We start from the raw sequence: 115,343 nt of genomic DNA, 5'->3' as shown, positions 1-115,343 counted from the left end.
ATAACAATATCGTCATCATCAGAAAGATCTTTTTCAATGCATTGCCTCCTTGTTTGTTGAGAAGTACAGTAACTGCCATTCCTTTTCAAGTTATCCTAGTCGCTTTTTCTTTTTCATGTCTTTAGTTCTTGTTTTAATTCATTTTCATACCCGCTCTCGGCAGCGGGCAATGTCAAATTATAAGGTGGGCATTAAATATTAGATTCTGCCTGTTACTCCATTTCATCATATGTACAAGTCGCAGAACAGCTATCGCAAGGAGAGGTGTTCATTTTGTTGCTATCGTTATTCTATGTCGAACACACGCAAAAAACCACAAGAGTTGTGTATCTCTTGTGGTTCCTTGTATATTATATAAACGTATTACTTTTGTACGTTAGCTGCTTGTGGTCCGCGTTGGCCGTCAACGATTTCAAACGTTACGCTTTGGCCTTCTTCTAGAGTTTTGAATCCTTCGTCTTGAATAGCAGAGAAGTGTACGAATACATCGTCTGCACCTTCACGTTCGATAAATCCAAAGCCTTTTTCTGCATTAAACCACTTAACTGTACCTTGTTCCATAATATAAAATCCTCCTTGTGTGCTAACCACACAACATGTGTATTCTTAAAACTTGCTCTACTTGATGATAAGACGAAAGAGGATAAACCAATTTCAAACTTTCTAGAAGTGCGAACAACCTTAAGTTCCTTAACTATACAACATAAATAAATGTATTGCAATAGTAAATGGATTTTTTTTTGAGAAATTTTTCAAGAACGGACTATAAGGCAGATCCATGTACGACTTTTTACGGAGTTTTGTGAATGACACACCTTCAGCAAAGTATAAATTCTTCAGCGTTTTTATGAAAGAAACACCCGGAGGAAAAACTGAAAAAAGTGTCCTTCATACCGGTAAGCAACTAGAACTTCCTCTACTGTATAACGTTCCGTAAACAGAAGCGATATTAAAAGTGTGAGATTGATTCACATACCTACTTTTTCAACAAGTTCATTATACAATCGATAAAATATAATAAAATACGCTGAAGAGTGTTGATAAGTTTTCTCACAGGTTAGCAGGAAAATCACTGTGCTTTCCACAATTAATGTATCAATGAGTATCATCATCTAAAGGCAGGAAAAGGAATTCACAAAGAAAGGTGGTCGTAATCAGTGAATCGAGATCTCTCCTTACAGCAAATTGCAGAAGGTATTCCTAAATCCGTGTTGAATGCATCTGATTCTGATATCGAAGGTTTTCAGCAAATTATCGATCAGACTTTAAAAGTTCGTGAAGCGCATAAAGAATTACAATCGATGATAGACAACTTCTCTCGTCCTGCTGCCAAATCACAGTCTTCCAAACCGAATCCATCCATCCAGCGTTCATCTTAGACGCATGGCTTAGAAACATTAAAAAATTTCCACCAGAAGAGACGGTGGAAATTTTTTAATGTTCAAGTATTCAGTGACGTGTCTCTCTTTTGTTTTCTCGTTTTGGCTTTTTCGACGGAAGTGCTGATATTTCCTTTGCATATTCAGCCATAGAGTCGCCTTTTTCTATATCCTTAGCCGGTGTTTGGGAAAGAGAAGCTTTCTTTTTTTTCTTATTATTTCCAGACTGTCCTCGTGTCATGAGTTCCTCCTGTGACATGTGATATAGTATCTCTTTTTTACCATGCACCAACGCTCCGGAAAATATACAACGCTTAAGGGACTGCTCTGTATACGAGCAGTCCCCTTTCTTTTATCCGTGATGCTGATTGTAGGCTTCTTGGATTTTCGGAATAATATCCTCCCAGTCGGCTTCCATTGTTTTATTGACTGTTACAAAATCTCCATATCCAAATATGTTATCAACCCCATCAATCTCCAGCAATGCCTGTGCTAAAGGGTGATCCGGGTTATCCCCTTTTTTAAAAGAAGTGCTGCCTTCAAATAGAGTCTCCTGTGCTGTAAATTTTATTGCATTTGGATTCGGGGTCTGGTCTACTTTTAATTCCATTGATGATACCTTCCTTTCTACTCTTACTTATTTCATTCTGCCTCGGTGTACTTTCTATATCCTACCATTCATTTTCCTAATATCAAAGATATCGGGCTTTTCGCGATTTTGCAACTGAACGAAACAAAATTATGTATTAATTGAAGTTTCAGTTTGACAAAAGCGGTTATATAAATTATTGAACAGATCAATTTTAAAAAACATACACGGAGGCGAACTGCCATGAAGAATAAATTACTCACAGGGTTAATGGTATGGACGTTATTTATCATTATGATGGGTGTTCTCTTCCCCATTCCGACAACGAGCGGCGCGACATCCATGGAAATGGTAATGGAAAGCTATACCATTTACGGATTTTTTTCATTAATTCCCATCGTTTTCTATGGCACTATTATTTCTTTTGTCGCAGATTGGTTGGCACGTCGTTTTCAGCGTTTTGTACAGCCTATCTCGTTTGTACTTCATTTGGCCGGTGGGGCTGGAGCATATATCGTAACTCAAAATCTGGACATTACAATATTAGCTATGTTAGCTGCCATGATGTTTTTTCTTGCCGACCGTTGCTTTGTTTTATTATATCGGTCGTCTAGTGGGGTATACGCTTTAAAAAACTTGCCGATTGTGGTAGGATTCATCGGAGTTACCGCTATGGTTCTTGGCTCTTCCATCGGATAAAACATTTTCTTCATCCCGCTGCTTCTCAACGGCTGGCGGGATTTTTAGTCTTTTCATATAATAGTCAGTTCTTGACTATTCACAAACGAAGTAGTCTCCATTACAATAAGACAAGAGAGCGATAACGAAGGGGCTGATGCTTAATGGAGCACCGTTCTTTGCTGCTTTTGGGATTGTTGATGTCTCAAAGCCAGCATGGTTACCAAATACATGATTTCATCGAGAAAAACTTACCATTTCTATCTGACATGAAAAAACCAACAGCCTATGCACTCCTCGATCGCTTGAGCAGAGAAAAGTATGTCGATGTCACCGTTAAAAGTGAGGGTAATCGGCCGCCAAGAAAAGTATATTCCATTAATGAGAAAGGAAAGAAGTATTTTTACCAACTTCTTTCTGAAAACCTTTCTTCGGCCGACAGCTTATTTTACGAAGGAGACATCGGTTTAATGTTTGTTGATCATCTTCCTCAGGAGGAAATCCTTCGTTACTTACATAATAGACGGGAAGCACTTATAATGAAGCAGGATGTTATTTCACGAGTCCCTTCTCACGAATATAAAAAAGGAGTAACATTAGCATTCGATCATAAAAGAAAGATGTTAGAAGCGGAATTGTCTTTTATACAAGAAGCCTTAGCAACGTTACAGGAGAGTAGTCATATTAAAGAAGTGGAGTGAACTCAGTTTTGGAGACAAAAAAAGCGTTACCGATATTATTTGCTGTCATGTTTTTTGTGATGGTCGGCTTTGGAATTATTATTCCTGTGCTGCCATTTTACGCGGAGGAGCTTGGTGCAACTCCAACTCAGCTAGGGCTGTTAATGGCTGTTTATTCTTTAATGCAATTGATTTTTGCACCTATGTGGGGACGTGTTTCCGATCGTATAGGTCGTAAGCCCATTATGATGATAGGAATATTAGGTTTATCTTTTTCTTTCTTCTTCATGGCGTTTGCCTCTCAGCTGTGGATGCTTTTTGCTGCACGTATTATAGGAGGTTTTCTTTCCTCTGCAAATATGCCAACTGTGCAAGCATACGCGGCTGATATTACTACGGAAGAAAATCGAGGAAAAGGAATGGGAATTATAGGAGCTGCCGTAGGGTTAGGCTTCGTGTTTGGACCGGCAATTGGCGGTATCTTCTCGCGCACTAGTCTCTCTCTCCCGTTCTTAGTTGCAGGTGTCTCTTCCCTTATTACATTCCTTTTAGTGACTTTCGTCTTAAAAGAGTCACTTTCTGAGGAAGCGAAAGGTACATCTTCCGATTCCAAAACACCTTCTTTGAAAATGTTAAGCGGATCGATATCCATATTGTACTTTCTTCAATTGTTTGTTTCTATTTCTCTAGCGGGATTAGAAGCAACGTTTGCTTACTTTGCCGCTCAACAAGCAGGATTAGGAACGGTGGAGCTTGGGTATATCTTTATGATTATGGGTTTTGCCGGCGCCTTGGTGCAAGGTGGATTGGTCGGCCGGATGACGAAAAAATTTGGAGAAGGAGCGGTAATACAAATAGGTATTCTAGTCTCTGCCATCGGCTTTGGCCTCATTTTGTTTGTCGATAATTTCGCAACGGCCGCTGTCTTTCTAAGTATTTTCGGGATCGGAAATGGCGTCATCCGTCCAAGTGTGTCTGCTCTTATTACGAAAACAACAACTTCCGGCTATGGACGTGCTACAGGGTTACTCTCTTCTTTCGACTCCTTAGGTCGGATTATCGGACCCCCTGTTGGCGGCTGGTTATTTTCCATCGCGGTCGGACTGCCTTATATTGTAGGAATCGTTTTATCTGTTATCGCTTTTCTTCTCTATGTCACTTATTCCTCTCAATTAAAAAAACAAAAAGTTCAATCCGTTGCTTCCCCTTAATAAAAATATCCCCGGTGCCTGAGTTGCAGCCGGGGATCTCTTCTATGTTCTTGTTATGCTCGATACACTTCCATTAGCTCTTTCACCGCTTGTGCGAGAGGGATAATACCATCGCTCACTTTCTTTTTCATATCAGGGAGCAAATTCAGAACTTCTTCTTTTTGATAAAACGTTCGCTTTAATTCATCTTCAATTAACCGGTCCATCCACTCAGAAAGTTGAGATATTCGCCTTTCTTCGAAGAATCCGCTTTCTTTCATTTTCTCTTCATACTCACGAATCACATTCCAAATGCCTGGGATCCCTTCTCCCGTTAATGCGGAAACTGTATAAGCCTTCGTTTCCCAACCTGGAGTAGCAGGCTGTAAGTAATGAAGCAAACGGTTATACTCTGATCTCGCATTCAAGGCAGGTTGTTTGTTATCACCGTCTGCTTTATTGATGAAAATAGCGTCGGCAATTTCCATAACTCCTTTTTTCATCCCTTGAAGCTCATCCCCGCCTCCCGTCAACATGAGGACGAGGAAGAAGTCGACCATGGAGCGGACAGTCGTCTCACTCTGTCCTACTCCGACCGTTTCCACGAAGATAACATCATAGCCGGCTGCTTCACAAATGAGCATGGTTTCTCGACTTTTACGGGCGACTCCTCCTAATGTTCCTCCCGATGGAGAAGGGCGGATATAAGCATTCGGATGTTTGGACAGTGTTTCCATTCTCGTTTTGTCACCAAGTATACTTCCTTTGCTTACGGTGGAAGAGGGGTCCACTGCTAACACTGCTAATCGATGACCTTCGTCACAAAGCATAGAACCAAATGCCTCGATGAGCGTACTCTTTCCGGCCCCCGGTACTCCCGTTATACCAATGCGGATAGAATTGCCCGTATACGGCATCAGTCGTTTCAACACTTCTTGAGCCAGCTCAAAATGCTTCGGTGCATTGCTTTCCACCAATGTAATAGTTCTCGCTATGATCGCTCGATTTTGGTTCAATACACCTTCTACATAATCATCCGCTGTCAGTCCTCTTTTCTTCACTTGTTCATCCGACACGACCTTCCCTCCTTTCCCCTCTTTTCTTTCTTCTTATATCATTATGATATTCCGTGTTCATTTAGCCTTTTGTTGACTTCTTCCATCACTTTCTTAGCGGCTGCAGGAATGACGGTCCCCGGTCCAAAGATAGCCGATGCTCCGTTTTCTTTTAAGAAATCATAGTCTTGGGCGGGAATCACTCCACCGATCACGAGGACCATATCTTCTCGTCCTTGCTTTTTCAATTCTTCTTTCACTTGAGGCAGAAGTGTCTTATGGCCAGCTGCCAGCGAACTCATACCAAGAATATGAACATCGTTTTCCACAGCCTGAATCGCTGCTTCTTCCGGAGTCTGGAAGAGAGGGCCAATATCTACATCAAATCCTAAGTCTGCAAACGCTGTGGAGATCACTTTCGCCCCGCGGTCGTGGCCGTCTTGCCCCATCTTCGCTACCATAATCCGTGGACGACGTCCTTCTCTTTCCGCAAATTCATCCGTAAGCTGTCGTACTTCTTCCATTAATTCTTCCTCTCCAAATTCAGCACTGTAGACCCCGCTAATAGAGCGAACAACCGCTTGGTGTCTTCCTGCTGATTCTTCTATAGCATCTGAAATTTCTCCAAGAGTAGCACGTGCTCTCGCAGCATTCACCGCAAGTTCTAGTAAATTTCCTTCTCCGCTCGCCGCTGCCTGGGAAAGCGCTCGTAGTGTTTCTTTTGTTTCTTCTTCATTACGCTCAGCGCGTAGCTTCTCTAAACGTCGAAGCTGAGATTCACGAACCACGCTATTGTCAATGTCTAATATATCTAACGGCTCTTCTTTATCCAGGCGGTGCTTATTAATCCCGACTACTGTTTCTCTTCCGGAGTCAATGTGAGCTTGTCTTCGGGCAGCTGCTTCTTCGATCCGCATTTTTGGCAAACCTGCTTCAATTGCTTTGGTCATACCACCAGCTTCATCAATTTCCTCGATATGCTCCCATGCTTTTTTGGCAAGCTCTGCTGTTAAGCGTTCGACATAATAAGAGCCCCCCCACGGATTCTACCACATTCGTCATCCCTGTTTCTTCCTGTAAGTATAACTGTGTGTTACGTGCGATCCGAGCTGAAAAGTCAGTAGGCAAAGCAATCGCTTCATCGAGGGCATTTGTATGAAGCGACTGCGTATGTCCCATAGACGCTGCCATCGCTTCAATACACGTACGGACTACATTGTTATATGGGTCCTGTTCTGTTAAGCTCCACCCGGAAGTTTGTGAGTGCGTACGTAGTGCCATCGATTTTTCATTCTTAGGATTGAACGGTTTCATTAAACGTGCCCAAAGCAAACGAGCAGCACGCATTTTCGCAATTTCCATATAATGATTCATGCCAATAGCCCAGAAAAATGATAAACGAGGAGCAAATTGATCAATATCTAAACCGGCTTTTAAGCCTGTCCGTACATATTCTAACCCATCCGCAAGTGTATAGCCCAGCTCTAAATCAGCTGTCGCCCCGGCTTCCTGCATGTGATAACCGGATATAGATATGCTGTTGAATTTTGGCATATGTTCAGACGTATAAGCGAATATATCAGCAATGATACGCATAGACATTTCCGGTGGGTAAATATACGTGTTACGAACCATGTATTCTTTCAAAATATCATTTTGGATCGTCCCTGTTAGTTTCTCTTGGCTGACCCCTTGCTCTTCAGCCGCTACGATATAAAACGCCATTACAGGGAGAACAGCTCCGTTCATAGTCATCGAAACGGACATTTGATCAAGCGGAATGCCATCAAATAATACTTTCATATCTAAAATGGAGTCAACGGCAACACCAGCTTTCCCGACATCCCCTACTACACGCGGATGATCAGAGTCGTAGCCTCGATGTGTCGCTAAGTCAAACGCAATCGATAACCCTTTTTGGCCGGCAGCTAAATTACGCCGGTAAAATGCATTGGATTCCTCTGCGGTGGAATAACCCGCATACTGTCGCACTGTCCATGGTCTTGTTTTGTACATGGCAGGATAAGGACCACGTAAAAACGGCGGGATGCCTGATACATAACCAGTGTGCGGAAGGTCTTTCGTATCTTCTTTCGTATATAATGGCTGAATCTTAATTTTTTCCACGGTACGGCCATACTGGTATTCCGCTTTTTTTCCAGAGGTTGTTTCTACATCTTCTTTCCATTTCTCTATATTTCCGCCCGACTTGACGTCATTATAATTTATTTTCGTGAAGTCTGGATTTCTCATTTACTCTCCGCTCCTTTCACTCGATGCAACCAGCTTAATGTCTCGTATACATTGGAATGGCGATGAATCGTTCCATCTAATCCACGTTCTGATAATTGTTGATTTTCTTCGTCAGACAAGTTGCCAGCTAGAAGTATAGTTTTATCAGGAGTTTGTTTCTTTACACCCTCTACAATGTCTGCCGCTTGTTCCTCATACGATTGGTCTGTACCGCAGAGTACAAGAATTGATTCCTCTGTCGATGCTGCTTTTTCAACGGCCGTTTCCGTATCAAGTAAATCCTCTGTTTGTACGGTTTCAAAGCCTCCCGTTTGCAGAAATCCTGACGCAAAATCAGTACGTGCTTTATGGGAAGCTAGTGGCCCTAACGTGACTAGGAGAGCCGATAAAGATTTACCTTTTTCCTCTTTGTAGGTGTTCGCTTTATCACGCAGTTCTTCAAACACTTCAGCTTCTCTCCATAGAGGAATGTTAGGTATTTGTTTTTCTTCACTAGCAGCCCATCCAAGACCAGCCGCAATATCTTGTATGGAAGCTCCCTCTTCCGCCGCTTGAATAGTTGATTCGACTATATTATCTTCGTCATAGTTTCGTTGCGCTCTTGAGAGGGAATTCTCTCGCTTCTGCAAATAATTGGATACCTCTTGAGAGTCGTCTTCCGGAAGTACAGAAATAGGTTTTTCGTCGAGATCTGCGTATTTGTTTACACCAACAAATACTCGCTTCTGTTTCTGTACGTCTCGCTCCCTGTCTTTTTTCTTTTCCTCTACCTGAGCTTGAGGAGTTCCCTTTTCAAGACTCGTCACCAAGCCTCCTTCTGCTTCAATCTCCTGAAACAGACTCCATGCTTTTTGCGCTAACTCATCTGACAATTGTTCAATGTAAAAGGAGCCGCCGCCTGCATCAATCGTTCGGCCAATATGTGCTTCTTCTTGCAAAATAATTTGAGTATTACGGGCAATACGCTTCGAGAAGTCAGTCGGACGCTGAAATGCCTCATCAAAAGGAGCAACTTCTATGCTGTCTGCCCCTCCTGCCGCAGCCGCAAAAGCTTCTGTCGTGCTACGAAGCATATTCACGTACGGATCATACTTAGCTTTTGTTCTTTGTGAGGTGGTTCCATGAACATGCATCGTACGCTTTTCTTCTTCGATGTCAAATGCTGCTTGAATGTTGGACCATAGAGCACGTGCTGCTCGAAACTTCGCTATTTCCATAAAGAAGGAAGCTCCCGCTGGAAAACTAAATTGAAAGAATGGTGCACTCTCTTCTGGTGAGACGCCACGTTGTTGTAACTCTCTCAAGTAAGTGACACCAGCAGCTAATGTGTAAGCAATTTCCTCCACTGCGCTCGCCCCGCCATTATGGTAAGGCTCACTGGAGACGAGAACTGTTCGTAGATTCACTTGTTGTTGTTGACTCCATTTGATCACAGCGGCCATATTATCGAAACTCTTGGTTAGTGAAACTGGAAGACTTCCATGTTTCACCCAGCTGCCAAGCGGGTCAGCTGCAACACTTCCCTCAATCTTTGTTAATTCTTCCCGGCTCTGAAGAGAACCCGCGAGAATTGAAAAAATCGGTAAAATATCCGGGCCCGCTTCCATATGTAACGTATGATTCTCCCAATCTACTTTGTTAAAAAGAGTTTTTACGTCCTCTACATCAACGACCAGCACTCCTGATTCGGAAATGTTATCACTCGCTGGCTTTTTTCCTTGTAAGACAGGGGCATTCAAGCGGATCGTCACACCATGTTGTCCTTTTTTCAGCCCTGTATTTATTTCTTTGTTAGCAGCTTCAGGGGTGCGTTCTGTTACAGCTTGAGTAATATGCCATGCTTTTTTATCATCGGGAAGGACACCTACTCCTCTTAGATGAGGGGCTTGTCCTGGAATATTATCTGTATACGGTAGCTCTTCACGATCTTTTTCTACATACAATGGCTTTAATGTGATTCCTTCTGGAGTCGTTGTATACAAAAGTTTTTCCACTGATTTCCCTTTTAGTGATTTCTCCGCAGCCTGATACCACTCTTCTTCACTAGGGACAGGGAAATTACATATGTCCGCCAACACAGATTGTAGTTCGTCTTTCATTTGTTGTTCTCCCTTCCATTTCAATTATAGAGGAATATTTCCGTGCTTTTTCTTCGGATTCTCTTTTTTCTTGTTCTTCAGCATATCCAGAGCGTTTATCAATGACTTACGTGTATCACGAGGGTCTATTACATCGTCCACCATCCCATTACTTGCAGCAATGTATGGATTGGCAAAACGATCTCTGTATTCCTGAATTTTTTCTTGCCTTGTTTCTTCCGGATTCTGACTTTCTTTTATATCTTTAGCAAAAATAATATTTGCCGCACCTTCCGGCCCCATAACTGCAATTTCTGCATTTGGCCAAGCGAACACCATGTCTGCTCCTATTGCTTTACTGTTCAACGCGACATATGCTCCACCGTAGGCTTTCCGAAGGATTACTGTAATTTTAGGTACGGTTGCTTCCGAATAAGCGTATAAAATTTTCGCTCCGTGACGAATAATGCCTCCGTGCTCTTGCTGAATGCCTGGAATAAAGCCGCTAACATCTTCAAGCGTAATGAGCGGGATATTAAAACTATCACAGAAACGTATGAATCGAGAGCACTTATCTGATGAATCAATATCCAGACCGCCGGCCATCATTTTAGGATTATTCGCTATGACACCGACTGTCTCTCCATTTATTCTACCGAATCCTACTACAATGTTCTTGGCAAAATTAGGCTGTACTTCCATGAAATCTTCCTCATCCACCAGCATTTGGATGACTTTGCGAACATCATATACTTTCGTTCCGTCTGTCGGTACGACATCCAATATGTCATCAAGCCGTTCTTCTACTGCTGGCACAGACGGTCCGCTTTCTTTTCTTGGAGCTTTTTCTTCGTAATTAGAGGGTAAATATTGGATTAACCGACGGACTTCTTGTAGTATTTCTTCTTCTGTCGGAGCGGTAAAATGCGCATTACCACTTTTACTTGAATGTATTTTTGCCCCGCCGAGATCCTCACTATTGATTTTTGCACCTGTCACTGTCTCAATAACTTTTGGACCAGTGATAAACATTTGGCTCGTCTTCTCCACCATAAAGACAAAGTCTGTAATGGCAGGGGAATATACCGCTCCTCCTGCGCAGGGACCCATAATAACAGAAATTTGCGGAACCACTCCGGAGTAGATAGAATTGCGATAGAATACATGTCCATATCCATCCAAGGATAAGACTCCTTCTTGAATACGTGCTCCTCCCGAGTCATTTAGACCAATGATCGGAGCTCCATTTTCAGCAGCAAGATCCATAATTTTGGAAATTTTTAAGGCGTGCATTTCGCCAAGCGCACCGCCAAACACGGTAAAATCCTGGGCAAATAGAAAGATGAGTCTTCCGTCTACTTTGGCGTACCCTGTCACTACTCCTTCCCCGGGAGCTTCGACCGTTCCGTAATCCATGCCCCGGTGTTCAATAAAAGGATTTACTTCTGTAAACGTTCCTTCATCTACTAGTATATCAATTCTTTCCCGAGCTGTTAATTTTCCTCTATCATGCTGGGCATCAATTCTGTTTTCTCCACCGCCCAGTTTCACTTTCTCTCTTCTTTCTTCCATCTCGTCAATACGATCGAAAATATCGCTCATTTTATGTAACCTCCTTATAGCCTAATGAAAATGTCAGCGCCCAAACACAATGACATTCAGGCGCTGTATATTCTCTTGATGATATTCTCTGCAGGAGTTACGGCCTTACGAGGAATAGAGGTTGTCCGTACTCAACCAATTCACCATTTTCGACAAGAATTTCTACAATTTCTCCAGACACCTCTGCTTCAAGCTCATTCATCAGCTTCATAGCCTCTACAATGCAGACGACAGTGTCTTCTTGTATTTTATCACCTTCTTTTACGTAGGGATCAGCATCCGGGGAAGGCGCCCGATAAAATGTACCAACCATAGGGGCAGTGATCTCCTGTAATGTTTCGTCTTTTTTCTCTTCTGTTTGCGTCGTTTCAGAAGCAGATGTCTTTTCCTCTTTAACTGCTGTCTGATTTGCTTCTTCTTTCACAGGAGGAGCTGGTGGTGCTGACACGGCAGGTGCTTGAGGGGCCTCCTGTTGACCAGAAGCTTCTACTGATCCTTCTTTTTTAATAATTAACTTTTCTTTATTCTCGCCGCGAATTTCCAACTCTCCAATTCCAGATTTATCCACCGCTCGAATTAACTCTTTTATTTCATTCACTTTATACATGTATAACACTCCTTCAACTTTTTACATTCGATGAAAGGAAAAAGCGCTGGTAGTCTTGTTTGTTTCGTGCTTCTTCCGTTAAGACTGCCTGCATGATTAAATCAGCATATATGTCAGCTATCTCCTGGATCGAATACTCTCCTTCAGTTTTGTACCATTTATATGTCCAATTAATCATTCCAAAAATCGCCATAGATGTGATAGGTACAGGGAGCTCAGAGCGAAATTCCTTTTTTTTCTTACCCTCTTTTACTACTTTAAACATGAGGTCTTTATACCGATCACGCTTTTTTTTAATACTGTTAAAATAATCAGGCGCTAAATATAGACTTTCCTGATAAAATACGGTGACGTGAGCCCGGTACATCTCAAACATCTTCACGAACGAACGGATTGTTTCATACAACTGCTCTGCCGGCGTATTATAGCTATCATGGGCTTCCGTTGCCTTGTCAATAACGTACGTAATAAAGGAATCATGAATCATATATAACAGTTCATCTTTTGATTTGAAATTATGATAAAAGCCGCCTTTGGACGTATTACTCTGCTTCACAATTTTATCGACGGTGACGGCATGAAACCCATTTTCCTCAAACAACTGCAAAGCCGCTTCCATAATCCGTTCTTTAGTTGTTTTACGCGGCACTCCACACACCTGCCTTCTGTCCGGGATCAGTCCATAATTTTATGATTTTCAAGAAATGTCGTGTTAAACTCTCCCTTTTGAAAAGCCGGGTGGTCCATTAGTTTTAAATGGAACGGGATTGTCGTGTCCACTCCCTCGACAACAAACTCAGATAGTGCGCGTTTCATCCGTTGTACTGCTTCTTCTCTTGTTTTTCCTCTCACTATCAACTTAGCTACCATGGAGTCATAAAACGGGACAATGGTGTAGCCTGGGTACACTGCACTGTCAATCCGCACACCTAGCCCGCCTGGGGGAAGATACATATCAATCTTTCCTGGGGAAGGCATGAAATCTTTTGCTGGGTTCTCTGCGTTGATACGACACTCGATCGCCCAACCCTCAATTTGAATCTCTTCCTGTTTTATAGAGAGATGCTGACCAGAGGCAGCACGTATTTGCTCTTTGATTAAATCAATTCCAGTTACTTCTTCTGTCACTGGGTGTTCCACTTGAATGCGTGTGTTCATCTCCATAAAATAAAACTTCTTATGTTTGTCCAATAAAAACTCTACTGTGCCCGCTCCACAGTAATCTACAGCTTTTGCTGCTTTGACTGCTGCTTCACCCATTGCAATTCTTATGTCTTCATCAAGAGCAGGTGACGGTGCTTCTTCGACAAGCTTTTGATGACGTCTTTGAATGGAGCAATCTCGCTCGCCAAAGTGTACGACGTTACCGTGAGAGTCAGCCATAATTTGAATCTCGACGTGTCTTGGCTCCTCTACAAACTTTTCCATGTAAACACCAGCATCTCCAAAGGCTGTGGCCGCCTCGCGCTGTGCCATGCTGATGGCATTTTTTAAATCCTCCGCGTCTCTAGCAACCCGCATTCCTTTTCCACCGCCGCCGGCTGTAGCTTTTACAATAACGGGGTATCCAATCTCTTCCGCTGTCTTTAATGCATCCTCTTCATTTTCAATGATACCATCCGTTCCAGGAACAATCGGAACACCAGCCGCTTCCATTGTGTCCCTTGCTACAGCTTTTGCGCCCATTTTATTGATCGCTTCCGCAGATGGTCCGATAAATGCAATATCATGATCTTTACATATCTCCGCAAATTCCGCATTTTCAGCTAAGAACCCGTAACCGGGATGAATTGCTTCTGCCCCTGTCTTTAATGCAGCGGCAATTAAATTCGTCTTTTTCAAATAGCTATCCGGAGATGGCGGAGGACCTACACAGTAGGCTTCATCTGCCATCATAACATGGAGAGCTTCACGGTCCGCTTCCGAGTATACCGCTACTGTTTCAATGCCTAACTCTCGGCAGGCCCGGATGATGCGTACTGCGATTTCTCCGCGATTGGCGATAAGTATTTTTTTAAACATCCTGACACCTTCTCCTTTTTCTTTTATTATTCTTCGGTTCTTCTTCTCCAGATAAAAGGAATCTACCTACCCAAACCGACTAGTCAGTCTGCATGTTTATTGTAAAAAAATTAAAACAACGTGTCAACCGCTTAAAACAAGCAAAATGATTTCTAGAGAAAGGCCTCACACTATGTAAGTGGGAGGGGGCATCTTATGAGTGGCCGAGGGCGTGCAGTCTGTACGCCCTGGACCTGTTTATTTTATTAACAGCTCACCCGACTTGTCTAGTCTGGCATAGATATTTCGGGTTTCTACACGACATTCGAATCGGCGGTTGCCTATTTTAATGATTGTATCTTCCATCGCTTGATTAATCCGAATTTCTCCATCCTCTGGCACTTCAAGCCATGTTTTGGTTCCGGCTCTTGAGCCTGCTGTTCCGATTTCAATTCTATCTCGCGCATAAATGGAACCTCCGACAAACGTTCGGTCAATGGTAACTTTTCCATCTGCACGTATTTTGGTGTGGGTGCAGCCTTTACCAATGACATGAACATCACTATTACTAATTATATCACTATTCATCCCATAGGAAAAAGTGACGTCTGCCTTCGAGCTTGATGTAGTTTGGATCTCTTCCTGTAATGACACCATGCGTCTGTGCAGCATTCTTAAGTCATCTATCGACTTCACACCGTCTTTATGAAGGATAACGAACGTTCGGTAAAGCTGGGCCGCGAGAGATTGCCACTCTTTGTTCAAGACATCTTTCTTTTTTTCGATAGAAATTATGATTTTCTTTATGTTAGGAACAAAGCGATGAAACTTTTTATTGAATAACAAACTCAACAAGGATTGTATATTTGTGTTGTCATCCTTGAAAGATGGAGACTGCTTCAGCTGCTCAAGAGCTTGGATGATTTGAGACATCTGATCTGCTTCTTCCAGTATGTTGTCTCTTATCTCTGCCAACACTTGGTTACTATTCCCGGCAGAGATAGAAGTATTGATTACGTTTTGATTAATAAACATCCGATGACCTGATTTTACTACCGCATTTGTCGCATACCCTTCAACAATCAACTCTCCTGCTGCTTCTACCTTCATCTGATCTTCCACGTTCCCATGTATAATGATGTCGCCATCAAATTGTACATTTCCACTCTCCATATTCACATGACCGTTATGTTCATATTTTGGAACAATGGAGAGATGAACCGTACTGCCTGTGTTTTCTGCATGAGGCCGTCCTGCTTTTGTAGCAATGATTCTATTTTCTGTTGCTATGTATTGAATCCCTTCCCCTTCCTGGAGTGATACAGGCTTGCCATCATTTGCTTTTATAGATTCTCCGTAGATATCCGTCCCGTCTTTTCCTCGCTCTGGCGGTATGATGTAAGCAATCGTCTCCTTTGGTTGAACCGTTGGAATGTACGTGGACTCTCTAAAATCGACTGTCCCACCGTCTAGCAATTTAGGTGCCACCTTTTGCGGTTGAAGTTCAAACTGATACATAAGTGTTCCGTCTGTTCCATGCGTCGGCGGCTCTCCTTCAGCAATGACAAATCTTTGCTCTTTGTCAGACTTGCATGCCGATTCGATTGCCTCTTGGTTGATCCCGTAAGATATGTTCTGATCTCTAAGCTCTTGCTCAATATCTTGTACTGTTAGCTCATTCTCGATATGCTCAACTTCTTTTACTTTTAGATGTAGCTGTTCAGAAGGCGCTGTGTCGATCACTTCTTTGATTACCGTACATCCTGGTCTCACCTTCAAAATTGCCTGCAGCTTATCGCTATCTGCTGTCACAGACCACTTCGTTTTCCTATATTCTTTGTTCCCTTCCACCGTCCATGTTTCTCCCGCTTTCATGACGGTTTGTTCCTCTATCAATTTGCCGTCCCGATACACGAAGACATCATCAGAAGGCTTACACAGAGGCAGTTGGTGATCATTCGGTTGAAAGATAATCTGTCCATCTTCTATCCAAGCCTTCCCTTCCATCCGCTCACTAGAACTCTTCTTTCTATGACTGCTTGTATCGTTTTCATTTTTAAATTGGACACGAATATGGACAGCCGGCTGTTTCCAACTAAGAAAACCTCTTCTCGTATCGGAGATCCGTTGAATATCTAGCTGATCGCGTGGAATTCCAAGTGTTTCCTCCGCTTCTTTCACAGCTTCCTCATAAGAATATCCTTTGAATTCAAAGGGATGTTTCATGATTTTCCACTCTCTTCTTTCCTTATCTTTTACAGCTTGAGCATGTGATTTTTATGGGGTGAACATTCATGATTTTTGTCAAGATTCGATTGACCATTTGTCGACCGGGTCCGAAGCATATCATTATTCAAGGTCTCTGGCTGCTCTTTCTTTGCCCTCTAAAAATGATTTTCTTCCTCTATATTGAAACATTGGTTAATGTAAGTATATAACTGAACCTGATGCTTGACAATCTTCCCTCGGATCCACGTTTTTTTATAAACCATTGGTGGAATGAAGTACTTTATCAAACCCTTATACTAAGAAGGAGGAACAGAATGGGAACGTTAGAGAATGAAGAAATTGAACAAAAACTACAAGAGCTTGACGGCTGGAAACGAGCAGATGCAAAAACGATTGAAAGACGTTTTACCTTTAGAGAATTCCTTACAGGGATTGCTTTCGTTGAAAAAATTGCGTCTCAAGCAGAAAAAATGAATCATCATCCTCACATTACTATCGACCATCGTACGGTCACGATTCGTCTTTCCACGTTGGATGAAGGCGGGATCACACAACTAGATATCGATTCAGCAGTAGCGTATAGTAAGATATATAACGAGTACTTTGGGTGAACGTTGATCAGATTACAAGCGTTTGAACAATGAAAACCATGGGTACAGTAGTAAAAGACAAATATTTAGAAACATCGCAGAAAACGAAACAATTTTCCAGAAGGAATTTTGTACTCTCTGTCGAATGATGTTCCACGGCGGGGTTGTCTTATTTTCATCTGGAAACATATTGGAGGGATATTGAATGGATCTAGTAGGAATTAGTGTACTTATCATTGCCATTGCCTTCGTCGTACTCGTTATATTTCTTATTCGAGCACTTAATAATTTAAGCAATGTGCTCAACGGGGTAAACGAAACGGTTGAAAAATTACCAGATCAATTGGATGAAGTGATGAAAGAGACTGGGACTGTCATTCATAACAGCAATGACACACTTGCTGATGTGAATGAAAAACTCCGGGCTCTCAATCCACTGTTTTACATCCTTGGTGATGCGGGAGAGGCCTCTCGTAAGCTATCCTCTTCCTTAGTTGATGTAACGAAGTCGATGAAGCAAAATACGGAAGAAGGAAAAGAAAAAGTAGATAAGAGAGATTTAGGCGGTATTTACGGAGTAGCATCCCTTGCTTATTTCCTTTTCCAAAAACGGAAAGCCTTAAAAGAATTAAAACAAGGGAACGATTCCGTATGACACGAAAACCATCTGAAGCAAAAAGAAAGACAGACATGAAAAGTCTTCTTTCTGGAGCTGGTTTAAGTTTTCTTGGGGCTTTCTTCACCACCTTTCTCACCACACCAGTCAATGGGAATACCGCCCGTCAGAAAGCATCAGAAATGGCGGTCTCTATGAAAAACCTGCCATCTCGCACAAAAGAGAATTACCAGAAACGAATAGAAAAATTCTATGAATCTGGACATATCCGTTATGAACTCATTCATGGAGAAATGGACGAATTGAAAAAAGAAGCCCGCCTTTCTGCAGCTGATCAACCGTCTTTGGCAGTGAAACAGTGACGGGGCTCAGCTCTGTAGATTAAAACGCTTCCGACTATCTAAATTGATAATCGGAAGCGTTTTGTTTGGTTTTTTTATGCACACAATTTGAAGTCCCTTAGTCAGGGACCCCCAGTGTTTTTCTCTGCTTCCATCCACTTATGAAATGATTCTTCCTCAAGAACGATAACTTGGAAACAATTCTCCTTGTTAGGGTTACCATACATGTCTACACATTTTCCTTCATACACATTAGGCATTCCCGTTTCCAAATAAAGCGTATTGGCTTTCCCTGGCATGACTTTCTTCTTCACATCTAACGCAGGAATCCAAAAGGAATGGATGTGCTCCTCTGCTTGTAATTGAACTACAACCTTCTGATTGGCCGGTACATATAGAACAGGAGAATGGCGTACATCTTCTTCTGGATAGTGAAACTGCCAGTTGTTTTGCTGAACAGTTACTCGTATGTGATACTCTTCTTCATCTGCTTTCGTTTCTAAATGATACGTTTGTAATAGAATGGGAACGGCTAGAATCGCTAGCAATACAACGGGGAGCAAGGCCCATGTCACTTCTAGACTTCTATGTTCGGCCCTGCCATCACCCGGGAGGTCCGTTCGTAATCCATCACGGTTACGCCAGAAGAACCAGACAAATAAAAGAGCAGTCGTAAAGATACCAATCATTAATAACGTAAGGCTGGAGAAAACAATATCCTGCTGTTCTCTTATATTTTTATTCATCTCCATCTGACAACCAGTCAGAAATATAAAAAGCATGAACAAAGCAGCAAACAGTTTTGTCCGCATCTGTCTCCCTCCCATCCGGCACCCGCCATGACATACATATTTTTATGTATGTATTCCCTCTCTTTTCAAGGGGAAAACACATGAACTTTCGATAAACCAAATGGAGGTTGATTCAATCGCCTTATGACAAAAGAAGAGGTAAAAAAATAAACCCATTGAGACCTTTCTCAATAGGTTTATTAGATGTGAAAGCTGTATCGCTCTTCTGTCTCATGTCTGTCCTCATGTAGAGTTATCGGTTATCAATTTTTTCGGGATACATGTCATGATACATAAGCCGCTGTGCCGCCATATCTTCATATTTCGTTCCCGGTTTCCCGTAGTTGACATAAGGATCAATCGAAATACCGCCACGCGGGGTGAACTTCCCCCAAACTTCAATATAACGAGGATCCATTAACTCTAATAGATCATTCAAGATGACATTCATCGCGTCTTCATGAAAACCACCATGATTACGAAAGCTAAACAGATATAGCTTCAGTGACTTACTTTCTACCATTTTTTCATCAGGGATGTAGCTAATATAAATAGTCCCGAAATCTGGCTGTCCCGTTTTCGGACAAAGCGTCGTAAATTCAGGGCAATTAAATTTCACAAAGTAATCGCGGTTCGGATGATTATTCTCAAATGTCTCTAGAAGAGTCGGATCATATTCAAACGTATATTTCGTGTCTTCACTCCCTAAGTGGGAGAGGTTTTCAACGCCTTTTCTTTCCGTCATCATTTACACTCCTTGCTTGTTTCCCCATAGCAATGTATGAAGCTGTGGGAGAACTTTCACTTCATTTAAACGATCAGAGGCAATAACCTGATTCACCAGCCATTCATAGTTCAATAACAGCTGCTTCAACAGCCACTCCCCTTCTGCCGCGTCCAGGTGTGGGTTTCCTGTCTGTAAATACATTGGCACATCCGGGTAACGTGAATGAACGGCTTCCGCATAGCGCAGGTCACTTTCATCAAAAATAACTACTTTTATACTCGTTCTTTTTCCGGGACGGTCTTTTAGATGATTGATATAATGATCCAGTTTTTCCCAATCCGTCTTCATGCGTGAGCTGGGCGGCTTAGGTGAAATGGTGACATCATCAATGTCTATCATCCAATCCTGCCAGATCGATCCTTGTGTTTCTACCGCTGTTCGCACACCTTCGTCCTTCAGCATTGCGATCACTTCTTCTATTCCTTGATGAAGTGCTGGATTCCCGCCAGATAGCGTTACGTGGTTAAAGGAAGTACCGCCTGTTTCTCTGAGTCTGTTTACTATTTCTTCTGCTGTTAATAGCTCGGCTTTTTGAGAACCATCCCAAGTGAAAGCTGAGTCACACCAGCTGCAGCGATAGTCACAACCCCCCGTACGAACAAACATCGTTTTTTGGCCAATGACCATGCCTTCCCCTTGGATGGTTGGGCCAAAAATCTCAAGAACAGGGATCTTTTTCATCGAAAGTCCCCTTCCTTCGGACGATACACAACATAGCTGGTTGGTGTTTCCCGGACAAGCACTTGGACACAGCGCGGTTTATTCTGCTTTTTATCAAGCTCTGATTGAACCATTTGCCAAATAGTGCGAGCCACTACTTCTGTTGTTGGAAATGTGTCGGCAGAGTCTTCTTCTTCACTGCCAAATTGATCATCCTCGTTTAAAAGCGTATGGTCAAATCGCTTATGAACCACATCTTTTAACGTTTTAAAGTTGACCAAAAATCCTGTGTTATCTAAATCATCACCAGCGATGGTTAAGTTAATCACATACGTATGGCCATGTATATTTGCGCACTTTCCAGCAGAACGAGCAGGAATAAAATGTGCTGCCGCAATATGCATGTCTTTGTTTAATTCAAATCGGTAAGGATGCGGAACTTGCGGATAAAATTGATGAAGCATGACTCTTACCGCTCCTTTTCTTTCATATATTCTTTATATCCCGCATGGCGGAGGTGGCAGGCAGGGCATTCACCGCAGCCTTCTCCGCGAATACCGTTATAGCAGGTTAATGTTTTCTCTTTCACGTAAGAAAGCCGGCCCAATCGGTCTGCCAGTTCCCATGTTTCTTTCTTATCAAGCCACATCAGCGGGGTATGAAGGACAAACTCCTTGTCGGTTGCTAAATTTAGAGTAACATTCAGCGATTTCACAAAAGAGTCACGACAGTCCGGATAGCCACTATAGTCTGTCTGTGATACACCAGTTACCACGTGCTTTGCTCCTTTTTGAGAAGCGGCAATGGCCGCAAAAGAAAAGAACAAAAGATTTCTTCCTTCCACAAATGTGTTAGGAAGTTCTCCCTCTTCCCCTTCTGATACTTCTATCTCTTCCCTCGTCAAAGCATTTGGGGCTAGTTGATTTAATAATGTCATATCCAGCACATGGTGATCTACGCCTAATTCTTCCGCGATCTCTGCCGCTACTTCCAGCTCTTTTCGATGACGTTGTCCGTAATCAAAAGTTATAGCGCTCACTTCTTGAAATCGTTCGAGCGCCCAAAACAAACAGGTTGTACTGTCCTGACCGCCGCTAAATACAACAACTGCTTTCTCATCAGCAAAACTCAAGACAATTACCTTCTTTCTCTATCTATTTATACCCTTGTCGGGAAAAGTGTTAGACAAAATATACCTAGTCATTATAACATTTTCATGCTCTCTTCGCTTTTAAGAGGGTTGGAGCTCAAGCAGACCGTTAGCCGTGAGAAGCGCTGAAAAGTACAGAAATACGCTGCTGGCCGGTTAGAAGCGACCTCGATCGGCCGGCGTCTCATGCTTGTCCTGCACATCCTATACCTTCTTAGAAAAGCATGAAAACAGCCCCTCTTTCAAAGGGGCTACCGCTTTCCTCATTCAACTATTTTTGGACTTCTTGATCTAAATATACTTGGCTGCCTACAGCATTACGCTGTCCTTGATATTTGCCTTGATATGGGGAAGCTGCTTTTTGGTCCATAAACGCAAGGACAAGCTGAGCGATCCGCCGTCCAGCAATTAAACGAATTGGGAGCCTATTCGCGTTATATAATTCCAACGTGATCTCTCCCTCAAAACCTGGATCGACCCACCCAGCATTCTGGATGAACAAGCCCATTCTTCCAATCGAGCTTCGGCCCTCCACAAACGCAGTTACGTGGTTTGGGAGCTTTACGTACTCCTTCGTAGTCGCCAACAGGAAAGAGTTTGGTGGAATAATTACTTCATCACTTTCAAATTCTACATATTTAGCCGGTTCGTCCAAGGCTATAGCTTCGATTGCGTTTTCATCTATTTTTAAGAAATGGGTGCCTAATCGAATGTCAACCGATGCCGGCTGGATTTGATGCGGTTCATAAGGGGATATCGATAATTCTTCCTTCTCCATCATGTTCTTAATTGTTTGGTCTGATAGTATCACAGTTCTTCCTCCCTGAGTCACGATGATATCATTCTAACATATAGTATAGCTGATCGTGACGGCTTACACCATCTCAGGAAATATTTTTCTTAATGCAGCTTCTTCTCATACATTTCGTATACCCGAAAGCGAATCGGTTGTTCCATTTGACGGCGAATTGCGGTGTAGTGCAGCAATGTCAGTACCACCACTCCTGTATTCATTCCAATAATAATGCCATCCATCTGAAAAACAGGCATAGAACCAAGCATATACATTAACACAAAAGACAGAGTCGTCGACCAGACCGAATGCAGAAAAGCATCCCTTACTAACCCAAGACCTATTAAAAATGCTTGCATCGGTATGGCAAAGAAATGAAAAAAGAAATAAGGTACAAGCAACTGCAAGTAAACGACGGCGGGAGAGTCTTCAAAAAATAAGCTCGTCAATTCTCCCGAAAAGAAGTAAAAAATAGCTGCTGCGGGTGCTGCGTATACTAACGTGAAGAACAGTATTTTCTGAAGTAGGGAATGAAGAGATAGAATATCTTTTTTAGCGTAAGATTCAGCTACAGTCGGAATGAGAATTATAAGCAGCGAATGAGCGATAAAAGCTGGAAAAAAACCAATCGTAAATGCGACGCCGGCAAGCTTCCCGTATTGAATGGTTGCTTCTTGTTCCATTACGCCAGCGTTCATTAAAGCTACTTTGATTAAAAATGGTTTCGCAGCAAATGAGGCGGCGTGAAAAATACGCAACCCTGTCGTCGGAAGCGACACATTTAACAGCGTCTGTAAGACAGAACGTTTCGGCAAGGGAGAGGCCGTGGTCTCTTTTTTCATTTGTCTTATTTCTTTTTGATAACAGAGTATTAAATAGACAAACACAACTACTTCCGTGGCGATCAATGTAGCGAGGCTAATTAAAATAGCTAGTTCTTCTTCAAAATGAAACCATCGAAAGACCGCTATCAACAGCACCAGCTGAATAGCTCTTCTTAAAAAGTTAGCAAGTGCAATCTTTCCCATCCGCTGTACTCCCATAAAGTACCCTCGAGCCACAGAAGATAAAGAAATAACCGGAATAAGAATCAACAATAAATAGGGAAGCGATGTATGATAAGAGGCAAAAACAGGGATAAGCGGAAATACGAGAAAAGCAGCAGCTAAACACGCTAACGTAAACGCCACAGTGAAACGCAAGGTATGGGACAATAAGCTGAGGTGATACTTCGTTTCCCGTTCAGCTACAGCTTTCGAGACGGATACAGGAAGCTCCATGCTGGCAATCACGATAAGAAATACAATGGTTGGCAGGATAGACATATACATCCCAAGCCCTGTTTCTCCCAATTCACGTGCTAACAGCATGTTTATCAAAAATTCTAGACATTCCCCTAAAAAGGCTGCTGTTGTTAAAAGCAGTGTTCCCATGATAAATGTTTTGTTCATGCCAGTCTCCCCTTCTATAGTCTCTATCCATGTATATGAGATAGAGATTCATTTTAGGAGCCTGGCCTCCATTCATTGAAATGAAAAAAAGATCCCCGAAAAGGGGCTGATTCAAAAGGTGTTAGTCAGTTGAAAAACATTCCGCTTTCACCACGGGCACAAGTGCGACATCAGTTCAAGCTTCACTATGTTTGCTTTCACTGTGTCTTCTTAGCCGCAGGGCAACGCTTTAGCATATGGACAAGCTCTTTCCTTTCCATGGACGGGCCGAAGGAAACAATTTATCCACTAACGAATAGCTTTTAAAATTCCTAAACTAAAAAAATCGCCAGCTTATTGAAATAAGCTGGCGCTCTTATATATGCGCATAATAACTGCGTCTCATAATTATTGAAGTTTAAAATCTAGTTCTATTTCATATCCTTGTTCTGTGATGGTTTTTCCATCTTGATATTCTTCGATGAGTGCATTATACTCTGCTGTTAATTCTTCAAACTGATCCGGGTTTTCCTGGTCTAAAGCTTCATCAATCATGCGCTGCAGCCGCTTTTTATTAAATTCAAAAACAGCATACTCCATGGTCATCTGTGCATATAACGACTGAAGAACCTGCCTCGATGGTCGTCTGCCATTCTTCGCAGACTTTACCTTCTTCATAAAATGCTGCTCATGAGTAGGATGTAACATTTTTCGTCGAACCCCCTATCCTTTCACCGGAGTCCCGGCTTTGGCTTTTCACATGTTCATTGGCGGGCGACGCGCGCATGAAGTACTGGCCCGGGTTTCAGCTTTGTTCGTTACTGAAAACATACCCGCCTGCCTCTTCCTCTAAACGCATTTACTCACAATCATCCTTCATTTTTATTCCCTTTCACATGACTGATTCAGCTTTTCAGTCGATATCCCGAATGTGAATTCCTTTTAGATAACAGTTCTTTTTCATATTGTTCTTTCTTCTACTCGTTGTAAGCTTTAAGTTTTGATGTGTTGTTACATACATATGTGTCGACCTTGCTAGAAATGCGGGCTGATATTCCTCTTTTCTAACTTCCATAAAATCAGAACAGCTCCGCCCCCCTCCCTCTTGCCTGTTATCCACTGGCATGCGCGCGCATTTTCTCACTTACGCGGTAAAAATTCTTTTTAAACGCCGTTTTCTAAAAGGTTGCAGCTTTAGTGAGGAAAGGAATCGCTGGCCGAATACTTCTACTAGAGAAACGCAAGCGACACATCCTTGAGTGTGGCGAGTTTCCAAGAGTGAAAGTGGTCTCCTTTGTAAAGAATACATCTTGAGCGCAACACAATGTCGAAAGCTTGAGCGAAGGTTCCATGTATATGTGAGGAGAGCACTCGCCAACCGCCTAGCCATCCCTGCGACTAAAAGCACAACGTTGGGGAAAACAGCTTATTCAAAGCACATTCTTATTTTTGTATGCGCTTTCTTATATTATACGAAAGTTGTTTGACTTTTTAAACTAAATTGCTTAAAAGTCAAAAAATTCCGCTTGTGCATAAGAACATATATTCGTTATAATAATAAGCAAACTAGTGTTCGTTTTCGGAGGAGGGGATTGCATGCATATTGATGAAGAAGAACATATAATGATTCATTATTCCATTTTACTTCCTCTTGTTAAAAGAGTATTAGAACAAGATATACAACGGTTTGAAAAGAGTTCTTTTAAAGTAAAAGACCCTTATTTGCATATGATTCAACACGCATTGGAAAGACTTCATAAAGACATGCATCTTATTAAACAATTTATGCGTAAACACCGAATTCGTGTGAATTTTGAAGAGAATGACGGAATGTTTTCTCGTTATTCTTACGTTTGCCGGGGGTATGAAGGGAAAAGCAGTTACTTAAATGCTAACTTAAAACGCCAGACCCGTCACTGCATGGATGCTTATTTCTCGCGACGTTCTCCCTTAGAAGCAGATTCCATTCTTCATAGATAACTTTCACGTCACTATTGCTCCAGAAGGAGAGAAGCGTTTATCAGGGGTGGATAAGTGATAAAGGAAGGATTGACAAACTCTTTGATCTCCGCGTACATTACAATTATCTTAGAAGGTATGGGATAAGAAAGACCACCGCCTGTGTCCTCTCTAACGATGAAATGGCGGACCTGATACATCCATCCCATATACCGAATACCTGTCGCAGCTAAGCAAGGCGCTTATGCTTTACTTAGAAGGGGTTATAGCAAGGAAGGAGATCAGCTGTGAAAAAACAATTTGCAGTTATTGGATTAGGGCGTTTTGGAATAAGTGTCAGCAGGGAACTTTATAAACTAGGACACGATGTTTTGGCTATCGATATCAACCCCTCGAAGGTTAATGAGATGGTTAATGATTCCACACATAGTGCTGTAGCCGACGGAACGGACGAAAAAGCACTTCGAGAGCTTGGGATTACGAATTTTGATCATGTAATTGTTGCCATTGGTGACAACCTTCAAGCTAGCATTCTTTGTACCCTTCTCTTAAAAGAAATGGGAATTGAATCGGTTTGGTCCAAAGCCCAGAATGCTCACCACCACAAAGTACTTGATAAAATTGGTGCCGATAAAATTATCCACCCGGAGCATGATATGGGAAATCGCGTGGCCCAGCATCTCATGTCCGATAAAGTCATCGATCACATTGAATTATCAAGAGATTTTTCGATTGTTGAAATTTCCGTTCCTAAGTCAATGAACAAGAAAACATTAGCTGAACTTGATATACGAGCTAAGTACGGTGTAACCATCTTAGGTATCAAGCGTGGAAAAAACATCAATATTTCCCCAGCTGCGGATGACATTCTACAACAAAGAGATGTGTTATTTGTTATCGGTCATAACAACGACTTAAAGCGCTTTGAAGAAAGTACTTGATGACAAGAGCTGTAAAACCGCTGAAAAGACGAGACTCTTCACAAAACCCTCCAGTACTTATCGAAGGAGTGTGACCACCATGCCAAAAGACAGCTATACATATGAAACAGAAAAGCCTGGCATCGTCTTTATTATTTCTACCATTTTTGTTCTAGCCTTTGTTATTTGGGGATTTGTCCGACCAAATCAATTAGCGGAAGTCGCTTCACAATCGCTGAATTTTACGATTGAGAACTTCGGCTGGTTTTACATGATCATAGCTGCTTTTTTTGTCTCATTCATTATTTTTCTAGCTGTTAGTCCTTATGGAAAACTAAGACTTGGTCAGCCGGAAGACCGTCCCGAATACTCTTTTTACTCCTGGCTCGGAATGTTGTTCTCAGCAGGAATAGGAGTGGGTTTCGTATTTTGGGGAGTGGCGGAGCCGGTTTTATACTACTTGGATACTCCCCTAGGAAGAGATTTAGAAACACAAGCCGAAGCAGCCCAGTTAGGCCTCAACTATAGTATATTCCACTGGGCTTTCCATCCATGGGCCATTTTTTCTTTAGTCGCTCTGGCTTTGGGTTATGTACAATTTAGAAAAGGTCAACCTGCTCTGATCAGTTCTGCCTTCTATCCTCTTTTTGGAGATCGTGTCCGTGGGAAGCTGGGACAAGGTATTGATATTCTCGCCGTGTTGGCAACTTCCACGGGCGTAGCAACAACCTTTGGATTAAGTGCCATGCAGATCAGTGGAGGCTTATCTTATTTAACCGGTATTCCAAATACGGCTGCCACCCAGCTCATTATTATTGCCATTGTGTCCGTGCTTTTTATGATTTCAGCGGCATCCGGACTGGACAAAGGTATTCGCTATCTCAGTATTATTAATTTAACTGTCGCAGGCCTGTTATTATTGTTCACTATTTTTCTAGGCCCGACCATCTATTTGTTAGAAACGTTTACAACTTCTCTCGGTGCCTACATTGCGAATTTTGTACCTATGAGCTTGACCATGACACCGTTCACGGAAAGCAGTTGGCTTGGGACGAACACGATTTTTTACTGGGCTTGGCATATTTCCTGGGCTCCGTTTATGGGAATGTTCATTGCACGTATCTCAAGGGGAAGAACAATTCGTGAATTTATCGGAGGAGTCCTGCTCGTTCCTTCTCTCTTAGCAGTCATTTGGTTCAGTGTATTTGGCGGTTCTGCATTAGGGCTTGAAATGAATGGAGTTGCTCCCGTAGCCGACATTGTAACAGAAACGGTAGAACTTGCTCTGTTCGTAACTTTACAGGAGTTTCCTCTCTCTGGATTAACGAACGGTTTGGCCATTATATTGATCCTTATTTTCTTCATCACCTCCGCCGATTCCGCTTCCTATACATTAGGAGCTATGACATCGCGAGGCAGTTTAGATCCGACCTTATTTACTAAGATTACTTGGGGCATCCTCATAGCCGGAACAGCGTCTGTTTTATTGCTGTCCAACGGGTTAGAAGGGTTACAGACTGCATCCATTGTGGCTGCTTTGCCATTTTCTATTATTATGGCAATAATGATTATCTCCATGTTAAAAATGTTTACGCAGGACTTGAGGAAAGAGCGAAGACAAAGAAGAAATAAGCAAATGAATGAAATGAAAGAGGAAATACTCACCCAACTTGAAGAAGAAATTGATGATTTTAATCGAGACTCCGTGTCAGACACTGAAGATGAGAAGAAAGATCGTTATTAGAAAAGCAGCCAGGACCTGTGAAAAGATCCTGGCTCTTGCTCGTTTTTAATTCAAATCAGCAGCCGGTCCGAAGAACTCAAAGTGTACCCGTTCTTCCGGAATTCCAACCTCTTTAATTAACATGTTATTCATTGCTTTAAGAAAAGGAATAGGGCCGCAGAAGTAGTAATCCGCTTCCTCTTCCGGAAGCAAGGATGCGAGCCATTCTTTTTCTATTCTGCCCTCTTTTTGAACATATGTGTCTTCCGCATCCGCTTCTCCCCATTGATCATAGCAGACGTAGTAAGAAACATTGTCGTTTTGGTCCGCTACCTGAGACGTATGGTCGTGAAAAGCATGAAGGTTTCTAGATTGCGCTGCCTGAATAAAAGTAACCGGTTGCCCGTGGTCAACCAACGTATGAAACATACTCATGAGAGGGGTAAGGCCTACGCCTCCACTAATAAGCACAACGGGACGTCCGCTCTGTTCTAGGTAAAAATCACCAGCTGGCGCTGTCAGTTCAAGCACTTCTCCCTCTTCTACGACGTCGTGTAGATAAGTAGACACTTTCCCATCCGGAAGATCATCGGGTCCATCTTCACGTTTCACACTGATGCGGAAATAATCTTTTCCAGGTGCATCGGATAATGAATATTGACGCAAGTGTACATATTCTTCGCCCGGTATTCCTGCCTTCACCGTGATGTACTGACCTGGTTCAAAAGATGGTAAGGACCCTCCATCCACTGGCTTCATATAGAAAGAAGTAATGACATCACTTTCTTTCACTTTTTTCACAACCGAGAAAGCCCGAAATCCGTCCCAGCCGCCTGATTGGCTCTGTGCTTCTTCATACATCTCAGCCTCTACCGAAATGAATACGTCAGCAATGATGCCATACGCCTCAGCCCACGCATCAATGACTTCATCCGTTGCTCCTTCTCCAAGCACCTCTTTCATGGCGCCCAGTAAATTCTCACCAACGATAGGGTATTGTTCCGGTTTAATTTGCAAGCTGCGGTGCTTGTGTGCAATTTGTTTCACGACAGGTAACAATGTCTCTAATTGGTCAATATTTTTAGCTGCAGCCAATACTGTGTTTGCAAGTGCTTCTGGCTGACGTCCCTTCTTTTGGTTTGTTTGGTTAAAAACATTCAGCAGCTCAGGGTTATTTTTAAACATTCTTTTGTAAAAATGAGTAGTAATCTCTGCTCCTCTTTCCTCTAATATGGGAGCGGTTGCTTTTACAATTTCAATCACTTTTGGGTTTAATGCAGTTTGGCTTTGACTCATACGAAAGCACTCCTTTTAATATGCATCTCTAATACATAATTAATTTTATCACTCTCATATTTTAAATCAATATCATAAATGCATATTTTATGGCAACTTCGTGAAGATATGTTAAAATAAAAAAGAACTCATTTCACATAAAATACATGCTCTGCTCAACAGAGCTAAATAGATGGAGCGTTATAGTATGCAATTAACTTCCTACACCGACTATTCCCTGCGGGTGCTTATTTATTTAAACACGATACCGAGAACCGACCTCTCGAGTGTTAAAAAAATATCGGAAACATATCGTATTTCCTATAACCACTTGACCAAAGTGGTTCATGAACTTGCGAAACTTGGTTTGGTTGAATCCATCAAAGGTCGAAACGGCGGTATTCGACTAGCGAAAGATCCAGCTGATATTAATATCGGGTGGGTGGTCAGACAGACAGAAGATAATTTATCACTCGTCGAATGCTTTGATGAAACAAACAGTGCTTGTGTCCTTACTGGACATTGTCGTTTACGAGGAGTGCTAAAAGAAGCATTGAATGCCTATTTAACAGTACTTGACAGCTACACACTTGAAGACTTAACTACCAATCAGTCTATCTTAAAACAGCTGTTGAGACCGCAGCCGTCGAGCGAATAGTTAGGAAAGAAGAAGACTTACAGGGACCTTTATTCCATATAGAAAAGCAGGACCGATGAACATCGGTCCTGCTTTCTCTTATCTATTCAAGTCGTATGATAAATATTAGAATGGCCGTCTTCTAAGGAATGGAGATGGATACTCACTGGGAGCGGTCCACTGCCTGCATTAGCTAATTCTGTGATCGTACGAACCGTACGCGCGAGGAGATGAGGATTCTTTTCGAAAATATACAGTTTCCAATTGTCTTTATCCTCTATCAAAGGCAATGTGTAATGCTGGGAACTCCAAGCTTTCGGGTACTTCCGATATTGCACCCATCCTTTAAAAGAGCCCGTCTCCCTTTCAAGTAAGGGAAGCAGCAGTCCTGATACTTGGACAAGCCAAAGATAATAAGCAGTTTCATGACGGAACCAGCTCAACGCTAATTGGGTTTGCCACTTTGTCTTAAACAACTCCGTCAGCAGAAGAGGCTCTCTCTCATCGATCTTATATTGTAATGCATCTACAATTACATCATTTATGACATCTTGAACAGCTCTTTTCCAACTGTCCATCCGATACTCTTCCGCAGGATAGAAGGGTCCTTCTTGCTTGTAAAAGGATTCGTAATGTTCATCCATATTCCCTTCCTCCTTTCCTAAGTTACCCTCATTGTACGAGAAAGAGAGTATCTTTGTAAACGCTTTTTTATAGAGAATCTCAACAAATGATGACTTGTTCGTCTCCCTGTTTCAGATCACCAGCTCAAACCTTGTATAGAGAACGTACAATCTCTACAGATATTGTAGAAAAGTGGTAGCAACCGTAAAATATATAAGCAAGCTAACAATATCATTTAATGTAGTAATGAATGGACCGGACGCAATAGCGGGATCCAATTTCAATTTATTGATCGCAAGCGGGACTGTAGAACCTACGACGCTCGCAGTGCCTAAAGAAAAAACAATAGAGAGACCGACAATCAGACCAAGTAACGAGTCTCCATAAAAAATGGTTAATAAAAGAGTGATGACAGCTCCAGACATGAGTCCAATGAGCAATCCAGTTGAAAACTCACGTACAATCGTCTTCCATAACCCTCTTTTTTCCAATGAGCCAGTCGCTAGAGCGCGCACAGAAACAGCGAGAGATTGTGTGCCGGTATTACCCGCCGATCCCATAATCATTGGAATGAACGCGGCCAAAAGAACGACTGTTTGTAACGTCTCTTCAAACCTACCAATGACTTCAGCCGTAAACAGTCCAAAAAACATGAGTAAAATAATCCATGGAGCTCTCCTTAAAGCTGCTTGCGCAGAAGTCAGGGTCATATCCGTCGAACCTCTTGAAGCTGTAATCTCCCCAATATCTTCATCAGCCTCTTCTTCCAAAACGTCAAGCACATCGTCCACAGTCACGATACCGACTAGAATATTATGCTCCGTGACAACGGGTGCAGCAAAAAAGTCGTATTTTTGAATTAAGAGAGCCACCTCTTCTTGATCTGTCGTGACATGTACCGATACGATTTGAGTACTCATTATATTCTCAATGACTTCATCGTCAGAAGAAGTAATCAAGTCACGAATCGAGGTAACACCAACTAGTCCGCCAATATCATTTACTACATATAAATAATAAATGGTTTCTGCCCCAGGACCTTCGCGGCGCAACTGTTGAATGACATCTCCTACCGTATCGCTCATTTTTATGGAGATGAATTCCTTTGTCATAATGGAGCCGGCCGTACCTTCTTCGTATGTCAACAGCTCTTTAACATCTTCTGCTTCTTCTTTGTTCATAGCCTGCAGGATCTCAGCGGATTGATCTGCCGGCAGTTCATTAAAGAAATCTGCCACATCGTCTGCGTACATATTATTAAACATTTCTGCAGCATAGTGACCATTCAATTCGCTGACGATCTCTAGCTGCTCCTCTATTTCCATTCCTTCAAAAATCTCTGCAAATTCTTCAGGACTTAAAAATTCATAAACTTGTTTACGTTCATTTTCTTCCAGATGCAAGAATACATCCGTTTGATCCGCAGGATGCAGTTCTAAGAATAGGAAACGAAATTCATCGATATTTCCTTTCATTGCAGCTGCCATGACTTGATTCATATATTCTTCTCTCGTTTGTTCGTTTAACTTCACCATGGTCTACCATCTCCCAGTTAATAAGTCCGTTTGTACCCCTCCTCGCCACGCGAGGGAGGATGGACTTCTTCATGATTTGATTCAGTTTTTTCCGTTATCTTCATCTCTCGCCTAGATGACGGACTGGTCTCCAAACCCCTCACCCCCTATAGGTGTTATTTTTTAATTAAATGATTTCATTTTTTATATAAAGAAAGGCACTCCACGGAATCGAAGGTGTACAAGGAACACGAACCTTATTTCCTAGAGCTTTGCATTGAATGGCAAAAGGTCATCATTTAGCTGCGATAAAAACGGGCTTTCTTATCCATTCGCGTCTTTGTGGCAGCAGCATCTCTTCATACAGAGCCTGACGTGGACGTCTAGATTGAATGTAGAGATAAACCTACGAGATGCGCTGAAAAAGCAGCATTGTCACAACGTTGAATATAACGCTCTGTCCATTGAATTGTCAATCATATGTCACACATTTTTACTGACTTGTCTCTATTTATATCTTCCCCTTCCTATCCTTATGGAAAACATAAAGAGATGGTTCACAATTTCATAAGAATGTCCCTTGCGAAAACGCTCTAGATTGTCTAAAGTTTTGAATAGTGAAAGGAGACAAGCTCTTATGGATTTTACTTATAAATCACCCAAAGTCCTCACAACTATTTCAACTTTGTTCATTGGTCTCACATTGCTTCTTTCTCTCGCTTCCCTTTATGGATCCATCACCGAGTGGAATATTTATAGTCACTACGAGCAACAGGCTTCTTTTGATCAGTTAAGTCAGGAAGATAAAGACACATTGGCTATCATCGTAGCTGGAGCGGATCTACTAAAAACACTTTTCTTTATCCTTTCCATTGTATTCTTTCTTATGTGGACGTACCGAGTCCACCGGAATGGGAATGCCCTGAAATTAGATGGGATCGTCAATGCTCCTGGCTGGTCTGTCACCGTTTATTTTATTCCTTTAGTTAACGTTCTCATGCCGCTTATCACTCTTCTCCATTTGCACAAAAGCGGTACAAAAAGAGCTTCGGAGCAAAGTGACAAGACGATAAAACCAAGAAATTGGGTAATGTACGCATGGTGGGTCTTATTTTGGGGTTCTTATTTAGTCTCTTTACCAGCAAGTTTCGGTTCTTCTGACGACACAATTGGTGAACTTCGTGAACAACTACCGTTTTTTATGGTCTCCGAAACGTTTTATTTTTTAGCTGGGATGTTTCTCATATGGACCATTCGTAAAGTGACGTCTGTTCAAGAAATAGCAGCAGGAAAGACGGGAAAGGAAAATTAACATGTACAAAACCGTTATAGTGGTGAGTCTCACGCTTTTGTTCACCCTCCTTTTCACAGGAGCGGGCTATGCCTTTTACTTATATCATGTTACGAGCGCGAGTGTCGACAATATGAATAAAGAATATCGTCAAGACACTCCCCAAGATCTTCAAAAGACCTCCTCTTTAAGAGGGGCTCAACTGTTTCTTCTTATCGGTACAGCTGACCGACCGGGTGAGCCTGCGCTTGCTGATGTGATCATGATCATGTCAATAAATCCTAAAGATGAATCTACCATGTTATTTAATATTCCAAGAGACACACAAGTTGATATTCCAGGACGCCCTCACAAAGAAAAAATAAATCATGCGTACAGTTACGGAGGGGCTGATTTCATTCAGGAAATAACTGAAAAGAAACTTGGACATTCTTTTGATTTTATTGTGGAGGTAGATATGGATGGGTTTACAGAAGTAGTAGATGCGGTGGGTGGAATAGAAGTAGAGAATTCATTTTCCTTTTCCCAAAACAATTTGACAAACAGCGTCACCCATCATTTTGAAAAGGGAAACATTCGCTTGGACGGAGAAGAAGCTCTGCATTATGTAAGAATGAGAAAGCAAGACCCGCGTGGCGATTTAGGGAGAAACGAAAGACAGCGCCAAGTATTATCCGCCCTTTTAAAAAAGGGTACCTCTTTAAAAGGCATTTTGCACAGCGATGATGTCGTTACAATTCTAGGTGAACGTATGAAGACGAACCTTACTATGTCTGACATCAACACGTTATTTACGGATTATCGGGCATCCTTAAATTATATACGAACCTTTGAATTGGAAGGCAAAAATGAGAGGCATCAAGATATTAGCTACTACATGGTCCCGACAGAGGAATGGACAAAAGCATCACTACGAATAGAGAACCATCAAGCAAAATAAAACAAGCTGAACAGGATCTGTTCGGCTTGTTTTATTTATGCGATGACTTACACATTTCGTGTTTTCATCATCACGGCAACGATCGCATTATAAATAATATGAGCAGCGATAGGCGCCCATAAGGCCTCTGACCATATAAATAGTATTCCTAAGCCCGCTCCCATCATCAATACAATCAGATGAATTACCGCGTTCCCTTTATATTGAGGAATGTGAAGAGCCATGAAAATAACGGAGACTATGAGAAGAGCCGGTACCATACCAACGTACGAAAGTAATACTCCTAAAAGAGCGCCTCGAAACAAGATTTCCTCGGACACACCAGCCCCTACAGCAATGGTTAACACACCATATTTCTTATGAAGGATATTTTTTATCAGCTGAGTGTAAATATTGTTTGGCAAGGATAGCTTGTTTAATTGGTAGAGAAAAGCAACAAAAAAAGCAAAGAGTCCTCCAACACTTAGACCAACGATGATTTCTATCCACGTCCGCTGATTCACTTCCCATAGAGTGATCAGATAACCGAGACGACCTTCTGGATAAAACAGCAAAATGATCAGTACCCCACACACAACGAACAAACCAAAGCTTTTCCATATACTAACTAATGAAATTTCATCAACGGTCGGTTTCTTATTATTTTCCAATGGGAGCGTCTCCTACGACGGTTTGATTTCTTCCATATATCCTCGAATTCTATCTTCTGTCATGCCGCCGGTAATTACTTTTACTACTTCTCCATTTTCATCAATGAGAAACGTAGATGGAAGTGGATTAATGCCATATCGGTCCAGAACATTTTTGTTAGCATCCATTAAAATAGGAAACGATAGATCGTGCCGGTCCACAAACCGGTCGACGACCAAACCGGACTCTCCAACATTAACGGCCAAAATTTCTACCCCTTGCTCCTTATATTCACTGTATAGATTCTCCATGTAAGGCATTTCTTTCTCACAAGGTGGACAATACGTTCCCCAGAAGTTCAAAAAGACACCTTGCCCGCGATAATCTTCAAGCTCTACTTTTTCTCCGCTCATATTCTCTAGTATAAAATTGGGAGCCGTTTCTCCTTCTTGGACAAGTGTCTCTTCTCCCGTTATAAAATTCGTATAAAAAACATAACTAAGTACGATAGCAAAAGCTCCCAGGATAGACGAACGCATCAATAACCGTTTACGTTTTTTCTTGGCCATTTTATCCTCCTGTTGTTCATTTATAGTTTGTCTTTCATAGTTTCTCACGAAATCGTACGTTTGTTCAAGCAAAGCACAGAATTCCTTCTTCTCTATTATACCCTGTATCTAAGTCTGCACTCTTTTATAACTTTAACTATTTCATGACTAAATCATTAGAAATGTGGTTGGCAAAAAACATGTGCGCTACAGGGTCACGTTATCATGACAACTGCACATAACAAAAATAAAACCCTCGTTTCATTTGAAAAGAAATGAAGAGGGTTTAGTGTGGGAAAAATTATGCCATTTGTTTGCTTTTGCATTTTTCGCATGTTCCTTTACATGTTCCTTGTTTCATTTCAATCGCACGGATCACCGCTTTACTATTTCTTCTTTCCTCACTTAAAGCTTTCAGAGCTTCTTTTGATATACACATTGTTCAGACACCCTTTCTTTTTCTTGTCAAATGGTTTTATATTTTCGGACAAATGATAAGAAGAACACCATAATACATAAATCCTGATGAAAGTTATATTTGCTTATAAAAAAAGCCAGTTATATCTCGCCCCTTTTATCAAAAGGGTTGAGTATAACTGGCACTTATTTACGTACCTGCTTACGGGCTGGTAAACAGAATAAACAAGACAGTGGCTATTCTATTATTCAGTGAAGCGACCTCTTTGGCGAAGTAGTTCACGGTTCAATTCTTCGTTCTTTTCGAAAGCTGCTCTTCCATGCATCCAGAATGTGTTGTTAAGCATAACGAGATCTCCCACTGGAAGCTTCAATTCCACTACATGTTTGTCTCCTTCAATAGAGCTGGACATATCGCGTAGATATTGAGCTTCTTCGATAGAAGTTGGGTATGCAAACTGGTCAATAAAGCAGATGCAAGGCTTATCATTAATATGATAGAATGTTTTTCTTTTTACTTCTTGGCTGACATTCTTACTTGCTGGTGCTTTATAAGTGATTTCCTTTTTAGCAAATGGATGGTTGTAATAGTAATCGAGCTCTTCCCAGTCATCTAGGTGAAGCAGACGGGACTCACCGCCAACCGCGTTTTCTTCCTGCATTTTCATCATAAGGAGCCAGTCAGTTGGCTCGTCAACGAACGTTCCGTCTGTGTGCATGGTGAACAAACGGTATGCTTGACGGAGGTAAGAGTCACTATTGTCAGTGTGCTGTACAGTAAAGCGTGCATAATACTTACCAGTCATTGCGTCAAAGTTTGGTTCACCAACAAGATGAGTGATAGCAGTTGAGAAAATAACGTACTTGTCAGTGTCAGCATGATCCTCATTTAGTCCGATTGTATAACCGCCTGTTTCACGGTCATGCAAGATCGCGCGGAGTGTTTTTGCGAAATTTTCATCAGTAACTTCAAGGAGTGCATTAGAAACGATAAATCTCATATATGGTACATACTCAAGTTCTTGTACAGAAATATTTTTCACTTTATCATAGAATGCATCGAGTGCTTCTTTTTCGAGAACAACATGGTACATTCTCTTTGTTTGTGGATGCTCTTCAATTCGATAATTCTTTGTTTTTGTAGTGAAATCCATTACAGCTTTTTCCGTCATACTCATAGTAATAATCTCCTCCTGGAAATAAATGATTTTTTCGCTCTGCTTCTCGTAGTTGCAGAGTCTTTTGGGAATCAAAAAAGCCAGCCTAAAGCGCATACGTGTGTCGTTTGCGTTAGGCTGGCTCTAATAGACGGTATGGCTTTCGAGCATGTGGAAAGTCCGCGTCTTATTAAACAGCTATTTTCATATTTTAATTGGATGAATGATGAACTCACGGATAGAAGAGATCAGATACTGTTCTTTTCTCCCTCTAGGTGAGTACTAAATACAGATTAACAGTTTCATATTAAACTGTCAATAGATATTCATTAAACTTTTAATTCTTTTTCAGACATTTGACGAAATACTTCTTCACCAATTTGCAATGCACTAGTAGCAGCTGGAGACGGAGCATTACAAACGTGGAAACTGTGTCGTCCTGCGACAATATAGAAATCATCTACTAATTCACCATTGGAACGCATCGCTTGAGCACGCACACCAGCAGGAGCGGGCACTAAATCATCTTCTTGAATCTCAGGAATGATCTCCTGAAGGCTGGTAAGAAACGCTTTTTTGCTGAAAGAGCGCTTCATTTCTGCAAGTCCCTCTTTCATATTCGCAGAGGCAAGCTTCCAAAAACCAAATGACTTCAACACTTGAGACAAGTCTCGGAAGCTAATATCGGTTTTTGTATAACCTTCCCGCTTGAATCCTAGAACAGCATTCGGGCCTGCTTCCACACCGCCGTCAATCATGCGTGTGAAATGGACGCCTAAAAATGGGAAGTCCGGGTTAGGGACGGGATAAATAAGATCTTTTACTAAATGCTTTGCAGAATCTTTTAATTCATAGTACTCACCGCGGAACGGTACAATCTGCATGTCCAATTTGTACCCTGTCATCTCAGCCACGCGGTCACTATGGAGCCCCGCACAGTTAATCATAATTCTCGTTTCAATGGTACGATTGTTCGTCTCAATCGTCACACCTTGACGCTCATTTATACTAACCACTTCTTCATTTAAGAAAAGATCTGCGCCTTTTTCTTGAGAAAGAGAAGCTAGCTTTTCACTGACTTGCTTGTAATCAACGATACCTGTAGACGGGACTTCTACCGCGGCAACCGCGTTGACATGCGGTTCACGCTCTAACACTTCTTCTTTTTCCATCCAATGAACTTCAAGTTCATTCTCTTGTCCTCGTTCATATAGCTTTTTCAATGCTGGGACTTGGCTTTGGTTAGTCGCAACAATGACCTTCCCACATTGATCATAGTCAATTCCATGCTCCTCACAAAACTCGACCATAGATTGGTTTCCCTCTCTGGCAAATCTTGCTTTAAAGCTTCCAGGACGATAATAGATACCCGAGTGAATAACACCACTGTTGTTTCCCGTTTGGTGACTTGCTACTTTTCTCTCCTTTTCAATAATAGCTACAGATGCATTTGGTTCATGTTTTAATATCGCGTGAGCAACAGACAATCCGACAATTCCTGCGCCCACTATTGTGTAATCATACATTTAATTGGCACCTCCATTATTTTTGACAGAGGGGAGCGTTTTATATTGTGCATACAGATCTTTTAGAGCTGCAATAATTGCATTTTTCGCTTTCCCCGAATAATTCAGTTCGATCTTCTTGATGGGTTCGTCAATACCTTGTCTTAAACTGTAGCCTCGGAATAAATGATTAATAAAATCACGGCCATGTTCAGTAGCCAAAGTACAAGAACACTCAAGAATCACTCCATAGTTACGGTCCAACTCGGCAGTGACTGTTAATGTTTGAAACATACTTTGTGCGGCCATTCCTTCCGGTAGACGAGAATGGCCAGCAATGAAAATTACTTTATTATTAGACATTTAATGATCCTTCCTCTGCTTTAATAAGCATGGTTTTACGCGTCTACCTCTTCCATTTCCTTGTAAGTAACATTTTTATATGAGTTATAACGCTGCAACATAAAGAATATACCTACAATCCACCATCCAAGAAGGATTACCCACTCATGCCATCCTAGTCCTGCAGGCATGCCTGGCAAGTACTGAATACCAATGAGTATACTTAAAACTAATGCAATCCAAGCAATAGCATTTGTTCGTCCTGCTTTAAAAGGACGCGGCATTTCTGGTTCATGTTTCCGCAAACGTAAAAATGAAACAGCCACCATTAAATAAGCAATAACAATGGTCATTCCCCCGGCATCCACTAACCATCCTAGCATTGGGGATCCAAAAAACGGACTAATTGTTGCTAATATACCAATGAAAAGAATGGAATTTCCTGGGGTGTTATATTTAGAGTGCAATTTACCAAACCATTTAGGAAGCATGTTTGCTTGTCCCATCGCATAAAGTACTCGGCTTCCCCCGATGATAAAAGCATTCCAGCTTGTCATAATACCAGCAATACCGCCTATAACGAGAACAATACCGAAAATGTCAGAACCAAATACATTAGCCATAGCGTCTGCTGTACTTAAACTCGAGTTTGCAGTTGCTTCATTGTCTAAACCATAACCAACTGCGTAAATAATTCCGACATAGAAAAGAACAGCCATCACCACAGATAAAATTAATAGTTTACCAATTGATCTCGGTTCCATTTTTAACTCTTCTGCCGCTTGCGGAATAACGTCAAAACCTACAAACATAAATGGAGTAGCAATAACTACTGCTAAGAAGCCTGCAATGCCTCCGGTAATTAGTGGATCAGCGTTTATACTACTGCCATTAAATCCGGCCCCTACAATTAACATAATACCAACTAAAATAATTAACAAGGTCAGAATCATTTGGAGCTTCGCCGCAAATTTGATTCCAATGTAGTTTACAATGGTGACAAAAATAGAGGCCACAACACCTACCGCTACCCAGCTGGCATATACTTCATAGCCGGTAATGGTATACATAAGACCTACTTTGTAATTTGGAAAGACGAACTCAAGAACGTTTGGCAGCGCAACTGCCTCAAAAGCAACGACTGATATATAACCTAAAGTAATAGCCCAGGCCGTGATAAAAGATCCCACTGGACCTACACTTCGTAAAGCATATACCAGCTCACCACCTGCTTTCGGCATAGCAGAGGACAGCTCAGAATACGTCAGCCCAACAAAGACTACGAGAGCTCCACCGACGAGAAAAGCTAATATGGCACCAATTACACCAGCTTCGAGAACCCACTCGCCGGCCATAACAACCCAGCCCCAGCCGATCATTGCTCCGAAAGCTAGAACTAAAGCCTCTGGTCGGCTTAATACTTTTTGTAATTTTTGTTTTTCACTCATCTTGACACTCCTAATAGTAGAATTACAAAACTCTTTTTATTTAGATATAGATACAGTTTTTAGTTCTGTATAGAACTCAACGGCTGCTTGTCCTTGTTCAGACGGTCCAGCGCTGGATTCTTTGGTTCCTCCGAATGGAGCTTGTGGTTCTGCTCCACCTGTTTCACCATTCACGTGGACCATTCCTACCTCGCTCTTTTGAGTAAAATCAAGAGCTTTTTCGAGGCTTGTCGTAAAGATAGCAGCACTTAAACCAAATTCTGTGTTGTTTGCTTTTTCAACCCCCTCTTCATAGCTGTCTATTTTCATCATGCATAAAACAGGACCAAAGATTTCCTCTTTCGCAATCGTCATTTCCTCGGTGACATCTGTGAATATCGCGGGTTCGATGAAATAGCCATTATTGAGCTCTTCCTTTAATGATTTGCCACCGTACAGAAGTGTAGCTCCCTCTTCCTTTCCTTTTTCAATGTAGGAAAGTACGGAATCAAATTGTTTTCCCGAAACGATAGGGCCCATAGTAATTGTTTCGTCAGCACCGTCGCCTATTTTAATCTTTTTCACTTTTTCTAGTAATTTTTCTTTAAATTCTTCAAAAATGGAGTTTTCTACGTAAACTCGGCTTGCCGCTGTACAACGTTGTCCTGTTTGTTTCATAGCACCATCTAAAGTGAGTGTAGCAGCTTTTTCGACATCGGCATCTCCAAGGACAACAATAGGATTCTTTCCGCCCATCTCTAGCTGATATTTTTTATTGCGAGCGACTGCTTTAGAGGCTATATGTTGACCAATAGCATTGGAACCTGTAAAGGATACTCCTGCTACATCTTTATGTTCTGTCAAGGCATCACCGACTTTAGATCCGGAGCCATTCACTAAATGAAGCACCCCTGCTGGCAGATTAGCTTCTTCAAATATTTGGGCAATTTTCACTGCGGTAATACTGTTCTCGCGCGAAGGCTTCCACACTACAGTATTTCCATAAACGAGAGCAGGCGCTATCTTCCAAATAGGAATGGCAATTGGAAAGTTCCATGGGGTGATGACCGCGACAACACCTAAAGGAACTCGAACAGAGTATAGTGTTTTCCCTGATTGGCTGGATGGCAATACGGAACCGATTTCTCTCATTCCATCTTGTCCGTAGTATCTTAAAATTGTTGCAGCCCGAGCTACTTCTTGTTTCGTTTCTGTGATGCATTTTCCCATTTCTTTCGTCGCTGTCATCGCAATTTCATCAGCTTTATTTTCTAATATGTCAGCAGCTTTCCGTAAATATTCTCCTCTTTCCACAGAGGATGTTTCTTTCCAACGGAGACTTGCTTCTTTTGCGCTTTCAATGGCATGGTCCACATCTTCCTTTGAAGCCATTTCCGTTGTTCCAATGCACTCAGAAGGATTCGATGGATTATAGTGCTTATTTGTTTCACCATCTGACGAAGCCGTCCAAGTATTGTTAATATAATTATAGTAGTGTTCCATATTGTTCCTCCCTTTTCTTAAATGAACGAGATAAAAGTCTTACCTAAACTGACAATCACCTCTTTTGGATGCCCCCTGCCTACTACTTTGAAAATAGAATGAAAATTTCATGTATTAAAAAAGCCAGTTATACAGCAGTGGAAAATAACTTCTCCAATGTTGTATAACTGGCTCATATCTAAGTTATGCCTCACCACAAGGTAAGATCGATTAGATTTGACAGTGTTCATTGTAGGGAACGATATACTAGCGTGAATTCTTCTACATTGATCTGAAAATGGGGGAGCCATTCCAGGAATGAGATAGAACACAACGCCCGTGCGTAATGATTTGGTAGAACAGTATAGAGTTTACCATTATTTTTGAATAACGGTCAATTGCCTTTATCACCGTTTCTAGCTAATATTTATTGATTCTTGTTTTACTTTGTCTACTTTATTCTTAGATACTTCCATTATCATGAACTTTTTATGACATAGAGAGAAGTCCTTACATTGAAAACAGTCTTTTTCTAGTTTCGAACTTACTTCGGAGGCAGGTATCTCATGGAAGCCGCATTTTTCAAAAAAGATGGTTGTGTCGGTTGTGGCCATAACACGGCTGATTTGCAGACGTTTTGTTTCGTTAATCAGGTGGTGGACGAGTTGTTTGCCAATACCTCGTTGTGATTTTTCTCCATTCACAGCTAGTGAGCGTATTTCGGCTAAATCATCTTCCAACCTGTACAAGCTGGCTGTTCCGACTATTTCACCATCTAAGAGCGCCACATACGTTGACGATAAATTACGTAACAACGAGCTTTTTGTTTGCGTTAAAAGCAGTCCTTTTTTTGTATATTTGTTAATGAGAACTAATATGTCCTCTATATCATAAGCGGTCGCTTTTTTTATAACAATCATTTTCTCCCCCCTGCCTATTGTTTATATACTACTAGATTTACGTGACAAGTCAATAGGAAAGGAGAATATTTAACCATAAAAATGTATAATTATTACCCCTTTTTGGAGGAAAAACTGCTCGCTGCTTTTTTTGCTGAGCAGTTTTATTCCTTCCGACTTTCAAAGAAATATGATTTGGAATGATAACGCACACTCATCACCATACCAAGAGCGAACATGGTTGCTATGAGGGAACTTCCGCCGTAACTTAATAAAGGAAGGGTAAACCCTGTAACCGGAAGAAGTCCTAAACTCATCCCGATATTCTGGAAAACCTGGAAAGAGAGCATTCCAATTAAACTGGCACAGAGATACTTTCCAAACGCATTGTGACAGCGCAAGGCTGTAATTAAAATCTGGTACAGAAGAACAAAATATAACGTGATAACGAGAGCGCCACCTATAAAACCATGCATAGAGCTAATTACTGCAAAGATGAAATCCGTGTGAGCTTCCGGTATATATATCGAAGTATCATTATTGCCAAATAACCTTCCCGAACCAATCGCAGTAATCGCTCGCACTGTCTGAAAACCGGCATCCACGTATTCAAAAGGATTGAGCCAGCCATGAATTCGGTTCACTTGATAGTCTTGAAGCATCGACAAAAGATATGTCTCCACAAAAACTGGAAAACGGAAAAATGCAAAGATAAAGGAAGCAAATACGAATAACGGACCGCCGATGAATAATAGCAGCAGTTTATAAGAGATACCTGAAACAATCATCAACGCTACCACAATGGAGCCAATTAACATGACACTGCCCATGTCCGGCTGTCTTTCCAATAAAATAAGCACAGGTAATACAACGAGTGCCATTTTGCCAAGCAACGTGAGATCCGTTTTTATGTCTCTATTGTTTTGGTATTTAGAGTTATGACGATAGGTGACTGCACTCAACGTGATAACTAAAAATATCCTCATTAGCTCCGAAGGCTGAATAGAACCAATGACAGGCAAAGTAAACCAACTGACTGCCCCGTTAATCATAGGAGCAATCGTCTCATGAGGGCCGATAATTTCTAATAAAATAAGTAAGAAAAGACCAAAACCATATAAAAACCAATGTATATTCAAGTAATACTCAAAGTCAAAATGGAGCACGACAAGAGCCACGCCAAAAGCAATAATGTAAAAAAACATCTGTCTTACGGAAAAATTCGCATCGTACTGCCCCATCTGCTGAGCAAAGTAAATATAAAAACAGCTCACTACTCCAAACAAAAATAGGACAAATAACATATTAATATCATATTGTTTTTCAGTGTTTGTATTTTGTAAACCCAATCGTACATCACCAGATTCTACATGTAAGTTAGCTCTGTAATGGCTGTTTCACATCCGTTATAGATGCAGCGGCAAATCTGCTGCCCGCAGGTACTTTCTCAGCAGTCATATGAGCAAGCTATCCAGTTTGTGTATAAACTTGCCCCAGAAGCCGCCAATCCATACAGCCGTTATAAAGCATCTGACAAAATCATACACGATTATTGCATAAACGTATAGATACAATTATTAGAGAGTGATAGATTAGAAAGCAGACGATACTAGAAAGGATGCAGCAACGATGAAACCATCTCCCACTTTAGATAAAGACCGTATTATCACTCTTGATATTGTTAGAGGATTTGCCTTATTTGGCATTTTATTAGCTAATATGTCGTCCTTTAAAACACCTGTTTTTCATCTGCAAAGTTTACCAGATTACTTTGACCGCTTACCTAGCTCGTTATTGGATCAATGGACGGTATTTTTTCTCGATTTGTTCGTGATCGGGAAATTTTATCCTATGTTTTCGTTTTTATTTGGACTAGGTTTCTATTTGTTTTATGAACGTTTATCTAGGAAGGACCTTAACGCAAAACACTACTATTATAGAAGGTTGCTCTTTTTGTTGGTGTTAGGATTTCTCCATTTGCTATTTATCTGGTCGGGAGATATCCTTCACACTTATGCTATAGCCGGCTTTTTTCTAATCTTTTTCATAAACCGTCGTTCTAAAACGTTACTAATTTGGGCGCTTCTACTCCTCAGCAGTTCTGCCATCTTTTTCTTTTTATTGACCACTGCTGGTAATTACGTTGTGTCTTTAAATGAGGGCACGGTGTATGAGAAGCAAGCTACAGACTTGGTCGAAACAGCGCGACAGCTGTATCAGCATGGAGATTACACCAACCTGCTAGCTTTCCGTTTGAAGGAAGAGGTTTCTTATATATTGCTAAATGTTTTATTTATTCTTCCTAACATTATTGGACTATTCTTACTCGGTATGTGGGCCGCCCAGAAAAAACTTTTCCAATCTCCAGAGAGCTATAAAAGTTTTTGGATAAACACTGCATTTGTTTCCTTATTATTCGGCGGCGGTTTATCCTCTGTTTATGCTTTATTGAAAAATAGTTTCCTGCCCATTCCATCATGGCTTGCTCACGGGGCAGCAGAAGGCCTTAATATTATTGCCGGACCTTTGTTTATGATGTTTTATCTTTCTTTGTTTGTTCTATTTCTTAGGCGGCCTCAGATTTCACGCATCCTTCAGCCTTTGGAGCTGGTCGGAAAAATAGCACTCACCAATTATTTACTACAGTCCCTTATATGCATTTTTATTTTTTACGGATTTGGGTTTGGATGGTACGGATCGATCGGAGTCTTCGCTGGTACTTCCATTGCTTTGATTATTTTTGGAATGCAGATCATGTTTAGTTGGTTCTGGCTGAAACGTTTTAACCGTGGGCCTCTCGAAATATTATGGCGAGCATGGACCTATCGTTAAATGGCTTTTCATTCGACCCGAAATGGAACCGCTACCGTAACTTGATAAGAAGGACTTTCATGCAAAAATGTTTTTACCAACCGATACTCTCCTGGTGGAATGTCTAACCCCAATTTCTTTGGAGAATAGGATTGCGTCACTGTTTCACCAGGAAGAAATGAACTGCCATAGTTTTTAAACGATGGGTTTTCATAAAATACAGCATCTGAATATACAACGATATGCCACTTTTCTTTGATTTTTCGTTCTAATTGATAAAATTCTCCGTAGGTGTATTCCCTATCGCTTTTATTGTTGAGGATAACACGCATTCTGTCCGGTATTCCGTTATACACGTCCTTTTGTAATTGTATTTCTATTCCTTGTTCTTGTTGGGATTTCGTTTGTTCGGGAGCAGGATCAGGGATCGTTTTGATCTCTGGTTCCTGCTGACACCCCGATAGCGCCACCAATACGAAAAGAAGCAGACATGCGAATAGACGGGGCAGAACAATCACACCTTTCTCTACCATGAACGAAACGCCAGGAGGTTTTATTCTTCCTCCCGGCGTCTTTTAATTTAAATCAAAGTGTTTTCCATTTGTTTCATATACTACCCATTCTGCCAGATTCGTAGCATAATCTGCAATTCTTTCGACATATCGGCCCACAAATGCCAGCTGCGTCGTTTGCTCTACTCCGAGCAAATCTGTAGAAGTAAAAAGCTTCTTTATAAACCTGCTATATAAATCGTCTACTTTATCATCCATCACTGCCACTTGCTGGGCTTGCATGAGGTCTCTATTTTTGTATGCTTCAAAAACAGAAGTTAACATTTCTTCTGCTATGGTGGCCATTTCTCGGATATCTTGAATATCTTCGATTTTGGTTTCCTCACTTAATCTCTTGGCCGCTTTTCCAATATCCACGGCGAGGTCACCAATTCTCTCCATATCACTCGCAATTTTTAATGCTGCTATGGCTACACGTAAATCGGTTGCCACTGGCTGTTGGCGAGCAATCATCATCGTAACCTTGTCGTGTATCGCTAACTCGCTTTTATTTACTTTTTCATCATCTGTAATAAATGTGTTGATTCTAGAAACTTCACGCGTCTCTAAAAATGAAAGTGCTTGAGAAAATGCCAACACGACTTGATCACCCATGGACAAGATATCTTCTTTCAGTTCGTTAAGTTCCCGATCATATAACCCTCTAACTCCCACTCCCAACTCCCCTTTCTATAGTTAACCGAAACGGCCGGATATATAGTCTTCCGTACGTTTATCTTGCGGGGAGGAAAACATCGTATCTGTGTTATCATACTCTACGACTTCTCCGTTAAGGAAAAATGCTGTCTTATCCGATATTCGTCCCGCTTGCTGCATATTATGGGTCACAATGACAATACTGTAGTTTTCCTTTAATTCTTGAACGAGCTCTTCAATCTTAAGTGTAGAAATTGGGTCTAAGGCAGAAGTAGGCTCATCCATCAAGATAACGTCGGGTTCGACGGCTAAACACCTGGCAATACATAAACGCTGTTGTTGACCACCCGAAAGTCCGAAAGCATTTTCTTTTAGTCGATCTTTTACTTCGTCCCAAAGAGCAGCACCTTTCAAGCTTCGTTCTACAATTTCATCGAGTAGCTTTTTATCTTTGATTCCATGAATTTTTGGACCGTAGACTACATTTTCATAGATAGATTTTGGAAATGGATTCGGTTTCTGAAAAACCATCCCTACTTTTGTACGTAGTTCTTCCACTTTATATTTCTTATCAAAAATGTTCTCGTTTCTGTAGTATACGCGTCCGCTCGTTCTTACAATAGGAATCATTTCCGTCATACGATTCAATGTTTTTATATAGGTCGACTTGCCACAGCCCGAAGGTCCGATAATCGCCGTTACTTCATTTTCTTGGATATCCATATCTATATTTTTTAAGGCTTGATCCTCTCCATACCACAAGTTCAATTGTTCCGCTCGGTAAACGATTTTTTCCTCTGCTTTTACTTCCTCCTGCATTTGTTTAGGAGCTTTTTCTGCGATCATACAAACACCTCTTTTAAAAACGTTTTTGGAATTTATTTCTAATCCATACAGCCACTGAATTCATCAATAGCAACATGACGAGAAGAACCATAATTCCCGCTGCTGCCACGAAGTGAAACTCTTCCTGCGGTCGGCCTGTCCAGTTATAAATTTGGATGGGCATCACGGTAAACTGGGAAAGCAGTCCTTCCGGTAAAAATGCGACATATGTGAGAGCACCGATCATAATTAGTGGTGCTGTTTCTCCAATTGCCCGAGACAATGCTAAAATATTACCCGTCAAAATACCCGGCAAGGCTGCTGGCAATACAATTCGGTACGTAGTTTGCCATTTTGTCGCTCCCATGGCGAAGGAAGCCTCTTTCAATTCTCCAGGGACAGCACGTATTGCTTCTTGTGCAGCTACAACAATGATAGGGAGAATGAGTAAAGACATCGTTAAGCCACCTGCTAAAACGCTTCGTCCTAATGCTAATTCACGAACAAATATAGTTAAACCAAGCAAACCAAAGACAATGGAAGGCACTCCAGCCAAATTAGAGATATTCATCTGTATTAATTGTGTAAATCGATTTTTCTTAGCATACTCCTCTAAGTAAATCGCAGTTCCTACTCCGAGTACAAAAGAAACAGGCGCTGTGACTGCCATCATCCAAATAGTACCTACAAATGCTGATAGAATTCCTGCCTCTTCTGCATGCCGGGAAGGAAAGGAAGTGAAAAAGTTCCAATTTAAATAAGGGATTCCTTGCGTAAAAATCTGCACTAACAAAACAAGTAATACGAGAAGACTAAACGCAGTGGCTCCAATGAATAAGCTTTTAAATAGTTTGTTTTTTATTTCCCGTCCCGAAAGTGAAGACCTCTTTTGCGTTTTCGGATAGCTTTGAGCCGTTGTGTCGTTGATGGCCTTCATTTAATACACCTCCCGAAAACGTTTAGAAATAAAGTGGGCCAATACATTCATCAATAAGGTAAAGATAAATAACGTCATCCCTACAGCATAAATACTATAATATTCCGTAGTTCCGTAACCTGCATCCCCTAAACTGATCTGTACAATATAAGCGGTCATCGTCTGGACAGCTGATGTCACGTCAAGAGAAGTGGTTGGGTTGGATCCACCGGCAACCGTAACGATCATTGTTTCTCCAATGGCCCGTGACACAGCTAAAACGAACGAGGCAATAACCCCTGACAATGCAGCCGGCAAGACTACTTTGACGGCTACTTCAAAGCGTGTAGATCCTAAGGCAAAAGCACCTTCCCGCATCGAACGCGGCACTGCACTCATTGCGTCTTCTGATAAAGACGCTACCATTGGAATGATCATGATACCAACAACTAGGCCCGGACTAAGCGCATTGTAAATAGAAACATCCGGAATAAAACGTTGTAGGAGCGGAGTGACAAACGTTAGTGCAAAAAAGCCATAAACGATCGTGGGAATCCCAGCTAAAACTTCTAAAATAGGTTTTATCGTTCTTCTCGTTTTATCTGTAGCATATTCACTTAAGTAAATTGCCGTTGCCAATCCAATAGGGATAGCTATACACATCGCGATAGCTGCGATAACCAATGTACCGGTTATCAATGGACGAATCCCGTACGATGGGTCATTATGAAGCGGATACCATTCCGCACTCGTTATAAACTCAAGGATACTGACTTCACGAAAGAACGAAAAAGTTTCTGAAAACAGAGTCAGGACGATGCCAATTGTAGTAAGAATAGAAATGATTGCACATAATAAAAAGAATTTAGGCATCATTATCTCTGCCCATTTCGTCCGTCGTGTAGACTTCTCTGCAATTAATTCTCTGATGGAATGATTCATCGGCTCCTTCATTATATATCCTCCTAAAAGCCAGGTAACTTCGCTTAAATAGTCAAGAGTTGCCGCCCTTTTCTATATATCGAACGGCAACTCTTTTAACTATTATTATTCAGCCGAACCAGCAGCTTCTTCAATTTTCTGTTGGTTCTTTTCATACTCTTCTTCCGGCATATTGACATAGCCTACCTCAAGCGCCATCTCGCCAGCAATATCATTTGCGAATTCAACATAATCACGAACATGGTCTTCTTTAAGTGAATCAACTTTTACGTAAGTGAAGATCGGACGGGAAAGCGGTTCATATGTGCCATCGTTAATTGTGTCTTCTGATGGTGCTACGGCTCCATCCCCATTATCGATTGGAACTGCTTTTAAGGAATCTTGGTTTTCTGCATAGTATGCATAACCGAAGTAGCCAATAGCGTTCGGACTTCCGATTACACCATTTACGAGGACATTATCATCTTCTGAAAGCTGGGCATTTTTAGAGATGTCTTCTTCTTCGAGAATGACTTCACTAAAGTAATCAAACGTACCAGAGTCTGTTCCTGGGCTAAAGCGTTCGATCGGCTCGTCCGGCCATTCTGAACGAACATCACTCCATGTTTCAGCTTCACCTTCCACCCAAATTTTCTTCAGTTCATCCACTGTTAAGGAATCAATGAAATCATTTTCCTGGCTTACTACAACAGACAGACCGTCGTAAGCTAGTGGCAATTCAATATATTCAATACCATTTTCTTCCAAAGCAGCCGCTTCTTCTTCTTTCATCGGACGGGAAGCGTTGCTCAAATCGGTTTCACCAGCTATAAACTTTTCAAATCCGCCACCTGATCCTGATACTCCTACAGGAGCTTGTACATCCGGGTTCTCCTTCGTATATTCTTCAGAAACAGCTTCCATGATTGGGAACACTGTAGAAGATCCATCAATGGCAATTTCACCAGATAGTGTACCTTCTTCATCAGAGCTTCCTTCATCTGTGGTTGCTGATTCTTCTGCTTGTGTTTCTGCAGATTGTTCTTCAGTTTCTGTTTCTCCACCACCACAAGCTGCTGTCACTGTCATCACTGCAGCTAATGCGGACATCATCCATACCTTTTTCACCTAAAACTCCTCCTCTTTTTGTATAAGTATGATAGATAAATAAGGAGTTCCTCTCTCCTAAAACCTAGTATAGAAGAGCTATATTAATAGAACGTGCTGGAAGTATTAATATCGTGTAAATCTATGTATCGTTTTTGTAAACAAGGGTGTTGTTCCTCACTACTCTATGCAGAAGGTCAGGACAAACCGCTGATTTTCCGACTGATCTAGTAACATTGCTAGTTTAAAAACAAGAGAAAGAAAAAAACCCTTCCAACCGGAAGAGTCGTTTAACTTATATTATTTTTGTCCAGCCTGATACGGCATGCTCTACCGTTGTATGAGGGCATTCCACTTTTGCTTCCTCTACAAGCCGTCTGTGTTCTCCGAAATGAGGAAGGTGAGACAATAGTAATGAACGGGCATTCGCTATGTTAGCAAATCTTCCGGCTTCCTCACTGTTCATGTGTCCAGCTTTTGTTCCATCTTGTCCTTTGTATAAGCTGCACTCTGATATGATCAGATCTGCCTCCTGAGCCGCAGTGGCGAGTTGTTCAGAGAAACCGGTGTCCGCCGTGTAGAAGAGCGTTGACAGCTGATCTGTGATGTTCATCGCAAAACAAGGAACCGGATGAGTGGTTCGATAGAATGTAAACGTGAAGGGACCGATACTTAGCGGTGCTTGATCATTATAAGTGACCGCTTGAACGACGTCTTTATAGGAAAGACGCTGAAATCCTTCTCGATCCTCCTTATGACCATAGATCGGAAAAGGACGTATCTCTTTTTGTTCCGATAAATATGGGAGCAGCAAACGGTGATAATGAAGGGCTCCTATGTCCCCGATATGGTCGTTATGATAATGTGAAATCACTGCTGCATCTAGCGTAGATAGGTCACAATAGTGTTGAAGTTGAGAGATTACCCCACTCCCACAGTCAATCAGCACACGGAAGCCGTTTTTTTCCAGCAAATAACCAGACGCTGCTTCCCCTTTACCTGGGAAAGCATGCCAAAACCCGACTACTGTTATTTTCAATTCTATCCCTCCGTTTCTGTTCTATCTTATTATATACAGAAAAAGCCTGGCGTGAATGGCGACGCCAAGGCTTTTTCTCCTTCTCACCTATTAAATTCCGAACGGGTTTAACGGTTTTGGCCCATAGTAAGAGAGGACACTTTTATCCTCCATATATAAATCTAATGTTTCTACACTCAATTCTCTCCCATATCCCGATTGCTTATAGCCACCAAAAGGAGTGCCAGGAAATGCAGAGAACGGACAGTTAACCATGACAACACCCGCTTCAATTTGGTGTGCTACTCTCGTAGCCCTTGCTTGATTTGTCGTCCAAACAGCCGATCCTAACCCATACTCCGTGTCATTCGCACGCTTAATGACGTCTTTTTCATCCGTGAATGTTTCCACCACCACTACAGGACCAAAAATTTCCTCGCGTACTGCCTTCATGTCAGGTGTAACATTCGTAATCACCGTCGGCTCGTACCAATGACCGTTTTCAAAACCTTCCACCTTCTTTTCCTTCCCGCCTGTGGCAATGGTGGCTCCTTCTTCTTTAGCTGACTGTACATAGCTGTCGATCACTTCTAGTTGGTCCCGACTAATAATAGAGCCAAGATGAGTCCCTTTATCAAACGGATCTCCTAATTGTAATTTTTCCGTCTTGGCGATAAATTGCTCCATGAATTCTTCATAAATGTGTTCGTGGACAAACATACGGGAGCGTGCTTCACAGGATTGACCTGTGTTGAAATAAATACCGAATAACGAGCCGGCGACCGCTGCTTCCATATCCGCATCATCAAAAACAATGTTAGGAGATTTTCCTCCAAGCTCAAGTGTCGTGCGCTTCAGTGTACCAGAAGCCTTTGCCATTATATCTTTTCCTGTCGGAGTCGATCCAGTAAACGCCACTTTATTTACATCCTTATGTTCTACGAGGTAATCCCCAATTACTTTTCCCGAGCCAGTCACAGTGTTGACAACCCCTTCAGGCACACCGGCTTCATGACAGATCTCATTAAGAAGAAGAGCCGTTACCGGTGTGAGACTTGCTGGTTTCACCACTACAGAGCATCCTGCAGCAATGGCCGGCGCGATTTTCCAAGCCGCCATCATAAGTGGATAATTCCATGGAATAATTTGGGCGCACACCCCTGCCGGTTCTTTATGTGTATAATTGAAAAAACCGTTAGGCATATTGTTGACATGACCTCGGTGGCCAACAATAGCTCCTGCGTAAAATTCAAAGTCTTCAATAGATTGGTTAATCTGTACCTGGGCAGCACCAACAGATTTACCACTGTTTAGCACTTCTACTTCCACTAGTTCTTTGAATCGATCTCTCATAATGGAAGCAATGTTATTTAACACTCTTGCCCTTTTTCCTACGGGGTACTTCCTCCACTTGCCGTGATCGAAGGATTGTCGTGCAGCTTGTACAGCTTTTTCTGCGTCTTCTTTCGTAGCCTTTGCCACTGTGGCGAGTACTTCCCCTTTGGCTGGGTTAAACGTCTCAAACACTTCATCATTGCTTCCTTCCACTCGCTCACCATTTATAATCATGGAATAATGATTTCGTGTTAACTCACCTACTTCTGTAATGCCTGGTGTCTTGACTGCTTTAGCCACATAATCACTCCTTTATTTATTCTCCCATGAACTCCGGTTTTCGCCTTTCTTTAAATGCGTTCAAGCCCTCTATATGATCCTTTGTAAGACCAGCTATTCTTTGAGCCTGTGCTTCTTTTTCAAGAAAATGAGAAAACGGCTCGTGCATACTATCGAGCAGATATCTTTTAATCAACGAAAATGATTTGGGTGGTATCTGTGCAAGAGACGTTACGAACTCCTTCACTTTTTCATCCCATTCAGAAGGTTCGTACACTTCTGTGACTAGCCCTATTTCATACGCGTCTTTCGCATGAATGGGTTTACCGAGAACAGCGATCTCCATCGCTTTCGCATACCCAACGATACGTGGAAGCATATATAAAAAGCCCGAATCAGGAAGGAGACCAATATTTGTAAAAGCGCTAATAAATTTCGCATCCGCAGACATTAAACGAAAGTCTGCTGCTAAAGCTAGACTCATCCCTGCTCCTGCCGCTGTTCCGTTCACAGCGGCGACAATCGGTTTGGACGTATTCTTGATTGCTTTTACCATAGGATGATAACGTTTTCTAAGAAAGTCAGCATGGTTCGTATTTTCGTCCACTCCTCCTAAATCTTCCCCTGCACAAAAACCTTTCCCCGCCCCAGTCATTACAATACACCTAGCATCCCTATCTTTTTCTGCATAACGTAAAGCATCTATGATTTCTTTATTCATTTCTGCCGTAAATGCATTAAACGCTTCCGGGCGATTCAATCGAATGGTAGCCACCTTGTTTTCCACGTAGTACTCGATTGTATGGTAATGGTCTTTCATTGTTATTCCCCCTTGAAGTCCGGACGCCTTTTTTCAGAAAAAGCTTCCATTCCCTCTTTTTGATCCCGTGAGTCAAAAGCAATATAAAAGTTTTTACGCTCAAATTGCTTTCCTTCCATTAGGGGGCTGTCTACTGCTCTTTTCACCGCTTCCTTAATAAGACGAAGTGATATCGGGGCTTGTTTTTCTAAACGTGTGGCAAGCTTCATTGTTTCTTCCATGACCATTTCTGGATGGACCACTCGATTAACAATCCCATAATGAGCCGCTTCATAAGCACTCATTGGGTCCCCAAGCCATATCCACTCTAATGCTTTCGCTTGCCCCATCGCTTTTGTTAAAAATTGTGTCCCGCCCGCTCCCGGCATAACACCGAGTTTCACTTCTGGAAATCCGAAAGAAGCATCCTCGGCTGCAATGATAAGGTCACAGTGAAGAGCCAGCTCAAAACCTCCTCCAAGTGCGACGCCATTTACTGCAGCAATGACAGGCTTTTTTATTAGAGAGATACGATCCCATACTGCAAATGGATCCAGGAGCTCCAATGAAAGAGGAGATTCCCCCCTCATCTCCTCGATGTCCGCCCCTGCCGCAAAAGCCTTTTCATTTCCATATAAAACGATGATTCTTATGGATGAATCTTGGTCAAAGGATTCTAATTGTTGAACAATTTCATCGATCATTGTACGGTTCAGTGCATTCATCACTTGCGGTCGATGGAGCTGAATCATTCCAATTCTTCCTTCGTTACGAACCTGGATGAATTTATGCTTCATCTTGAACTTCCTCACCAATCATTAGATGAACCAGATCACCAGCGAACTCCATTACATCTTTTCCAGAAGCTTTTCCTTCGTCTGTTTTCATCGCTTTTTGCAAAGAGTCATGGTCGTCGTAAAACATTTCACAAAGAAGATAATATTCTGTTTTTCCCATTGGTGACCCAACAATCTTTGTTACTTTCATGTCACGGAGCCCTGGAATTTTTTTCGTGATGGGAGTGTGTACGTTAAAATAATGATCGTCAAATTTTTCTTTATCTTTCGGCTGTTTGTAAAGCGCAATGAGTTTAACCATTGTAATTACCCCTTTCTCTTTTCAAGTAATAGAATGTTCTATGACCGGCTTCATCGCTTCAAACGGATTCTTGCATGCGCGGCAATATAAAATACTACGACAGGCGGTTGGACCGAAAATATTTTCCATAGAAGTGTAAGAAGAGTTGCAATAAGGACAGTTGACACGCCACTCTTCTCCCGGCTTGTAATTCTCGGGTGGCGGGGAAATACCATGTTTCTTCAATTGTTCTTTCCCTCTCTGTGTGATGGCATCGGTGGACCATTTTAAGGAAAAAGAAAACGTTACGCTGCAACCCGTCACCCAGTCGAGCTCCTCTATTGCTTTTTTAACATTGTTTTCAATGATATCTAAGGCAGGACAACCTGCGAAGGTGGGCACCATTGTCACTTCTATTCGTTGTTCACTGTCTACTTGAATATCTCGGACCATTCCCAAATCTAATACGCCTACCGAAGGAAGTTCAGGGTCATCCACGCCTTTTAATACTTCTTTGATTTCTATTACTCTTTGCTGTTTATGCATCACTACTCCCCCTATCATTCCTACCAGACAGCTTCACGATCACTTTGGTACACTTCTGACAGCGTGTTTATGGCCTGTTTCAAATCTTCAGTATGCTCACCTGCCCTGCCATTACCTAGACATTTTTCTAATGGAGTGGTTGGAACGGATGCGACATGTTGTTCCACCTCTTGGAGCCACTTTTGTTTTAATTCATCTTCCCCGCACAATAAACCAAGTTTCTTCATGTCTATTGCCTTTGAACCTAACTCCAATGCGTCCCCGAACTCCTTCCAAGCTTCCTCTACACGCGATTGAATACGTACTTTTGCTTCTTGTGTCGCATGCTGAAGCTGAGTTACCCACATTTTCCAGTGTGCTAAATGATAAGTCTGTTCCATGAGTATTTTTTGGGCGGTTGCTGCCAAAGGTTGATAGGAGCTCTTTGCTGCGGCCTCCAATTTCACTTTTTTAAAAGTCTCATATAAATATTGACGAACAACAGTTAGTGCCCAATCATAGTAAGGTTCTTCTAAATACGTCCCTTGCCCGTTTTTCTTCTCAAAATATACAGCATTTTTTCGTTCACTCGGACGACGATCATGCGCAAGTGAGTTTGCGTCCCCTTCTCCCAACTCTTCCAGAAGCTGATAAAATAGAAAAGCATGACCCATTGTATTTTGAGTAATGGAGGAAAATGCCACATCTTCTTCAATATGAGGTGCAAGTCCCAGCCATTCCGACCCTCGAAATGAAATGATAAAATCATCATCAGCAAATTGATAAACCAGATCAACTAACGCTTCATGATACGTTCGATCCTGCTTGGCTTGTTCAGGAGTTTCGATGGCAGTCATTTCTTTTTCACCTCTTTCCAAGATAAAATTTCTTTTTCATCTAACATGCCTTGTTCTTTCTCTCGCCATTTCTTTCTCAAATAGCCGTATCCTTTTGTCGTGCGGTAATCTTTATTATCGAGTCGTTTCGTCCATTGTTTCCGTTCTTCACTTGTCATGGACCGGATTTCATTCCGGGGGACAACCCATACATCGATCACATTTTCACGACGCATAAAATTCTCTTGTGCGATATTAAGAGCCATTTCGGCATTAGGAGCAAGAAGGCTGAATTGATGCTGGACAGGGGACTTATCATTTTTCTTACTAAACACTTCATATTTTTTGTAGAAAGTATTTATCTTTTCTTTATCGGCCATTGGTGTCTCTCCTCTCCTTATTATTAGGATATCGCTGGTTGTGCAAGCGCTTCCCTTACCCATTCATTATTTTTAAAAGCGATTTCTCTTAAGCGCAGCCTTTCCTGAGACCGTGGTCCTTTATTGTTGATGATATTTTTAAATTCATTCCAATCAGGCTGTTGGTAAACCCATCGTTCTTGTTCTTTGTCATAATGAACGGTCTCATCCGGCACACTTAAACCAAGTGCAAACACTCGCGGTAAATACTTGTCTAAGAAGGCTTGGCGAAGCTCTTCGTTAGAGCTTTTCCGAATCCGATATTTTGTCGTCACTTCTTGTTTCGACGATCCAGTTGTCTCAGCAGACGCAGGACCAAAAAACATAAGAAGCGCTGGCCACCAGCGATTGACTGCATCTTGCAGCATCTTTCGCTGTTCTTCCGTCCCTTCCGCTAATGCCATAATGATCGCTTCTCCGTGCTGGGCATGAAAAACTTCTTCTGCACATATACGCTGTAACGCTCTTTGATAAGGTCCGTAGGAGGCATCCAACATATTTGTTTGTGAGATAATTGCAGCTCCATCAACCAGCCAGCCGATTACCCCAGCGTCTGCCCACGTCTTCGTCGGCATATGGAAAACATTATGGAACTTTAAATCTCCTTTTAATAAATCTTCCATTACGTCTCCTCTGTCTTTTCCATAAGGAGCCATTAAGTCTTCGGCCACTCTCAGCAATAGCTGTCCATGCCCCATTTCATCTTGAACCTTTGCCATAATACCTAATTTTCTCTTCAAGGTAGGAGCTTTTGGTACCCATTCTTTCTCTGGTAGCGCTCCCATAATTTCACTGATTCCGTGCATCGATATAAGTTTTATTAAGGTTTGCCGATATTCATCAGGCATCCAATCATCCGCTTCTATTTTCTCTCCTGCTTCGATTCTTGCCATAAACTCTTTATACTTCTCCTGGTCTTCTTCCGGCTTTTCCTTTGTATATATACCGTGCTCCACGAGGTTATACATAACAAGCTCACCTCTCATTACGTTTATTTAACGTTATTATATTATAATGTAATATTATCTGCAATATAGAATTTTAAAATAATTTAAAAACACCGTATTAATTATTACTAAACCTTAATTAAAAAAGGTAATTATGATATTTTTTATAAATATTAAATTTTCAATAAACTATTGACACCGTTTTCATAGAGGGGTAATTTATACATAACAAAATTAAATAAAGCGTAAAAATAATATCATAAGGAGGAGAGGACAACATGGCTGTTTTTAATCAGGAAGAAACGCTACGTACAGCGGAAATGAGGGAGCTGCAATGGGAGCGCCTGAAGAACACATTAGAAAGTGTCTATAATAAAGTCCCTTTTTACAATGAAACATTTAAAGAACACGGGATTACTCCTCAAGATATACAAAGCTGGGACGATGTCAAAAACCTCCCTTTTACTAAAAAACATCATTTACGTGAGAGCTATCCCTTTGGTTTGCTTGCTGTGCCTATTGATGATGTCGTGCGATTGCATGGTTCTTCTGGTACTAGTGGAAAGCCTACTGTCGTAGCTTACACGAAAAATGATATCGAAAATTGGGCGGAATTGATTGCACGTGCCATTTACATGGCTGGAGGACAAAGAGGGGATATTCTTCATAACGCTTACGGGTATGGTCTTTTCACAGGCGGGCTCGGCCTTCATCACGGATCAGAGAAAATAGGCTGTGCTACCGTTCCCATTTCAGGCGGGAATACAGAAAGACAAATTACTCTTATCCAAGATTTTAAACCAAGAATCATTTGTGCTACCCCCTCCTATGTGTTAAATATCGGAGAGACAATGAAAAAGATGGGAATTGATCCTTCCTCCACTTCTTTAAAATATGCCATCTTGGGGGCAGAACCATGGTCCGAAGAAATGAGAGCTTCGATCGAAAAAATGTTTGATATGAAAGCAATGGACATATACGGTTTAAGTGAAGTAATGGGACCAGGCGTAGCCATGGAATGCAAAGACTGTCAAGACGGTCTCCATATCGCGGAAGATCATTTTTACACCGAAGTGATTGATCCCGAAACGTTACAGCCTCTTCCGGAAGGAGAAACAGGAGAACTCGTATTTACAAGTTTAACGAAAGAAGCATTGCCAATCATTCGTTATCGCACCGGTGATATAGCTTCCATTACACGAGAGCCTTGCTCCTGTGGCCGTACGACAGTTAAGATGTCTCGTGTAAAAGGGCGTATTGACGATATGCTTATTATTCGAGGAGTTAACGTATTCCCTTCGGAGATCGAGCGCTGCATATTACAAATCGAAGAATTAGTCCCTCATTATCAAATTCACTTGTGTAAAAATGGCGTCTTAGACCAAGCGAAACTCCATGTCGAAGTAAATGATAAGTTCTACAATGCTCTTCCTGATAAAAGCTTCGAGCAGCCGGCTGCCCTTCAGCTAATGAATAAAATTCAATCAGCATTAAAAAAGCAGGCACTCGTTACGATGGAGGTGTGCCTCGAACAACCTCGCTCTCTACCTAGATCGGAAGGAAAAGCAAAACGCATTATCGACAATCGAGATACACCTGTATCCACAACGAGCTAATTACGCAGTAAAACGTTTCTCACCCAGCTATCTTAAACGGGTATAACTCTCGGTAGAGCCAAATCACCGCTCCATTTACCACTTTTCTCTTTTAAAGAAGCTTATTATTTTAGCTACATTCCGCCAAGGCATGATACAGATTCGTTTTTCACTCACCATGATTCGAGTGTTTTAGAATACTTTCGCTATATTTGTACTAAATACATGAACTCTCCGTTTTTTTAGTGTATCATTAAAATTACCGAAGTTTTTTATTTGTTATATGTAAGAACGAACCATGAAAAAACAGAGGATTTTCAAAAAGGAATGGAGAGAATATGAAAAAGACGTTTAATACACGTTCGATGATTTTTACTTTATATGGTGATTATATCCGTTACTATGGCAATGTAATATGGATAGGAAGCTTAATACGCCTTTTAAAAGAATTTGGTCATAACGAGCAATCTGTTCGTGCTGCCATCTCACGAATGAGTAAACAAGGATGGGTAGAGTCGGAAAAACACGGCAATAAAAGTTACTATTATTTAACAGAGCGCGGTCGTCTTCGTATGGATGAAGCAGCAAAACGAATTTATAAGCTAGAATCCCCTTCTTGGGATGGTAATTGGCGGATCCTTGTCTATACGATCCCTGAGGAAAAGCGTCACATACGTGATGAAATGAGAAGAGAATTGGTATGGAGTGGATTTGGGCTATTATCAAACAGCTGTTGGATTACGCCAAACCCGCTGGATGATCAAATCCACAGACTTATCGATAAATATGATATTGAAGACTACGTCAATTATTTTGTAGCCTCTCATAAAGGGATGAAAGATCATGAAGATCTTGTACGGAAATGTTGGGATTTAGAGGAGATCAATGACTTATACTCCCAATTTATTCAAGAATACAGTCAAAAATATGTTATTGATAAAAGTAAAATTGAAAAAGGTGAAATGAGCGATGGCGCTTGTTTCGTAGAGCGGACAATGCTTGTTCATCAATACCGAAAGTTTTTGTTTGTTGATCCGGGACTCCCTCAAGAGCTTCTGCCCAAAAATTGGCTGGGTGATTCAGCAGCTGCTTTGTTTGCTGATTATTACCGTACTCTTGCTGAGCCTGCTACTCGCTTTTTTGAATCGGTATTTGAACAAGGCAATCCTGACTGGAAGAAAGATAATGAATATAACTATTTGGATCACCCGTTAATCAGCCCTCGTGTTAACCAACAGTAAGAAAAGCGAAAGGCGTCCGCCTATCGGCGACAAGCGCTGGAGAAGGAAGTTCGACTATGTTGCAGAGGTACTTCTACTAAAACCGCACACATCGTGTGTGCAACGTAGAAGCCACCGCCTCCTGCGGAGTTCCTGTGACAACGTCGAACTGACCCACGTCGTGTGGGCCTGAGGAGGCTTGCCGCCAAGAGAAGGGTTGAAGCGGCCTCGAGCGATGGCGCCTGGAGTTAGACATTACTCCATGAATGTTATACTATCTTACTTATCTTTCTATAAACGAATGCTTCTCTCCTGCAGAGTGGCATTCTTTTTTTATCGTACATGTGGGGTACGTTCCGCTTTAGATGCCCTTCACTCTAACAAACTTTCCCTCTCTCAACCTTAGCACGACTCCTCTCTTTTATTTCTTTCGTTGTCTCTCCTCTTAAAGAATTTCAGCTCCCTATTGTTTCATTTTTAAAAATTTATTGACATTGTTTTTCTAATTTTGTACTATTTATATAACAATAAAATAAATTACGTTTATTAAACGTTATATTATTTTTAAATTGGAGGTTTTACAATGAAAGTTTATACGATGGTGGACCAAGAAACGTGTATTTCTTGCGGGGCATGCGGGGCTTCCGCTCCAGATCTATTTGATTATAATGACGAAGGTCTCTCCTACTTTATTGGAGACAACAATGAGGGAAACACACCAATTGATGAAGAGTTGTTAGAGGATTTAGAAGATGCAATAGACGGGTGCCCAACAGATTCTATCAAAAAATCTTCGGAAGCCTTCCATGGCGATCCCGCAAATGAGCATTCTGTTTCTATCTAACTCCGCTTTTGGATAGAGTCGACGCAATGGGTAACGTCTGTGTAGAGAGACATAGTGTGTCACTAGTAGCTCGGTTGATGTGAATCTCAAGCGAAATAGTATACGTTCTTTTTTTCATACAGAAGAGAAACCGGCTGGTTCTTCATCTTTCGGATGACCCACTCATCGGTTTCTCTATATTTTGTTATAATATTATTCTTTTTTTTGAACGTCTTGGTTACGAATCTGCTCTTCTATATAGCTTTTGGGCATCAATGCTTGCTTTACTTCTCCCTCCCCTATTTTTCCTTTTCCATTCATTAATACTACTGACGTTGTAATAGAACGAGTTTTGATTTTCGTCACTACAGCTTCTGCCCTAACTGTCGTTCCCAGTGGAGAAGGAGCCAGATGCTTAACATTAACTGATGCTCCCATTCCCTCTTCCCCTTCTTCCAAAAAAGGTAAAATAATATTCCTTGATACCCATTCCATGTGATATACCATCGTTGCTGTAGAATATGTCGGATGAACCACTTCCCCGCCGAATTGAGCAAACATTTCCTCTGTTACAGTAAATGTCATTGTTTCTTTATATCCTACATACAAGCCTTCTTTCATTTTCCTTCTCCTTTCTTGCTATTCTCTTTCGTATGTCATTTTAATAACGTTACTTCAATTTTTATTATATCATCTATCTTTTAACATTAGGTGAAATTTTCTGAAATTATATGTATAATAATATTGAAACGACAGTTTAAAATTTGTTATATTACATTTAATTACTTTTAAAAGGGGGCGTTTCTGTGAAACAAGCGATCAATGACAAGGAAATGCATAAGGAACATAAAGAAGAAATATTTAACGTATTAAAAAACGAACCTTATGCTCAATTTCTCGGTATTGAACTTTTAGAAATCGGTGAAGGTACGGCTTCGGCTGAAGTAGAAGTTCAGAACCATATGTTAAATTCCCATGGCACGGTACATGGTGCTGTTATTTTCGCTATCGCTGACTATGTCTTTGCGGCAGCCTGTAATTCTTACGGCAAAACTTCTGTTGGGCTGTCGACCACCGTTCATTTTATGGCCGCCGGTTATAAGGGAGCGACTCTCCGAGCAGAAGCAAAGGAAGAAAAGAAAAATCATCGAACAAGTTGGTATAAAATAAACATTATGAGCGATAATGAGCTCGTTGCTACCATGGAAGCTCTCGCTTATCGTAAAAATCATTATTTTGTACCAGTCGAAGAATCATAGGAGGGACATTCATTGGATAAAATACTGTTGGAAAGAGAAGGTCATTTAGCTTCTATTACAATCAATCGGCCAGAGCGGCTGAATTGTTTTGACTATGAAACCCTTTGTGAATTAGAAGAAACCGTAGAGCAAATACAAACAGATCGTGACATCCGTATGGTACTCATAACGGGAGCCGGAGAAAAAGCATTCAGTGCGGGAGCTGATTTAAAGGAAAGACGGACTTTAACTGAAAAAGAAGTACGACGAAATGTGAATAAAATCAGGACTGTATTTACAATGATAGAGGAGCTTCCGCAACCCACCATCGCTGCTATAAACGGATATGCATTAGGGGGTGGTTTTGAATTAGCACTCGCCTGTGATTTTCGGTATGCTGCAGAACATGCCATACTAGGTCTGCCCGAAGTAAGCATGGCTATTATCCCTGGCGGTGGTGGGACTCAGCGTCTTACAAAACTAATAGGTCCCTCTAAAGCCAAAGAATTAATTTTAACGGCGAGGCGCATTCCTGCAGCAGAATCTGAAAATCTAGGAATAGTGAATCAAGTAACTCGTTCTGACGCAGTCATAGAAAAATCAAAGGAGCTTGCTGAGGAAATCATGCAAAATGGCCCTCTAGCTGTCATTCAGGCAAAATATGCGATTCATCATGGCAGCAACGTAGATTCCTCGACAGGAATGGCCATTGAATCCAAAGCCTATGAAGTAATCATTCCTACGGAAGATCGTCTCGAAGCTCTAGAAGCATTTAAGGAAAAGCGACAACCAAAGTTCCAAGGCAAATAGGCAGTTATTTCACATCAAAAAAACCAGGACGAAGAGATTTCCTCATCCTGGTTTTTTCATGTATTATGCTTCTTTTGGATATACGCTCACTTGCTTACGTTTTTTACCGAGGCGTTCAAACTTCACAACACCATCGACTTTAGAGAAGAGCGTATCATCTCCGCCTTTACCAACGTTTTCTCCAGGGTAAATACGAGTACCACGTTGACGTACAAGAATGGAGCCGCCAGTTACGAATTGTCCATCGCCGCGCTTCGCACCAAGGCGCTTCGCAATGGAGTCACGTCCGTTTTTTGTACTACCTACCCCTTTTTTCTGAGCGAAAAACTGAAGGTCTAGTTTCAACATCGTGCTCACCTCCTATCAATCTATGATGGTTATATGCTCACCGTATTGTTCGGCGATCGTTTGGAGTGAAACAAGCATCCCTTCGAGAAGCAGCTGCACCTCTTCCCTGACGTGCCCGCTTATATTGGCCGGCACAGCGCAGTGAAGATAGCCGCCCTCTTCCTCCATATCTATGATCAGTTCTGTATCACAGAGAACCGCAATCGCATTGACCGCTCCAAATGACACAGCTGATGCTCCAGCACAAACAAGATCATAACCATAGGGACCAGAATCTGCATGTCCTGACATGGAGAAGGTATGAATGCTTCTACTCTCATCTCGTTCTACATTCACTTTAATCATACTCGACAGCCTTTATGCTTCGATTTTTTCGATAACAACTTTTGTATACGGCTGACGGTGACCTTGTTTACGACGATAATTTTTTCTTCTCTTGTATTTGAACACAGTGATTTTCTTTTGGCGTCCATGTTTGTCCACTTTCGCAGTTACTTTTGCACCGTCGACATATGGCGCACCAACTTTTGCGTTATCCCCGCCTACAAATACAACATTATCAAAAGTTACTTCATCGCCTTCAGAAGCATCAAGCTTTTCGATGTAAACTTCTTGACCTTCTTCCACTTTCACTTGCTTACCGCCAGTTTCAATGATTGCGTACATTCGAGCACCTCCTATGACTCAGACTCGCCAATGCAGGTGCCTCTATTGGACTTATAACCTGCATATGCGCGGTTGTAGTTTGGGTGCGAAACCAAACAACTAACAAAAGAAATCATACCATACGGCTATTCCTGTGTCAATTACACTTCCAGGCATAAACCTGGCCATTTCTCTACACGCTCTTCTGCTTCTTTTTTCCCGCCCATAAAACGGATGTCTATCGATTCATGACTTTCATGGGCACACAAGTAGATACAAAATGAATAACGCTCTTGCCATTTATTCACGAGTTCCGTCTCTTCCTCCAGCCACCGGATCACACGTTCAGGAATTTCAATTACTAGCGCTTCTGCCTCTTCCTCCCGATGTTCATGAATGAGGCGTTCCAGCCTGAAGACCAGTGCTTTTCTTGACAGTGCTTTTCCTCCCCGACACGTTTTGCAACTTTCGAACATCGTATCCGCAAGGCTTCGTCTCACTTTCTTCCTTGTCATTTCTACTAAACCAAGCGGGCTAAAACCTCTCACGTTAGTCGTGGTTCTATCCTCTTTTAGAGCTTGTTGAAACGTCGACAAGACTTGATCTTTATTTTTTTCTTCCTTCATATCAATAAAATCTATAATGATGATCCCTGATATATCACGCAGCCGCAGTTGGCGTGCAATTTCTTCTGCAGCTTCTATATTTGTTTTTCGAATCGTTTCTTCTAGATTCGCTTTTCCTGTAAATCGTCCGGTATTCACGTCTACTACGGTCATAGCTTCTGTATGCTCGATGATGATAAATCCGCCGCTCTTCAACCAGACTTTAGGCTGCAAGGCTCGGTCCAGCTGTTTTTCTACACCTTTTTTAGAAAAGATATTTTCTTTCTCCGTGTAATATTTCATCTTCTTTATATGTTCCTCGTGGTCACGTACAAACCTCTTCATATATTGTACATCCGGCTGATGGTCAAGCCACATGGTATCTACCTTTTCTATTGGGTAATCACGAAGAAGACGTGCTAATATTCCGCTCTCTTGATAAATAAGCGTAGGAGGCTGCTGATGCTGCGCTTTTCTCAATGTTTCTTCCCAATCTTCCCTCAAATATTGAAGGTCTTTTTTCACGAGATTTTCTGAGATATGCTCGCACATCGTCCGAATAATGATTCCTTCATCACCCAAAAGCATATTCTTTGCTTTTTGACGCCACCTCTCCCGCTTCTCTTCTGTACTCATTCGTTTGGAAACTCCTATATAACTGCCCGCAGGCATGTACACAGTATACGCTCCAGGAATGGTCACATTTTCAGTCAAACGCGCCCCTTTGTCACCGAATTCTTCTTTCGTTACTTGAACTATGATTTCTTGTCCCTCTGTAATAAACTCTGATATACTTCGTCTTGATTTCTCAGTGTCGGGGTCTCTGCTACTTTTGTAACTAATCAATTCATTGCGGGAAAGATAACCATTTTTCTCACGTCCTATATCTACAAAAGCTGCTTCCATGCCTGGGATGACATCTTTAACTCTTCCCTTATAAATATTTCCCGCCATCCGGTTATCATCCGGGTGTTCAATCCGTATCTCCATCAGTTCCCCATTCTTCTTTACTGCCGCTCTTTTTTCTGTCGTCGCTGTATTACAAATAATTTCATACATAACTGCACCTCATTTATTCCCGCTACTTTTTGAAGAAAGATAATTGTTCTTTCACAGGAGTCCTGCCTGTTCCTTCTGATATGATTGCTTCAAGGATATAAGATTCAGGTACAGTTTGTCCATTTTCTTTCATTAAAAACTGATGATATCGGTTCGAACGAATCTTTTTGGCTACATCCCACGGGCTTTCTGAAAACGATATTATTTTCTCTTCCTCAGGTAACGTGTGAGGTGAGGGATGGGCTTTTTTTTCTCGTTCGAGTAAAAATCGAAAAAATCGATACGGCTGCTGTTTCCATTCTGTGTAATGCACGATGATAAAAAAGAGAAACAGCATCCATGCTTGTAAATGGTAGGGAAAAAGATAAAAAAACAGTGCTGCACCAGTACATAAAAAAAAACAAGACATTTTCCACATCACTTTTTGGGCGTGATAAAAGGATAACCGTGAGGAGAGAAAAGCTTGCAGAAGCTTCCCTCCATCTAAAGGCCATATCGGCAACAAGTTAAAGCAAAGCAGAACAAGATTGTAATGAAGAAACATCGTATGATCAGCGGGCTGCCAGAAGTGAAAAGAAACGAGAAAAAAAGAGAGCAATATCAACGGTATATGCATAAACGGCCCAGCAACTGCTACCATTACTTCCTCGTGAAGCGGCCGGCTTCCATTCTCTGATGTTTCCATCACCCCGCCAAACGGGAGCAATTCTATCTTTTTCACTCTCCATTTAAAATGGAAAGCTGCTGCCGCGTGTCCCATTTCGTGAGTTAGAACGATGAGAAACAATAGCAATAAGTCATAAAAAAAGCCGGTAAACACTGCAATCCCGGCTATCACCCAAAATAAAGGATGGAATCGAAAGATCGTTTTCTCATAATTACTCAATCGAAATCACGTCCGCCGGATCTATATATTCTCCTTTTTCTTTCATAGCTAGTGAATAACGGCCCTCTTCCTCTTTGCCGCTCACTCTCCCTATTGTTGTCCCGCTCGTTACGTGATCATAGAGTTTTACATCCACTTGGTCAAGCAGTCCATACCATGATTCCCCGCCTTCGTAGTGTTGCACAGCTACCGCTAAATCCCATTCTTCATGAGGTCCAGCATGAATAATCACTCCCCCTTTCACAGCTTCCACTGTTTCTTTCTCTCCAGTATTTAAAACAATGCCTTTGCCGTTCTCTGAAAAGGATTCCGTAATCGTCCCTGATACAGGTACAGCAAGCGGTGTGACTTGCTCCGGTGTTTCTTTGGCAACAGGACGTTCTAAACTATCTTGGAAAGGGAGAAACGCTAAGGGACTACCGAACGTTTCCTCATACCATGCTGTTGCTTCTGCGAACGGAAATTCTTCCTCAAAAGATGTCGCAACAAACGACCTTGCTCCTTCGAGAGCGGGATGATTTGTCTGAAATAAAATACCGATGAGAAGAAATAATGTAACCGCCGCTAAACTCTGCAGAATCCATGCTCCATTTTGCTTTACCTCCGGCTTGTCCACAGACTTTTTATTATCCCACTCCTGCCATTTATAAAATTCAGGCTCATGGTAAGGTGCATCAGCGTGGTGAGGGTAAAACGTATACTTTGCTTCGCCTTCTTTATTTCTTAACGGCCTTTTTTTTCGTTTGCTTTCCAATTGTCTTCGTATCTTATTCATATTTCTAGCCATTCGATTTCCTCCTTTGTCTATGTTTCTATCGCCTTCTAGCTTGTTTATCTTCTCTTGCCGTTCATTATATGAGATAGGGGTATGGGACTATGACATTGTTTCCGTAGCTTGTTATGATAATAGAGAAAACACATGTAAGGACATAAGCAAGAGTGGCATACGAGAAAGGAGGGACTGTGACAATGGATACGTTTATGGCAAGAGCTGTGGAACTAGCCGTTCACAATGTAAAACAAGGAGGACAACCATTTGGGGCTGTCTTGGCGATGGAAGGGAACATTATCTCTGAAGGGGTGAATGAATTACACCTTACGTACGATGTAAGTGGGCATGCGGAAATGATTGCAATCAGAAAAGCCCAAGAAAAACTTCAAACAAACGATTTAAGTAACTGTATCATGTATGCAAGTGGAGAACCGTGTCCTATGTGTTTAACTGCAATCTATTATGCGGGAATTCAGAAAGTGTACTATGCGGAATCCATAGAAGAGGCAAACGAAGTTGGTTTTTCTTCCACCTTCATGTATGAAGAACTAGGAAAAGCCCGTGACAACCGCCAACTGACAATGTCTTATATGCCTCTTACTGAGGCCAAGACGTCACCCTTACAGTATTGGAACAAACGAAAATAAAAGTGACCTGACTTGCTCAGGAGGCATTGCTATTTGCGTAATATATACAGAGTGATCGTGCGAAGGGACTACGAACTGCGATGCGTCATAGCTTCTATACACAAAAAAGACAGCCATTCCTGGCTGCTTTTTTTATGAGATAAGAAATTATAACATTCATGGAGTGATGTCTAGCTCCAGCGCCTACTCGCTCGGAGGCCCATAGTTGAATGATCTTTTGCTAAAAACATACACGTCCTGTGTATAACGCAAAAGTCAGCACCTCCTGTGCAAGCCAAGGCGCTTGCGCTTTTCTTATGAAGTGTGGCTTTTTTCTCTACGTAAACGGGCCCGTTCATATAAAAGAGCCATCTGTGTAGTATATTGCTTCATATAGACTTCGCTATCTGATCGCATCGCTTTTTCCCTCAGCTCGTCCATTTGCTCTTTTTCTTCCGCCGTTAACATATTATCATACGAAGTGGTCATCCAGAGTCCCTCCTTTGCTATTCAGGAATTTTACTTGACATGGGCTCTGTACTCTTCCGACTTGAACTGTTGTATGTGGTTTTATTATTTTATTCCAGTTCCCTGTATTTCATACGTGAATTGGCGCGAAATGAGAGATGAAAATGGAGGTTATTTGAATAGAAAAAGCAGACTGTATAACATGTGAGGTTGATATACCTACTATACCATACAGATATGAAAAAACAAAATTTTCAGTTAAGACAAGGAACAAAAGTCAATGTATCATTTCCTACATAGCAAGAAAAAAACAGCCGACGTTTTTCGTTCGGCTGTTTTAGACAGGTGTTATGCTTTTAATCCGAGCATACTTTTCACTTTAGCAAAAAAACTCTTTTTCTCTTCCACTGCCATAAGTGGTACAGATTCTCCAAGAATTCTCCGAGCAATATTTCTATAACCTAGGGACGCACGGCTGTTTGGATTCATGACAATTGGCTCCCCGCGGTGTGCCGCTTTTATCACTTCTTCATCATCAACGATCATTCCGAGTAAATCAATGGCTAATGTAGAAACGACATCATCTACATCGAGCATGTCACCTTGGCTCGCGAGCTGGCTTCTTACTCGGTTAACGACTAGCTTAGGCGGATCAATGTCTTCTTGTTCCAGCAAACCGACAATCCGATCAGCATCTCTTACGGCAGATGTATCCGGAGTCGTTACAACAATAGCTTGATCTGCTCCTGAGACTGCATTTTTGTATCCTTGTTCGATCCCTGCCGGGCAATCTATAATAATGTAATCATAATCAGGTTTTAGCTCGTCTACTATAGCTTTCATCTGAGCTGGGTTAACCGCAGATTTATCTTTTGTTTGGGCTGCGGGCAGCAAATGAAGGCAATCAAAACGTTTATCTTTGATGAGAGCCTGCTTGACACGGCATCGTCCTTCTGCCGCATCAACCAGGTCATATATAATACGATTCTCAAGCCCCATTACTACGTCCAGATTACGGAGTCCAATATCTGTATCCATCAGACATACGTTTTTTCCTTGTAGCGCCAGGGCCGTACCGATATTAGCCGAGGTGGTCGTCTTCCCAACACCACCTTTTCCAGATGTTACTACAATTGCCTCTCCCACTGCAATTCCTCCTTCCCAATACGAAAAGCGAAAAAAGCCCCTGCAGCCGCGATGAATATAGGCGGCCGGGCCGGTCTATCTATCCCAGTTCTTACCTCACGTGGTTAATCCTTTTCTATATCACGTTTCATTTGGTATAAAAGCCGTGTCTTTTCAAAAGCAATTTCTTTCTCCCTCTCACTTATGTATGCAAACACAGGCTCTTTATATAATGGTCCTTTTTCTTTTTTTTCATGTCGCTCTGGAGCATGGAAGTACGTTCCCGCAATGGACAATTGGTGGGGATCCATCACTGAAGCTCCTACGACTGCTCGTAAATCTCCGTCAATTCCTGCTCTAGCAGTTCCCTTCAGAGTACCAAGTACAAAAATACTCCCTGTTGCCTGAATCGTACCTCCCGGGTTTACATCACCTAAAAGATATAAATCACCTTTTACCCGAATATCTTGACCAGAACGGATAATCTGAGAATAAGAAGTGATCCCTGTTTCTTCCCTTTCTTTCCGGGCTTCTTCCCGGCTGATCACTTCCGTCTGGATCTCTTTTACTTTTATCGGATCCGCTTCTTCAAGCAGACTTATTATTTGATGTTCTTGTTCCTTTGTTAAAAAACGGTAACCGACGTCTACCTTTACCTCTACTTCAGGGCCATTGCCAAATGCCTGGTGGTCTCGAGCTACTTTTTCTTTCAGCTCTTCCGTTAGTGCATCATAAGAACATTGGTCGTTAAGAAAAACAGTCAGACCTTCTTTCGTCCCTTTTATGGTAACAAGGTTTTTAGCAGGCCCTGTATTCATTGCTTTCACCTCTGCGAGTTGCGCCATAATCATCACCTTTTCGACGGTTGTACTTACCTTCCACACAGAACTTTTAAATTCCTGCCACGTTTTATCGAAACCATGCAGAAAAACACGATAAACGGTTAACGTTTCTGAAGCTCCTCGTATTCTTCCAGTCGATGAAACAATGTACGGAACGGATAAAGTAGGAATAAAGCAACGACGCCGTTCAGTATCCAGGAAGGTACAAGACGCATAATAAAGAATTCTTCAAAGATTATTTCAGTATATCCAATGACATAATAAAGACCATATGTCATCCATTCAAACACGAATATAGCACCAAGAATTATAATCACTTGCCACGCATAGCTCACACGAACAGCATGATACGTAAATGAACTGATATACGCAGTAAAACCTAGACTGAACATATAAATGCCTAATAAATCAGTATACACAAAATCGTAAAGTAAACCAGTTGCTGCACCTACAATCACACCGGTCAGCGGGCCGCGAAAGATAGCTGTTAACACGATAGCAATGAGAGTAAATCGAGGAACGAGCACTGCATTTTCGAAGAGAGAGGGCGAAACAAATACTTGAAACCAAGTACCTTCTAAAAGAAAAAGAAGAAACAATATAAAAGGAAGGGCAAAACGAATCATGATACTCCCCCTATATCTTCTTCATTTAATTCAACCGGCTCCTCTTCTTCCTCTTCTTCTGGCTCCTCAGTTAATGTTTGGTCTAGCGTTTCGCTCGTCCTCTCAATCACATTGACTTGCTCGATGTTATAGAAATCAGCAGAAGGCTTAACAAGTGCATTGTACGTTAGCCCGTACTCATCGGCCTCTACTTCTACAATCTCACCGATAGATAACCCTCTCGGGAACACGCCTCCGAGACCAGATGTTATTACTTTTTGACCTGCTTCAATGTCCGCGTGCGATTCGATCTTGCGAAGCATAAGACCTTCTCGTTCTTCGTCCCAACCTTCAATAAACGCGTAAACCGGGTCTTCCTCCGTACTAACCATAGCAGATACTCGATTGGACCGGTTGCCGTCAGACAAGAGCTGTACGGTAGAAGTGAAGGCAGACGTGGTCTCAACTTTTCCAATCAACCCTTCCGCCGTGACGACTGCCATATCTTTCTTTACACCATCATTTTCACCTTTGTTAATCCCGATAGTTTCCGTCCACTGGTCTGGCGCTCGATGGATAACGAGAGCTGTTCTCATTACATAATCCGTTAAGCTTTCTTCAGCGTCAATCATTTCTTTCAAAGTCTCATTCTCTTGTTTGACGCTATCTAATTCGGCAGATAACGAAGCATATTCATCAAGCTGGGCTTTCAACTGTTTATTTTCCTCGTAGACGTTTAAAAGGTCTCTTATGTCCCCAAAGAAACCCGCTGCAAAATGAGCGGGCTGGCTGAACACAGATTGAGCAACGCCAACGGTATCACGGATAAAACGTTCCGGCCAAGTTGCGGCTTCCCGGTCTCTCATAGAAAAGCCGATGAGCGCTACTAATACAATGATGCTAACCATTAAAATAATAAGCCGTTTATTTGAGAAAAAGTGGGGCATTGTTCGCACCCTCTCTACTGTATGTTCCGGTTTGATCGAGACGTAATACCCGCCTTAGACCGGAACAGATGCAAATTCTCTAATGCTCTTCCCGTACCAATCGCTACACAATCCAGTGGATTCTCGGCAATCAATACCGGCATATTCGTCTCATCACTCAACACTTTATCGATATTGTGCAGCATAGCGCCTCCACCGGTGAGTACGATGCCTCGATCCATTATATCGGCAGCTAGCTCCGGAGGGGTCTTTTCAAGTGTACTTTTCACTGTTTCCACAATTGTATGGACGGTCTCAGACAAAGCACCTGCAATTTCTTTTGCCGTCACCGCAATCGTCTTCGGCAATCCGGAGACCATATCGCGTCCGCGAATTTCCATATCCTTGTCAGAAGGAGTTCCGGCCGAGCCGATCTCCATTTTCAACGCTTCAGCTGTCCGCTCCCCAATCATGAGGCTGTAGGTCTTCTTAATATATTGAATGATGGATTCATCCATTTCATCACCTGCAACCCGAATCGATTGGCTTGTCACAATACCGCCAAGCGAAATAATAGCCACTTCTGTGGTACCGCCGCCGATGTCTACGACCATACTGCCAGTGGGTTCCCAAACGGGCAGGTCTGCCCCAATGGCTGCGGCAAAAGGCTCTTCTATTGTATAAGCCTCTTTTGCACCAGCTTGCTTGATGGCATCCTCCACAGCTCGCTTTTCTACCGCAGTTATTCCAGAAGGTACACAAACCATCACGTTTGGTTTTCGGCTGAAAACAGAGCGATCTTTCAATGCTTGTTCGATAAAATATTTAACCATCGTAGCAGTCGTATCAAAATCAGCAATGACCCCGTCTTTCATTGGACGCATAGCTACAATGTTACCGGGAGTTCTGCCAATCATGTTTTTCGCATCATTACCAACCGCTTCAATAGTTCCTGTATCTTTTCTCATTGCAACAACGGAAGGTTCTCTGATGACGACTCCTTTCCCTTTCGCATACACTAATGTGTTTGCTGTTCCTAAATCAATACCTAAATCTTTCGATAAACCACCGAACATGTATGTATATCTCCCTTCATGCGTCACAAACTCTCTATCCTGTCTCTGATCTCATTCAAGCCCAGGAACCCATTTATATCATCCATTCGTTCGCTTTCTTTTCCATCGTATCTATCATTCAAGCTAAATAATATTATACTTAAAACTCATGAAAAAACATAGAGTTTCCCATTTCTTTCACATTTCCGATGTATCTGGAATCTTTTGTTCACTATAGGCGTAACCATAGTATTGTAATGGAAATACAGGAATCAGGCAAGGGGAAAAAGAAGGAGACTTTACGAAGAATAAAGAGTGGGTTACATATAGCCTTTTTCCTTTAAGCTTAGGAACTTCCGGTCACCGATAATGACATGATCTAACACGTCAACCCCGAGGATTTTCCCACATTCTGTTAAACGTTTGGTTACGTCTATATCTTCCTGACTAGGGGTCGGATCTCCGGAAGGATGGTTATGGAGACAAATGACGGACGCCGCCGAACGACGAAGAGCTTCTTTAAACAACTCACGCGGATGCACGATGCTTGAGTTTAGGCTGCCGATAAAAAGTGTATGCCGGTGGATGATTTCATTTTTCGTATTTAGGCACAATACTACGAAATGTTCCTGTGTAAGGAACCGCATGTCATCCATCACATAATCTGCCACATCTTCTGGAGAGCGTACAACATACCGGCTTTCTTCCTGAAACGTGTAAATTCGCTTGCACAGCTCCAAGGCAGCTTGAAGTTCTATCGCTTTCGCCTGTCCTATTCCCTTTATACCCTTTAACTCCTCAAGTGTGGCGCTTTGAAGCAAGCGAATACCATCAAAATGGTACAAAACCCGCTGAGCAAGTTGTAATACGGACTCAGACCGTGTGCCGGTTCGCAGCAAAATAGCAAGAAGCTCCTGATTCGATAAGCGTTCCGGGCCTTCTTTTGCCATTTTTTCACGCGGGCGTTCGCTGACAGGCATATCTTTAATCATGATTGGCAAATCAGACAATGAGCGTCCTCCTCTGTTGGAAGCTTGAATGATATCATGCTTGTTAGATAGATGGATAAATATGAAAGGATTGGAGCGCACGGACGGTACGACATATCGGAAGCCCGACTACATTAAAATAATCCCCATGGATCGACTGAACAAACAAGCGCCCTTTTGCTTGTATTCCGTAGCCTCCCGCTTTATCATACGGTTCAGAAGATGAAATGTAAGCTTCTAATAACTTTTCGTCTAACGTTTGAAAGCGGACTTCTGTCTCCTCATGGAAAACTACTTTTCGCGCTCGCGATAGGATTGCAACTCCCGTGAATACTTGGTGGGAACGGGAAGATAAATCTCGTAACATGCGGCGCGCTTCTTCCTTTGTTTCAGGCTTTCCCAAAATATGACCTTGCAGAGCGACCACAGTATCCGCACCCAACACCACATGATCCGGGTGAGCATCAAACACAGCCTGTGCTTTTCGATACGCCAATTCTTCTACAGCTTGAGATGGAGAGACAGAGTCTTTCAATACTTCAGATGCGCCGCTCGCTGTTGCCGTAAAGGAGAAACCTGTTTCGGTAAGAAGTGCTTTTCGTCTAGGGGATTGAGAAGCTAAGAGAAGTGAAGGCATGAAGAGGAGACCACCTTTCCAATACATTTTACTCTATTGTACAAGGTGTGCCTTCAGTTTACCAGAACCCTGGTATCCCTACAAGGCGACAGTCTCCTCACAGGAAAGGTTAGTATTTTTATATTTCTATGCTTCTGTTTTCTTCTTTCCTTCATTGTGAAGATACACTGCTTCTTCATAATAAAGGACCGTTTCCATGAGACGTTCCTGCATAGATGCTGATGCTGCCTCTTCTGTTTTCGTATCTTTCCATCGTTCAAGAGAGGTGCGTAAATCTGCAAACGAGTCTCCTCGGTCAGTCCAGCCCTCTGTCGCTTCCAAAAATTCATTCAGTGATTGTTTCCATGGAAGCTCCGTATCACTCGAGCCGCCTAAGGTACTCTCGATATCCATGATTAATTGCTTTCCTTTTAATAACATCTGTCGTTCTTCTTCTTTATCGTCTGCCCGGTTCGGTTCTGGAATGCTTCTTGTCTTTTCGTATACATCCAGTCCTTCTTTCGCATAATAGTCTTTCAATTCCGCTATCCCTTTTTCATGAAAAGAGAGACCAGAAAATAAATAATAAAAATCGCCGTCATGGGTGAGGACGGCCGGATAGCCTTTTGCTTGAAGATTGTTTTTCATCTTGATCCCTGTCTCTTTCTCTTTGAAAGCCCCTGCCTGTATAACATGCATAACAAAAGAATCGTTATATTGCGTGATGATCGGTGTGTCTGTATCATCCAATTGGATCGCCGCCCTTGTAGATGTGTCATCGCCCGTAAACAAATGAAGCAATAAAATTCCGAAGAAGAGACCGAGGAATACGGCCCCGCCAGCCAAGGAGAAATAGTACAATAAACGAGGTCGGCGCTGTTTTTTTTGTATCTTTTCTAACAAAGACGAGCCTTTTTTTGGTTGCGGGTAAGCTCCCCAATGAGATGCTGCATGTTCACGCTCCGCTAATCGCTTGTCCTGCCAATTTTCGATTTTAGTTTCTTCTATCTGTGTTTCATCTCCTGTCCTTTCTTTTTCTTGGTCAGAAGAACGCGGAACGACAGATGTTTCTCTTCCATTAATTTTAATAGATAAGTCGGGCTTGTCTTTTTTCACAGCAGGCTCTCCTTTCCTATTCGGATTGATTAGCCATACCGTAGCACACCCCCCATAAAAAAGAACGAGACTCTTGTCGTCTCGTTCGTAAAAAGATTGTCATTCCTCAACATCCCCGCTATAAAAATACGCACTGATCACCACATTAAACGTAAGAGGCTGCGGCTCCTCCTCCCTCCAAATCCACTCTTCCTGACCGCTAAATTGGAGGCTGTGAATGTGCAGAAGACGAGTCGTGTCATCGATCACTTCCATAAAGCGCTCCGCGTTTTCATAGGAGGGAGATTCCACGATAAATTGGTATGTCATACTTTCTACTTCTTCGGGAACAGCAGTCATCGTAGTTTCCGGATTTTCTTCTGCAGTTTCTTCACCCTCTACCGTTACATCCGGCTCTGTTTCTTCTGCAGTCTGGACTCCTGTTTCCGGTCCATCGGCTAAATGAACAGCAGACAGCACTTGACTTCCTGACATTTCCTCCGCACGGTCCACCTGAAGTAAAAATTCATCCTGTCTAGGCTCGGATGGGAGCCGCTGAAATAAGGAATAGCGATCTGATATTCGATCTCCGGCAGACACGCTTTCCTCTCTTTCCCTAGCCGCTAGTTGTTCCTCCAAACTCTCAATGCTAGTTTGCAATCTCTCTTGCTCTTGTGTTACCGGACGGACTTCTGTTATATACATGAATAGAAAAATAGCCAGTAAGAGAATGATCCCAACGCCAAAGACTATCCAATGTCGTCTTTCAATTTCAATCCGCATCACGATCCTCCATGCCGTCATACTCTTCATCTATTCTTAACTCGTACACGGCTTCATACCGATACACAGGCTCCATCTCCGTATGTAATTCTTCTTCACTTAGGATTTCCTGATAGTTGAGGGTTGTCATTGTCACTTGCTCAAAGAGAGGTTCCTGCAATAAGTAGTCTTGTAAGGAAGCTGCTTCTCTCATTTCAAATAAACGCACAGTTACTTCCAATTGTGAGGGGGATGCATAGTCAAATCCGGCGATGGCCGACCCTTCCGGCATATGGTTGGTCACAAGGTGTAGAAGATCCGACACCGGCTGCGCGCTTTTCTCTAGAGTGGCAGCCGCCGCTTCATATGCCTCCAATCCTTCTTCAGCACCCTCATCAGATTCATTCAACAATTGGAGAATGGCATTTTGCTCTTCACGAAGCATCGTTACCCGCTCCTGTTCACGAGCTTCTAACATCGTTATAATAAGAAAGCCAAGAAGAAAAAGGAGAAGGAGTGCAAACGCCGTCATCAGCCACGTACCGTTTCGTTTTTCTTTCTCAGGCAAAAGATTTATATCCGGCAGAATACGCGTCTCCTCCCGTTTTTCTATTTTATATTCTTCTTCAGCGCGAGGCCGATATTTTCATAAAAACGTAACGGCAGATCATCGGATACGTCAATGATTGTCACAGGGATACCAAGGCGACGTTCTAAGGAATCTTTCCACACATGGATGTAAGGATGATCGCCACTCAATACAATGCGATCCACCTTCTCTTGGCCATGCTGCATGGTAAATTTGTAATAGCGAGTCATTCCTTCTGTCTCTTCTGCGGTTTGTTGAGCAAGTTGGATCAAAGCTTCTTCCTCCCCCATCCACACGAGAGAGTTCTGTTGGATTTTCCAAAGCTCTTCTTGTTGTTCCATTGGACTATATCTGAAAAACAACGGTTGGTCTTCATGAAAAATACTCGCTACCATTCCAGTTACGTTCACTTGTAAAAGCATCGTATGTTCTTCACTTTCCACCTGTCTGTTTTCCGCAAGTGCGCGGTATGTACATAACGCGGAGATATCTGCGCTGTTTGGGCGTCCTCCAGCTTCTTCCAGCATGGCGGCATACGTCTCCGCATATTCACGAGGAGCAGCAAACACTATAACAGCATGCTCTTCTTCCATATACGTATAATCAAAGACAGGATCTGAAAAAGGAATGGGGATACTTTCCCCTAATTCCATAAACAAATGACCCTGAATCTCACGCGGTGTCATCTCTTCCGGAAGAGATAGTTTACGAATAAATACGTAGGCATCTGGAACACATAACTGAATAGGCTGTCTCCGCAGTCCCCAACGCTCCACACATTCAATGAGTATTTGACCCAGTGTGTCCCGATCCTCGATCTGTCCATCGCGGAGCACCCCGCTCGGGACGTAGCGTTCGTCGAAAATATCGATACCTTCTCGATTGGGACGGGAAGAACGAAGAAAACGAATGACATGGTCTCTTATGATAATTGTATTTCTTTTTTCTCTTTTTCTCCGCAGCATCTGTCTCACAAACTCTCCCTTTGACATGTTTACTGAACTACATGCTCATTTGCCCGTTTAATAAAAACCTGTGTACCAATCGATAATATCACTGCCAAAGAATAGAGTCAGGATGGCAGCCGCAGCAATGAAGGGACCGAATGCCATCGGTACCCCTCTTTTCACTTTCCCTAAAAGCATACCCGCTACACCTATCATCGCGCCTAGAAACACAGAAAGAAAGAAAACAAGCAAGACTTCCTTCCAGCCGAACACGACACCGAGCACGGCGAACAATTTAATATCGCCGCCTCCCATTCCGCCTTTGCTCACAATCGCAATGAGAAGAAGCAAAAAGAATCCGAGCGCCGCTCCTGCCAATACATCCCACCACGGATCAAGAGGAACCACGGTAAACCGTAATAGAAGGAAAGGAATTACGAAGAACAGCAGAATCACATCGGGTATAAGCATTGCCGTAATGTCACTAACGGTAATGATCACAAGAAGAGAGATGAGTAGGATTGCGACCGGGAATTCCCAACTCCAGCCAAACGACACCCAGGCTAATGCATATAAAAGACCCGTGATTAATTCAATGACAGGATACAGCGGAGACACAGCCGCTCCACATGTTCGGCATTTTCCTTTTAAAAATAGGTAAGAAAAGACCGGCACCAAATCAAGCGCGCTCAATGTCCTTCCGCAAGCAGTACAATGAGAACGCGGAGCTACAATCGATTCTTGTTGCGGCACCCTCATTCCTACGACATTGAAAAATGATCCAAATACTAACCCGATGATAAAAAAGTAAACCGCCCCAATGATCTCCATTCCTATTCCTTTCTTCTCCGGATATTGTCAAATTTTGTTGCTTTTATTCTATCATATACAGGACAAACTGCCTATATATGTTACACTTGCATTCTCATTCATAAAAAGAGTTATTTAACATGAAAAAATAGCCTGCTGCATTTAGCAACAGGCCTATCTATGTTATCCACCAAGATCTACAAGATCCCTTTCACGATTCCCACCAGATCCATCTTCATTGCCCCTTAATGCCTCAATTGTTTCTCCATCAATATAGCGGTGTCCCCCTTGAGCAATTAGGGTTATTGTGTATTTTAGATTACTGGGAGTTGTTCTATCAACAGTTACAATAGAGTTATTTAACCCATATTCATTGTCATTCCCTGGGCTACTGATATTTTCAATATAACCTTCAGTAATTAACTCATCTAATGTATAATCTGTTTTTGTGGAGTCTTTTAAATCAGACACTTGTGCCATTCGGACTGCATTAACCATTTGTTCTGCGTTAGCAATATGTGCATCCTTTTTACTGTTATTTATAATTCCCCCAATGCTTGGTACGGCAATGGCGGCGATAATTCCTAAAATGACGACCACTGCTAGCAACTCGACAAGTGTTAGACCGCGTTGATTTTTGACAAAGCTCAGTAATTTTTTCATTCTGAGTGTCCCCCTCCGGTATTTTCATAGATTATTGGTCTTCTCCAGAGTGATTCTGTCGAAAAACCGACTTTTGTCTGTAGGTCCCAGATGAATGGCCGGTTGCACTAGCAGCTCCCGATTACCTAAGTGCCCACATACAGGTAATCGTTCCTCACTTCCAATCTTTACATGTGTTACCATCTTTTATGCTTATATTATAATATGAGAGGGACTTTATTCCAAGGTCTTTTATCATTTAATTGTGTATTTTTATTGGACGTTTTCAAAAACTTCAAACATTGGTACTGCAATGGACGCAACAATAGTCCCGACAGCCACCGCTAGAAATAAAATCATGAGGGGCTCGATCAAAGAACGAATTTGGTCGGCGCTTGCATCGACTTCTGCTTCGTAATAATCCGCTGTTTTGTTTAACATCGTATCGAGCGCACCTGTCTTCTCCCCGACTTCTATCATCTGCGTCACCATGGGCGGGACCAGTTTATCTTCTTTCATCGGTACGGTAATTGAATGTCCTTGTTCCAGGGAGCTGCGTGATTGACGAAGCGTCCGAGCGAGCACTTCATTGCCGACAATCTTCTCTACGATGGAAACCGACTGGATAATAGGTACAGAGTTGGAAAACAAAGACCCCAGCGTACGGGCCATTCGTGCAATGGCAGCTTTTTGCAACAGTTTCCCGATAACGGGAGTTTGTAATAATAGATAATCTGTATAATACCGAACCTCATGATATTCCTGTCGTATCCATCGCAAGCCGACATACCCTCCCGCTGCGATGACAATTGGAAGCCACCACCACACTTTTGCCAGTTCTCCTGCTTCGAGAACGAACACAGTGATCGCAGGGAGTTCAGAGTCAAACGAAGCAAACATGTCCGCAAATGTAGGAACAATAAATGTTAACAGAAAGATGACAACAATGATCGCTACCGCACCAATGACGGCCGGGTAGCTTAGGGCTGATATAATTTTCCTTCGTGTTGCATACTGCTTTTCATAATAGGTCGCCAATCTTTCCAGGATCGTATCTAAACTGCCTCCCGCTTCTCCTGCTTTCACCATATTAATGAAAAGAGATGAAAATACGTTGGGATGCTTCTCTAAAGCAGATGAAAAAGCGTTTCCCGCCCTCAATTCTGATACGAGGTCCTGTAAGATAGCCCGAAGCTTTTTCTTACCCGTTTGGTCAGCAAGCGTGCTTACCGATTCAACAAGAGTGACCCCCGCATTTAGCAACGTGGAAAGCTGTCTTAAGAACAGGACAAGATCCTGCGTTCGAACTGACTTTCCAATCGATACGTCACGATACAGCCAGCCTTCCAAAGGTCGTATTTCTTTGACTGCTATTCCTTTCCCTTGCAGACGTTCTTTCGCTTCAAGCTCGGAGCTTCCTTTCGTTTTGCCAGAGACGAGCCTGCCTTTAGGATTTAATCCTTTGTATTGATAATACGCCATTTAGCTTCCTCCACCCATGTCACTAAGAAATGGAGTGACTAGCTCTTTTGCGATAACCCCTTCTGCCAGCAAGGAACGAATGGACATTTCCAACGTATGCATCCCCTCCGATTTCCCTGTCTGCATCATGCTCTGAATTTGGTGTGTTTTTTCATTGCGAATTAAATTACGAACAGCATTATTATTGACGAGAATTTCAGTTGCTGCTCGTCTCCCTGTCCCTGTCGTTGTCGGGAACAAACGTTGACTGACGACAGCGGCTAGCACTGATGCCACTTGAATACGTATTTGATCTTGTTGCTCCGGCGGAAAAACGTCAATTATTCGGTCAATCGTTGACGGAGCGTCTGTCGTGTGAAGTGTACCGAGAACGAGATGACCAGTCTCTGCTGCTGTAATAGCAGTCGAAATGGTTTCCAGGTCCCTCATCTCCCCAACGAGAATAATATCCGGATCTTGACGCAGGCAAGCTCGCAGCCCATTGGCAAAGTTTTGAGTATCGAACCCTACTTCTCGTTGATCCACAATAGACTGCTGGTGAGTATGTAAGTATTCTATCGGATCCTCTAGCGTGATAATATGTCGCTTTTTATGGCGGTTGATGTAGTCGATCAATGCCGCTAGCGTGGTCGATTTACCGCTTCCGGTTGGACCCGTGACCAGCAGTAATCCTTGGGGTTTTTCAGCCAGTTCATACAAGTGAGAAGGCATCTTCAGCTCTTCTAGAGTTGGAATATGGGTTGGAACGACACGTACAGCAAGGCTCACACATGAACGTTGAAAGTAGGCATTGACACGAAATCGTGATACCCCCCGAATACCATAAGAAAAATCAAGTTCGCCTTTTTTCTCTAAACGCTTCCACAGAGCTTCTGTCATCATTGCTTTCGCCATCGCTTCCGTGTCTTTCGGAGCTAACGTTTGGTTCCCCTGTTGCTCTAACTCTCCATGCAACCGAAAGACAGGACGTATCCCTACTGTTAAATGAATATCCGAAGCTCCACGGCGGAATGCCTCTGTTAATAATGCATCGAGGTGATAACTCATGATGAAGACCCCTTTCTATTCGTCAATCGTGACACGTATCACTTCTTCGATGGTAGTAAGTCCCTTTTTGGCTTTTAACAATCCATCGTCAATAAGAAAAATCATTCCTGATTTTAATGCGTGTTTTCGTATCGCGGCCATGCTTGCTTGATTCATAAGCATGTTTTGGATGTCTTCATCCATTTCTAACAGTTCATGAATCGCCATCCTTCCCCGATACCCTGTGTTATTGCAGGCATTACATCCTGCTCCTTTATATAAAGACCCAGGGGTCAGACCACGTTTTTCAAACAGCTCTATTTCCATATCACTTGGCTCGTATGACTCTCGACAATCCGGACATATCTTTCTGACAAGACGCTGGGCTGCTATCCCGGAGATGGAAGAAACAACCATATACGGATCAATCCCCATATCTATTAATCGAGGAATGGTCGCGATCGCACTGTTTGTATGAATCGTGCTAAATACAAGGTGTCCGGTTAAAGAAGCACGAATAGCAATTTCTGCTGTTTCTTTATCTCGCACTTCTCCTACCATGATAATGTTGGGGTCTTGGCGAAGAATGGAACGCAGTCCTTTGGCGAAGGTAAGCCCTACTTCATTGTTTACTTGCACTTGGTTGATCCCATCTAGCTGGTATTCTACCGGATCTTCTACTGTAATAATGTTGACATCTTCTTTATTTAAGTGGCCCAATGCTGCATACAAAGTCGAGGATTTTCCTGAACCTGTCGGACCGGTTAACAAAATCATCCCAGATGGGCGTTCAATCAAACGTAGAAACCTTTCATAATTTAATGGATTCATTCCGATTTCAGAGATATCTTGAAGAGCACTTTTCGCATCAAGAATACGAATGACTACTTTCTCACCAAATACAGTTGGCAGTGTTGATATTCGTAAGTCAACCGGACGGTGTTGAACGGTAACTTTAATTCGCCCATCTTGCGGCAGCCGGGTTTCTGTAATATTTAAGTCAGCCATGATTTTCACGCGGGCAATGAGGGAGCTTTGCATGCTTTTCGAGAATGTTCTTTCTGTTGATAGTACGCCGTCTACCCGGTATCTTACGAGCAATTTCGTTTCCTGCGGATCGAGATGAATGTCACTTGCACGCTGTTGAAGACCGTAAGCAAGCAGTTCATTAACGATTCGAATAACCGGTGCCGCTTCTCCCTCTACGGCAATATCTTCTGCTTCTTCTTTTACTATTTCTCTTTCCTCTCCGGATTCATGCTCATAATAATGACGATGAATGGCAGTATCAATATCTTCCCTGGAAGCGATATATGGTTCTACTTGAAAACCGGTTGTCATCCGTATTTCATCTAAGGCTAAGTAATCCATCGGGTCTGCCATCGCCGTATGCAAACGGCTGTCTTCCAGCCTAAGGGGCATGACATGATAGCGAATAGCAGCTTCTTTTGGTAAAAGCTCAACGGCTTTTTCGTCAACAGGATAGTTATGCAAACTGACACGCGGCACTCCCAATTGATACTCTAATACTTCGAGTAATTGCTGTTCGGTGATATAATCTTTCTCCACTAATACATCACCTAATTTTTGATCTCTTTCTTTTTCTCGAAGTGCTTCTTCAAGCTGATCTTTCGTTACAACGCCTGCCTCAACAAGCAAATCTCCTAAACGTTTACGGGCTTCAGCCACCAGCATCCCTCCCTTTTACTCATATCCTTTAATCGGTCCGTTTTCTCGATCCAACCAATCATTGAGATCATTAAATGCATTTCCGTCATTTTTCCCAGACGATTTATCTTGTGTTTCTTCCTCCATAGAAGGAGAAGACCCGTCTGACTGTTCACGGCCTTGGTTATCCCCGTCTGCCGAAGGACCGTTTCCTTGTCCTCGAGAGCCTTGGCCTTCTTCCTCAGATTCAGAAGAAGGAGTATCTTCTCTATTGTGTCTATGGCCATTTCCTTCTGGTTCTCCGTCTCGTTCGTCCTCCTCTTCCTCCCAACGATCTTCTGGTATTTCATCATCTATTTGATTTCTCTCTTGTAAACTCCATTCTTCTACTTTATGTTTTGGCGCATAATAATCCTGGGATAAAAGCTCTTTCTCGATCAAAGTACCTTCATTTTTTGTTTCGCGTACAAGTTCTGTATAATGACCTTCCCTGCCATTTGAGATAAGCTGTCTGTCCCCTGGCAGGCGATCTGAGTCAAAGCGCACGACCGTACGAGGTGAGATCGTTTCTTCCTTTTTGTTGACAACATAGTAGTCAAACAAGAACGGATAACCAGAGAGAGAAACGCGGTATTGGCCTCCTGTTGCTTGTACATGTATGTCATAAGGGTAAATGTTAGGGTTATAAAATCGTAGATCTTTATCCGGTGGTTGAACATCTGCATCATCCCCTAGATCTGCATGAGAAGGAAGCTGATGATGGATATGACGTTCACCAAGAACAAAATTGGTTTCTCTTAAAAGTTGAAATACAGCAGAAGCAAGCATATCTAAGGCAGGATCATCAAACAGGACAGCACCCTGCTCTTCTAACGCCTGTATCAATGAAAATTCGCTTTGCGCCTGAATTTCATATCCATCTAATTGTTCCGCCCATTCTATTGCGTAAGAAGGTAGCGTTTCACTTTTCACTGTTACTTCGTTTATCACGGTGGAGGTGAGTTGATGAGGCTTAGTAAAAAAGCTTCCAATATCCACTTGCTGTATGTCTGTGCGATTAAAATCGATGTGCTCTACTAACGTTGTGATCAATTTATCGATGTCCACTTTTTCGTGCATGTTTTCATAAGTAAATTGTTGCAAAGAAGATTGGACAGCTCCTTTCGGGATACGAGCCACCATCGAAACGTCTTCCCCAGATCGGGCGTTATTCACTGTGTCGGAAACCATGAAGTCGATTGCTTGGCTGTCAAACATCACTCGCTCATCAAACATAATAAAGGCTATGCCGCTTCTCACTTTCCATTCTTCTATTCGTTCACGAAGCACCTCTTCTGCGTCGGATACCTTCATGCCGCCAACATCTACCCCGTTAACCAGTGTCTCTTCCGGCAGGCGTTCTTCAGGGTTGGCAACAGTTTGGTAAGCTGTGGTCCCTCCATAGGAGAAGAGAAAAATGAATAACACAGCAGCCGCTAATATCAGCAAGGATTGTTCCATATATCGGTTTCTTTTCATCAGCGTCTCCAGCTCCCTTCCTCTCTCTCATACTCCTCTTCTAATTCACGAAGCAAACGTGTTCTCGTCTCGTCGGCCAAGGTTTCTTCGTTCTCGTTATCTTTCTGTGACTCTTGCGTGTTGACACGAAGAGAAAGCCCTTCCTCTTCTTCACTCACGGTCTCTTCTTCCTCATCAATCAGTGCCCGTCTTTCCATGTCAAAAAAGAAATCTTCCTCCTCATTACGCTCGGGCACCGGTTCCTCTGTTAGTTGTTTTTGGAGGTCCGGCATAGGATCAGACTCTACAGTACTTGGTATCTCTTTCTCGCTTTCCGTGAATTTCTCTTTTTCTATTGGCCTATGAATATCAATACTTTTCGAGTCTTGTGGCTCTGGTCGGGAGTCAGCCGGTCTTCCTTCCTCTTCATATTCATCATTCGTTTCTTCGTACTCCAACTGTTTTCCAAAAATAATAGAAAAAAAGACTAACAGTCCGGCCATGGTTAACAAGCCAGGTAACCAGGAATACAAATTCATTAAAAGAAATCCGAGGAGCACTATGAGAAAAGCACTAATCATAAATTGTAATCGCATCTTGTTGTTAATCTTCCATGGAAGTCGGCTCATCAAGAAATAGACGATTGCCGCTCCTGCTATCATCCAAATGATGCTCATCGTTTCTCCTCCTTCTATTCCCTATCCCCTGGTCTCATATGTTAAAAACCATTCCGGAAGGTTAATGTGATAGGTTGATGTTTGTCGTTCTTCCATTGTTATGTTGTCGGTTAGAGAAGGGATCACGTAGTAGGTGATGACCAGTTCATCTTCAGTTTCTCCCCATCGAATGTCCTCCCACCCGACTTTGACTTGCTGTCCGTCTTGTTTCTCATTTCGAGCGTAAATCGTATATTCAGGATTCAGCTTATGACTTTTTAACCTGGCTTCGAAAACTTGTTTGAAGTCATTCGCGGGATTTCCGTCATACTCTGGATCATGAAGGCGCTCTTGTATAATGTCTGCTGCCTCATCACTTGATTGGTCTGCAGCCTCTGCCATGTATTTGTTACCCATTTCTCTTAATTTAAGTATTTGAAGGTCTTCCTCTGTTTTTTCGAATTGACGATCCGCATTAAAAACATTCATAAATAAAATAGGTACCATTATACCTACGACTGTAATAGTTAATAGCACTACGATCATTGCGTAACCATTTGTTGACTTTAGTCGTCTCCACATGCCGAGTCCTCACAATCTATATATCCATAGAGTTCAGCATAAAGGGTTTGATTGGATACCTCTTCAGCATAAACCTTTACATGTATTCTAGCTATATTTAGCGATCTTTCTTCAGAACTTTGTGATAGAATATCAACAATTGGGTAATATGTCTTATTATTCATCCTCCTAGGTTCTTCAATAGCTGGACTTATGTCTTCTTTTGCTTCTATTAACACGTCTTCAGCAATGTTTAAAGATGTTAGTTTATCCTCTGTGTGCGCAGAAAAAGTGATAGATTGTGAGAAGAATCCTAAAAAAGTGACGATAACGATACTAAGTAGTGTTATAGACACTAGTAATTCAACCAAAGTTATGCCTTTATTACTATGTAAGTATTCCATTCTTTTCATCATCGTGACCTCATCTCTATAGAAAGCCAGGTGGTTACTCGTGAGTAAACGTAAGCTTCAACATAACCAGTCAGGAATCACCATGATCGAACTTTTACTCACCCTAACTATATCCGCTTTTCTCATTAGTATAACAGCAGGCGTTCTTATTTCTACGGTCGAAACAAATAATCGCGCTCAACACCATATCCAATTAAGACAAGAAGCTAATGTTATTATGACCCAGTTGCGCAATCACCATCAAGAAGGAAAGTACTTCACTTGTTTTGAAGATTATTTAGGAAACGATGAGCTTACATTCGAGACGATTACATTAACACAAGACTCAGAGATCCAGTGTGACCTTAATACACATATTGACCCTGAGAAAGATTTACACGTCTCCTTTACGTTAGCGGACTTTGAACAAGAATATGAGTTAAACACTACTATCGAATCCAGGGATAGAATGGGTGAAACAAAGGTTGACATGCCGCCTCCCGAGCAGCCTCCCGAAGAGGACTTTTTCACTTATTTGAAAAGCAACAATGTGTTTGTATACGGTTCCCATTTAGGAATCAGCGGATCTTCTGTCGTTAATGAGAATACAGTAGGAACTATTGTCATACATAACCTTAATGAAACAGACTTGTCTTTCAACGGAAATAATAGAATCAATGTAGAAAATATTTTTATTAACAAAGAAGGACAGCGCGTTATCTTTTCAAGTAGTACGAAAATGGGTAATCGTAATACAACAGATACGGTAAGTATAAGAGGAGACGTTGAACTCAACAACGGAGGAGCTGAGATTTCTGCCGAAACGGTCGCCATCGATGGAAATGTAGAATTTGGGAGCAGCGCTCAAATTACAGCAAATCAAGTCATCATCAGTGGAGATGTCGTTTTTAAAAATTGGGCTGCAACCATTGTGGCAGATGATATTCAAATCGGAGGAAACATCACTTATAGACAGCCAGGTAATGTGGAAGGATCGCTTGCTCCTTTTCGTGAGGAGTTACTACCGGAGCACCCGGAAACAAGCCAGCCCCCTCTTCGGGAAGACAGCTGGTATGAGGAAAACGAGTATTCTACGATTGAGCCTCATGAAACGGTAAGGCTGGAGGATGGCGATAAAATCTTCGGAAATTCCATTACTGTGGAGACTTGGCATCCTGATCGGGAAAACGTAGTCATTGTCAGTAAAGAAGACATCCATATTGAAAACTTTGGTGGCAGTAAATTAACTGGTGTCCTTTTGGCCCCAAATGGAGAAGTGACTTTTGACGGAAATGGATTTGAAGGAGTTGTGATTGCGAGAGACGGCTTTCATACATTCGGAAACCCCAGCCTCACCTTTAAAAACATTGATAACTATTTTTCTGGCGTTCATGAATTCCCTTTTGAAGTAAATGGAAATGAGTAATGGAGCGGGACATTATCCCGCTCCATTTTAGCCGTCAAGGTGCTGAATAATCTCGGAAATAAAATAAAGAGAGCCGGCTGCCACTACAATATCATCGTGTGCTGCTTCCGATTGTACTTTTTTCCAGGCACTTTCCCAATCAGGAAGAGCTGCTGTTTGTGGGATCGGGCTTTTCTCGGCGACTGCTTCTGCTTCTGCCGCCCGATCAAAGTGAAAAGTTACTGCTGTACATGTACCCACATCAATGTCTCTAAACACAGACAGAAGGTCACTCGGATCTTTTTCTTTCGTCATAGCCGTTATTAAATGGATGGTCTTGTTTGGAAAATGGTCTCGAAGCGCCGTGGCGAGGCTTTCCATTCCTTCTCTGTTATGAGCGCCGTCCAGCAGTAACATAGGCTGCGTATCTCGCTTTTCCAACCTTCCCGGCCAGCTCGCTTTTTTGAATCCTTCCCGGATATGTTTCTCTTCCACCGGCATCGCATAATACATCATTAAATACCGAATGGCCATCAATGCAGCTGCTGCATTTTCAGTTTGGTGACGCCCCAGCATTCCGATCTCAAGGTCCTCCAAGTCGAGCAGAAGAGATTGATAAGAAAACACCCATCCCTTCTCTGATGGTGTGGCGGATGGCACAGTGAATTCATGACCAATCCGGTACATTTTCGTCCTGCCGCCAGCAGTTGCTTTTTCAAAAATATCAAGCACCTTTGAATTCGTCTCACAAGTTACTAATGGCACACCCGATTTAATAATTCCAGCTTTTTCTTTGGCGATGTCTTCAATCGTGTCTCCTAAAATATGCTGGTGGTCATGCCCGACATTCGTGATGACACTGATCATAGGGTGAATCACATTCGTAGAATCCAGCCGTCCGCCAAGCCCGACTTCCCAAATCACAATATCCGGAAACGCTTTGTAAGCAAAGTGATGAGCAGCAATGGCAGTTAACACTTCAAATTCAGTAGGAGGTCCAAAAGGAGTTCTCGCGATACTGTCTGCTACAGGCCTGACAGCTTGGGCACTTTCTAAAAAGTCTGCCTCTGAAATCGGGTTTCCATTGACGGAAATGCGCTCCCGAAACTCCTTCACATAAGGCGATGTGAACGTACCACACACTAAATCTGCCTCTTTCATCGGCTCTCGTAGAAAGGCAACCGTTGAGCCTTTCCCATTCGTTCCCCCTACATGGATACTTTTCAATCGGCGTTCCGGATTCCCAATGCCTTCCATGAGCATATGAACCCTGTCCAAACCAGGACGAATGCCAAATGCCGTTAACTGCTGGAGCCATTCTTTTGCTTCTTCATATGTCTTCACGATGCTTCTCTCCTTTTTCTAAAGTCCTTACCCGAAGAATGTGTGCTTTAAAAAGATCCATCATCCTGCAGCCTCCCAGCAGCTCGGTGCTGAGGCTGGATCTCAAAACCTTTCCCAACTTACAAGTAAAAACGCCTCTGTATGGAGAGAGACGTTTCCCCGTCCCCTCCTACTTCGGCGCTTGTTCCTTAACTTTTCAGTTCTTCAATACGTGCCGTTACTTTCTCTCGTTTCTCCACGTAATCCTTTTCTTTTTGCTTTTCTTCTTCGACTACTTGTTCCGGTGCTTTCTTTAAGAAGCCTTCATTGGAGAGCTTTTTCTGTACTCTTGTCACTTCTTTATCGAGCTTTTCTTTTTCTTTTTCCAGTCGAGCGATTTCTTCGTCAATATCAATAAGGCCCGCGAGCGGCATATACAACTCCGCCCCAGTCACTACTTGGGATACTGATTTCTCCGGCGCTTCGATATCTGTGTCTACGTGAAGTTGTTCCGGATTACAGAACCGCTCGATATAATCACGTCCACGTTCTAATTGCTGTAATACTTGCTGATTGGCCGCTTTTATTTGCAAATCAATCGGCTTGCTTGGCGCTACATTCATTTCTGCACGGGTATTGCGCACGGTGCGAATTACATTTTTCAATAGTTCCATATCTTCCACTGCTGCTGAATCAATCATTTCTTTTTTTACTTCCGGCCACGGAGCTACCGTGATAGACTCCCCTTTGTGTGGGAGATGCTGCCAAATTTCTTCTGTAATAAACGGCATAATCGGATGCAAGAGACGCATTGTTTGATCGAGAACATATGCAAGTACAGACCGAGTTGTCTGTTTCGCCTGCTCGTCTTCCCCGTACAACGGAAGCTTTGCCATTTCAATATACCAGTCACACACATCGTCCCAAATGAAATTATATAAGAGACGGCCTACTTCTCCAAACTCATAGCGGTCCATTAAACGAGTAACATCCTGGATGGTCTCTTGAAGTCGCGTCAATATCCAGCGGTCAGCAATCGTTTTATCCCCGCTAAGGTCAATTTCTTCATAAGTGAGACCTTCCATATTCATCAATGCAAAACGAGAAGCATTCCAAATTTTATTGGCGAAATTCCAGTTGGCTTCTACTTTCTCCCAATGGAAGCGTAGGTCATTTCCCGGCGTCGTTCCGGTCGCAAGGAAGAAACGGAGAGCATCAGCACCATATTTCTCAATGACATCCATTGGGTCTACTCCGTTCCCGAGGGACTTACTCATTTTTCTGCCGTCGGCTGCTCGAACGAGACCGTGAATTAACACATCTTTAAATGGTCGTTCGCCCGTAAATTCAAGTCCTTGGAAAATCATCCGGGATACCCAGAAAAAGATGATATCATAGCCGGTAACGAGGACGTCTGTCGGGTAGTAGCGCTTAAAATCTTCTGATGCGGTATCCGGCCAGCCCATGGTTGAAAACGGCCATAAAGCCGAACTAAACCAAGTATCGAGAACATCTTCGTCCTGCTCCCAATTTTCAATATCTGCCGGCGCTTCATGACCTACATGGATTTCACCGGTTTCCTTATGGTACCAGGCTGGAATCCGGTGTCCCCACCAAAGCTGACGGGAAATACACCAATCGCGAATGTTTTCCAGCCAGTGTAAGTATGTTTTTTCAAAACGATCGGGAACAAAATTCACTTTCCCCTCTTGTTTTTGAAGTTCTATCGCTTGTTCCGCAAGTGGCTTCATTTTCACAAACCACTGCGTTGATAAATAAGGCTCTACGACAGCGCCGCTGCGCTCAGAGTGACCAACGGAATGCATGTGCTCCTCAATCTCGAAGAGAACACCTTCTTCTTGCATGTCCTTCACCAGCTGCTTCCGGCATTCAAAACGGTCCATCCCTTGATACTTGCCAGCATTTTCATTCATTTTCCCGCTCTCATCCATAATGAGAACGCGCTCGAGATCGTGGCGATTTCCCATTTCAAAGTCATTTGGATCGTGAGCAGGTGTAATCTTAACAGCACCGGAACCAAATTCCATATCTACATAGTCATCCGCAATAATTTCGATTTCCCGGCCAACGATCGGCAGCACAACCTTCTTGCCAATCAAATGCTTATATCGTTCGTCTTCTGGATGGACGGCTACCGCTGTATCTCCCAGCATCGTTTCCGGACGTGTTGTTGCAATTTCAATATGGCCACTGCCGTCTTTTAATGGATATCTCATATGATAAAAATGACCTTGAACGTCTTTATATTCCACTTCAATATCAGACAAGGCAGTCTGCGTATCGGGATCCCAATTAATAATATACTCACCGCGATAAATGAGGTCTTTTTCATACAGCTTTACAAACACTTCACGGACAGCTTTAGACAAGCCCTCGTCCATTGTGAAACGCTCACGGGAATAGTCGAGAGACAAACCGAGCTTTGCCCACTGTTGGCGGATGAAATCCGCATACTCTTCTTTCCATTCATACGATTTTTCCAAGAATTTCTCTCTTCCCAAATCGTACCGGCTTGTCCCTTCCTCTCGCAGCTTTCCTTCTACTTTCGCCTGTGTCGCAATCCCAGCATGGTCCATACCCGGCAGCCACAAGGTGTCATAGCCTTGCATGCGCTTTGCACGCGAGATAATGTCTTGAAGCGTCGTATCCCATGCATGTCCAAGGTGCAGTCGACCCGTGACATTCGGCGGCGGGATGACAATCGTATACGGCTCCTTATCCTCATTCCCCGTTGCTTTGAAAAAATCTCCATTTGTCCAGAATGGATACCATTTTGTTTCGGTTGCTTGTGGATCGTATTTCGTCGGCATTGATGTTTCTTGATTTGTCATGTGAAAGCCTCCTTATGTAAAAAGTAATAATTTAAGATTCCGTTTAGTATCAATAAAAAAACCCTTCATCGACAAAGGACGAAGAGGTTCGCGGTACCACCTTTTATTCACGTAAAGGATGCAAAAGCATATGTATGCTCCTTATGTGCACTTGATTGGATAACGGACCTTCCGTCTTCCCCTACTCTATTCAAGGAAGCTGCTCGAGGGTGACGTTCCTCTCATTAGAACCTGAAAAATCTCTCAGCCAAGGATTTTTCTCTCTGGACAGGTGGACATGAAAGTACTCTTCCCTGTTATCGCATTTAGTCATATTTTACGGTGTAATTCCTGACAAGTCAATATAAGTAAGAAAAGCGTAAGCACCCTGGCCTGACTTGCACAAGAAGCCTTCGTCAAAGAAAGCAGGAGCTGTACACTTCAATGTGTGAACAGCTCCTATCGTTTATTATAGTTTTTTCAGCCATTTTGTTTCCACAGGGATGTCCGCATCACGAAGTAGATTCATTACCGGGCAACGTTTCTCGACCGCTTCTTTTAACTGCTGAATCTTGTCTTCGTTTTCCGTTGTATCGAGAATCACATCGAATCGAACTTCTTGAAAGTGTGGAGAGACTCCTTCTACTCCTTGCAATCCCCTGATATCAATATCACCCTCATTCTTAAACTCTACTCCATTAAAAGTAAAGTCTTGTTCCTTTGCGATAAGTGCAATCATAACAGACGTACAGCTGGACAAGCCGGCAAGTACATATTCGACCGGATTAGGACCTTCATCTCCTCCACCCAAGCTGGCCGGTTCATCAACGATAAGCGGTTCAAAATCCCTTACGGAAATAGAAGTCTTCACTCCACCTTCCCATTGACCTTCTGTTGCTACTTTCATTAATTGTTCTGTTGACATATTTTTATTCCTCACCCTCTAAAACCAAGTATATTTATATGTTATATATAAATATATAGCATTATGTTTTCAAAATCAATATTCAATATGAAACGGCAAAAAAATAGGCAGAGCTTTTCACTCTGCCTATCATTAGATTTTTAACAACATTTTTCCTTTACTTTTTCTACTTTCGATATGTGCATGGGCTTCTGCAGCTTGGTCAAGGGAATATGTTTGAGAGACATACACATCCAGCTCATTATCTTTTAGCATGCGAAAAATTTCATGGGCTGCTTCCTCTAAAGCTTCCGGACGTTCTTTAATACATGTACCTGTACTATAACCGAGCACAGAGCGGCATGAAGCGTGTAACATATTCGTTTTCACGGTTCCTGGAGCAGAATCATCATTAGCATGGCCGAAGATAACAGCTCTTCCAAACGGTGCTAAGCATTCCAGGCTTTTATTGAAATTTTCGCCAGCAATCGTATCAAGAATGACGTCAGCTCCTTTTCCTTCTGTTTCATCTAACGTTTGCTGGACAAAGTCCTCTTCTTTATAGTTTATTACTTTATCAGCACCAGCATGTTTGGCTGCTTCTGCCTTTTCCAGACTGCTTACTGTTCCTATCACTTTTTTAGCCCCGAATTTTTTTGCCAGCTGACACGCAGTCGTGCCAATCCCTCCAGCTGCTGCGTGGATAAGCACGGTCTCACCTTTTTGAATACGTGCTGTATTTCTTAAAACATTGTAAGCTGTCACTCCTACCATGAGAGAAGCAGCTGCTGTCTCTGCATCTACTCCGTCTGGTACTGGATATGTAACATTTTCATTCGCTTTTGCGTATTCAGCATAGGAGCCTCCTGTCGTAAAAGCCGCCACACGTTGGCCGACCTTTATTCCTGTTACTCCCTCGCCAACTCTTTCTACGGTGCCGAAACATTCCATTCCAGGAATAAATCCAGCTCCTTTAACTCCATGAAAAGCACCTTGTCTCGCTTTGATGTCGGCGAAGTTCACACTAACGGCCTCCGTTTTAACAAGAACTTCGTCTTGATTAATCTCTGGTTTTTCTACATCTTGTACTTGTAATACTTCTGGTCCACCTAGTTCTGTGACAATTACTGCTTTCATGAGAATCACTCCTTTTCAGTCTATTCAGGCATTTCCTTCGTCATTATAACACTTTTTATTATCATTGTATGCGAAATATAATTTCAATAAATAATTTTACTATTATTCAAAGCATTCGTTTCCCTCTCTCCCTGTTGACCCTTTAATTTTGAATTTTCCCTGAGTTTGGTAAGATGAGGAAAAACGGAATGAGAGGTAGTGATGCTCCAATGGCTCTTTCTTCAAGTAATGGCTCTTTATATCCTGTCATCGTGCCGACAAAAAGTTCTTTAAAAAGCTTTAATTTTTATTTATACCAAACTGGCGATTCTCTTGTATTAATAGATGCAGGTATCAATAGCTCCTCTTCCTGGAACGCCTTGGAAGAAGTACTACAAGAAAATAATTTTCATATAAAAGACTTGACTGCCATTTTATTAACTCATCACCATGTCGATCACGTAGGGCTTATTAATCGTATTACAGAAGACCATCCAATTCCTGTGTTCATACACCCGGAAGGTATTCCGAGACTGAGAAGAAATCCGGACTTTATGGAAAGACGCATTTCATTTTTCGAGACCCTCTATAAAGAAGCTGGTTGCGGAGAAAGAGGAAAAGAACAAATTTCCTATTTACGGGAAGCGAAAGAAAAGAATGCCGGACAAGCAATCGAAGCTGATTTACAACCCATTCGGGAAAAAGAGGAAATATTTGGCTTGCAAGTGATAGAAACACCTGGACACGCTCCCGATCAAGTTGCTTTTTACGATCACGTATCGGACCGCTTGTTTGCCGGTGACCTTCTCATAAGTCACATTTCAAGCAATGCTTTAATAGAGCCTGACACAAGTGGAAATCGCCCACAATCGCTGCTGGAACATATGGCATCGTATAACAAGACTCTGACACTTGACTCTCCACTCGTTCTTCCTGGCCATGGAGAATTCATCAAAGACCATCATTCCTTAGTCAGGAAACGAGAAAAAGAAATAGCAGAGAAAGCAAATCAACTACGCCTGCTTATACAGAATGGCACGAGAACTGCTGATGCACTAGCTAGGACATTTTATGCTAAAAGATATAACGAGCAATTCCCACTTGTTATGTCAGAAATCATTGGGCACTTGGATTATTTAGAAACGAACGGCCACATATATACGTTTAAAAAAGATGGGATTTTGCTTTATGACCTGACATAACAATCGCTGGCGAGAGCAGTGGATAACTGAAGGCTTACGTGATGCCAAATGGATATGCTACCCTGCCTTCAAACATAGGCATGCACCCCCCCTTCCTCGTTTGCATACACTGTTCCACAGATACACATCGTGAGTCATGTAAAGGAGGGTGTTCTCGTGGGGGACATACTGCATTATTACGCGGGGAATCATACAGCAAAAGGGTTTTACTCTTTGTATGCTTCGAACTTTCAAGAGCTCGATCATGTTTTATTTTTAGAAGGCGAGTCAGTTTCCATGAAAACAAGATTAATGAATGAACTTATAAAAACATGTTCGGAGAAAGAATATGATCTCGAAATCATCCACTCCTATGATGAAAATTATCTCGACGGCTTTGTTCTCCCGCAATGGAAGGTAGGAGTATACGGTGGTTTGTCTCACGTCTTTCAAGGTAACCATGCTTCCGTTAAAAAAATAACAGTAGATGATATCTTTCATAGGGAAAAATTGGATAATAAGACACTTCATCGCTTAAAAAACAGAAGGCAACGGCTATTGAACTCCTCTCACAGGTCGTTTCAAACAGGATTACGTATACATGATGGGTTAGAGGATATCTATATTAACCACATGGACTTTTCGAAAGCAGACCATAAAGCTGATGAACTCGCTGATATTCTGTTTCATTCCGTTGAGAAAAAAGAAAAAGGGCCACAATACAAACATCGTTTTTTTGGTGCTTCAACGCCGAAAGGGGTAGTCGATTATATCCCTAATCTCACCGAAAAACTGATGAAAAGGTATTTTATAAAAGGACGCGCCGGCACCGGGAAATCCACGTTTTTAAAGCGTATCATTTCCGTCGCAGAAGAACTCGGAGTAGACATGGAGATTTATCATTGCGGTTTTGACCCAGATAGTCTGGATATGGTTATTTTTCGAGATATAAGTGTATGTATTTTCGATAGTACCGATCCCCATGAATATTTCCCTGAACGGCAGGAAGATGAGGTTATTGATTTATATACGATCGCTGTCATGCCAGGAACTGATGAAAAATACGAAAAGGAGATACAGTCGCTCAACCGCCGCTATAAATCTCACATGAAAAAAGGGATTCAACACTTAAAAGAGGCACAAGATTGTACTAAAAAAATAGAACAGTTATACATTCATGCGATGAATGAATCGTCCTTTATGAAGAAACTGAAAGACCTTCATCAATATATAACAATATAAGAAAAGTGAAAGACGCCCGTCTATCGGCGACGTTTGCTAGCAAAGGAGCTTACCGCCACACAATGAGCGAATACGTAATGAAAACTGCTCTATCTTTTAAGAAGGTACGACACGACAGGTTATTGTACAGCTCTTAGTCCCGCAGCACCGGCGATTATAAACGCTAAAAAGAGAATCCGTTTCCAACCGGCGGATTCTCCAAAAAACACTATGCCTAAAAGTACTGCGCCAGCAGCTCCTAAACCAGTCCACACGGCATACGCTGTTCCCATTGGTATCTCTCTCATAGCAAGAGACAAAAAAAAGAATCCGCCTGCAAATGTTATTACCATGACCATAAGCCACAGCAACGACTTTTTCTGTATGTATAGATTAATACTCATAACGCCAAAAATTTCTCCAAAACTTGCAACAATTAAAAATAACCAAGCCATCGCTATTCTCCTTTCTCAGCGTGTGCCGGTTCTTCCTGTTCCTCTGTTGTTACTTTAATTCCTATTACTCCTGTAATGATAAGACCAATGAATACGAGTTGCTGCCATGAAAAAGCCGCTTCGAATACGAGATAATCAACAAGGACGATAGCAGCTGCTCCTGACCCTGTAAAAACGGCGTATACCGTACCTGCCGGCAGCTTTTCACATGCTTTTACGATAAAGTAAAAGCTTAGTATAATCGCCGCTACAGTACCGCTCCAATCTAAAAAAGAGTCGGAATGCTTTAGTCCAACAACCCAAAATACTTCTATGATGGCTGCTCCTAAAACAAATAACCACGCCACGCCATCCCCTCCTCTCTATCCTCTTTCCTGTATACAGTGTAGCACAGCCCCCCTTAAGGAAGCTCGACATAAGAGCAAGCAGGGTCATTCCCCTGCTTGCTCTCTTTAGCTATCTTCATATCTATTCCTGCTGCCATCATTATGCTCTTTCCGTTCGGCAGTAAGACCGGTGTCTTTTCCTTCTAAATCAGCAACCGGTTTATCTTCCACTTCATCTGATTTACCAGGATGCTCTCTTGTGTCCCCTTCCGTTCCGTATTCTTTCATCGACTCTGGCACATCCGAAGGTGTCTGCGAACTCCCATATTCACTTACTGTATCCCAGGAATCTTCGCGGTCAAAAATAACCTCCTCCCGCCGGTTCTTCGTATGGACTGATGACTGAAGGACATCTTCTTCTACCGCTCTTCCGTTGGAAATTGCTTCATCTTCTGCATGTTTGACACATCGTCTCGTTTCAGGAACAGCCTGCAGTCGCTCAAAAGGTATTTCTTCTCCCCCGACTTCACAGATACCATACGTTCCTTCATCCATCGCTTGTAAGGCGTTTTCGATTTGATCTAACTTTTCTCTTGATAAATTATTCAATGCTGTGTCTTTCTCTCGTTCGAATAACTCTGTTGCCTCATCACCTGGATGATTATCGATATTAGATATCTCTCCAATTCCTTCCGCTCTTTGGTTGTTCTCTGTATTATTTTCTTCGCCAGATAGTTGGTTTTGATATTCTCTCTTCCTATCGAGAAGCATTTCTTTTAACTCATTTATTTGTGATTGTGTAAGCATATTTTACCCTCCAATCGTTTTCCCCACCGTCTACCAACCTGTATGAAAACACCTTATGTATGGCTAATAGACAATTTTTTACCAATGTAAACATAGATCGTCCAGGTTTAGAAAAAAGGCACGTTGGGAAACATAAAACCACATCGTTGTAAGAGTATGTGGTTTCTTCATCAAAGAAAGGAGAGTTTCACATGGCTGACGAAAAAGCACCTCATAAACAAATGACCGATCGTAATAACGGGCTTAGCTCTACCCAGGAAGTCAGATACCCCAATGATTTCAAAAGAGCAGATAAAGGATATCAATCTGTAAAAAGCGATCGCTAATTCATTCTGTTTTCGGATAAAGCTGGCAGGGGTACTCCCCATGCCAGCTGTCTCATTGTAAAATGAAAAGAACCTCCCTTACTGGGACGTTCCTTCATTACATTTCTTAATCCCCCACCAATATATATCCCAGCAAACACTTAATCGCTTTTGAAAGCTTTGGCTGTTGACGTAGACAAGTTCTGTCATAAGACCATCTATAAAATTCATAAAAGATAAGGCTCCATCCTCTGCGTCCACTCGTATCTCTTCTTCATGATTGCGGTATAGCGATAAAACAATTTGTTCCAGACGCCGATAAAAAATCATGATATACGACATAACCGTATCTTTCAGATGATGGGGAGGAGAAAACATAACTCTTATAAGGAATTTAATTTTTTTATCATCCGGGTCTTCGTACCTGTTTTTTACATGATAAATATAATGTAACAAATGGTCATGAAGAGACTTATCTGTTGAGGAGTCCTCGAAGAAACGGTTTAATGACTCCAACTCCTCCATCACCGTCCCTTTCACGATTTGCAGAAAAAGATCATCTTTATTTTTGTAATGAAAGTAAATGGATTGTTTTTTTATGCCAACTTTGTTGCCAATATCAGTAAGAGATGCCCCTTCGAATCCTTTTTCAATAAAAAGTGCCAGCGCATATTTTTTTATCTCTTGTGCTGCCAATGGTTAATCAACGCCTTCCACTTTGAAACTTATTCAATTATTTACAAGATTTAGCAAATCATTCCTTTTTTTAAGATACACATAAATTACATAACCGTCAATTGTTTATAATAAACTGTTCTGTAACAAAAATACCCCCGTCATAGCGTTACTCACTAAGCGAAGGTATTCGTCTTCCCTTAGGAAGAGGTGCTTGTTTCTTTTTTCTCTTGTCCTTCGTAGCACAATCCATATGGTTCGCTATGCAGAAATTTACCGTCTCCATATTCACCAATAAATTGACCATCCGAAACGACTCGTTTTCCTCTTAAAAATACGTCTTTTACTCTTCCTTCTACTGTCATTCCTTCATACGTATTATAATCCACGCCATGCAAGCTGTTGTCGTTTGAAATTATTCTTCTATGATCTGGGTCGTATATAACAATATCCGCATCATACCCTACGCCTAAATGTCCTTTTTGAATCAGTCCGTTATTTTTAGCGGGAGTGGTGGAGAAAAGATCGACCAATCTTTGCTTTGAAATAATCCCTTTGTTTACCCCGTAGGTCCAAAGTATTTCTAATCGGTCCTGTACCCCCGGTGAGCCATTTGGTATATTGGTGAAATCATGGATCCCCATATGTTTTTGTGTTTTCCAATTAAAGCCGCAATGATCTGAACTGACGGCATTTAACCAGCCCTTGTTAATAGCTTCCCAGAGTGCAGTTCTATCCTTTTCTGAACGTAGAGCCGGAGAGCAAACATATTTGGCTCCTTCAAAATTTGGCTTTGCTAAATCCTCTTTATCGAGTACGAGATAATGGGTGCACGTTTCTCCATATATAGGATATCCTTCATTGTGTGCCTCACGGATGGATTCCATTACCTCTTTTGCCGTAACATGAACAATATAAATTGGTGCGTCCGCCATTTTCGCAAGGTTAATCGCTCGTTGAGTCGCTTCCACTTCTACAAGTGGCGGGCGGGAAACAGCATGATAATACGGGCTTGTATTTCCTGCTTCGACACACTCTTTTTGTAATGTGTCAATAACATCTGCATTTTCAGCATGAACCATTACAGTAACACCAGCGTCTCTTGAAGCACGAAGCGCCTTGTAGATAGATTCATCGTCACTGTGGAAAGGGAGTCCCTTATAAGCCATAAACAATTTAACCGTCGTTATTCCTTTTTCAGGCAGACTCTGAATTTCTTCAAACACTTCATCCCGAGGATCACAAATCACACCATGGAAAGAATAGTCAGCCATGGCATACTTTGATACTTCCTCTTTATCATACTGTTCGATGGTCTCGGCAATTCCTTTTCCTTGTTCCTGGTTAACAAATTCAATAACAGTAGTAGTTCCGCCCGCAATTGCTGCGTTGGATGTTTCAAATCCTCTTACTCGTTCTCCTTTAAAATCAAAAGAATAATGAACGTGCTGGTCAATTCCTCCAGGAAGGACGTATTTTCCCTTCGCATCCATTACTTGGTCTGCTTCTATGTTTAGCTCTTTTCCGATCGCGTTTATTTTCTCCCCTTCGATAAATATGTCCCCAACAAATTCATCTACCGCCGTTACAATCGTTCCGTTTTTGATTAGTAAACCCATTGTTTTTTTATTCGCCTCCTTTTATACTTTCCCTATTTTAAAAATTCTTTATTTTCTTTTAAAATCCTTTTAAAAAAAGCAAAGACCCCATAATTATTAGTAGGTCTCTGCTTCGTTTTCTTGTTCAGGACTTTTTTCATTACTTCTCCGTTTTTCCTTCGATAGTAATAGGTGCCCCATTCGGACACAAATCTTGACAAAATTACCTAATCCAGCCTCTTTCTTTAAATTTTGATACAGCTTCAATGCGGTTACTCACTTCCAATTTATCTAAAATAACCGACACATAATTTCGAATCGTGCCCGAAGTCAAATGAAGTTCTAAAGCTATTTCTTTCGTTGTCTTGCCTTCAGAGATTAATTGAAGCACTTCTTGTTCTCGATCCGTTAACGGATTTTCCACTCTCTCGTATGCAATATCTATTAATTCCGTGGCATACACCTGCCTCCCATCCATAATGACACGTATGGAATTGGCTAACTCCTCACTGGGGCTGTCCTTCAATAAGTATCCTTGAACCTTTGCTTTCCTTGCTCTTTCAAAATAACCTGCACGAGCAAATGTAGTTAAAATAATCACTTTGCACGTGTCCTCCATTAGTTCTTCCGCTGCGTCCAGACCACTCTTCACAGGCATCTCAATATCCATCATACAAATATCAGGCTGTAACTTTTTTACCAGTTTAATTGCCTCTTGTCCATTTCCTGCTTTACCGACTACTTGCATATCCTCTTCTAGATCTAACAGGGAACCAAGAGCCCCTAAAAGCATGCGCTGATCTTCAGCGATTACAATTCGAATCATAAAAACTCCTCCTTTGTAACCTGCTGAATGACTTTGGGAACTTGAATGGTGAGGGACATACCATTGGTTACTTCAATGGTAAGACTGCCATTCACAAACTCCAGGCGTTCATCCATCCCTCTTAACCCGTTCCCTTTTACGATGTCTCGATCTACTTTTTTTCCATTATCTTTAATTTCCATTATTACTTCATCCTCAGACTCTTTCATATAAATATCACACTTTGATGCTTCACTATGTTTAACAATATTGGTAACAGCTTCTTTCAAACACATACTTAGTACATTTTCTACTAATAAGGGTGTGTCTGTTAAATGAGGAGTTCCCTTCATATCTACTTCAATGTTAGCAGCTGTTAATAACTGGGTCACACGAATTACCTCATCTTTTATTGTTGTTCCCTTCATATCAGAAACCATCTCACGCACTTCTTTCAAGGCTGTTCTTGCCGTTTGGTGAATATCCTTGATTTCTTCTTTAGCGTTCTCGGGATTTTTTTCTATTAACTTGCCAGCAAGGTCACTTTTCAGACCAATGAGGGACAGCTTTTGTCCGAGCGTGTCGTGCAAGTCACGTGCGATTCTCTGTCGTTCTTCCATTACCATCATCTGTGAAATCTTTTCATTGGCATCTTCTAACTTATCTTCTAATACCTCTCTCTTGATTCTATTGTGAATGGACAAAGGAAGCATCACTACTCCAAGTACAGTGATCACAATAAAAGGCAACTGAGACATGATCAGGGATTGATCTCTTAGCACACTAACAACAATAGTTAAAGATGTACTTACGATATGAATAGCGTACAGCACCCAAAATCCTATTTTCCTCTGAATCTTTCCTATAAAAAATGCTAAAAATAAAGCAAAATACACATATCCAAACAAAATAGTCATGACCATATTAATAGCCATCTTAATAGATACCCATATATACACAGGCCAGCCCTCAGAAATAAAAGATAAACGATACGATCCAAAAAAGAGAAAAATCATCGTTATACCAAACAAGATCTCAATAATAGAAGACGATTTGAAAATAAAATAAAAGGGCAGGATACAAAATATAACCCATATATACGAGCTAAGTCCGGTGTTCTTTGGAATGATGTGGAACCAGTTTTTCATATGTTCTATCCCTCGCAATGTGTACAATTCAACATGTCACTAAGTATATCAAAAGTCCCCTCCTGCTGACGTGCAGAGGGGACTTATACCATATTAGGTCGTTGTATTATTATTTAATATGACTCCCGTTGCAGATTTTTTTACATGTTGTTTTTTTAGATCTTTAAAACTTACAAATGTTTGAGCTGCCTCATCGTACAGACGAAACCGAACGGATTCCAAGCTGGTTCGTATCGTTATCGTTGTAGCTTCTTGTAACGGTTTGTTTGAGTGATGGGCGTCTTCTAAGCGGTAATTAGGAACTCTCGGGCTTAAGTGATGAACATGATGATAGCCGATACTTCCTGTCAGCCACTCTAATATTTTCGGAAGCTTATAATACGAGCTCCCATCCACAGCAGCTTTAACATAGTTCCATTCTTCTTCGTTCTCATAGTAGGAGTCTTCAAATTGATGCTGTACATAAAACAACCATATCCCTACGGAACCTGCTACAAACAATATCGGTAATTGTATGAGAAGAAAAGCCTGCCATCCAATCACACTAATAACAATGGTATAGATAAGAACAATGGTTACATTAATAAAATATGTATTCCATCGCTCTTTTTTAGTTGCTTTCTTCCGATTGATCCGATTGTCAATAAAAAATAGAAAAAACGGACCTAACCCAAACATAACAAATGGATTTCGGTACAATCTATATTTTACTTTTTTCCAAAAAGAAGCTGCCATATACTCGTTTACTGTCATAACCCAAATATCACCGGTTCCTCGTTTGTCTAAATTGCCACTCGTAGCATGGTGTATGGCGTGTTCTTTTTTCCATTTTTCAAACGGGAAGTGAGTAATTATCCCAGTAATCGTTCCCCATATCTGATTCGCTTTTTTACTCGAGAAGAAAGATTGGTGTGCACAGTCGTGGAAAATAATAAAGATTCGTACGACGAATCCTCCTGTAATCACTGCTAGAAAAACCGTTAACCACATGGAGATGGATTGACTTTGATAAGCTAGAAACCAAAGAAGAAAGAACGGCGGTATCGTATTCATCAGTTGTATCATACTTTTTTTTCGGTCAGATGTTGCAAAAGGTGCAACCTTGTTTCGAAGTTCTTTTTGTTTTAGTTTGTTATTCATAGCTGCCCCCTTTTTTCTATCTTAAGGATAGTACAAGGAGGCAGGATGACATAGTCATATTTGTCAGGAATTTTATATGACAAGTGTCATGGGTGACCGTCACCAGCTAAGTAATCTTTCCTCATTCATTAAGCTTCCTATTATCAAAAGCGCGCAACTGAGGTGACCGCTTCTGATAAAAGTATCTTTTTATGATTCGAGCACATCTACGAGGAACATACTGATTCCTGGTAAAAATGTCAGGAGCAACACATCTACGATCATCATAACTAAGAATGGTAAAATAGCTCTCACCAATTTTTCGTATGGAACTTGACCGACTTGTGAGCCGACAAACAAATTAATGCCTACAGGCGGTGTAATTAACCCAATCGATAAATTTGCAATCATAACAATTCCGAAGTGGATAGGATCCATGCCAAGGCCCGTAACGACAGGAAGCAGGATAGGCGTTAATATAATAACAGAAGCAATGGTCTCCATAAATGTTCCTACAATTAATAAAAATACATTCACTAACAACATAATGATTAGTGGTGTTAGCGGGCTATCCATAAATGTTTCCGCAACCGTTTGTGGGATTCGCTCTCTTGTTAATATCATTCCAAATAAAGAAGCCGTTGAGATAAGGAGCAAAATAACAGACGTTGTAACAACAGAAGAAACTAATATTTCACGTAACACGGAAAAGTTGATTTGGCGATATACGAAAAAACCAATAAAGAACCCATAAACAACCGCGACGACAGAAGCTTCCGTAGGAGTAAAAATACCTCCATATATCCCACCTAAAATAATCACTGGCATGAGCAAAGATAAAAAAGCTTTCCTAAAAGAGACAGCCAACTTTTTCACATTCATTTTATCTTGTGTACCTTGGTATCCTTTAATTACTGATATCACATAACTTACAAGAATTAAAGATAAACCAATCATAAGACCTGGAATAATACCAGCGATAAACAAGCTGCTTACCGACACTCCGGCAGACACCCCGTAAAGGATTAGCGGTACACTAGGAGGAATGACGATACCGGTGGTTCCCCCAGCTGCCTGGACTGCTGTAGAAAAGGCTCTATCATACCCTTCTTTTACCATATACGGTATTAAAATACTCCCTACGGCTGCAGTAGTTGCTGAGCCAGACCCTGAAAGTGCTGCAAAGAAAATACACGTTACAATCCCTACGTGGGCCAGCCCTCCTCTTAGTTGTCCTACCAAACTTTGAGCAAAATCAATTAATCGCTGAGAAATCCCTCCATGCTCCATCAATTTTCCTGCCAAAATGAAAAAAGGAGCTGCCATGAGAGGAAACGAATCAAGAGCAGCAAACATTCGTTGAGGGATAAGTTCTAATGGAAAATTCCCACTCACGAGAAAGAATATTAAGGATGCGGACCCAAGAGCAATGGAAATAGGGACGTTTATGAAAATAAGCAGTATAAATACGACGAATAAAAAAATAGACATTATTCCATAATCCCTTCGTTATTTGTAGTAGTCTTCCACCGTTTCCAAGTAACATCAACTAAATTAAGCAGCATTAGAACAGCGCTAACTGGAATGATGATATACACGTAATTCATCGGGATACGTAAAGCTGGGGAGCCTTGACTTCCTGCTCCTTGCATTAATTCAAATCCTTTTAGTGCCAACACGACGAAAAAGAAAGCACATATGAGAGCTCCTATGATATTCACAATTCTCTCTGGAATAGCTGGGAGTTTTTTCACAAAGTAATCTATGCCGATATGAGCTGTATATTGAAAGGCAATACTGGCTCCTAAAAATGTAATCCATATCATGGAAAAACGTGAAATTTCCTCTGTCCACGAATAAGAAGTGCCGAACAGACCTCTTGAAACAATTTGCATGAATATAAGAACTACCATCAGTACAAGCAGCGATGCACTAATTGTTTCACTAGCTTTGTTCAGTATTGTTATAAAACGCTTCCACATTGACTTTGCTCTCCTTACTTAAAAAATATTTCTCTTTATAAATGGTGAGTCAGTTTATCGCACTCTCATTCTGTTTACTTTCTCACTCCTTCCGTTCACGCTCCCACCATTCTCTGAAAGACATATTGGGTGGTCTTTTCATGCTTTTTGAGTTCGTCCATTCGCGAAGAAGGGAAGGCCCTTTCGTTATTTCATCTTCCTCACTGAACGGCTTGGTAGCAGCATGAGCCCATTTTACTCCTTTGGCGTATAACCATGGCTTAGTGGTCATCTTGCCGAACATGTCAAATGTCATCCCTTCACGTTTCCCAGCAAATCCTTTGTCCACTTCATCTTTTCGATGTTCGATTAACAACTCATGAAGTGGGATTTTCACTGGACAAACATCCGTACAAGCGCCGCAAAGACTCGATGCGAAAGGCAACTCTTTCGTTTCTTCATAATCATCTAATAGAGGAGAAAGTACCGCCCCAATCGGCCCATTATAAACACTCCCATATGCATGACCCCCAATATGGCGGTATATAGGACACACGTTAATACAAGCGCCACATCGTATGCACTTTAATACCTCTTCGTAGGCGGTACCTAGTATGTCAGAGCGTCCATTATCTATGATAACGACATGCAGATTTTCAGGTCCGTCCACATCCAATGGTTGTCTAGCGCTATTAACAGCAGTGACATAAGTAGTAAGACGTTGACCCGTTGCACTTCTCGGCAACATCGACAACACGACATCTAATTCTTTCCACCCTGGTACAATTCTTTCCATTCCCATTAAGACAATATGTGTCTTAGGCAGAGAGGTCGTTAAGCGAATATTACCCTCGTTTTCTACCAAGACAACGGACCCACTTTCGGCTACTGCGAAGTTGCAACCGCTAATACCGACGTCAGCCTGTAAAAATTCTTGACGGAGCTTTCCTCTGGCAAAATCACATAATTCCTCCGCTTCCTCCGATAACTGATATCCTGCTTCTTTTGAAAAAAGCTCTGTCACTTGTTTTCTCGTTTTGTGTATCGCTGGCGCAATAATGTGAGATGGTTTTTCATCCGCAAGCTGAATAATATATTCTCCTAAATCAGTCTCTGTCACTTTAACACCAGAAGCTTCTAAGCTTTCATTTAAGTGAATTTCTTCGGCTACCATGGACTTAGACTTTACTACGGACTGAGCATTTACTTCCTTAAGTATTCTGTTCACGACCGTGACTGCTTCCTTATCATCTACTGCAATATGTATATGCCCGCCATTCGCTTCGACGTTATCTGCAAATTGCTCTAAATAACTGTCGAGATTCTCAATGGTGTGGGAACGAATGTCTGAAGCCATTTGTCTCCATTCGTCCACATTGTCAAGCTCACCCGCTGCTTTTATTCTTCCCGTACGAAGACGGTCTTGAGTCAAATGAACAGCCTCTTGCAAAGAAGTATCATGTACGGCCTGGTCCACTCGTTGATCAAATGAAATGTCATGAGCCATATGGCGTAAGGCCTCCCCCAGATTAAAAGCTTAGAATATTCAGAATTGAATATTCTGTTCTATTCTATCACCTTGATGTTTCATACTCTATGAATATACTATAAAAATGTCAGTATTTTCAATACGTGTCTCCCTTTGTTATAGTTACCTTACAACACATGTGTTACTCCGCTACTCCGAGAAAGGACAATTCTAATGATAAAAAGAGAAACATTTTTTCAATCGATTGCCGACAAAATGGGTAGGGAACGTCGATCCAGCGTCCAACCTCCCGCCCGCTTTTCCGCTCCTAGAAAATCTGTATCCTACACCGATCATGAATTAATACACACATTTACAGAGAGAGCCACAGCCTTGAAAATAGACGTACACCCGTGCACATATGACACACTTGCTAATCATTTAACAAATATAGTGAAGCGAGAAGGCTCCCAATCTATAATAAGCTGGGGAGACGAACAAGATGATACTTCATTTATTCGATATACAGCGGCTGAAACTGGCGCTTATTTAACGTGCTGGGATAAAAACAAAGACGAGCAAAGTTTACGAACAGCTGCTAGTGCCGCTGATATTGGTATTACCTTTGCAGACTTTGGCATTGCCGAAAGTGGTACCCTTATTATTACGAACGGATGTTCGCTTGGTAGACTCGTTAGTTTACTCCCTCCCGTATACGTAGCAGTGTTATCAGTTAAACATATTATTCCCCACTTGTCGGAGGCCATGAAATTGATGGACAAACAAAACAACGAGGATAACCTTCCCGCTTGCATTAACTTTATTTCGGGGCCTAGCACCACAGGAGATCTGCAGGCTGAAATGGCTCTTGGTGTACATGGCCCCGGCTCTGTTTATGTGTTGCTTGTCTCATGAAAGTGCCTCCTGTCAATGAAGAGTACCATAAAGGAAATGTGATAATGCTGTCTATCGAAAGAAACCTCCGGCTTAATAAGCCTTGGAGGTTTCTCATTGTATATTATTCTACTTCTTGTATTCTTTTAATCATTTCACCAAACTCTTCATCATAGGCATCATAAACAGGTTGAACGGCTTCTTGAAATGCTTCTCTATCTATTTCTTCAGCCTCTACTACTTCTACTCCGCGTTCCTTGATATCTGCCTTCTGCTCTTCTTCCATATCCAAGTTAACCTGGCGCTGAAAAGCAGCTACTTCTTGGCCAGTTTCCATGATGACTTCCTGAATATCTTCAGGAAGGGAAGCAAATGCATCGGCATTCATTAAAGCTGCGGCAGCTGCATAGTATATCCCTGTTTCACTAAAATGCTTCTGAACCTCGTAGAGATTTGTTGTATAAAAGACACCGTATGAAGCATCTAATCCATCCACTACTCCTTGTTGCAAAGATGTATACACTTCAGGAAATGCAATGGGAGTAGGATCAGTACCTAAAGATCGATATGTTTCCGTATAAATATCATTTTCCAACGTACGCATTTTTAAGCCTTCCATATCTTCCGGTGACTGGATTGGCCGTTCGTTGTTCGTACTATGGCGCATTCCGTTCTCCCACCAGCCAATCGATTTGAAACCTTGCTCATCTATGCGGCCCATCAACTCTTGACCAACTTCTCCATCCAACACTTGGTAAGCATGTTCTACATCGCGGAATAAAAATGGCATTTCTAACACGGTAGTTTCAGGAACAAAGTTTCCAAGCGGGCCAGCGGTAACCACTGTCATATCAAGAGAACCCAGTTGGACTTGTTCAATCAAATCACGTTCTCCTCCGAGCTGGCCATTCCCGAACACTTCGAAAGATACGCGACCATCCGTACGTTCTTCCACTTTCTTCACAAACTCTTCAATCCCAACGGTAAAAGAATGCTCGTCAGGTGCGATGTGTCCAATCTGTAAGTTAAATTCTGCTTCATTGTTTTCTGCCGATGAACTTTCGGTTCCTTCTCCAGTTCCTCCAGAAGAAGCCTCTTCTTCATCAGCTCCTCCCCCGCAAGCAGCGAGGAGACTTAACAGAGACACTACTCCTATAAATAAATAAAATTTAAAATTTTTCATAGCTACATCCCATACTCCCCTCTATCATGATAAGTCCCCTCGTCATAATATAGAATTTTCATTGGGCTGTCAATCGCTTTCATTTCTCTCCATCCAAGGGTAACACTTTTCTTATCACAAAAAGGCTTTCGCTCGCATATACCGTTAGAAAGATTATTGCGATGAGAAGGTGGACGTATGAGCTATTACCCGCCCTATCCCGGACCGCCGCGTCCCCCATATAAACCACCAAAAAAACCACCTAAGAGACCTTTTCGACGTAGACCTTACTGGTGGAGAAAACTGAAATTAATTTGTTTTCAAATATTACTCCCTCTTGTTGGTTTTCAATTAATACGTACTATTATTTTGCCTACTACATTTGATGTGGTGCTCCTTATCATTCTTTGCTGTCTCTTTTTTTACTGTGTCTCTACGACTCCTTTTTAAATGCTAGACCCCTTCTTATGGCCTAGTACTGCATTCCTCTAAAAAGACCTTCAAGGCGGTGAATTCTCTCTTCCTGAATGCTATCAACCAACAAAATTAGTGGATTGGAAACAGATGGATAAACACACGGATATGCACAAAAACTTCAACAAGAAAAGCACAAGGCGCCTGCCTATCGGCGACAAGCGCTGGAGACCCGTCGAGGAGGCTTTGCCGCCGCAGAACGGGTTGAAGCGACCTCGAGCCGATGGCGCCTGAAGTTAGACATCACTTCATGAATCGTATACTTTCCTATCTTACGAAAAAATCCACCAGTTTCATCTTGGGATAACACTGGTGGACGGTTTATTTTATGCATTAAAGACAAGCACGTTCATTCTTCCTTTTTGGGGGCCGGCCATTTTTCTACTGTCTCCTTCACCTTTTCCAGCCATACCATCTGATTTTCTAGCTGCCACGTCCAAATATGCTCTTCACTTGGATGGCGTCTACGCGCTTTTTCTAGGAATGAATACATCGGTGATTCATTTAAAAGTTGACTTTTCAATAAAAATTCATCCTCTGAATCAAAGGTTGCTGCATTCTCTTTGTAACTTTGAATCCAGGAATAAGTTTGTACCGGCTCCCACTGATTCTCTTTTAAACATGATTTATATAAATGAGCTACATCATGTTGAGGATGACCATTCCCGGATGCTTCCACATTAATCCACTTGAACTCTCCCTTATAGTCACGCACTAAATGATCAGCAGAAGGCTTGCCATGACAACAAACCATTTTCAACGTCCCTTTCATCGATGCAGCATCCGTCCATTTATGAAACCAATATAATGAATCTTTATGAAGACGATAAAGGAATGGAAAATGCATAAGAAACGCTAATTCAAATGGTGAATAATATCGTTTTTTTTCTATTTCATCTGCGAACGCTTCTAGTGCTAAGACATCTGCGTCTCTATTCTTCCTAAATTGATCGTTTCGTTTTTCCCACTCCTCTTCTTTGATCGTTTCTCTTTGTTCTGTAAACCGGTGAAATAAAGCCAGTGTCTTAAAGCATTCATTTTCCTTCTGAAGATCTCTACAATCTTCTCCCCATGGTGTAAGGTAATACACAAACCCATCGTCGTAAAAAAACTTCTCATTCCTCCTCGTATGCAATACTGGAAGGACAGTAGGTACTTGATTCTTCTCAAAAAAACGGAGCGTATGGAAAAAGCGCTCCGCTTGATTTTGTTTCATTTTCGATTTTTTTAAAGCAAATTGTCCTTCCCTCGCTTCAATCCGTGTCACCTTCCCCTGCGAATCTAAGCTTATAGGGTGAATAGGATAGTTGGATAGGATATTAGCTAATTCATTGTTCATTTTTCTTACTGCGGGCAGCACTGGCAGGGATATAAAGGATCTGCCCTTCCTCCAAATGTTCGTTTTCTAGGCGATTGTATCGAAGTAAATGACTTATGGTGAGCTGATAACGTTCAGCAATGGTATCTAGAGACTCGTTCTCTTGAATGATACACATCGTGACGCGGGAAAAATCCTCCTCTCCGTCCGTCATCATTTTTGTTAAATACAATGCATTCTCGTCTCTTCCGCTGCTGTGTTCCTCCTGGCTTTCTTCTTCATCCGTAACCTCTGTGTCTTCACTCAGCTCTTCATCTTGGATGTTTTGCGTTAACGTGTCTTCCGGCGGACGACTGTGAATAGCCGTAACAATGTCACCTTCGTTACTAAGACCTTCCTCTTCGTTCGTAGGTGTTGAAAACTCATCCCTTTCCTCATGTTCTAGTTCGTATACCTTCTGTTCCTCGTCATTGTTCTGTACAATGTGCTCCTCCCTAGACATAGTCGGTTGGTCCATTGACCTGGAAGGGACACTCTCTTCTTCTTCGATATTTTCTTCCTCTCTCCATTCACGATTCGTCTGAATTCCTTCTTTGTCCTGGGCTTCTTCCTCTTTCGTTTCCATCTCTACGTTTCCTTTAAAAGGAAGATCTTCCTCTTCACCATGCTGTCTCTCTGGTTGTGCAGCTTCCCGTTTTTCTTCTTTCTCCGGCTCCATGGTAACGTTCTCTTCCCATCGAGGCAGGGGATCACTTATTTCTGCAGGCTGCGTATTTTTTTCTTGCGTTTCTTCCTCTCCTTCCTCATTTTTCATGCCAGTGATACTTACATCTGCTGTAAGCTGGATGCAATCGGATTCTGGAAGGTCATAGTCAAACCCATCTATTTGTACGTACACATCGTCTAAATTGTGAATACGGCGGAGAGGGATCGTCACATCTACAGGAAAGTAATGTCTGATTTCTCCAATTCCGTCTTCTCTCTCCAATTGGCGATCCGAGTATTGCGGAGGAGGTACATCTATTTCGGTCTGGGATATTTCGTCTCTTTCCTGACTAGGAATATATTCACCTTTTAAACGAAGTCCCCCTTTAATTGCGACATATTCTTGTTTTTCTTCAATGTGAATGTCAGGTTCAATTGCGAGAGATAGCAACTCTTTCATCCGTTGTCCTTGGTCAAGCCACACCGTTTCTTCCAAATTAAATGTTAATGCAGTCGAATGATCCGCTCCCATGACGGCCCTCCTTTATTTTCATTAACCCAATTAACTGTCTCACATGGTTGTCTGATGAACGGAGTCAGTCTCTTGCTAAGATTCTCTCTTTCTATTCCGTCCATTACCTATCCCTTCAAATATATGCTCTTTCTTTATAGTCTATGAACAGAACTCTTCTTCCTGTCCTCATGTTGCTTGTGAATTACCTTGGTCAATTAAAAAGTATGGCTACTACGGCAATTGTGTTAGGATCCGCTTTCGGACCTCTTCCATTTGGAGTAGCCTATGGCCAATTCGGCTCATATTCACGTATCTTATGGGTTTTATGATCGGCCTTTCCTCCCTTGGCGTTATCCTATCCTTGTTCTCTCCACCTCCTCTTAGAAACAAAAAAGCCGGAAATGTGTGACACGACACATTCCCGGCTTTGTCATTCAGTTTATTTTATTTTTGCAAATGCTTTTTCAGCTGCTTCTATTGTTTTTGTAATGTCCTCTTCTGTATGAGCGGTGGAAAGGAACATTCCTTCAAACTGGGAAGGAGGAAGAGAAATCCCTTCTTGCATCATTTCTTTAAAATATTTGGTGAACAAGTTTACATCCGAAGTCTTTGCTGTTTCAAAGTTCATTACTTTTTCATCTGTAAAGAATAAGCCAACCATAGATCCCGCCCGGTTAATCCAATGAGGGATTCCATGTTTTGATGCTGCTTGTTTTAAACCTTCCTCGAGTTGTTCTCCCAACTTTTCAAAGGTTTCATAGTGCTCAGGGGTTAGCTGTTTAATGGTTTCGTAACCGGCTGCCATCGCGAGCGGGTTACCGGAAAGAGTTCCAGCTTGATAAATAGGACCACTCGGAGCGATTTGTTCCATAATTTCACGCTTACCTCCGTAAGCCCCTACCGGAAGTCCTCCACCAATTACTTTACCAAGACAAGTAAGATCCGGCGTAATATTATACAATCCTTGAGTGGAATGATAACCTGTGCGGAACCCAGTCATCACTTCATCAAAAATAAGCAGACTTCCGTGTTTTTCCGTAATATCACGGACACCTTGTAAAAATCCATCTTCTGGAAGGACAACCCCCATATTCCCTGTAACTGGTTCTAAAATGACGGCAGCAATTTCATCACCATATTTATCGAATGCTAATTCAAGGCTTTCTAAGTCGTTGTATGGGACTGTTAGTGTGTTTTGAGCAACGGAAGCGGGTACTCCGGGACTATCTGGAAGTCCAAGTGTAGCTACACCGGATCCTGCCTTGATGAGGAGAGAATCTCCGTGACCATGATAACAGCCTTCCATTTTAACAATCTTATCGCGTCCCGTATATCCGCGGGCGAGACGTAAAGCACTCATCGTTGCTTCAGTCCCGGAATTCACCATGCGTACCACTTCCATAGACGGTACTCGTTCAATCACTAACTCTGCCAATTTAGTTTCTAGGACATGGGAGGCACCAAAACTAGTCCCTTTTTCAGTGATCTTTTTTAGTTGTTCAACGACATTATCATCTGCATGACCAAGGATAAGCGGTCCCCAGGAGAGTACGTAATCGATATATTCATTGCCATCTAAATCTTTAATCTTGGATCCTTTTCCCTCTTCCATGTATACAGGTGCATGATCAACAGACTGATATGCACGAACAGGGCTATTTACGCCACCTGGCATTAACGGTTTAGCTTCCTCGAATGCTTGAAGAGATTTATCGAATGACTTCACGTTCTCGTTCCTCCTTTAATATTTAGGCATTTGCTTCATCGATCCACTGTGCTGCATCTATAGCAAAATACGTAATAATTAAATCTGCACCCGCACGCTTCATGCTTGTCAGCTTCTCCATGACTACTTCCCGTTCATCGATCCAGCCTTTTTCAGCTGCCGCTTTTATCATCGCATATTCTCCTGAGACGTTGTACGCAACAACGGGAACCCCTGTCTCATCTTTCACTTCCCTCATAATGTCTAAGTAAGATAGCGATGGTTTCACGATTAAAAAGTCGGCACCTTCTTCTACATCTGAATGAGCTTCACGCAATGCCTCTAATCGATTTGCCGGGTCCATTTGATACGTTTTTCTGTCTCCAAACGATGGGGAGCTGTGAGCTGCATCTCGAAAAGGTCCATAGAAAGCGGAAGCATATTTTACGGCATAGGACATGATAGGAATATCCGTATAGCCGGCTTCATCCAGCCCTTCACGTATTGCCGCGGTAAACCCGTCCATCATATTTGACGGAGCGATGATATCGGCGCCCGCTTCCGCTTGGGAGACCGCCGTTTTTGTTAATAATTCCAGTGACGGATCATTCAAAATGACTCCATCTTCAATGACTCCACAATGGCCATGATCGGTATATTGACAGAGACAAGTATCCGCTACAACGGTCAGGCTCGGATGGTTGCTTTTGATATGGCGTATTGCTTTTTGC

The 115,343-nt window shown here is 42.0% G+C and carries 119 protein-coding genes, 1 pseudogene, 1 riboswitch and 2 other annotated features (2 of these 123 cut by a window edge); of the genes and pseudogenes, 25 read left to right on the top strand and 95 right to left on the bottom strand.

Annotated elements, in window-relative coordinates; translation table 11 throughout:
* A protein-coding gene (locus tag BM095_RS08850; RefSeq protein ID WP_091660438.1) for a hypothetical protein crosses the window boundary here: on the bottom strand, positions 1-37 show its 5' end (the start). 809 nt of this gene lie to the left of the window's left edge; 37 of the gene's 846 nt are visible here — the first part of the coding sequence; its start codon is at positions 35-37; the stop codon falls past the left edge of the window.
* Positions 38-363: 326 nt separating this feature from the next.
* On the bottom strand, positions 364-561 hold the full coding sequence (locus BM095_RS08845) for a cold-shock protein (protein WP_091660435.1): 198 nt from the start codon (positions 559-561) through the stop codon (positions 364-366).
* A gap of 596 nt (positions 562-1,157) precedes the next feature.
* On the opposite strand from BM095_RS08845, the gene BM095_RS08840 reads away from it, so the two are divergent.
* Positions 1,158-1,379 (top strand): hypothetical protein, encoded by a 222-nt coding sequence (locus BM095_RS08840; protein ID WP_091660432.1) that lies wholly within the window; start codon positions 1,158-1,160, stop codon positions 1,377-1,379.
* Between the two features lie 70 nt (positions 1,380-1,449).
* Here the strand turns inward: BM095_RS08840 and BM095_RS16555 are convergent, their stop codons facing one another.
* Both BM095_RS16555 and BM095_RS08835 read right to left on the bottom strand, forming a co-directional pair.
* Complete coding sequence (locus tag BM095_RS16555) at positions 1,450-1,620, bottom strand: YfhD family protein (RefSeq protein ID WP_177194756.1); 171 nt, start codon at positions 1,618-1,620, stop codon at positions 1,450-1,452.
* Positions 1,621-1,731: 111 nt separating this feature from the next.
* On the bottom strand, positions 1,732-1,989 hold the full coding sequence (locus BM095_RS08835; protein ID WP_091660429.1) for a NifU N-terminal domain-containing protein: 258 nt from the start codon (positions 1,987-1,989) through the stop codon (positions 1,732-1,734).
* A 222-nt stretch (positions 1,990-2,211) separates the two neighbouring features.
* Here BM095_RS08835 and BM095_RS08830 point away from each other — a divergent pair, with 222 nt between their 5' ends.
* The 3 genes from BM095_RS08830 to BM095_RS08820 all read left to right on the top strand — a co-directional run bounded on the left by BM095_RS08830 (position 2,212) and on the right by BM095_RS08820 (position 4,537).
* Positions 2,212-2,667, top strand: a complete 456-nt coding sequence (locus BM095_RS08830) for a hypothetical protein (protein ID WP_091660426.1) — start codon at positions 2,212-2,214, stop codon at positions 2,665-2,667.
* Between the two features lie 143 nt (positions 2,668-2,810).
* Positions 2,811-3,347, top strand: coding sequence for a PadR family transcriptional regulator (locus BM095_RS08825; protein WP_091660424.1), 537 nt, complete (start codon positions 2,811-2,813; stop codon positions 3,345-3,347).
* A gap of 8 nt (positions 3,348-3,355) precedes the next feature.
* Complete coding sequence (locus BM095_RS08820; RefSeq protein WP_091660974.1) at positions 3,356-4,537, top strand: MFS transporter; 1,182 nt, start codon at positions 3,356-3,358, stop codon at positions 4,535-4,537.
* A gap of 53 nt (positions 4,538-4,590) precedes the next feature.
* On the opposite strand, the gene meaB is transcribed toward BM095_RS08820, so the two are convergent.
* The 8 genes and pseudogenes from meaB to BM095_RS08780 all read right to left on the bottom strand — a co-directional run bounded on the left by meaB (position 4,591) and on the right by BM095_RS08780 (position 16,338).
* On the bottom strand, positions 4,591-5,592 hold the full coding sequence (meaB, locus tag BM095_RS08815) for a methylmalonyl Co-A mutase-associated GTPase MeaB (protein WP_091660421.1): 1,002 nt from the start codon (positions 5,590-5,592) through the stop codon (positions 4,591-4,593).
* Between the two features lie 41 nt (positions 5,593-5,633).
* Positions 5,634-7,824 (bottom strand): annotated as a pseudogene (scpA, locus tag BM095_RS08810) (methylmalonyl-CoA mutase).
* Positions 7,821-9,923 (bottom strand): methylmalonyl-CoA mutase family protein, encoded by a 2,103-nt coding sequence (locus tag BM095_RS08805; protein ID WP_091660419.1) that lies wholly within the window; start codon positions 9,921-9,923, stop codon positions 7,821-7,823. The pseudogene scpA and the gene BM095_RS08805 overlap by 4 nt, the downstream one beginning before the upstream one ends.
* Positions 9,924-9,947: 24 nt before the next feature.
* Positions 9,948-11,504, bottom strand: coding sequence for an acyl-CoA carboxylase subunit beta (locus tag BM095_RS08800; RefSeq protein WP_091660416.1), 1,557 nt, complete (start codon positions 11,502-11,504; stop codon positions 9,948-9,950).
* A gap of 97 nt (positions 11,505-11,601) precedes the next feature.
* Complete coding sequence (accB, locus tag BM095_RS08795; RefSeq protein ID WP_091660413.1) at positions 11,602-12,111, bottom strand: acetyl-CoA carboxylase biotin carboxyl carrier protein; 510 nt, start codon at positions 12,109-12,111, stop codon at positions 11,602-11,604.
* 13 nt (positions 12,112-12,124) lie between these two features.
* Entirely contained in the window at positions 12,125-12,760 is a 636-nt protein-coding gene (locus tag BM095_RS08790) for a TetR/AcrR family transcriptional regulator (protein ID WP_177194755.1), read from the bottom strand.
* Between the two features lie 26 nt (positions 12,761-12,786).
* Positions 12,787-14,133: an acetyl-CoA carboxylase biotin carboxylase subunit gene (gene accC / locus BM095_RS08785; protein WP_091660411.1), complete on the bottom strand. Its 1,347-nt coding sequence runs from the start codon at positions 14,131-14,133 to the stop codon at positions 12,787-12,789.
* Between the two features lie 237 nt (positions 14,134-14,370).
* Positions 14,371-16,338, bottom strand: a complete 1,968-nt coding sequence (locus tag BM095_RS08780; protein WP_091660408.1) for a flagellar assembly protein A — start codon at positions 16,336-16,338, stop codon at positions 14,371-14,373.
* Between the two features lie 317 nt (positions 16,339-16,655).
* Here BM095_RS08780 and BM095_RS08775 point away from each other — a divergent pair, with 317 nt between their 5' ends.
* The 3 genes from BM095_RS08775 to BM095_RS08765 all read left to right on the top strand — a co-directional run bounded on the left by BM095_RS08775 (position 16,656) and on the right by BM095_RS08765 (position 17,909).
* The gene (locus BM095_RS08775; RefSeq protein WP_091660405.1) at positions 16,656-16,952 is read left to right on the top strand and encodes a 4a-hydroxytetrahydrobiopterin dehydratase; all 297 of its coding nucleotides are present in this window, start codon (positions 16,656-16,658) and stop codon (positions 16,950-16,952) included.
* Between the two features lie 184 nt (positions 16,953-17,136).
* Positions 17,137-17,586: a DUF948 domain-containing protein gene (locus BM095_RS08770; protein ID WP_091660402.1), complete on the top strand. Its 450-nt coding sequence runs from the start codon at positions 17,137-17,139 to the stop codon at positions 17,584-17,586.
* The gene (locus tag BM095_RS08765) at positions 17,583-17,909 is read left to right on the top strand and encodes a hypothetical protein (protein ID WP_091660400.1); all 327 of its coding nucleotides are present in this window, start codon (positions 17,583-17,585) and stop codon (positions 17,907-17,909) included. The genes BM095_RS08770 and BM095_RS08765 overlap by 4 nt, the downstream gene beginning before the upstream one ends.
* Before the next feature lie 101 nt (positions 17,910-18,010).
* Here BM095_RS08765 and BM095_RS08760 read toward each other — a convergent pair whose 3' ends face one another.
* From BM095_RS08760 to BM095_RS08725, 8 genes are all read right to left on the bottom strand, one after another.
* Positions 18,011-18,700 (bottom strand): cytochrome c oxidase subunit II, encoded by a 690-nt coding sequence (locus BM095_RS08760; protein ID WP_177194754.1) that lies wholly within the window; start codon positions 18,698-18,700, stop codon positions 18,011-18,013.
* A 232-nt stretch (positions 18,701-18,932) separates the two neighbouring features.
* Complete coding sequence (gene queF / locus BM095_RS08755) at positions 18,933-19,424, bottom strand: preQ(1) synthase (RefSeq protein WP_091660395.1); 492 nt, start codon at positions 19,422-19,424, stop codon at positions 18,933-18,935.
* Between the two features lie 3 nt (positions 19,425-19,427).
* Positions 19,428-20,147 (bottom strand): 7-carboxy-7-deazaguanine synthase QueE, encoded by a 720-nt coding sequence (queE, locus tag BM095_RS08750; protein ID WP_091660392.1) that lies wholly within the window; start codon positions 20,145-20,147, stop codon positions 19,428-19,430.
* Positions 20,144-20,590 carry a 6-carboxytetrahydropterin synthase QueD gene (gene queD, locus BM095_RS08745; RefSeq protein WP_091660389.1) on the bottom strand — a complete coding sequence of 149 codons (447 nt, stop codon included), beginning with the start codon at positions 20,588-20,590 and terminating at the stop codon, positions 20,144-20,146. Before queD ends, queE begins: the two co-directional genes overlap by 4 nt.
* A 5-nt stretch (positions 20,591-20,595) precedes the next feature.
* Complete coding sequence (gene queC, locus BM095_RS08740; protein ID WP_091660386.1) at positions 20,596-21,258, bottom strand: 7-cyano-7-deazaguanine synthase QueC; 663 nt, start codon at positions 21,256-21,258, stop codon at positions 20,596-20,598.
* A 289-nt stretch (positions 21,259-21,547) separates the two neighbouring features.
* The gene (dcd, locus tag BM095_RS08735; protein ID WP_091660384.1) at positions 21,548-22,087 is read right to left on the bottom strand and encodes a dCTP deaminase; all 540 of its coding nucleotides are present in this window, start codon (positions 22,085-22,087) and stop codon (positions 21,548-21,550) included.
* Between the two features lie 89 nt (positions 22,088-22,176).
* On the bottom strand, positions 22,177-23,520 hold the full coding sequence (locus tag BM095_RS08730) for a polysaccharide biosynthesis protein (protein ID WP_091660381.1): 1,344 nt from the start codon (positions 23,518-23,520) through the stop codon (positions 22,177-22,179).
* 387 nt (positions 23,521-23,907) lie between these two features.
* Entirely contained in the window at positions 23,908-24,207 is a 300-nt protein-coding gene (locus BM095_RS08725) for an IDEAL domain-containing protein (protein ID WP_091660379.1), read from the bottom strand.
* Positions 24,208-25,095: 888 nt separating this feature from the next.
* Here BM095_RS08725 and BM095_RS08720 point away from each other — a divergent pair.
* From BM095_RS08720 to BM095_RS08710, 3 genes are all read left to right on the top strand, one after another.
* Positions 25,096-25,479, top strand: coding sequence for a hypothetical protein (locus tag BM095_RS08720; RefSeq protein ID WP_091660376.1), 384 nt, complete (start codon positions 25,096-25,098; stop codon positions 25,477-25,479).
* Positions 25,480-25,745: 266 nt separating this feature from the next.
* Positions 25,746-26,399, top strand: a complete 654-nt coding sequence (locus BM095_RS08715; RefSeq protein ID WP_091660374.1) for a potassium channel family protein — start codon at positions 25,746-25,748, stop codon at positions 26,397-26,399.
* A 79-nt stretch (positions 26,400-26,478) separates the two neighbouring features.
* The gene (locus BM095_RS08710) at positions 26,479-28,122 is read left to right on the top strand and encodes a BCCT family transporter (protein WP_091660371.1); all 1,644 of its coding nucleotides are present in this window, start codon (positions 26,479-26,481) and stop codon (positions 28,120-28,122) included.
* Positions 28,123-28,167: 45 nt separating this feature from the next.
* On the opposite strand, the gene hmpA is transcribed toward BM095_RS08710, so the two are convergent.
* Positions 28,168-29,397 (bottom strand): NO-inducible flavohemoprotein, encoded by a 1,230-nt coding sequence (gene hmpA, locus BM095_RS08705; RefSeq protein ID WP_091660369.1) that lies wholly within the window; start codon positions 29,395-29,397, stop codon positions 28,168-28,170.
* 187 nt (positions 29,398-29,584) lie between these two features.
* Between hmpA and BM095_RS08700 the strand changes: the two genes are divergently transcribed.
* On the top strand, positions 29,585-30,034 hold the full coding sequence (locus BM095_RS08700; RefSeq protein WP_091660367.1) for an Rrf2 family transcriptional regulator: 450 nt from the start codon (positions 29,585-29,587) through the stop codon (positions 30,032-30,034).
* 86 nt (positions 30,035-30,120) lie between these two features.
* Here BM095_RS08700 and BM095_RS08695 read toward each other — a convergent pair whose 3' ends face one another.
* Positions 30,121-30,657: a hypothetical protein gene (locus BM095_RS08695; RefSeq protein ID WP_091660365.1), complete on the bottom strand. Its 537-nt coding sequence runs from the start codon at positions 30,655-30,657 to the stop codon at positions 30,121-30,123.
* 153 nt (positions 30,658-30,810) lie between these two features.
* A complete protein-coding gene (mgtE, locus tag BM095_RS08690) occupies positions 30,811-32,172 on the bottom strand; it encodes a magnesium transporter (RefSeq protein WP_091660362.1) in 1,362 nt (453 codons plus the stop codon).
* A 616-nt stretch (positions 32,173-32,788) separates the two neighbouring features.
* On the opposite strand from mgtE, the gene BM095_RS08685 reads away from it, so the two are divergent.
* Positions 32,789-33,463, top strand: coding sequence for a DUF4328 domain-containing protein (locus BM095_RS08685; RefSeq protein ID WP_091660359.1), 675 nt, complete (start codon positions 32,789-32,791; stop codon positions 33,461-33,463).
* Position 33,464: 1 nt separating this feature from the next.
* Positions 33,465-34,382 carry an LCP family glycopolymer transferase gene (locus tag BM095_RS08680; RefSeq protein ID WP_091660357.1) on the top strand — a complete coding sequence of 306 codons (918 nt, stop codon included), beginning with the start codon at positions 33,465-33,467 and terminating at the stop codon, positions 34,380-34,382.
* 47 nt (positions 34,383-34,429) lie between these two features.
* Here BM095_RS08680 and BM095_RS08675 read toward each other — a convergent pair whose 3' ends face one another.
* The 9 genes from BM095_RS08675 to BM095_RS08635 all read right to left on the bottom strand — a co-directional run bounded on the left by BM095_RS08675 (position 34,430) and on the right by BM095_RS08635 (position 44,138).
* A complete protein-coding gene (locus BM095_RS08675; RefSeq protein WP_091660354.1) occupies positions 34,430-35,032 on the bottom strand; it encodes a CPBP family intramembrane glutamic endopeptidase in 603 nt (200 codons plus the stop codon).
* A 12-nt stretch (positions 35,033-35,044) separates the two neighbouring features.
* Entirely contained in the window at positions 35,045-35,581 is a 537-nt protein-coding gene (gene resA, locus BM095_RS08670; RefSeq protein ID WP_091660352.1) for a thiol-disulfide oxidoreductase ResA, read from the bottom strand.
* Positions 35,582-36,222: 641 nt separating this feature from the next.
* Positions 36,223-37,161, bottom strand: a complete 939-nt coding sequence (gene glaH, locus BM095_RS08665; RefSeq protein ID WP_407639158.1) for a glutarate dioxygenase GlaH — start codon at positions 37,159-37,161, stop codon at positions 36,223-36,225.
* A 302-nt stretch (positions 37,162-37,463) separates the two neighbouring features.
* A complete protein-coding gene (gene lhgO, locus BM095_RS08660) occupies positions 37,464-38,660 on the bottom strand; it encodes an L-2-hydroxyglutarate oxidase (protein WP_091660346.1) in 1,197 nt (398 codons plus the stop codon).
* A complete protein-coding gene (locus BM095_RS08655; RefSeq protein WP_091660344.1) occupies positions 38,661-39,002 on the bottom strand; it encodes a DUF3870 domain-containing protein in 342 nt (113 codons plus the stop codon).
* A gap of 35 nt (positions 39,003-39,037) precedes the next feature.
* Positions 39,038-40,429, bottom strand: coding sequence for an APC family permease (locus BM095_RS08650; RefSeq protein WP_091660339.1), 1,392 nt, complete (start codon positions 40,427-40,429; stop codon positions 39,038-39,040).
* Positions 40,430-40,465: 36 nt separating this feature from the next.
* Positions 40,466-41,911: an aldehyde dehydrogenase family protein gene (locus BM095_RS08645; protein WP_091660337.1), complete on the bottom strand. Its 1,446-nt coding sequence runs from the start codon at positions 41,909-41,911 to the stop codon at positions 40,466-40,468.
* A gap of 395 nt (positions 41,912-42,306) precedes the next feature.
* On the bottom strand, positions 42,307-42,810 hold the full coding sequence (locus BM095_RS08640; protein WP_091660334.1) for a GNAT family N-acetyltransferase: 504 nt from the start codon (positions 42,808-42,810) through the stop codon (positions 42,307-42,309).
* Between the two features lie 143 nt (positions 42,811-42,953).
* Positions 42,954-44,138, bottom strand: coding sequence for an FtsW/RodA/SpoVE family cell cycle protein (locus BM095_RS08635; protein WP_091660331.1), 1,185 nt, complete (start codon positions 44,136-44,138; stop codon positions 42,954-42,956).
* A gap of 280 nt (positions 44,139-44,418) precedes the next feature.
* Between BM095_RS08635 and BM095_RS08630 the strand changes: the two genes are divergently transcribed.
* Positions 44,419-45,621, top strand: coding sequence for a DUF418 domain-containing protein (locus BM095_RS08630; RefSeq protein WP_091660329.1), 1,203 nt, complete (start codon positions 44,419-44,421; stop codon positions 45,619-45,621).
* A gap of 8 nt (positions 45,622-45,629) precedes the next feature.
* On the opposite strand, the gene BM095_RS08625 is transcribed toward BM095_RS08630, so the two are convergent.
* From BM095_RS08625 to paaA, 15 genes are all read right to left on the bottom strand, one after another.
* Positions 45,630-46,133, bottom strand: a complete 504-nt coding sequence (locus tag BM095_RS08625) for an immunoglobulin-like domain-containing protein (protein WP_091660326.1) — start codon at positions 46,131-46,133, stop codon at positions 45,630-45,632.
* A gap of 42 nt (positions 46,134-46,175) precedes the next feature.
* Positions 46,176-46,826 carry a phosphate signaling complex protein PhoU gene (phoU, locus tag BM095_RS08620; RefSeq protein WP_091660325.1) on the bottom strand — a complete coding sequence of 217 codons (651 nt, stop codon included), beginning with the start codon at positions 46,824-46,826 and terminating at the stop codon, positions 46,176-46,178.
* A 21-nt stretch (positions 46,827-46,847) separates the two neighbouring features.
* Positions 46,848-47,627, bottom strand: coding sequence for a phosphate ABC transporter ATP-binding protein PstB (pstB, locus tag BM095_RS08615; protein WP_407639157.1), 780 nt, complete (start codon positions 47,625-47,627; stop codon positions 46,848-46,850).
* A 40-nt stretch (positions 47,628-47,667) separates the two neighbouring features.
* Positions 47,668-48,570 carry a phosphate ABC transporter permease PstA gene (gene pstA / locus BM095_RS08610; RefSeq protein WP_091660320.1) on the bottom strand — a complete coding sequence of 301 codons (903 nt, stop codon included), beginning with the start codon at positions 48,568-48,570 and terminating at the stop codon, positions 47,668-47,670.
* Positions 48,571-49,503, bottom strand: coding sequence for a phosphate ABC transporter permease subunit PstC (gene pstC, locus BM095_RS08605; protein ID WP_245757855.1), 933 nt, complete (start codon positions 49,501-49,503; stop codon positions 48,571-48,573).
* Positions 49,504-49,596: 93 nt separating this feature from the next.
* The gene (locus BM095_RS08600) at positions 49,597-50,583 is read right to left on the bottom strand and encodes a PstS family phosphate ABC transporter substrate-binding protein (protein ID WP_407639156.1); all 987 of its coding nucleotides are present in this window, start codon (positions 50,581-50,583) and stop codon (positions 49,597-49,599) included.
* 289 nt (positions 50,584-50,872) lie between these two features.
* Entirely contained in the window at positions 50,873-51,616 is a 744-nt protein-coding gene (locus tag BM095_RS08595) for an MBL fold metallo-hydrolase (protein ID WP_091660317.1), read from the bottom strand.
* A 90-nt stretch (positions 51,617-51,706) separates the two neighbouring features.
* Positions 51,707-53,164, bottom strand: a complete 1,458-nt coding sequence (locus BM095_RS08590; protein WP_091660965.1) for an aldehyde dehydrogenase family protein — start codon at positions 53,162-53,164, stop codon at positions 51,707-51,709.
* Positions 53,165-53,246: 82 nt separating this feature from the next.
* Entirely contained in the window at positions 53,247-54,029 is a 783-nt protein-coding gene (locus tag BM095_RS08585; protein WP_091660314.1) for an enoyl-CoA hydratase/isomerase family protein, read from the bottom strand.
* Positions 54,030-54,031: 2 nt separating this feature from the next.
* Positions 54,032-54,805, bottom strand: a complete 774-nt coding sequence (locus BM095_RS08580) for an enoyl-CoA hydratase-related protein (RefSeq protein WP_091660311.1) — start codon at positions 54,803-54,805, stop codon at positions 54,032-54,034.
* The gene (locus BM095_RS08575; RefSeq protein WP_091660308.1) at positions 54,795-55,106 is read right to left on the bottom strand and encodes an EthD family reductase; all 312 of its coding nucleotides are present in this window, start codon (positions 55,104-55,106) and stop codon (positions 54,795-54,797) included. The genes BM095_RS08580 and BM095_RS08575 overlap by 11 nt, the downstream gene beginning before the upstream one ends.
* A gap of 21 nt (positions 55,107-55,127) precedes the next feature.
* Positions 55,128-55,631: a 1,2-phenylacetyl-CoA epoxidase subunit PaaD gene (paaD, locus tag BM095_RS08570; protein WP_091660306.1), complete on the bottom strand. Its 504-nt coding sequence runs from the start codon at positions 55,629-55,631 to the stop codon at positions 55,128-55,130.
* 20 nt (positions 55,632-55,651) lie between these two features.
* Entirely contained in the window at positions 55,652-56,467 is an 816-nt protein-coding gene (gene paaC, locus BM095_RS08565; RefSeq protein ID WP_091660303.1) for a 1,2-phenylacetyl-CoA epoxidase subunit PaaC, read from the bottom strand.
* On the bottom strand, positions 56,464-56,826 hold the full coding sequence (paaB, locus tag BM095_RS08560; protein WP_091660301.1) for a 1,2-phenylacetyl-CoA epoxidase subunit PaaB: 363 nt from the start codon (positions 56,824-56,826) through the stop codon (positions 56,464-56,466). The genes paaC and paaB overlap by 4 nt, the downstream gene beginning before the upstream one ends.
* A gap of 23 nt (positions 56,827-56,849) precedes the next feature.
* The gene (gene paaA / locus BM095_RS08555; RefSeq protein WP_091660299.1) at positions 56,850-57,833 is read right to left on the bottom strand and encodes a 1,2-phenylacetyl-CoA epoxidase subunit PaaA; all 984 of its coding nucleotides are present in this window, start codon (positions 57,831-57,833) and stop codon (positions 56,850-56,852) included.
* A 257-nt stretch (positions 57,834-58,090) separates the two neighbouring features.
* Between paaA and paaK the strand changes: the two genes are divergently transcribed.
* The 3 genes from paaK (at position 58,091) to BM095_RS08540 (ending at position 61,471) form a co-directional block, all read left to right on the top strand.
* Positions 58,091-59,428, top strand: coding sequence for a phenylacetate--CoA ligase PaaK (paaK, locus tag BM095_RS08550; protein ID WP_091660296.1), 1,338 nt, complete (start codon positions 58,091-58,093; stop codon positions 59,426-59,428).
* Positions 59,429-59,745: 317 nt separating this feature from the next.
* On the top strand, positions 59,746-60,648 hold the full coding sequence (paaX, locus tag BM095_RS08545) for a phenylacetic acid degradation operon negative regulatory protein PaaX (protein ID WP_091660293.1): 903 nt from the start codon (positions 59,746-59,748) through the stop codon (positions 60,646-60,648).
* A gap of 562 nt (positions 60,649-61,210) precedes the next feature.
* Positions 61,211-61,471: a ferredoxin gene (locus BM095_RS08540; protein WP_091660290.1), complete on the top strand. Its 261-nt coding sequence runs from the start codon at positions 61,211-61,213 to the stop codon at positions 61,469-61,471.
* A gap of 192 nt (positions 61,472-61,663) precedes the next feature.
* Here the strand turns inward: BM095_RS08540 and BM095_RS08535 are convergent, their stop codons facing one another.
* On the bottom strand, positions 61,664-62,071 hold the full coding sequence (locus BM095_RS08535) for a thioesterase family protein (RefSeq protein ID WP_091660287.1): 408 nt from the start codon (positions 62,069-62,071) through the stop codon (positions 61,664-61,666).
* Positions 62,072-62,256: 185 nt separating this feature from the next.
* On the opposite strand from BM095_RS08535, the gene BM095_RS08530 reads away from it, so the two are divergent.
* Both BM095_RS08530 and BM095_RS08525 read left to right on the top strand, forming a co-directional pair.
* A complete protein-coding gene (locus BM095_RS08530) occupies positions 62,257-62,709 on the top strand; it encodes a PaaI family thioesterase (RefSeq protein ID WP_245757853.1) in 453 nt (150 codons plus the stop codon).
* Positions 62,710-62,721: 12 nt separating this feature from the next.
* Positions 62,722-63,498, top strand: coding sequence for an enoyl-CoA hydratase-related protein (locus tag BM095_RS08525; protein ID WP_091660284.1), 777 nt, complete (start codon positions 62,722-62,724; stop codon positions 63,496-63,498).
* A gap of 63 nt (positions 63,499-63,561) precedes the next feature.
* On the opposite strand, the gene rpmA is transcribed toward BM095_RS08525, so the two are convergent.
* The 6 genes from rpmA to BM095_RS08495 form a co-directional block, all read right to left on the bottom strand.
* Positions 63,562-63,846, bottom strand: coding sequence for a 50S ribosomal protein L27 (gene rpmA / locus BM095_RS08520; protein WP_091660282.1), 285 nt, complete (start codon positions 63,844-63,846; stop codon positions 63,562-63,564).
* 15 nt (positions 63,847-63,861) lie between these two features.
* A complete protein-coding gene (locus tag BM095_RS08515) occupies positions 63,862-64,191 on the bottom strand; it encodes a ribosomal-processing cysteine protease Prp (RefSeq protein ID WP_091660279.1) in 330 nt (109 codons plus the stop codon).
* Between the two features lie 12 nt (positions 64,192-64,203).
* Positions 64,204-64,512: a 50S ribosomal protein L21 gene (gene rplU, locus BM095_RS08510; protein ID WP_091660277.1), complete on the bottom strand. Its 309-nt coding sequence runs from the start codon at positions 64,510-64,512 to the stop codon at positions 64,204-64,206.
* A gap of 10 nt (positions 64,513-64,522) precedes the next feature.
* Positions 64,523-64,596, bottom strand: a sequence feature (ribosomal protein L21 leader region).
* A 56-nt stretch (positions 64,597-64,652) separates the two neighbouring features.
* Positions 64,653-66,155 carry an Rne/Rng family ribonuclease gene (locus BM095_RS08505; RefSeq protein WP_091660274.1) on the bottom strand — a complete coding sequence of 501 codons (1,503 nt, stop codon included), beginning with the start codon at positions 66,153-66,155 and terminating at the stop codon, positions 64,653-64,655.
* A 22-nt stretch (positions 66,156-66,177) separates the two neighbouring features.
* On the bottom strand, positions 66,178-67,041 hold the full coding sequence (locus BM095_RS08500; RefSeq protein WP_091660271.1) for a M50 family metallopeptidase: 864 nt from the start codon (positions 67,039-67,041) through the stop codon (positions 66,178-66,180).
* Positions 67,034-67,828, bottom strand: coding sequence for a peptidoglycan DD-metalloendopeptidase family protein (locus BM095_RS08495; RefSeq protein WP_091660269.1), 795 nt, complete (start codon positions 67,826-67,828; stop codon positions 67,034-67,036). The genes BM095_RS08500 and BM095_RS08495 overlap by 8 nt, the downstream gene beginning before the upstream one ends.
* Before the next feature lie 182 nt (positions 67,829-68,010).
* Between BM095_RS08495 and BM095_RS08490 the strand changes: the two genes are divergently transcribed.
* Positions 68,011-68,460, top strand: coding sequence for a nucleoside deaminase (locus tag BM095_RS08490; protein WP_091660266.1), 450 nt, complete (start codon positions 68,011-68,013; stop codon positions 68,458-68,460).
* A gap of 294 nt (positions 68,461-68,754) precedes the next feature.
* On the opposite strand, the gene BM095_RS16550 is transcribed toward BM095_RS08490, so the two are convergent.
* The 21 genes from BM095_RS16550 to BM095_RS08390 all read right to left on the bottom strand — a co-directional run bounded on the left by BM095_RS16550 (position 68,755) and on the right by BM095_RS08390 (position 87,213).
* A complete protein-coding gene (locus tag BM095_RS16550; RefSeq protein WP_177194753.1) occupies positions 68,755-68,928 on the bottom strand; it encodes a hypothetical protein in 174 nt (57 codons plus the stop codon).
* A 327-nt stretch (positions 68,929-69,255) separates the two neighbouring features.
* Entirely contained in the window at positions 69,256-70,053 is a 798-nt protein-coding gene (gene minD / locus BM095_RS08485) for a septum site-determining protein MinD (protein WP_091660264.1), read from the bottom strand.
* A 104-nt stretch (positions 70,054-70,157) separates the two neighbouring features.
* On the bottom strand, positions 70,158-70,877 hold the full coding sequence (minC, locus tag BM095_RS08480; RefSeq protein ID WP_177194752.1) for a septum site-determining protein MinC: 720 nt from the start codon (positions 70,875-70,877) through the stop codon (positions 70,158-70,160).
* A 98-nt stretch (positions 70,878-70,975) separates the two neighbouring features.
* Positions 70,976-71,500 carry a rod shape-determining protein MreD gene (gene mreD / locus BM095_RS08475; RefSeq protein WP_091660259.1) on the bottom strand — a complete coding sequence of 175 codons (525 nt, stop codon included), beginning with the start codon at positions 71,498-71,500 and terminating at the stop codon, positions 70,976-70,978.
* Positions 71,497-72,426, bottom strand: coding sequence for a rod shape-determining protein MreC (mreC, locus tag BM095_RS08470; protein WP_091660256.1), 930 nt, complete (start codon positions 72,424-72,426; stop codon positions 71,497-71,499). Before mreC ends, mreD begins: the two co-directional genes overlap by 4 nt.
* 14 nt (positions 72,427-72,440) lie before the next feature.
* The gene (locus BM095_RS08465) at positions 72,441-73,481 is read right to left on the bottom strand and encodes a rod shape-determining protein (protein WP_091660254.1); all 1,041 of its coding nucleotides are present in this window, start codon (positions 73,479-73,481) and stop codon (positions 72,441-72,443) included.
* 299 nt (positions 73,482-73,780) lie between these two features.
* Positions 73,781-74,452 carry a RadC family protein gene (gene radC, locus BM095_RS08460; protein ID WP_143083211.1) on the bottom strand — a complete coding sequence of 224 codons (672 nt, stop codon included), beginning with the start codon at positions 74,450-74,452 and terminating at the stop codon, positions 73,781-73,783.
* 61 nt (positions 74,453-74,513) lie between these two features.
* A complete protein-coding gene (locus tag BM095_RS08455) occupies positions 74,514-75,086 on the bottom strand; it encodes a Maf family protein (RefSeq protein WP_091660251.1) in 573 nt (190 codons plus the stop codon).
* Between the two features lie 126 nt (positions 75,087-75,212).
* Positions 75,213-76,181, bottom strand: a complete 969-nt coding sequence (locus BM095_RS08450) for a hypothetical protein (protein WP_091660249.1) — start codon at positions 76,179-76,181, stop codon at positions 75,213-75,215.
* A gap of 99 nt (positions 76,182-76,280) precedes the next feature.
* Positions 76,281-76,943, bottom strand: coding sequence for a hypothetical protein (locus tag BM095_RS08445; RefSeq protein WP_091660246.1), 663 nt, complete (start codon positions 76,941-76,943; stop codon positions 76,281-76,283).
* Positions 76,933-77,490, bottom strand: coding sequence for a hypothetical protein (locus BM095_RS08440; protein WP_091660244.1), 558 nt, complete (start codon positions 77,488-77,490; stop codon positions 76,933-76,935). The genes BM095_RS08445 and BM095_RS08440 overlap by 11 nt, the downstream gene beginning before the upstream one ends.
* A 41-nt stretch (positions 77,491-77,531) precedes the next feature.
* Complete coding sequence (pilM, locus tag BM095_RS08435) at positions 77,532-78,476, bottom strand: type IV pilus biogenesis protein PilM (protein ID WP_218151623.1); 945 nt, start codon at positions 78,474-78,476, stop codon at positions 77,532-77,534.
* Positions 78,477-78,533: 57 nt separating this feature from the next.
* The gene (locus BM095_RS08430) at positions 78,534-79,289 is read right to left on the bottom strand and encodes a prepilin peptidase (protein WP_091660240.1); all 756 of its coding nucleotides are present in this window, start codon (positions 79,287-79,289) and stop codon (positions 78,534-78,536) included.
* A gap of 162 nt (positions 79,290-79,451) precedes the next feature.
* Entirely contained in the window at positions 79,452-79,931 is a 480-nt protein-coding gene (locus BM095_RS08425) for a competence type IV pilus major pilin ComGC (RefSeq protein ID WP_091660238.1), read from the bottom strand.
* An 87-nt stretch (positions 79,932-80,018) separates the two neighbouring features.
* A riboswitch (cyclic di-GMP riboswitch) is annotated at positions 80,019-80,102 on the bottom strand.
* Positions 80,103-80,183: 81 nt separating this feature from the next.
* Entirely contained in the window at positions 80,184-81,392 is a 1,209-nt protein-coding gene (locus BM095_RS08420; protein ID WP_091660233.1) for a type II secretion system F family protein, read from the bottom strand.
* Positions 81,393-82,439, bottom strand: a complete 1,047-nt coding sequence (locus tag BM095_RS08415) for a type IV pilus twitching motility protein PilT (protein WP_091660230.1) — start codon at positions 82,437-82,439, stop codon at positions 81,393-81,395.
* 15 nt (positions 82,440-82,454) lie between these two features.
* Complete coding sequence (locus BM095_RS08410; RefSeq protein WP_091660227.1) at positions 82,455-84,113, bottom strand: GspE/PulE family protein; 1,659 nt, start codon at positions 84,111-84,113, stop codon at positions 82,455-82,457.
* Between the two features lie 9 nt (positions 84,114-84,122).
* On the bottom strand, positions 84,123-85,604 hold the full coding sequence (locus BM095_RS08405; protein WP_091660224.1) for a G5 domain-containing protein: 1,482 nt from the start codon (positions 85,602-85,604) through the stop codon (positions 84,123-84,125).
* The gene (locus tag BM095_RS08400; protein WP_091660221.1) at positions 85,604-86,260 is read right to left on the bottom strand and encodes a hypothetical protein; all 657 of its coding nucleotides are present in this window, start codon (positions 86,258-86,260) and stop codon (positions 85,604-85,606) included. Before BM095_RS08400 ends, BM095_RS08405 begins: the two co-directional genes overlap by 1 nt.
* A gap of 21 nt (positions 86,261-86,281) precedes the next feature.
* Positions 86,282-86,821 carry a hypothetical protein gene (locus BM095_RS08395; RefSeq protein ID WP_143083205.1) on the bottom strand — a complete coding sequence of 180 codons (540 nt, stop codon included), beginning with the start codon at positions 86,819-86,821 and terminating at the stop codon, positions 86,282-86,284.
* Positions 86,806-87,213: a type IV pilus modification PilV family protein gene (locus BM095_RS08390; RefSeq protein WP_218151622.1), complete on the bottom strand. Its 408-nt coding sequence runs from the start codon at positions 87,211-87,213 to the stop codon at positions 86,806-86,808. The genes BM095_RS08395 and BM095_RS08390 overlap by 16 nt, the downstream gene beginning before the upstream one ends.
* A 40-nt stretch (positions 87,214-87,253) precedes the next feature.
* On the opposite strand from BM095_RS08390, the gene BM095_RS08385 reads away from it, so the two are divergent.
* Positions 87,254-88,618 (top strand): prepilin-type N-terminal cleavage/methylation domain-containing protein, encoded by a 1,365-nt coding sequence (locus BM095_RS08385; RefSeq protein ID WP_091660212.1) that lies wholly within the window; start codon positions 87,254-87,256, stop codon positions 88,616-88,618.
* Positions 88,619-88,645: 27 nt separating this feature from the next.
* Here BM095_RS08385 and BM095_RS08380 read toward each other — a convergent pair whose 3' ends face one another.
* The 4 genes from BM095_RS08380 to BM095_RS08365 form a co-directional block, all read right to left on the bottom strand.
* Complete coding sequence (locus BM095_RS08380) at positions 88,646-89,941, bottom strand: bifunctional folylpolyglutamate synthase/dihydrofolate synthase (RefSeq protein ID WP_091660209.1); 1,296 nt, start codon at positions 89,939-89,941, stop codon at positions 88,646-88,648.
* Between the two features lie 188 nt (positions 89,942-90,129).
* A complete protein-coding gene (locus BM095_RS08375; RefSeq protein ID WP_091660205.1) occupies positions 90,130-92,772 on the bottom strand; it encodes a valine--tRNA ligase in 2,643 nt (880 codons plus the stop codon).
* A gap of 71 nt (positions 92,773-92,843) precedes the next feature.
* Positions 92,844-93,081, bottom strand: a binding site (T-box leader).
* Between the two features lie 139 nt (positions 93,082-93,220).
* A complete protein-coding gene (locus tag BM095_RS08370) occupies positions 93,221-93,676 on the bottom strand; it encodes an OsmC family protein (RefSeq protein WP_091660202.1) in 456 nt (151 codons plus the stop codon).
* Between the two features lie 132 nt (positions 93,677-93,808).
* The gene (locus BM095_RS08365; RefSeq protein ID WP_091660200.1) at positions 93,809-94,792 is read right to left on the bottom strand and encodes a quinone oxidoreductase family protein; all 984 of its coding nucleotides are present in this window, start codon (positions 94,790-94,792) and stop codon (positions 93,809-93,811) included.
* A 188-nt stretch (positions 94,793-94,980) separates the two neighbouring features.
* On the opposite strand from BM095_RS08365, the gene BM095_RS08360 reads away from it, so the two are divergent.
* The gene (locus tag BM095_RS08360; RefSeq protein WP_245757852.1) at positions 94,981-95,973 is read left to right on the top strand and encodes an MBL fold metallo-hydrolase; all 993 of its coding nucleotides are present in this window, start codon (positions 94,981-94,983) and stop codon (positions 95,971-95,973) included.
* A 156-nt stretch (positions 95,974-96,129) separates the two neighbouring features.
* Positions 96,130-97,194 (top strand): hypothetical protein, encoded by a 1,065-nt coding sequence (locus tag BM095_RS08355; RefSeq protein ID WP_091660197.1) that lies wholly within the window; start codon positions 96,130-96,132, stop codon positions 97,192-97,194.
* Between the two features lie 119 nt (positions 97,195-97,313).
* Here the strand turns inward: BM095_RS08355 and BM095_RS08350 are convergent, their stop codons facing one another.
* From BM095_RS08350 to BM095_RS08340, 3 genes are all read right to left on the bottom strand, one after another.
* On the bottom strand, positions 97,314-97,628 hold the full coding sequence (locus tag BM095_RS08350) for a DMT family transporter (protein ID WP_091660194.1): 315 nt from the start codon (positions 97,626-97,628) through the stop codon (positions 97,314-97,316).
* 2 nt (positions 97,629-97,630) lie between these two features.
* Complete coding sequence (locus BM095_RS08345) at positions 97,631-97,975, bottom strand: DMT family transporter (protein ID WP_091660192.1); 345 nt, start codon at positions 97,973-97,975, stop codon at positions 97,631-97,633.
* A gap of 105 nt (positions 97,976-98,080) precedes the next feature.
* On the bottom strand, positions 98,081-98,761 hold the full coding sequence (locus tag BM095_RS08340) for a TraR/DksA C4-type zinc finger protein (protein ID WP_091660189.1): 681 nt from the start codon (positions 98,759-98,761) through the stop codon (positions 98,081-98,083).
* 191 nt (positions 98,762-98,952) lie between these two features.
* Between BM095_RS08340 and BM095_RS08335 the strand changes: the two genes are divergently transcribed.
* Positions 98,953-99,087 carry a YfhE family protein gene (locus BM095_RS08335; protein WP_091660186.1) on the top strand — a complete coding sequence of 45 codons (135 nt, stop codon included), beginning with the start codon at positions 98,953-98,955 and terminating at the stop codon, positions 99,085-99,087.
* A 78-nt stretch (positions 99,088-99,165) separates the two neighbouring features.
* Here the strand turns inward: BM095_RS08335 and BM095_RS08330 are convergent, their stop codons facing one another.
* The 8 genes from BM095_RS08330 to BM095_RS08295 all read right to left on the bottom strand — a co-directional run bounded on the left by BM095_RS08330 (position 99,166) and on the right by BM095_RS08295 (position 107,879).
* Positions 99,166-99,762: a TetR/AcrR family transcriptional regulator gene (locus BM095_RS08330; protein WP_091660183.1), complete on the bottom strand. Its 597-nt coding sequence runs from the start codon at positions 99,760-99,762 to the stop codon at positions 99,166-99,168.
* A 179-nt stretch (positions 99,763-99,941) separates the two neighbouring features.
* On the bottom strand, positions 99,942-101,360 hold the full coding sequence (gene hydA / locus BM095_RS08325; protein WP_091660181.1) for a dihydropyrimidinase: 1,419 nt from the start codon (positions 101,358-101,360) through the stop codon (positions 99,942-99,944).
* Positions 101,361-101,562: 202 nt separating this feature from the next.
* The gene (locus BM095_RS08320; protein WP_091660178.1) at positions 101,563-102,165 is read right to left on the bottom strand and encodes a response regulator transcription factor; all 603 of its coding nucleotides are present in this window, start codon (positions 102,163-102,165) and stop codon (positions 101,563-101,565) included.
* Positions 102,162-103,292, bottom strand: a complete 1,131-nt coding sequence (locus BM095_RS08315) for a sensor histidine kinase (protein WP_091660954.1) — start codon at positions 103,290-103,292, stop codon at positions 102,162-102,164. The genes BM095_RS08320 and BM095_RS08315 overlap by 4 nt, the downstream gene beginning before the upstream one ends.
* 93 nt (positions 103,293-103,385) lie before the next feature.
* Positions 103,386-104,432 (bottom strand): fatty acid desaturase, encoded by a 1,047-nt coding sequence (locus BM095_RS08310; protein ID WP_091660176.1) that lies wholly within the window; start codon positions 104,430-104,432, stop codon positions 103,386-103,388.
* A gap of 189 nt (positions 104,433-104,621) precedes the next feature.
* Positions 104,622-105,902 (bottom strand): TRAP transporter large permease, encoded by a 1,281-nt coding sequence (locus BM095_RS08305; RefSeq protein ID WP_091660173.1) that lies wholly within the window; start codon positions 105,900-105,902, stop codon positions 104,622-104,624.
* Complete coding sequence (locus tag BM095_RS08300) at positions 105,902-106,393, bottom strand: TRAP transporter small permease (RefSeq protein ID WP_091660170.1); 492 nt, start codon at positions 106,391-106,393, stop codon at positions 105,902-105,904. Before BM095_RS08300 ends, BM095_RS08305 begins: the two co-directional genes overlap by 1 nt.
* An 82-nt stretch (positions 106,394-106,475) precedes the next feature.
* Entirely contained in the window at positions 106,476-107,879 is a 1,404-nt protein-coding gene (locus tag BM095_RS08295) for a LutB/LldF family L-lactate oxidation iron-sulfur protein (protein WP_091660167.1), read from the bottom strand.
* A gap of 195 nt (positions 107,880-108,074) precedes the next feature.
* On the opposite strand from BM095_RS08295, the gene BM095_RS08290 reads away from it, so the two are divergent.
* Complete coding sequence (locus BM095_RS08290; protein ID WP_091660165.1) at positions 108,075-108,755, top strand: LutC/YkgG family protein; 681 nt, start codon at positions 108,075-108,077, stop codon at positions 108,753-108,755.
* Positions 108,756-108,858: 103 nt separating this feature from the next.
* Here BM095_RS08290 and dctP read toward each other — a convergent pair whose 3' ends face one another.
* The 5 genes from dctP to hemB all read right to left on the bottom strand — a co-directional run.
* Positions 108,859-109,917 (bottom strand): TRAP transporter substrate-binding protein DctP, encoded by a 1,059-nt coding sequence (gene dctP / locus BM095_RS08285; RefSeq protein WP_091660162.1) that lies wholly within the window; start codon positions 109,915-109,917, stop codon positions 108,859-108,861.
* Positions 109,918-110,719: 802 nt separating this feature from the next.
* Positions 110,720-111,637 (bottom strand): protein kinase family protein, encoded by a 918-nt coding sequence (locus tag BM095_RS08275; RefSeq protein WP_091660157.1) that lies wholly within the window; start codon positions 111,635-111,637, stop codon positions 110,720-110,722.
* A 61-nt stretch (positions 111,638-111,698) separates the two neighbouring features.
* Positions 111,699-112,925 carry a stage VI sporulation protein D gene (gene spoVID, locus BM095_RS08270; protein ID WP_091660155.1) on the bottom strand — a complete coding sequence of 409 codons (1,227 nt, stop codon included), beginning with the start codon at positions 112,923-112,925 and terminating at the stop codon, positions 111,699-111,701.
* A gap of 421 nt (positions 112,926-113,346) precedes the next feature.
* Complete coding sequence (gene hemL, locus BM095_RS08265) at positions 113,347-114,633, bottom strand: glutamate-1-semialdehyde 2,1-aminomutase (RefSeq protein WP_091660152.1); 1,287 nt, start codon at positions 114,631-114,633, stop codon at positions 113,347-113,349.
* A 22-nt stretch (positions 114,634-114,655) separates the two neighbouring features.
* Positions 114,656-115,343: the 3' portion of a porphobilinogen synthase gene (gene hemB / locus BM095_RS08260; RefSeq protein ID WP_091660149.1), read on the bottom strand. The gene runs 299 nt beyond the window's last position; 688 of the gene's 987 nt are visible here — the last part of the coding sequence; its start codon lies beyond the right edge, outside the window; the stop codon is at positions 114,656-114,658.

This window comes from Alteribacillus iranensis (assembly GCF_900113025.1).
Classification (GTDB): domain Bacteria; phylum Bacillota; class Bacilli; order Bacillales; family Marinococcaceae; genus Alteribacillus_A; species Alteribacillus_A iranensis.
Note: the sequence above shows the minus strand (reverse complement) of the source record. Positions and strands in the feature narration are given on the sequence as shown.

Bases quoted from the DNA above. Each gene is read 5' to 3' on its own strand.
- BM095_RS08845 (WP_091660435.1), bottom strand. From the start codon at position 561: ATGGAACAAGGTACAGTTAAGTGGTTTAATGCAGAAAAAGGCTTTGGA.
- BM095_RS16555 (WP_177194756.1), bottom strand. From the start codon at position 1,620: ATGACACGAGGACAGTCTGGAAATAATAAGAAAAAAAAGAAAGCTTCT.
- BM095_RS08835 (WP_091660429.1), bottom strand. From the start codon at position 1,989: ATGGAATTAAAAGTAGACCAGACCCCGAATCCAAATGCAATAAAATTT.
- BM095_RS08830 (WP_091660426.1), top strand. From the start codon at position 2,212: ATGAAGAATAAATTACTCACAGGGTTAATGGTATGGACGTTATTTATC.
- BM095_RS08825 (WP_091660424.1), top strand. From the start codon at position 2,811: ATGGAGCACCGTTCTTTGCTGCTTTTGGGATTGTTGATGTCTCAAAGC.
- BM095_RS08805 (WP_091660419.1), bottom strand. From the start codon at position 9,923: ATGAAAGACGAACTACAATCTGTGTTGGCGGACATATGTAATTTCCCT.
- BM095_RS08800 (WP_091660416.1), bottom strand. From the start codon at position 11,504: ATGAGCGATATTTTCGATCGTATTGACGAGATGGAAGAAAGAAGAGAG.
- accB (WP_091660413.1), bottom strand. From the start codon at position 12,111: ATGTATAAAGTGAATGAAATAAAAGAGTTAATTCGAGCGGTGGATAAA.
- accC (WP_091660411.1), bottom strand. From the start codon at position 14,133: ATGTTTAAAAAAATACTTATCGCCAATCGCGGAGAAATCGCAGTACGC.
- BM095_RS08780 (WP_091660408.1), bottom strand. From the start codon at position 16,338: ATGAAACATCCCTTTGAATTCAAAGGATATTCTTATGAGGAAGCTGTG.
- BM095_RS08775 (WP_091660405.1), top strand. From the start codon at position 16,656: ATGGGAACGTTAGAGAATGAAGAAATTGAACAAAAACTACAAGAGCTT.
- BM095_RS08770 (WP_091660402.1), top strand. From the start codon at position 17,137: ATGGATCTAGTAGGAATTAGTGTACTTATCATTGCCATTGCCTTCGTC.
- BM095_RS08765 (WP_091660400.1), top strand. From the start codon at position 17,583: ATGACACGAAAACCATCTGAAGCAAAAAGAAAGACAGACATGAAAAGT.
- BM095_RS08760 (WP_177194754.1), bottom strand. From the start codon at position 18,700: ATGCGGACAAAACTGTTTGCTGCTTTGTTCATGCTTTTTATATTTCTG.
- queF (WP_091660395.1), bottom strand. From the start codon at position 19,424: ATGACGGAAAGAAAAGGCGTTGAAAACCTCTCCCACTTAGGGAGTGAA.
- queE (WP_091660392.1), bottom strand. From the start codon at position 20,147: ATGAAAAAGATCCCTGTTCTTGAGATTTTTGGCCCAACCATCCAAGGG.
- queD (WP_091660389.1), bottom strand. From the start codon at position 20,590: ATGCTTCATCAATTTTATCCGCAAGTTCCGCATCCTTACCGATTTGAA.
- BM095_RS08730 (WP_091660381.1), bottom strand. From the start codon at position 23,520: ATGAACAAAACATTTATCATGGGAACACTGCTTTTAACAACAGCAGCC.
- BM095_RS08725 (WP_091660379.1), bottom strand. From the start codon at position 24,207: ATGTTACATCCTACTCATGAGCAGCATTTTATGAAGAAGGTAAAGTCT.
- BM095_RS08720 (WP_091660376.1), top strand. From the start codon at position 25,096: ATGCATATTGATGAAGAAGAACATATAATGATTCATTATTCCATTTTA.
- BM095_RS08710 (WP_091660371.1), top strand. From the start codon at position 26,479: ATGCCAAAAGACAGCTATACATATGAAACAGAAAAGCCTGGCATCGTC.
- hmpA (WP_091660369.1), bottom strand. From the start codon at position 29,397: ATGAGTCAAAGCCAAACTGCATTAAACCCAAAAGTGATTGAAATTGTA.
- BM095_RS08700 (WP_091660367.1), top strand. From the start codon at position 29,585: ATGCAATTAACTTCCTACACCGACTATTCCCTGCGGGTGCTTATTTAT.
- BM095_RS08695 (WP_091660365.1), bottom strand. From the start codon at position 30,657: ATGGATGAACATTACGAATCCTTTTACAAGCAAGAAGGACCCTTCTAT.
- mgtE (WP_091660362.1), bottom strand. From the start codon at position 32,172: ATGGTGAAGTTAAACGAACAAACGAGAGAAGAATATATGAATCAAGTC.
- BM095_RS08685 (WP_091660359.1), top strand. From the start codon at position 32,789: ATGGATTTTACTTATAAATCACCCAAAGTCCTCACAACTATTTCAACT.
- BM095_RS08680 (WP_091660357.1), top strand. From the start codon at position 33,465: ATGTACAAAACCGTTATAGTGGTGAGTCTCACGCTTTTGTTCACCCTC.
- resA (WP_091660352.1), bottom strand. From the start codon at position 35,581: ATGGCCAAGAAAAAACGTAAACGGTTATTGATGCGTTCGTCTATCCTG.
- lhgO (WP_091660346.1), bottom strand. From the start codon at position 38,660: ATGTATGATTACACAATAGTGGGCGCAGGAATTGTCGGATTGTCTGTT.
- BM095_RS08655 (WP_091660344.1), bottom strand. From the start codon at position 39,002: ATGTCTAATAATAAAGTAATTTTCATTGCTGGCCATTCTCGTCTACCG.
- BM095_RS08650 (WP_091660339.1), bottom strand. From the start codon at position 40,429: ATGAGTGAAAAACAAAAATTACAAAAAGTATTAAGCCGACCAGAGGCT.
- BM095_RS08645 (WP_091660337.1), bottom strand. From the start codon at position 41,911: ATGGAACACTACTATAATTATATTAACAATACTTGGACGGCTTCGTCA.
- BM095_RS08640 (WP_091660334.1), bottom strand. From the start codon at position 42,810: ATGATTGTTATAAAAAAAGCGACCGCTTATGATATAGAGGACATATTA.
- BM095_RS08630 (WP_091660329.1), top strand. From the start codon at position 44,419: ATGAAACCATCTCCCACTTTAGATAAAGACCGTATTATCACTCTTGAT.
- BM095_RS08625 (WP_091660326.1), bottom strand. From the start codon at position 46,133: ATGGTAGAGAAAGGTGTGATTGTTCTGCCCCGTCTATTCGCATGTCTG.
- pstB (WP_407639157.1), bottom strand. From the start codon at position 47,627: ATGCAGGAGGAAGTAAAAGCAGAGGAAAAAATCGTTTACCGAGCGGAA.
- pstA (WP_091660320.1), bottom strand. From the start codon at position 48,570: ATGAAGGCCATCAACGACACAACGGCTCAAAGCTATCCGAAAACGCAA.
- pstC (WP_245757855.1), bottom strand. From the start codon at position 49,503: ATGAAGGAGCCGATGAATCATTCCATCAGAGAATTAATTGCAGAGAAG.
- BM095_RS08600 (WP_407639156.1), bottom strand. From the start codon at position 50,583: ATGATGTCCGCATTAGCTGCAGTGATGACAGTGACAGCAGCTTGTGGT.
- BM095_RS08590 (WP_091660965.1), bottom strand. From the start codon at position 53,164: ATGATTATAAATGGTGAGCGAGTGGAAGGAAGCAATGATGAAGTGTTT.
- BM095_RS08585 (WP_091660314.1), bottom strand. From the start codon at position 54,029: ATGAAAGACCATTACCATACAATCGAGTACTACGTGGAAAACAAGGTG.
- BM095_RS08580 (WP_091660311.1), bottom strand. From the start codon at position 54,805: ATGAAGCATAAATTCATCCAGGTTCGTAACGAAGGAAGAATTGGAATG.
- BM095_RS08575 (WP_091660308.1), bottom strand. From the start codon at position 55,106: ATGGTTAAACTCATTGCGCTTTACAAACAGCCGAAAGATAAAGAAAAA.
- paaD (WP_091660306.1), bottom strand. From the start codon at position 55,631: ATGCATAAACAGCAAAGAGTAATAGAAATCAAAGAAGTATTAAAAGGC.
- paaC (WP_091660303.1), bottom strand. From the start codon at position 56,467: ATGACTGCCATCGAAACTCCTGAACAAGCCAAGCAGGATCGAACGTAT.
- paaB (WP_091660301.1), bottom strand. From the start codon at position 56,826: ATGGCCGATAAAGAAAAGATAAATACTTTCTACAAAAAATATGAAGTG.
- paaA (WP_091660299.1), bottom strand. From the start codon at position 57,833: ATGTATAACCTCGTGGAGCACGGTATATATACAAAGGAAAAGCCGGAA.
- paaK (WP_091660296.1), top strand. From the start codon at position 58,091: ATGGCTGTTTTTAATCAGGAAGAAACGCTACGTACAGCGGAAATGAGG.
- paaX (WP_091660293.1), top strand. From the start codon at position 59,746: ATGAAAAAGACGTTTAATACACGTTCGATGATTTTTACTTTATATGGT.
- BM095_RS08540 (WP_091660290.1), top strand. From the start codon at position 61,211: ATGAAAGTTTATACGATGGTGGACCAAGAAACGTGTATTTCTTGCGGG.
- BM095_RS08535 (WP_091660287.1), bottom strand. From the start codon at position 62,071: ATGAAAGAAGGCTTGTATGTAGGATATAAAGAAACAATGACATTTACT.
- rpmA (WP_091660282.1), bottom strand. From the start codon at position 63,846: ATGTTGAAACTAGACCTTCAGTTTTTCGCTCAGAAAAAAGGGGTAGGT.
- BM095_RS08515 (WP_091660279.1), bottom strand. From the start codon at position 64,191: ATGATTAAAGTGAATGTAGAACGAGATGAGAGTAGAAGCATTCATACC.
- rplU (WP_091660277.1), bottom strand. From the start codon at position 64,512: ATGTACGCAATCATTGAAACTGGCGGTAAGCAAGTGAAAGTGGAAGAA.
- BM095_RS08505 (WP_091660274.1), bottom strand. From the start codon at position 66,155: ATGTATGAAATTATTTGTAATACAGCGACGACAGAAAAAAGAGCGGCA.
- BM095_RS08495 (WP_091660269.1), bottom strand. From the start codon at position 67,828: ATGGCTAGAAATATGAATAAGATACGAAGACAATTGGAAAGCAAACGA.
- BM095_RS08490 (WP_091660266.1), top strand. From the start codon at position 68,011: ATGGATACGTTTATGGCAAGAGCTGTGGAACTAGCCGTTCACAATGTA.
- BM095_RS16550 (WP_177194753.1), bottom strand. From the start codon at position 68,928: ATGACCACTTCGTATGATAATATGTTAACGGCGGAAGAAAAAGAGCAA.
- minC (WP_177194752.1), bottom strand. From the start codon at position 70,877: ATGGCGCAACTCGCAGAGGTGAAAGCAATGAATACAGGGCCTGCTAAA.
- mreD (WP_091660259.1), bottom strand. From the start codon at position 71,500: ATGATTCGTTTTGCCCTTCCTTTTATATTGTTTCTTCTTTTTCTTTTA.
- mreC (WP_091660256.1), bottom strand. From the start codon at position 72,426: ATGCCCCACTTTTTCTCAAATAAACGGCTTATTATTTTAATGGTTAGC.
- BM095_RS08465 (WP_091660254.1), bottom strand. From the start codon at position 73,481: ATGTTCGGTGGTTTATCGAAAGATTTAGGTATTGATTTAGGAACAGCA.
- radC (WP_143083211.1), bottom strand. From the start codon at position 74,452: ATGATTAAAGATATGCCTGTCAGCGAACGCCCGCGTGAAAAAATGGCA.
- BM095_RS08455 (WP_091660251.1), bottom strand. From the start codon at position 75,086: ATGCCTTCACTTCTCTTAGCTTCTCAATCCCCTAGACGAAAAGCACTT.
- BM095_RS08445 (WP_091660246.1), bottom strand. From the start codon at position 76,943: ATGCGGATTGAAATTGAAAGACGACATTGGATAGTCTTTGGCGTTGGG.
- pilM (WP_218151623.1), bottom strand. From the start codon at position 78,476: ATGCTGCGGAGAAAAAGAGAAAAAAGAAATACAATTATCATAAGAGAC.
- BM095_RS08430 (WP_091660240.1), bottom strand. From the start codon at position 79,289: ATGGAGATCATTGGGGCGGTTTACTTTTTTATCATCGGGTTAGTATTT.
- BM095_RS08425 (WP_091660238.1), bottom strand. From the start codon at position 79,931: ATGAAAAAATTACTGAGCTTTGTCAAAAATCAACGCGGTCTAACACTT.
- BM095_RS08420 (WP_091660233.1), bottom strand. From the start codon at position 81,392: ATGGCGTATTATCAATACAAAGGATTAAATCCTAAAGGCAGGCTCGTC.
- BM095_RS08415 (WP_091660230.1), bottom strand. From the start codon at position 82,439: ATGAGTTATCACCTCGATGCATTATTAACAGAGGCATTCCGCCGTGGA.
- BM095_RS08410 (WP_091660227.1), bottom strand. From the start codon at position 84,113: ATGCTGGTGGCTGAAGCCCGTAAACGTTTAGGAGATTTGCTTGTTGAG.
- BM095_RS08405 (WP_091660224.1), bottom strand. From the start codon at position 85,604: ATGAAAAGAAACCGATATATGGAACAATCCTTGCTGATATTAGCGGCT.
- BM095_RS08400 (WP_091660221.1), bottom strand. From the start codon at position 86,260: ATGAGCATCATTTGGATGATAGCAGGAGCGGCAATCGTCTATTTCTTG.
- BM095_RS08395 (WP_143083205.1), bottom strand. From the start codon at position 86,821: ATGTGGAGACGACTAAAGTCAACAAATGGTTACGCAATGATCGTAGTG.
- BM095_RS08390 (WP_218151622.1), bottom strand. From the start codon at position 87,213: ATGAAAAGAATGGAATACTTACATAGTAATAAAGGCATAACTTTGGTT.
- BM095_RS08375 (WP_091660205.1), bottom strand. From the start codon at position 92,772: ATGACAAATCAAGAAACATCAATGCCGACGAAATACGATCCACAAGCA.
- BM095_RS08370 (WP_091660202.1), bottom strand. From the start codon at position 93,676: ATGTCAACAGAACAATTAATGAAAGTAGCAACAGAAGGTCAATGGGAA.
- BM095_RS08365 (WP_091660200.1), bottom strand. From the start codon at position 94,792: ATGAAAGCAGTAATTGTCACAGAACTAGGTGGACCAGAAGTATTACAA.
- BM095_RS08360 (WP_245757852.1), top strand. From the start codon at position 94,981: ATGAGAGGTAGTGATGCTCCAATGGCTCTTTCTTCAAGTAATGGCTCT.
- BM095_RS08350 (WP_091660194.1), bottom strand. From the start codon at position 97,628: ATGGCTTGGTTATTTTTAATTGTTGCAAGTTTTGGAGAAATTTTTGGC.
- BM095_RS08340 (WP_091660189.1), bottom strand. From the start codon at position 98,761: ATGCTTACACAATCACAAATAAATGAGTTAAAAGAAATGCTTCTCGAT.
- BM095_RS08335 (WP_091660186.1), top strand. From the start codon at position 98,953: ATGGCTGACGAAAAAGCACCTCATAAACAAATGACCGATCGTAATAAC.
- hydA (WP_091660181.1), bottom strand. From the start codon at position 101,360: ATGGGTTTACTAATCAAAAACGGAACGATTGTAACGGCGGTAGATGAA.
- BM095_RS08320 (WP_091660178.1), bottom strand. From the start codon at position 102,165: ATGATTCGAATTGTAATCGCTGAAGATCAGCGCATGCTTTTAGGGGCT.
- BM095_RS08315 (WP_091660954.1), bottom strand. From the start codon at position 103,292: ATGAAAAACTGGTTCCACATCATTCCAAAGAACACCGGACTTAGCTCG.
- BM095_RS08310 (WP_091660176.1), bottom strand. From the start codon at position 104,432: ATGAATAACAAACTAAAACAAAAAGAACTTCGAAACAAGGTTGCACCT.
- BM095_RS08305 (WP_091660173.1), bottom strand. From the start codon at position 105,902: ATGTCTATTTTTTTATTCGTCGTATTTATACTGCTTATTTTCATAAAC.
- BM095_RS08300 (WP_091660170.1), bottom strand. From the start codon at position 106,393: ATGTGGAAGCGTTTTATAACAATACTGAACAAAGCTAGTGAAACAATT.
- BM095_RS08295 (WP_091660167.1), bottom strand. From the start codon at position 107,879: ATGGCTCATGACATTTCATTTGATCAACGAGTGGACCAGGCCGTACAT.
- BM095_RS08290 (WP_091660165.1), top strand. From the start codon at position 108,075: ATGATAAAAAGAGAAACATTTTTTCAATCGATTGCCGACAAAATGGGT.
- dctP (WP_091660162.1), bottom strand. From the start codon at position 109,917: ATGAAAAATTTTAAATTTTATTTATTTATAGGAGTAGTGTCTCTGTTA.
- spoVID (WP_091660155.1), bottom strand. From the start codon at position 112,925: ATGGGAGCGGATCATTCGACTGCATTAACATTTAATTTGGAAGAAACG.